This window comes from Streptomyces chattanoogensis, from assembly GCF_001294335.1.
In the GTDB taxonomy this organism is placed as follows: Bacteria; Actinomycetota; Actinomycetes; order Streptomycetales; family Streptomycetaceae; genus Streptomyces; species Streptomyces chattanoogensis.
This window is the reverse complement of sequence record NZ_LGKG01000141.1, coordinates 1-113679: the sequence shown is the minus strand read 5'-3', so window position 1 is coordinate 113679 and position 113679 is coordinate 1. Positions and strand designations below refer to the sequence as shown.

Here is a 113679-nt window from a genome sequence, read left to right as displayed (position 1 = left end):
GGCGGCGCGGCGCCGCCCCGGCCCCTGGTGTCCCGGCCCCTGACACCTCAGCCTGCGACATCGAAGCCCTCCCCGGTCAGATGGACGAAGACGTCCTCCAGCGAGGGCCGCTCGGCGCCGAAGCCGCGCACACGGACGCCGGCATGGACGAGCGCGGCGTTGAGATCCGACAGTTCCCACGGCTCCTGGCCGTCGGGCCCGGCGGTCGTGGGGAGTTCGCCGCTCACCCGGTCGTCGGTGACCCGGAGGTCCGTCACGCCCTGCTCCTTCAGGACGCGGACGGCATCCGCCGGATCGGGTGTCGTCACCGTCAGCCGGCCGCTGCCGCGCGAGCCGAGGACCGTGGCGGAGAGGTCGGCGACCGTGCCCTGGATGATGAGCCGTCCTCGGGCCATCACCGCGGCATGGGTGCAGACCTGCTCGACTTCGTCGAGGAGGTGCGAGGAGAGGAAGACCGTGGTGCCGTCCGCGGCCAGCTCGCGGACCAGGGCACGGATCTCCCGCATGCCCTGCGGGTCCAGGCCGTTGGTCGGTTCGTCGAGGACCAGCAGCTCACGCGGCTGGAGCAGGGCCGAGGCCAGCCCGAGCCGCTGCTTCATCCCAAGGGAGTAGGCCCGCGCCTTCTTGCCGGCCGCGGCGGCCAGCCCCACCCGCTCCAGCGCCCGCCCGACCCGCTCGGCACGCGTGCGGGGATCGGCGGTCGGGTCGGCCGCGTCGAACCGCAGCAGATTGTCGCGGCCGCTGAGGAAGCCATAGAGCGCCGGGCCCTCGATCAGGGCGCCGACCCTGGGCAGCACCCGGCGCCCGGCGCCGGGCATGGTGGCGCCCAGGACCCGTGCGCTGCCCGCGGTCGGTTCGATCAGGCCCATCAGCATCCGGATGGTGGTGGTCTTGCCGGAACCGTTGGGGCCGAGGAAGCCGAAGACGCTGCCGCGCGGTACGGCGAGATCGAGGCGGTCGACGGCAAGCTGGCCGCCACGGTACGCCTTGGTCAGCCCCTGGGTCTCGATCACCCGGTCGCCGGCGCGCGGCGGGACCGCGCGCTCGGAACCCGCGGTGGGTGGCGGTGGCATCGGCTCCCTCAACTCATGGCGTACGGATGGCGTGCGGAGTGGAGTACGGAGTGTTCCACGGTATGGCGCCCGGCCTACGGGCTGCGCCGCGCCCCCCGGACGGGAGGCGCGGCGAACCCTGGTCGCTCCCGTGGCCCCTTACTTGGCGGCGTTGGCCGCGTCGATCAGGGCCTGCTTGTCGACGGCACCGACATAGACCGTGCCGTTGTCCGTTATCAGGGCATTGACCAGGCGGGTGCTGAACACCCGGCCGGAGCCGAAGGATCCGGTCACCTTCTGGCCGATGCTGTCCAGGAACGCGCCCGCATCGCCGGCGGCGCCCTTCTCCTTGCCGGCGGGCAGGCCGGAGCCGGAGCCCTTGATCGTGGCAATGGACGTCCAGCCCTTGCCGATGATGTTCGGCCCGTCCCCGCCCTTGAGGCCCTCCAGGCCCTTGCGGTCCTTGAAGCCCTTGATGTCCTTGCCGTGCTGCCGCCCGGCCTTCGCGCGCTCCTTGTCGGCGTCGACGACCTTCGCGCCCTTGGGCGGCGTGAAGGAGAAGGAGCCGGCGGCGGGCTTGGCGAAGTCGACGTTGGTGTAGCCCACGTCGATCGCGGCCGCGCCACCGCTCTTGGGCGTCAGCGTGAACTTCAGCGGGACGCCGTTGTCGGCGTCGACCGCCACCCGGATCGAGCCGACCGTCGAAGCGGACTGCTTGGGCTTGATCAGGAGCTGGTAGGCGTCCCGCCCGGCGACCCGCGCCGTGCCGTCGACCGTGACCGAGGTGGTGTCCTCCGCCGCCTTCAGGGCCTCCTTGGCGAGGTCCTGCGGAGTGGCGTTCTTCAGGCCCTTGGGCAATCCCTTGGGCCCGTGGTGCCCCCGGCCGTCCTTGCCGTGCGCGTCCGCCGTGCTGCGGACGGCGGTGTTGCTGCCGCTGTCGTACGCCCAGACCTGGTCGCCGTTGTGGATGATGCTGTACTCGGCGGCCTTGTCGACGATGGACAGCCGCTGCTTGTCGGGGCCGTCGGCGGCGACGCGCAGCGTGTGCGTACCGGACGCCAGCTCCATCAGCTTGTTCTGCGGGGACGCGGATGCCTCGTCCGAGCCCTTCGGGCCGTCGCCCTGGCCGTCGCCGCCGAAGGCCGCGGCGCTTCCACCGCCCGGCAGGGACGGCAGGCCGAGGTCCGTGGTGACCCGGACCGTGCCGGACAGCTGCTGGACATCGGACTTCGCGATTTTCGCTATCAGTTCCTGCGCCGAGATCTTGGGCAGGTCGGGAGAACCGGAGCCGGCGAACGCCGGGACCAGCCCGATCGTGGCCGCCGCCACCCCCGCCACCGCGACCGGTACGGCGTACCGCGCCGCCTTACGGCGCCTCGGCGAGCGCCCCCCGTCCCATCCGTCGGTGACCTCGGTCGGTTCGTTCCGTGGCATGTGCCTACCTCCGTCGTCTACGGCGGTTTCCGCGCGATGCACTCGTCCACCCCTCGGGCTCGTTGCGGCCCGTCCGCCGTGTTCTGGTGCTTCCCATCCCACCAAATCGCCGCAGACACGGCGTCAGCCCGCGGGTCCAACTCGTCGTACTGCTGAGGGATGACATCCGGCCGCGGAAGGGCGGCACATGTACGCCGCGAGGCTGATCACCCCCTAGGGGAAGGCCGGGCGAACGGCCCTGGGGACATCTCAGGAGCGGGCAACGACGGGCAACGAACGGGCAAGGGACGGCTACGGCATCACGGAACGTCATACCGAGGGTGGAGTTCCGGTTCCGGTTCTGAGAGCCCTGACCGGGCCCGGACCACCCCGTCGGACCGTGCGGCCGAACCGCCCGGCCGGCCCTCCCACACCGGGACCGGACTTCAGCCGGCCCGGTGCACCACCGCGTCGCACAGCCCTTCCAGCGCCGCCTTGGCCGGGCACTCCCGCAGCGGCGCCAGCATCGCGCGGGCCTGCTCGGCATAGCGCACCGTGTCGCGGCGGGCCTGCTCCAGCGCCGGGTGGGCGCGCAGCCCGGCCAGCGCCTCGGCATGCCGGGCGTCGTCGGTGAGGTCGCCGGCCAGCAGCTCGCACAGGGCGCGGTCCTCGGCCGTACCGGATTCCCCTTCGGCCTGCGCCCGCAGCCGCAGGACCGGCAGCGTCGGGATGCCCTCGCGCAGATCCGTACCGGGCGTCTTGCCGGACTCGTGGGAGTCGCTGGCGATGTCCAGCACGTCGTCGGCCAGCTGGAAAGCGGTGCCCAGCCGCTCGCCGTACTGGGTGAGGATGTTGACCACCGACTCCTCGGCGCCGGACATCATCGCGCCGAAGCGGCAGGCGACGGCGACCAGCGAGCCGGTCTTGCCCGCGAGGACGTCCAGGTAGTGGTCGACGGGGTCCTGGCCGTCGCGCGGTCCCGCGGTCTCCAGGATCTGGCCGGTCACCAGGCGTTCGAACGCCTCGGCCTGGATCCGGACCGCCTCGGGGCCGAGGTCGGCCAGGATGTGCGAGGCACGGGCGAAGAGAAAGTCGCCGGTCAGCACGGCAACGGAGTTGCCCCAGCGGGCGTTGGCGCTGGCCACGCCGCGGCGCACATCGGCCTCGTCCATCACGTCGTCGTGGTAGAGCGTCGCCAGATGCGTCAGCTCCACGACCACGGCCGACGGCACCACGCCGGGGCTGTACGGGTCGCCGAACTGCGCGGCCAGCATCACCAGCAGCGGCCGGAACCGCTTGCCGCCGGCGCGCACCAGGTGCTGCGCGGCCTCGGTGATGAACGGGACGTCGCTCTTGGTGGCCTCCAGCAGGCCCTCCTCGACAGCGGCCAACCCGGCCTGGACATCGGCCTCAAGTGCCTGGTCCCGCACGCTCAGCCCGAAAGGCTCGACGACGGTCACGAGGGGTACTCCTGTCTGCTGACGATCAAACGGAATGTCGATCTGTCGCTGTCTCCACCACTGGCCAGCGTATCCGGTCGCAGTTCGATCACCATGAGCGCCCGCCCCCCGAACCACCCGGCCAGCACACCGGCCCATCGACCGGTATGTCGCCAATATTCCTTTGTTTGCGATTTGCGCCGGTAGAGCGGGGACGGCAGGGGCGGACGAATTCCCGGTAGCCCCTGGGGCAACAGCCGTCACCGCGGAACCGAATACCCACGAGGACCATGGGTTCTTCGGCCATCCTCGTGGCCTGCTCACCCCTGCTTCCCCGACCGGGTCACCACGCCGGTCCGGAGATTGCCACAGAGCACCGCTGCTTCGGTGCGGCACGCCGGTCCGTCTCGTCGCGGTGGCGGTGGCCGGCTCACCGGCCGGTTCCGACAGCTACCGGCCGTCCTCGGCGCCTGCCGGGCGCTCCGGATCACCGGCCGGCCCGAGGGGCGGCGCCGGACCGGCCCGGAGGCGCTTCACGGGTCGGTTCGGCGGCCGGGCCGAAGGTTATCCACAGGCTCCCCCGCCGCATTGCGCCCGGCCGTACCCTGATCTTCGAACCGACCGGCCCGGCCATCCGATGCCGAGCCGGCCCGGCCGCCCACCGGCGACGAGGAAGCGAGGAGCTGTCCATGCCCGAGCAGAGCCCGTTCGACCTGGCGGAAGGCGATCCCTTCGGCCCGCACACCCTCCCCTACGGCGTCTTCAGCACGTCTGACGCTCCCGAACGGCGCAGGCTCGGCGTCCGCTACGGCCGCCATGTCCTCGACCTGAGCGCCCTGCCGAGCGCACTGCCCGCGGTCGTGCAGCCCTCGCACGGCGCTCTGCTCACCGCACCGACTCTCAACCCCCTGCTGGCCGCCGGACGCAGCGTCTGGCAAGAGGTCCGCGCAGCCGTCCGCACCGCCGTCACCGCCCCTGAGCACCGCGCCACCGTGACGCCGCTCCTCCGCCCTCTCGACGAGGTGGCCCTGCACCTCCCCTTCGAGGTCGCCGACTACGTCGACTTCTACTCCAGCGAACACCATGCGACCAACGTCGGCCGGATCTTCCGCCCGAACGGCGCGGCGCTGCCGCCCAACTGGAAGCATCTGCCGATCGGTTACCACGGCCGGTCCGGCACCGTCGTCGTCACCGGCACCCCGGTGGTCCGCCCCAACGGTCAGCGCAAGACCCCCGCCGACGCCGCGCCGACCTTCGGCCCGTCCGCCCGCCTCGACATCGAGGCCGAGGTCGGCTTCGTCGTCGGCACCCCGTCCTCCCTCCACGAACCGGTGGGCCTGGACGCCTTCCGCAACCATGTCTTCGGCGTCTGCCTCGTCAATGACTGGTCCGCGCGCGACATCCAGGCCTGGGAGTACATGCCGCTCGGCCCCTTCCTGGGCAAGTCCTTCGCGACCTCCGTCTCCGCCTGGATCACCCCGCTCGATGCCTTCGACGCGGCGCGTACGGCACCGCCCGCCCGGGACTTCCCGCTGCTCCCCTACCTCGACGATGCGGAGGTGGAGCCGGGCGGCATCGACATCCGCATCGAGGTGGCCGTCAACGGCGAGCGTCTCTCCAGCCCGCCGTTCTCGGCGATGTACTGGACGGCCGCCCAGCAGCTGGCCCATATGACGGTCAACGGCGCCTCGTTGCGGACCGGCGATCTCTTCGCCTCCGGCACGGTCTCCGGGCCCGAGCCCGACCAGTTGGGCTGCCTCCTCGAAATCACCCAGGGCAAGGGCCCCTACCTCCAGGACGGGGACGAAGTCACCCTCACCGCCTGGGCCCCCGGCCCCGATGGCACCCGGATCGGCCTGGGCGAGGTCACCGGGCACGTCCTGCCCGCGCCCGCCCTCACCGGCTCACCCCAGGAGGCCCCATGACGGGTTGAGTCCGGTGCGCCCGCCCCAGCCCCTCCCCGGGGCCTTAAGGGCACGGGGGGGGTGCCTCCGTCGCGGCCGGCCGATGAACAGCCTCGGGTACCTGCGGTACGGCCTGGCGGGCGCGGCGCCGGCCGACCCGGAGGCGGCGTGGCGGATCACCGTCGGACGCGGTGACCGGACCACGGTGGCTCATCCGCTGCCGCCGGACGATCCGGTGCTGGACGGGCCTCGCTGCCCTGCCCGCCCCGGACAAGAACCGCAGCGCGAACGTCAGGCCCGCCGCGGGGCACGCAGCGCCGCCCGGCCGGTGTGTGAGCTGTGCCTGCGCCGCCTGGAGGAGCGCGGTGCGGTACGACGGGAGGCCCGGCGCGCCCTGGGCCTCTTCTCGTAGGCCCGGTTCCCCGCCGGCCCGGTCGGTCGGGGCGCCCGGCCCGCGCCCGCTAACGGTCCGCGATCGCCGCCCGCCTCCCCACCACGGCGACCGCCTCCCGACCACCGCGACCGCCTTCTGGCCGCCCACGCACCGGCCACCGGCCGGGCCACCGGACTTCCCCCGGCGTCTCCCTCCGCGCCCGGCGACGCGGCCTCACACGCCTCGCCGAGCCGGAGTGGACCACCGCGGTGTACGAGGCCGTCCAGCTGGACAAGAGCGCGGCGTCGCACGCAGGAGGGTCGACTGCAGGAGATAGCAGCAGGTAGCAGGAGGTGGGACGTAGGGGCCGGCGGGGCGGACGGCGGCGCAAGGTCGGGGTCCAAGGGAGTCGTTGTCGGTGCGGCGGGGCCGCGGCCGGAAGGAGGCCCTGGGGAGCGGGTCGGCAGCGCCGTCCCGGTCCGCTCCCCGGCTGCTACCCTCACCCCTCCCTGTCCCACAACGGAGGAGACCTACGTGCGCAAGGCAGCGCAGATCGCCGGGGCGGCCGCGGTTGCCGCGATGCTGCTCAGCGGTTGCGGAAGCAGCGGCGACAAGGGCAGTGACAGTGCGCCGAGCAAGGCGCCGGAGAGCGGGCCGTCGACTCCGGGCGGGGGCGACAAGGCCCCGGGCGGCAAGGCATTCGAGGGGCCGTGGAAGGCAGGGTCGGCGGACAGTCCGCTGGTTCTCGTGGTCAGCCACGGCACGGTCGCCTTCGCCGAGGGGCACAAGACGGCCTGTATGGGCAAGGTCCAGGAGATGGGCGGCACGGCGATGGCCGTTCTGACCTGCTCCAAGGGCGACGACAGCCGCACCATGGGCACCCTCAGGCCCGGCTCGGACGGCAAGACGATGACGGTCGAGTGGAAGAACGGGCCGACCGAGAAGTACACCAAGGTCACCGACGGCAGCGTGAAGGTTCCGGACATGCCCAAGATGCCGGACATGCCCTCCAGCTGACCGCTCGCACGATCAACGACCGACGGCCGCCGCCCGGAGCCCCTTGGGGTTCCGGGCGGCGGCCGTCCGGTGTTTGCCGTATCGCCGGGCGGCGGCGTCAGCGGATGAAAACGCCGGCCTGCCCCGCCAGGTCGAGGAAGTACTGGGGCGCCAGACCCAGCACCAGCGTGACCGCGACACCGATGGCGATGGCCGTGGTCGTCAGCGGGCTGGGGACCGCGACGGTCGGACCGTCCGCCTTCGGTTCGCTGAAGAACATCAGCACGATGACGCGGATGTAGAAGAACGCGGCGATGGCGGAGGAGATGACGCCGATCACCACCAGCCAGCCCGCGCCGCTCTGCGCCGCCGCCTTGAAGACCGCGAATTTTCCGGCGAAACCGGAGGTCAGCGGGATGCCGGCGAAGGCGAGGAGGAAGACGGCGAAGACCGCGGCCACCAGGGGCGAACGGCGGCCGAGTCCCGCCCACTTGGACAGATGGGTGGCCTCGCCGCCCGCGTCCCGTACCAGGGTGACGACGGCGAAGGCGCCGAGCGTCACGAAGGAGTACGCACCCAGGTAGAAGAGGACGGACGAGATGCCGTCCTCGCTGGTGGCGATGACACCGGCGAGGATGAAGCCGGCGTGGGCGATGGAGGAGTAGGCCAGCAGGCGCTTGATGTCCGTCTGGGTGATGGCGACGATGGCGCCGCCGAGCATCGTGACGATCGCGACCCCCCACATCACCGGCCGCCAGTCCCAGCGCATGCCCGGAAGGACGACGTAGAGCAGCCGCAGCAGCGCCCCGAAGGCCGCGACCTTGGTGGCGGCCGCCATGAAGCCGGTGACCGGGGTCGGGGCGCCTTGGTAGACGTCCGGCGTCCACATGTGGAAGGGGACCGCGCCGACCTTGAACAGCAGGCCCATCAGGACGAGCGCCGCGCCGATCAGCAGCAGGGCGTCGTTGCCCATCGTGCCGGCCAGCGCCGGGTCGATCTGCTTGGCACCGTCCGAGACGACCTCGGCGATTCCGGCGTAGGTGACCGTGCCCGCGTAGCCGTACAGCAGGGCGATGCCGAACAGGAGGAAGGCGGAGGAGAAGGCGCCGAGGAGGAAGTACTTGACCGCGGCTTCCTGGGACAGCAGGCGCTGGCGGCGGGCCAGGGCGCACAGGATGTAGAGGGGGAGGGAGAAGACCTCCAGGGCGACGAAGAGCATCAGCAGGTCGTTGGCCGAGGGGAAGATCAGCATGCCGCCGATCGCGAAGAGGGCGATCGGGAAGACCTCGGTGGTGGTGAACCCGGCCTTGACCGCGGCCTGTTCGGCGGCGCCCCCGGGGACGGCGGCGGCCTGCGCGGCGAAGGAGTCGACCTTCTTGCCGTGTGCCGCCGGGTCGAGCCGGCGCTCGGCGAAGGTGAAGACGGCGACCAGGGAGACCAGGAGAATCGTGCCCTGGAGGAAGAGGGCGGGACCGTCGACGGCGATGGCGCCCATCGCGGCGATCCGCGCCTTGGACGAGCCGAAGCCGCCCGCCGCCAGGCCGATCACCGCGGCGAACGCGGCGGCCAGCGCCACCACGGACAGCGCCAGCTGGGCGTAGTAGCGGCTGCTGCGCGGCAGCACCGTCTCGACCAGGATGCCGATCACGGCGGCGCCGAGGACGATCAGCGTCGGCGACAGCTGGGCGTACTCGATATGCGGCGCCGGGATCCGGCCCGGCACCTCGGCCGCCACCGTCCACAGGCTGTGGACACTTGCCACGGAACTCACTTCGCGGCCTCCACGTCTTGATCAGGCGCGGCGTGGCCGTGCCGGGCTCCACCTGGCACGGCGTCCACCTGCACAGCGGGCTTGGGGTCCTTCTTGTCCACGACGGAGAGGGTGTGGCCCACCGCCGGATTGACGATGTCGGTGAGCGGCTTGGGATACACCCCGAGGAAGAGCAGCAGCGCAATCAGCGGCGCGACCACCACCAGCTCCCTCACCCGCAGGTCCGGCATGCTGCGCACCTCGGCCTTCACCGGGCCGGTCATCGTCCGCTGGTAGAGGACGAGGACGTACAGCGCGGCGAGGACGATGCCGAGGGTGGCGATGATGCCGATGACCGGATAGCGGCTGAAGGTGCCGACCAGGACCAGGAATTCGCTGACGAACGGCGCCAGTCCGGGCAGCGAGAGGGTGGCGAGGCCGCCGACGAGGAACGTCCCCGCGAGGACCGGGGCGACCTTCTGGACGCCGCCGTAGTCCGCGATCAGGCGGGAGCCGCGGCGGCTGATCAGGAAGCCGGCCACCAGCATCAGGGCGGCGGTCGAGATGCCGTGGTTGACCATGTAGAGCGTCGCGCCGCTCTGGCCCTGGGTCGTCATGGCGAAGATGCCCAGGATGATGAAGCCGAAGTGGGAGATGGAGGCGTAGGCGATCAGCCGCTTGATGTCGCGTTGGCCGACGGCGAGCAGGGCGCCGTAGACGATGCTGATCAGCGCGAGGACGAGGATGGCCGGGGTCGCCCAGCGGCTGGCCCCGGGGAAGAGCTGGAGGCAGAAGCGGAGCATCGCGAAGGTGCCGACCTTGTCGACGACCGCGGTGATCAGCACCGCCACCGGGGCGGTCGCCTCGCCCATGGCGTTGGGCAGCCAGGTGTGCAGCGGCCACAGCGGGGCCTTCACGGCGAACGCGAAGAAGAAGCCGAGGAAGAGCAGGCGTTCCGTGCCCGTGCCGAGCTCCAGTTTTCCGGCGGCCCGTGCCTCGACGATCTGCTGGAGCGAGAAGGTGCCCGTGCCGAGCTGGTCGGCGGTGACGGCGTACAGCCCGATCACCGCGGCCAGCATGATCAGGCCGCCGACGAGGTTGTAGAGCAGGAACTTGACCGCGGCGTACGACCGCTGGGTGGCGGCCTGTTCCTCGCCGTGCACATGGGCACGGTCCCCGAAGCCGCCGATGAGGAAGTACATCGGGATGAGCATGGCTTCGAAGAAGATGTAGAAGAGGAAGACGTCGGTGGCCTCGAAGGAGAGGATCACCATCGCCTCCACCGCCAGGATCAGGGCGAAGAAGCCCTGGGTGGGGCGCCAGCTGTTGCGGCGGTTGCCCGCGGCGGAGCCGCTGTCGGGTGCAGCGGTTTCCTCCAGAGGGTCGGCGTCATGCCAGCCCGCCAGGATGACGAACGGGATCAGCAGGGCGGTCAGGGCGATCAGGGCGACCGCGATGCCGTCCACGCCGAGTTCGTAGCGGACCCCGAAGTCCCGGATCCAGGCATGCGATTCGGTGAGCTGGTACGGGCCCTTGGCGCCGGGCACGAAGCGGAACGCGATCACCAGGGCCAGCGCGAAGGTGACCAGCGAGAACGCCAGCGCCAGCCATTTGGCCGCGGTGCGCTTGGCGGCGGGCACCGCGGCGGTGGCGATCGCGCCGATCGCCGGGACCGCGGCCGTTGCCGTCAGCAGGGGAAAGGACATGGCTCAGACACCCCTCATCAGCAGGGTCGCGGCGATGAGAACGGCGGCCCCGCCCAGCATCTGGACCGCGTAGGAACGGACGAAGCCGCTCTGCAACTTGCGCAGCCGGCCGGAGAGTCCGCCCATCGAGGCCGCCGTGCCGTTGACCGCGCCGTCCACCAGGGAGTGGTCGAGATAGACGAGCGTGCGGGTGAGGTGTTCGCCGCCGCGCACCAGGACGACGTGGTTGAAGTCGTCCTGGAGGAGGTCGCGGCGGGCGGCCCGGGTGAGCAGCGAGCCGCGCGGGGCGGTGGCCGGTACGGGCCTGCGGCCGTACATCGCCCAGGCGAGGCCGACGCCGAGGACCAGGACGACCATGGTGGCGGCGGTGACGGTGGTGGCGCTGACCGGGGAGTGGCCGTGCTCGAAGGACGTGACCGGCTCCAGCCACTTCACGAACGTTTCGTTGACGCTGAACAGCCCGCCCGCGAAGACCGATCCGACGGCCAGGACGATCATGGGGATCGTCATGACCTTCGGGGACTCGTGCGGATGGGTGGTGTCCGGATCCCAGCGCTTCTCGCCGAAGAACGTCATCAGCATCACCCTCGTCATATAGAACGCGGTGATCGCGGCGCCCAGCAGGGCCGCGCCGCCCAGGATCCAGCCCTCGGTGCCGCCCTTGGCGAAGGCCGCCTCGATGATCTTGTCCTTGGAGAAGAAGCCGGACAGTCCGGGGAAGCCGATGATCGCCAGATAGCCGAGGCCGAAGGTGATGAAGGTGACCGGCATGTACGTCCGCAGACCGCCGTAACGGCGCATGTCCACCTCGTCGTTCATGCCGTGCATCACGGAACCGGCGCCGAGGAAGAGGCCCGCCTTGAAGAAGCCGTGGGTGACCAGATGCATGATCGCGAAGGCATAGCCGATCGGGCCGAGGCCCGCGGCCAGGATCATGTAGCCGATCTGCGACATCGTCGAGCCGGCCAGCGCCTTCTTGATGTCGTCCTTGGCGCAACCGACGATCGCACCGAAGAGGAGGGTGACGGCGCCGACCGCGACAACGGCCACCTGGGCATCGGGTGCGGCGTTGAAGATCGCGCCGGAGCGGGTGATCAGATACACGCCGGCGGTGACCATGGTGGCGGCGTGGATCAGGGCCGAGACCGGGGTCGGGCCCTCCATCGCGTCACCGAGCCAGGACTGCAGCGGCACCTGCGCCGACTTTCCGCAGGCGGCCAGCAGCAGCATCAGCCCGATGGCCGTCAGCTTGCCTTCGGAGGTCTCGCCCGTGGCGGCGAGCACCGGGCCGAAGGCGAAGGTCCCGAAGGTCGTGAACATCAGCATGATCGCGATGGACAGGCCCATGTCGCCGACGCGGTTGACCAGGAACGCCTTCTTGGCGGCGGTGGCCGCGCTGGGCTTGTGCTGCCAGAAGCCGATCAGGAGGTACGAGGCGAGGCCGACACCCTCCCAGCCGACGTACAGCAGCAGGTAGTTGTCGGCGAGGACGAGCAGCAGCATCGCCGCCAGGAACAGATTGAGATAGCCGAAGAAGCGGCGGCGCCGCTCGTCGTGCTCCATATAGCCGATCGAGTAGATGTGGATCAGCGATCCGACACCGGTGATCAGCAGGACGAAGGTCATCGACAACTGGTCGAGCTGGAAGGCGGCATCGGCCCGGAAGCCGCCGACCTGAATCCAGCTGAACAGATACTGATGCAGCGTACGGTCCTCGGCTCCCCTGCCGAGCAGGTCGGCGAAGAGCGCCACCCCGATGGCGAACGAGGCCACCGCGAACAGCGAGCCGATCAGGTGGCCGGTGCGGTCCAGGCGTTTGCCGCCGCACAGCAGCAGGGCCGCACCGACCAGCGGTGCGGCGACAAGCAGCGCGATCAAGTTCTCCACTTTGTGCGACCCCTTACAGCTTCATCAGGCTGGCGTCGTCGACCGAGGCCGTATGACGGGTGCGGAAGATCGACACGATGATCGCCAGGCCGACCACGACCTCGGCCGCGGCGACGACCATCGTGAAGAAGGCGATGATCTGGCCGTCCAGATTCCCGTGCATCCGCGAGAAGGTCACGAAGGCGAGATTGCAGGCGTTGAGCATCAGCTCGATGCACATGAACACCACGATGGCGTTCCGCCTGATCAGCACCCCGGCCCCGCCGATGGTGAACAACAGGGCGGCCAGATAGAGGTAGTAGACCGGGTTCATTTCTTGGCCCCCTCCTTGTGCTCCTTCGGCGCCGAGGGGCCGGACGGCGGTGGCGCCGCCTCCGGCCCTTCACCGCGCCCCAGCCATTCCTCCGAGCGCTGCTCCAGCGCCTTGAGCTCGGCGAGCGACTCGCGGGAGACATCGCGGATCTGGCCGCGCCCGCGCAGCGTCGGGTTGACGGTCAGCTCGGACGGGGTGCCGTCGGGCAGCAGGCCCGGGATGTCCACGGCGTTGTGCCGGGCGTAGACACCGGGGGCGGGCAGCGGCGGCACCTGCTTGCCTTCCCTGACGCGCGCGATGGCCTGCTCCCGCTGGCTCGTGGCACGCTCCGTACGCTCGCGGTGGGTGAGCACCATCGCGCCGACGACCGCCGTGATCAGCAGCGCGCCGGTGACTTCGAAGGCGAAGACGTACTTGGTGAAGATGAGCGCGGCCAGGCCCTGGACGTTGCCGCCGGCGTTGGCCTCGCCCAGGCCGTTGAACTGCTTGAGCGAGGCGTTGCCGATGCCGGCGATGAGCAGGGTGCCGAAGCCGATGCCGAGGCCCGCGGCGAGCCAGCGCTGGCCCTTGAGGGTCTCTTTGAGGGAGTCCGCCGCGGTGACGCCGACGAGCATGACGACGAAGAGGAAGAGCATCATGATCGCGCCCGTGTAGACGACGATCTGGACGACGCCGAGGAAGTACGCGCCGTTGGCCAGATAGAAGACCGCCAGGACGATCATGGTCCCGGCGAGCGAGAGGGCGCTGTGGACGGCGCGCTTCATCAGGATCGTGCACAGGGCACCGACGACGGCGACGATGCCCAGGAGCCAGAACTGCACGGCCTCCCCGGTGGAGGCCGCGGCGGCGAGGACGGTCATGACTGCACCTCCTTGCCGGAGGCCGGGGCCGAAGTCTCTGACGGACGCTGTTCGCCCTTGGAGACCGCCACCTGACGGACCGTCCCGGGCGCGGCCTCGGTCACCAGACCGTTGTAGTAGTCCTTCTCCGTCATGCCCGGGTAGATCGCATGCGGCGAGTCGACCATGGTCTCCTCCAGGCCCGCGAGCAGCTCCTCTTTCGTGTAGATGAGCGATTCCCGAGACTTGTCGGCGAGTTCGTACTCGTTGGTCATGGTCAGCGCGCGGGTCGGACAGGCCTCCACGCACAGCCCGCAGAGAATGCAGCGCAGATAGTTGATCTGGTAGACGCGGCCGTACCGCTCGCCCGGGGAGTAGCGCTCCTCGGCGGTGTTGTCCGCGCCCTCGACATAGATCGCGTCCGCCGGGCAGGCCCAGGCGCACAGCTCGCAGCCGATGCACTTCTCCAGACCGTCCGGATGACGGTTGAGCTGATGACGGCCGTGGAAGCGCGGCGCCGTCGGCTTCTTCTCCTCCGGGTACTGCTCGGTCAGCCGCTTCTTGAACATGGCCTTGAAGGTCACGCCGAAGCCGGCCACGGGGTTCTGGAACTCAGGCACCGTCGCCCCCCTTTCCGTCGATCCGGTTTCCGTCACTGACAGTGTCCACCCCGCCACTGACAATCAGCTCCCGCTCGGACTCGGGACCCCAGCGCGGCCGTCGTCGCGGCACCGGCGGCAGGCTCTGTCCGGGCAGCGGCGGTACGGGGAATCCGCCGGCCATCGGGTCGAACTCCCCGTCGCCGTCCGTCTCCTCCTCCTGTTCACCGCGCCGGTAGAAGTCCACGAGGAGGGAGATCAGCAGCAGGGCGATGGCGCCGCCGGCGACGTAGAGCACGATCTGCTGGAACGCGTAGCCCTCGTTCTTCAGGGCCCGGACGGTGGCCACCAGCATCAGCCAGACCAGCGAGACCGGGATGAGGACCTTCCAGCCCAGCTTCATCAGCTGGTCGTAGCGCACCCGCGGAAGCGTGCCGCGCAGCCAGATGAAGAAGAACAGCAGCAGCTGCACCTTGATGGTGAACCAGAGCATCGGCCACCAGCCGTGGTTCGCGCCCTCCCAGAAGCCGGAGATGGGGTACGGGGCCCGCCAGCCGCCCAGGAAGAGCGTGGTCGCGACCGCCGAGACCGTCACCATGTTCACGTACTCGGCGAGCATGAACATCGCGAACTTGATGGACGAGTACTCGGTGTTGAAGCCGCCGACCAGGTCGCCCTCGGACTCCGGCATGTCGAACGGCGCGCGGTTGGTCTCCCCCACCATCGTGACGATGTAGATCAGGAAGGACACCGGCAGCAGGAGGACGTACCACTTGCTCTGCTGCGACTCCACGATCGTCGAGGTCGACATCGAGCCGGAGTAGAGGAAGACCGAGGCGAAGGCGGCTCCCATGGCGATCTCGTACGAGATCATCTGGGCGCAGGAACGCAGGCCGCCGAGCAGCGGATAGGTCGAGCCGGAGGACCAGCCCGCCAGGACGATGCCGTAGATGCCGATCGAGGCCGTGGCCAGGATGTAGAGGATGCCGATGGGGAGGTCGGTCAGCTGCATCGGGGTGCGGACCCCGAAGATCGAGACCTCGTTGTCGGCCGGGCCGAAGGGGATCACCGCGATCGCCATGAAGGCCGGGATGGCCGCGACGATCGGCGCGAGGACGTAGACGGCCTTGTCGGCGCGCCGGACGACCAGGTCCTCCTTGAGCATCAGCTTGATGCCGTCGGCGAGGGACTGGAGCATGCCCCAGGGGCCGTGCCGGTTGGGGCCGATGCGCAGCTGCATCCATGCGACGACCTTGCGCTCCCAGACGATGGAGAACAGCACGGTCAGCATCAGGAACGCGAAGCAGAAGACCGCCTTGACGACGACCAGCCACCAGGGGTCGTGGCCGAACATCGACAGGTCTTCCTGTGCCAGCGCGCTGCCCGCCGCCGCCAGTTGATCGAGCCGCTGCATCATGCCTCCACCTCCTCGGCCGCCTCCGGCGCACCGGGTACGGCGGAGACCTTCACCAGCTCGCCGGGGCGCGCCCCGGTGTCGGCGGTGACGCCACCGCCGGCGGAATTCAGCGGCAGCCACACCACCCGGTCGGGCATCGGCGTCACCTGGAGCGGCAGCCGGACCGAGCCGGCCGGCCCGGTGACGGCCAGCAGGTCGCCGTCCTTGACGCCGGTCTCCTGGGCGGTGGCCTGCGACAGCCGGGCGACCGCGGCGTGCCGGGTGCCGGCCAGCGCGTCATCGCCCTCCTGGAGCCGCCCCTGGTCCAGGAGGAGCCGGTGTCCGGCCAGTACGGCCTCGCCGGTGCCGGGGCGGGGCAGCGGGCGCCCGGTCTCGCGGGGCTCCCCGGCGTACGGGCCGTCCCAGCCGCCGAGCCGGTCCAGTTCGCGGCGTACGGAACGCAGGTCCGGCAGCGCCAAATGGACGTCGAGGGCGTCGGCGAGCATGTGGAGCACCCGGGCGTCCGGCAGCAGATGGCGGCGGGTCATCTGGTCGGGCTTGAGCGCGGCCTCGAACAGCCGGGCCCGGCCCTCCCAGTTGAGGAACGTTCCGGCTTTCTCGACGACGGCCGCCACCGGGAGGACCACATCGGCCCGTTCGGTGACCTGCGAGGGCCGCAGCTCCAGACTGACCAGGAAGCCGACCTCCTCCAGGGCCGTCAGCGCGCGGGCCGGGTCGGGCAGGTCGGCGACCTCGACGCCCGCCACCAGGAGGGCGCTGAGTTCGCCGGTTGCCGCGGCCTCGATGATCTGGCCGGTGTCGCGGCCGTGCCGGTGCGGGAGCTCGGCCACGCCCCAGGTGGCGGCGACCTCGTCGCGGGCCCGGGGGTCCGTGGCCGGACGCCCGCCGGGCAGCAGCCCCGGCAGTGCGCCCGCCTCGAGGGCGCCGCGCTCGCCGGCCCGCCGCGGGATCCACACCAGGTGGGCGCCGGTGGCGGAGGCCGCGCGGACCGCGGCCGTCAGGGCGCCGGGCACCGCGGCCAGCCGTTCGCCGACGATGATCAACGCGCCGTCCTGGCGCAGCGCCTCGGCCGCGGCGTGCCCCTCGCCCTCCAGCCCGGCGCCGTCCGCGAGCGCCTCGAGCCATTCGGTCTCGGTGCCGGGTGCGGCCGGGAGCAGGGTGCCGCCCGCCTTGATCAGGCCGCGCGAGGCGTGCGTGGCCAGTCCGTAGGTGCGCTGGCCGCTCTTGCGGTGCGCCTTGCGCAGCCGCAGGAAGACGCCGGGGGCCTCCTCCTCGGCCTCGATGCCGGCCAGGAGGACGGCCGGTGCCTTCTCCAGGGCGGTGTGCGTGATACCCGTACCGTCCAGGTCACGCCCGCGCCCGGCGACCGTGGCCGCCAGGAAGTCGGCCTCCTCGGCGCTGTGCACCCGCGCCCGGAAGTCGATGTCGTTGGTGTCCAGCGCGATCCGGGCGAACTTGGCGTAGGCGTAGGCGTCTTCGACGGTCAGCCGGCCGCCGGTCAGCACGCCGGCGCGTCCCTTGGCGCCCGCCAGCCCCCGGGCCGCGGCGGCCAGGGCCTCGGGCCAGCTCGCCGGTTCCAGCTCGCCGCTGGCGGCGTTGCGTACCAGGGGCTGCTCCAGTCGGTCCCGCTGCTGCGCGTACCGGAAGGCGAACCTCCCCTTGTCGCAGAGCCATTCCTCGTTGACCTCGGGGTCGTTGGCGGCCAGCCGCCGCAGGACCTTGCCGCGCCGGTGGTCCGTACGGGTCGCACAGCCGCCCGCGCAGTGCTCGCACACCGACGGCGACGAGACCAGGTCGAAGGGGCGGGAACGGAAGCGGTACGCGGCGGAGGTGAGCGCGCCGACCGGGCAGATCTGGATGGTGTTGCCGGAGAAGTACGACTCGAAGGGGTCGCCCTCTCCGGTGCCGACCTGCTGGAGGGCGCCGCGCTCGACCAGCTCGATCATCGGGTCGCCGGCGATCTGGTTGCTGAAGCGGGTGCAGCGCGCGCACAGCACGCACCGCTCGCGGTCCAGCAGCACCTGGGTGGAGATCGGTACCGGCTTGGCGAAGGTGCGCTTCCTGCCCTCGAAGCGGCTGTCCGGGTCGCCGACCTGCATCGCCTGGTTCTGCAGCGGGCACTCACCGCCCTTGTCGCAGACCGGGCAGTCCAGCGGGTGGTTGATCAGCAGCAGCTCCATCACCCCGCGCTGGGCCTTCTCGGCCACCGGGGAGGTCAGCTGCGATTTGACGACCATGCCGTCGGTGCAGGTGATGGTGCAGGAGGCCATCGGCTTGCGCTGGCCCTCGACCTCGACGATGCACTGCCGGCAGGCGCCCGCCGGGTCCAGCAGCGGGTGGTCGCAGAAGCGCGGGATCTCGATGCCGAGGAGTTCGGCGGCGCGGATGACCAGCGTCCCCTTGGGGACGGAGATCTCGATGCCGTCGATCGTCAGGGTGACGAGGTCCTCGGGCGGGATCGCCGCCTCGCCGCCCCCGGTGGGGGCATTTGTCGTGACGGTCATGCATTCACCCCCAGGTGAGCGTCGTTGTCGGCCCACAGGGTCGACTTGGCGGGGTCGAAGGGGCAGCCCCGGCCGGCGAGGTGCTGCTCGTACTCCTCGCGGAAGTACGTGAGCGAGGAGAAGATCGGCGAGGCGGCGCCGTCGCCGAGGGCGCAGAAGGACTTGCCGTTGATGTTGTCGGCGATGTCGTTGATCTTGTCGAGGTCGGCCGCCCGGCCCTTGCCGGCCTCGATGTCGCGCAGCAGCTGCACCAGCCAGTACGTGCCTTCGCGGCAGGGTGTGCACTTGCCGCAGGACTCATGGGCGTAGAACTCGGTCCAGCGGGTGACGGCCCGTACGACACAGGTGGTCTCGTCGAAGCACTGGAGCGCCTTGGTGCCGAGCATCGAACCGGCGGCGCCGACGGCCTCGTAGTCGAGGGGTACGTCCAGATGCTCATCGGTGAACATCGGTGTGGACGAGCCGCCCGGCGTCCAGAACTTCAGCCGGTGGCCGGGGCGCATCCCGCCGCTCATGTCCAGCAGCTGGCGCAGGGTGATGCCCAACGGTGCCTCGTACTGGCCGGGGTTGGCGACATGGCCGCTGAGCGAGTAGAGCGTGAAGCCCGGGGACTTCTCGCTCCCCATCGACCTGAACCACTCTTTTCCCTTGTTCAGGATCGCGGGAACCGAGGCGATGGATTCGACGTTGTTCACGACAGTGGGGCAGGCGTAGAGGCCCGCCACCGCCGGGAAAGGAGGACGCAGCCGGGGCTGTCCGCGACGGCCTTCCAGTGAATCCAGCAGCGCGGTTTCCTCACCGCAGATGTACGCGCCGGCGCCCGCGTGCACGACCACATCCAGGTCGAGTCCCGACCCGAGGATGTCCTTTCCGAGGAAGCCCGCCGCATACGCCTCCCGTACGGCCTCGTGCAGCCGGCGCAGTACGGGCACCACCTCACCGCGCAGATAGATGAAGGCGTGGTTCGACCGGATCGCATGACAGGCGATCACGATCCCCTCGATGAGGGCATGCGGGTTCGCGAAGAGGAGCGGGATGTCCTTGCAGGTCCCGGGCTCCGATTCGTCGGCGTTGACAACGAGATAGTGCGGTTTGCCGTCGCCCTGCGGGATGAACTGCCACTTCATGCCGGTCGGGAAGCCGGCGCCGCCGCGGCCGCGGAGTCCGGAATCCTTGACGTAGGCGATGACGTCGTCGGGCGCCATGGCGAGGGCCTTGCGCATGCCCTCGTAGCCCTGGTGGCGGCGGTAGGTCTCCAGCGTCCAGGATTCCGGCTCGTCCCAGAAGGCGGACAGGACGGGCTCGAGGAGCTTCTCGGGGTCGCTGCCGGCCCCGGGCCGGGTGCCCCCGTACTCGGCTGCCACGGTCATCACTCCCCCTCCTCTGCGATCGGTCCGGCCGGGTGCTGGTCGTCCGAGGCAGACGTTTCCTGCGGTGCGTCATGGGAGCTGGGGTGGCCCGAAGGTGCCTGCGTGTCGGGGCGGCCGCTGGGGGGCTCGCCCTCGAGGGCCTCGGCGGGGCCGTCGGCGGTGGTGCGGGGTGCGACGACGTGGTCGGCGCTGCGGCCCGGGGCGGTTTCGCCCTTGGCCAGGCGCAGGCCCACCAGTGAGGCGGGGCCGGCACCGCCGGTGGCCTCGACGGCGCCGGGGCGTGCGTCGGGGAAGCCGGCGAGGATCCGGGACGTCTCCTTGTAGGTGCACAGGGGGGCGCCGCGGGTCGGTTCGACGGTGCGCCCGGCCAGCAGGTCGTCCACCAGGCGTGTGGCGGACTCGGGCGTCTGGTTGTCGAAGAACTCCCAGTTGACCATCACGACGGGGGCGAAGTCGCAGGCGGCGTTGCACTCGATGTGTTCGAGGGTGACGGCGCCGTCCTCGGTGGTCTCGCCGTTCTCGACGCCGAGGTGCCGCTTCAGCTCGTCGAAGATGGCGTCGCCGCCCATCACCGCGCACAGGGTGTTGGTGCAGACCCCGACCTGGTAGTCGCCGCCGGCCCTGCGGCGGTACATGGAGTAGAAGGTCGAGACGGCGGTGACCTCGGCCGTGGTCAGATCGAGCATCTCGGCGCAGAAGCGGATGCCGGTGCGGGTGACATGCCCTTCCTCGGCCTGTACGAGGTGCAGCAGCGGCAGCAGCGCGGAGCGCGAGCCGGGGTAGCGGGCGATCACCTCCCTGGCATCGGCCTCCAACCGGGCCCGGACGTCGGCCGGGTAGTCCGGGGCGGGGAGTTGGGGCATGCCCAGCTGGACGTCGTTCACCGGTCGACGCCTCCCATCACGGGGTCGATGGACGCGACGGCGACGATGACGTCGGCGACCTGGCCGCCTTCGCACATCGCCGCCATGGCCTGCAGATTGGTGAAGGACGGGTCGCGGAAGTGCACGCGGTAGGGGCGGGTGCCGCCGTCGCTGACCGCATGGACGCCCAGCTCGCCCTTGGGGGACTCCACGGCGGAGTAGGCCTGTCCGGGCGGGACCCTGAAGCCCTCCGTCACCAGCTTGAAGTGGTGGATCAGGGCCTCCATCGAGGTGCCCATGATCTTCTTGATGTGGTCCAGGGAGTTGCCGAGGCCGTCCGGTCCCAGGGCCAGCTGCGCGGGCCAGGCGATCTTCTTGTCCTCGACCATGACCGGTCCCGGTTCGAGCCGGTCCAGGCACTGCTCGACGATCCGCAGCGACTGGCGCATCTCCTCCAGCCGGATCAGGAACCGGCCGTAGGCGTCGCAGGTGTCGGCGGTGGGCACCTCGAAGTCGTAGGTCTCGTATCCACAGTACGGCTGCGTTTTGCGCAGGTCGTGGGGCAGTCCGGCGGAGCGCAGGATGGGGCCGGTGGCGCCGGTGGCCAGACAGCCGGCCAGGTCGAGATAGCCGATGCCCTCCATGCGGCCCTTGAAGACCGGGTTGCCGGTGGCGAGCTTGTCGTACTCGGGGAGGTTCTTGCGCATCTTCTTGACGAAGGCGCGCACCTGGTCGACGGCGCCCGGGGGCAGGTCCTGGGCGAGGCCGCCGGGCCGGATGTAGGCGTGGTTCATCCGCAGGCCGGTGATCAGCTCGTAGATGTCGAGGATGAGCTCACGGTCCCGGAAGCCGTAGATCATGATCGTGGTGGCGCCCAGCTCCATGCCGCCGGTGGCGATGCACACCAGGTGGGAGGAGAGCCGGTTGAGCTCCATCAGCATCACGCGGATGAGCGTGGCCCGGTCGGGGACCTGGTCGGTGATGCCGAGCAGCTTCTCGACGGCCAGACAGTAGGCGGTCTCGTTGAAGAAGGGGGTCAGGTAATCCATCCGCGTGACGAAGGTGGTGCCCTGCGTCCAGGTCCGGTACTCGAGGTTCTTCTCGATGCCGGTGTGCAGATAGCCGATGCCGCAGCGGGCCTCGGTGACGGTCTCGCCGTCGATCTCCAGGATCAGCCGGAGCACGCCGTGCGTGGAGGGGTGCTGCGGCCCCATGTTGACGATGATCCGCTCGTCGTCGGAGGTGACCGCCCGCGCGGCGACCTCGTCCCAGTCGCCGCCGGTGACGGTGTAGACGGCGCCCTCGGTGGTCTCGCGGGGGCTTGCCGGGGAAGTAGTCATCAGCTGTACGACCTCCGCTGGTCGGGAGCCGGGATCTGGGCGCCCTTGTACTCGACGGGAATGCCGCCGAGCGGGTAGTCCTTGCGCTGCGGGAAGCCCTGCCAGTCGTCGGGCATCATGATCCGCGTCAGCGCCGGGTGACCGTCGAAGACGATCCCGAAGAAGTCGTAGGTCTCGCGCTCGTGCCAGTCATTGGTCGGATAGACGCTCACGATCGAGGGCACATGCGGGTCGGCGTCGGGGGCGGAGACCTCCAGCCGGATCAGCCGGTTGTGGGTGAGGGAGCGCAGGTGGTAGACGGCGTGCAGCTCACGGCCCGCGTTCGTCGTATCGGACGGGGTGCCGGGGAAGTGCGCTCCGCTCACGCCCAGACAGAGCTCGAAGCGCAGCGCCGGGTCGTCGCGCAGGATCCTGGCGACGGCCGGCAGATACTCGCGCTCGATGTGGAAGGTCAGCTCCCCGCGGTCGACGACGGTCTTGGAGATGACGTTCCCGGGGACGAGGCCCTGCTCCTCGAGGGCGCCCTCCAGCTCGTCGGCGATCTCGTCGAATTCGCCGTAGCCTCCCTCGTCGCCGCGCGGTCCGCCGTACGGCCGCTGGGCCGCCCCGGGCAGCCGTACGGTCCGCACCAGGCCGCCGTAACCGGAGGTGTCGCCGCCGTTGTTGGCACCGAACATGCCGCGGCGGGTGCCGATCACCTCGCCGGTGTCGTCGCGCTGGACGGGGACGTTGCCGTTGTGGTTTCCCTGGTCGCGCTCGGGGTTCTTCGGATCACTCACCGCAGCAGCCCCTTCATCTCGATGAGGGGGAGCGCCTTGAGGGCGGCTTCCTCCGCCTCGCGGGCCGCCTGCTCCTGGTTGACCCCGAGCTTGGTGTCCTGGATCTTGCGGTGCAGCTTGAGGATGGCGTCCATCAGCATTTCGGGACGCGGCGGGCAGCCCGGCAAATAGATGTCAACGGGGACAATGTGGTCAACGCCCTGCACAATCGCGTAGTTATTGAACATGCCGCCCGACGAGGCGCAAACACCCATGGAGATCACCCATTTCGGGTTCGGCATCTGGTCGTAGACCTGCCGCAGCACGGGCGCCATCTTCTGGCTCACCCGGCCGGCCACGATCATCAGATCCGCCTGCCGCGGGGAACCGCGGAAGACCTCCATGCCGAAGCGGGCCAGGTCGTAGCGCCCGGCGCCGGTGGTCATCATTTCGATGGCGCAGCAGGCCAGACCGAAGGTCGCGGGGAAGACCGATGATTTGCGCACCCATCCCGCGGCCTGCTCGACAGTGGTCAGCAAAAAGCCGCTCGGCAGCTTCTCTTCCAGTCCCATATGTGACCCCTAGTCCCATTCCAGGCCGCCACGACGCCAGACATAGGCGTAGGCGACGAAGACGGTGAGCGCGAAGAGCAGCATCTCGACGAGCCCGAAGATCCCGAGGGCGTCGAAGGTGACGGCCCAGGGATAGAGGAAGACGATCTCGATGTCGAAGACGATGAAGAGCATCGCCGTCAGGTAGTACTTGATCGGAAAGCGACCGCCCCCGGACGGCTGTGGCGTCGGCTCGATTCCGCATTCGTACGCCTCGAGCTTGGCCCGGTTGTAACGCCTGGGCCCGATGAGTGCGGCCATGACGACGGAGAAGATCGCAAAGCCTGCCCCGAGGGCTCCCAGTACGAGGATGGGCGCGTAAGCGTTCACCGTCCTCGCTCCCTTCAGTCGACGATGACTGGATGGCGGTCCGCTCGGGCCCGCTGGGCTGCCCCGGAGAGATCGTGCATATGTGAGGCAGTTCACAAGCCCGAACGCCTGCATCTTATGCCCGCCGGTCTGTGATCTGCGACACGGGGTGCGGCAACAACTTTGTGATCTTCACCACCTGACGAAGGATCATGAAGCCGGATTACCGATGATCTTCGCACACGAAGCACGCGAGTGATCACGAGAGGTGACATTCGAGGGGGTTACCGCTGGTCAGCGAGGCGCTTCCCTATCAAGTAGTGGAGCGTGCAAGCAAATTGGCGCTGGACCGGGTCAACTGTTATAAGCGCCGCACCCCGTTGAGTGATCCGCTCCCGGCGCGGCCGTGATCGCGAGAACGTGCCCGCATTCACGAGCGGCCGGTCCGGCGGCGGGCCGAGGGGGCGTCAGGACTCCCCGCCGCATCACCGCCACCGTCAGATCACAGGAACATAACGGACACTCAAGAGTGACCTATCCCACGCAGTTTCGCGCGATAGGTCCTTGACGGCCGGGAAGCCTTGGCGTGGCGGATGCGGAGGTGATAAGCCCCTCCGGCCCCCCGCATCGGGCAGCAAATGCCATGCGTAGGAACATGATCGCGAAATCCGGACATCGCGCCGCCGGCTCGGCGGGCGACCGAAAGATCCCTTTTATTCGTCGCGTGCATGTCAAGTGTGGTGCACACCACCTTTGTTGGCAGCAACCTACGGCGCCTGATAGCCGTGGTGTCATGTCCCCGAACGCACACATACCCAGCCACCGGAAGCCCCGCAGTTCCGCCTCTTCTCGGGCCCTGCGTGCGGGCGTGACCGGTGGCTTCCTCACCCTCGCGGTGACCGGCGCGACCGTGCCGGCCAACGCCGCGGAAAAGACCGTCTCCGAAACCCAGGAGATGCCCACCATCACGACGGCGCTGGCGACCAGCGCCGCCAAGAGCGCGGACACCGCTCAGCAGGTCGCGTTCGACTACGAGCGCCAGGCCGTCCAGGACCACGCGCTCGCCAAGGCCGCCAAGGCCGCGGAGAAGCACAAGGCCGCCGCCGTGAAGAAGGCCAAGGCCGAGGCCGAGGCCCGCAAGAAGGCCGCCGAGGCCCGCAAGGCCAAGGAAGAGGCCCGCGCCTCGCGCTCCGACGAGCGCACCACGCTCTCCGTCTCCTCCGCCAGCGGCAGCACCGCCACCCTGGTCAGCTTCCTCAAGGCGCAGCTCGGCAAGGCATACGTCCTCGGCGCCACCGGCTCCTCGTCGTACGACTGCTCCGGCCTGACCCAGGCCGCGTTCCGCCAGATCGGTATCGACCTGCCGCGCGTCTCGCAGGACCAGTCCACCACCGGCACCCAGGTGGGCCTGGACAACCTCCAGGTCGGGGACATCCTCTACTGGGGCAGCGCGGGCAGCGCCTACCACGTCGCCGTCTACGTCGGTGACGGCAAGTTCATCGGCGCGCAGAACCCGAGCACCGGCATCGTCGAGCGCCCGCTCAGCTACGACATGCCGACCGGTGCGGTGCGCGTCCTCTGAGACCGCCGTACCCACGGTTCCAGTGAAGGGCCGCCCCTCTCCCGGGGGCGGCCCTTCGCCGTGTACGCCCGGGCTCCGCCCGTCAGCCCGGTCGCGGGGCGAGCAGCCCGCGCAGCGAGGTGAGGCCGCGGAGGGCGGCGACGGGAGTGAGGAGGCCTCCCTGGCCCTCCATCAGCCGGGCACTGACCAGTCCGGCCAGGGCTCCCGAGGCCGAGTGGAAAGCGGGGGCCCCGGTCAGGCCGTCGACCAGCTCACCCTCCACCCGCAGCCAGTCGCCGGTACGGCCCTGGAGCTGCAGCACGCAGGAATGGCGCTCCCATCTCCTCGCACCGCCGAGACCGTAACCGCTGACCAGCAGCCGGCTGCCGGGCGCCACCTTGACGCCGGGGTCCGGCACGTGGAAAGGGCCGTCCACCGGATCGGCCAGCTTCAGCAGGGCCAGGTTCGGGAACCCCCACTGGTACCGGTCGGCGGATTCCCAGGCGGGCAGGCACTCCGCCAGCACGGCCGCCACGCGGTGGCCACCGGCCGTGGTGACCGTCAGAGAGCCGACCGCCGAGTCGGGGTAGAGGACGGCCCCGGCGGTCGTGACCACCGTGCCGGCGTCGAGCAGCAGGCCGTTGCCGCTGAACCTGCCGCCCCGGCCCACCCGCACCGTCACCGCGTCGACGAAGTCCTCGTCCACCGCCCAGGCGTCGGAATGGAAGTACACGTCGCCATTGAAATGGGCGTTCCGCAGATCCACCCCGGCGGGCTCGCCCGACGCCGGCGCCCTCTCGTCCGTACGGGCCACATCCGGCGTACCGGCCGTATCCGGCAGCCTCCCCCGCCCCTCCGCTTCCGCCAGCTGCCGCTCCAGCAGCTCGCAGCGCTCCTCGGCCGCCCGGTGGTGCTCCCGGGTGCGCTCCAGCTCCTCCTGCAGGGCGGCTACCTCGGCACGCAGCCGGGCCAGTTCCTCGTCCGTGCCGTCGCCGTACCCGCCGTACGAGGCGCCCTCCGCCAGCGCCGTCTCCAGTTCCCGCTGCCGCATCTGCAGATCCCTGATGCGGTGCTCGCGATCCTGGAGGGTGTCCTCCAGCCACCGCTCCCGCTGGGCGGTCCGCCGCGCCTCCTCATCGGCCCTGGCCAGCTTCTGCTCCAGCAGCTGGACCTTGTGGACCGGGCTCCTGCCCGCCTTCGCGGCCGCCATGTGCAGGGCGCGCAGCATCTCCGTGGTCTCGGCCGTGGGGACGGTGCCCCGCTTCTCGGCGACGTCGTGCAGCAGATTGAGGACGAACGTCCAGGACGCCAGCCGCTTGCCGTTGAGGAAGCGGGAGACGGTGGAGGAGTCGTACGACCGGCGTACCGCGTAGCGGCGTTCGGAGATCTCCAGGCCGCGGAAGAGATCGCGCAAGGCCTGCGCGAGGGCCACCCGCTCGGGCGCTAAGTCGTCGTCGAACGGTTGCAGGTCTGCCATGGCGTGCTCCCCATCCCCTCGGTGTCCCCTCGTTCGTACGGATGCTGCCAACCCCCTCGGCAGCACCGCGGCACCTGCCGCAGCACCCGGCCCCCCGGCGACCCTGGTCGGCAGGTGCCACGGCACACAGGACCAAGAACCGCAGGAACAAGGAGACTCGTATGAACGGACGCGGCGGCAGGCTCCAGGATCTCATCGGCTTTCTTGCCGTACTCGCCACCGGAATCATCCTCATCCGCATGGGCGTCGCGCCGCAGTCGCTGGCCACCGTGGCCATCGCCCTGTCCGGCCTGTACGCGGCCTGGCGCGGGCACGGCAACGACCGGCCGGGCGGCCCCGCACGCTGAGGGCCGCCCGTACCGCGCCGGGACGCTAGGCCTTCGGCGCCACCTTCGACAGGCCGTTGATGATGCGGTCCATCGCGTCACCGCCCGTCGGGTCCGTGAGGTTGGCGAGCATCTTGAGGGTGAAGCGCATCAGCATCGGGTGGGTCAGGCCGCGCTGGGTGGCGATCTTCATGACCTTGGGGTTGCCGATGAGCTTCACGAAGGCGCGGCCGAGGGAGTAGTAGCCGCCGTAGGTGTCCTTGAGGATCTTGGGGTAGCGGTGCAGGGCCAGCTCGCGCTGGGCGTAGGTGGCGCGGGCCTGGGCCTGGACGATGACCTCGGCGGCGAGGGAGCCGGACTCCATGGCGTAGGCGATGCCCTCGCCGTTGAAGGGGTTGACCAGGCCGCCGGCGTCGCCGACCAGGAGGAGGCCCTTGGTGTAGTGGGGCTGGCGGTTGAAGGCCATGGGGAGGGCCGCGCCGCGGATCGGGCCGGTCATGTTCTCGGGGGTGTAGCCCCAGTCGGCGGGCATCGAGGCGCACCAGGCCTTGAGGATCTCGCGCCAGTCGAGCTCCTTGAAGGAGCTGGAGGTGTTCAGCACTCCGAGGCCGACGTTGCTCGTCCCGTCGCCCATGCCGAAGATCCAGCCGTAGCCGGGGAGGAGGCGGTCCTGGGCGCCGCGCCGGTCCCACAGCTCCAGCCAGGACTCGAGGTAGTCGTCGTCGTGCCGGGGGGAGGTGAAGTAGGTGCGGACCGCGACGCCCATCGGGCGGTCCTCGCGGCGGTGCAGGCCCATGGCCAGCGAGAGGCGGGTGGAGTTGCCGTCGGCGGCCACCACGATCGGGGCGTGGAAGGTGACCGGGGTCTTCTCTTCGCCGAGCTTGGCGTGGACGCCGGTGATGTGGCCGGTGAGGTCGTTGATGATCGGCGCACCGACGTTGCAGCGCTCATAGAGGCGGGCGCCGGCCTTCTGGGCCTGGCGGGCCAGCTGCTCGTCGAAGTCGTCGCGCTTACGGACCAGTCCGTAGTTGGGGTACGAGGCGAGATCCGGCCAGTCGAGCTGGAGGCGGGAGCCGCCGCCGATGATGCGCAGGCCCTTGTTGCGCAGCCAGCCCGCTTCCTCGGAGATGTCGATGCCCATCGCGACGAGCTGCTTGGTCGCGCGCGGGGTCAGCCCGTCGCCGCAGACCTTCTCGCGCGGGAACGCGGTCTTCTCCAGGAGGAGGACGTCCAGACCGGACTTGGCCAGGTGGTACGCGGTGGTCGAGCCGGCGGGCCCGGCGCCGACGACGATCACGTCCGCGCTGTGCTCAGAGCGGGGTGTGGTCACGGACTCGGTCACGGACGCGGACTCGGTCACGGGGGGTCTCCCGGAAGTCGATGGAAGCGGACGAGGTCGGCGGCGCCGACGGAGCCGACGGGGGCGATATCCGGACATCCGGATATCCGGGTGCCGGTCGGCACGGGGCAAGTGCAGTCTATGGGGGCCTTGGTGATCGGAAACTGAAGGGTTGTCCCATGAAGCCTCAGCCTGTGCACACCCCGCCGCCCGTCGAGCTGCGTGTGCCCACCGAGGAGGACGCGCTGCACTGGCACCGGGTCTTCGACGACCCCGAGGTCATGAAGTTCCACGGCGGCGCCCCGGCCGAGTTCTCGGTGTACGAGGAGCTCACCGCGCGGCAGCGCCGGCACCACGCGGAGCTGGGCTTCTGTCTCTACACCCTGCTGGACCCGGCGGACGGTGCGGTCATCGGCTTCACCGGCGCGCAGCCCTGGCCGTGGGACTGGGGGCCGGCGGGCGAGATCGAGATCGGCTGGAGGCTCGGGCGGGCGTACTGGGGCAGGGGGTACGCGACGGCGGCGGCGCACAAGGCGCTGGAGGTCGTACGGACGGCCGGGATACGGCGGGTGGTCTCGATGGTGGACGCGGAGAACGAGCGGTCCCTTGCGGTGACCCGGCGGCTGGGGATGCGGCGGGCGGAGACGGTGATCACGCCGGTGGGGAAGCGGACGGCGTACTGCCATCGGCTGGAGCTGTGAGCCCGCCCGCCTCCCCGGGCCGCCCCGTGCGGGGCGGCCCGGGCCGGTCGGCGTCCCCGGCTAGTCGACGTCCACGCCGGATACGGTCCAGGTGCTGAGCGCCGTGCTGAACACCTTGTCGTTCTCCGGGTCGTAGAGCGCGTCGACGCACTCGTAGTAGATGCTGTATTCGGTGCCGTCGGAGGCGACATACGCCTGGTCGACGGCGTGGATGGTGGTTCCCTCGTCGTTGGCGTAGGTGAACTCCCAGCGTGCGCCCTTGCTGTTCTGGAAGGTGTTCCGCGTCAGCTCCGCCCGGTGGTAGTCCTTCCGCTTCTTGGCGCCCTTCTCCATGCTCAGGAAGTTGTCGTAGGAGGACTGCGGGGCGTTGGCGATGACGCCGATGCGCAGATACGAGTCACCGGTCGGCGGCCGGTAGTCGACCTGGGTGCCCTTCACCGTGCGCTGCCAGCCGCGCATCACACCGAGCGAGAAGCCGTACGGGTCGTCCTTCTGCTCGAAGCCCTCGGGCAGGCTCCCGGAGGGCGAGGCGGTCGCGCTCGGGGAGGCGGTCGGTGTCGCCGTCGCGGAGGGGGCGGCGCTCTTCTCCACGGCGGGCTTCTTGTCGCCCTTGTGGTCGTCGGCGCCGCCCTTGTGCTTCAGGAAGTACAGCGCACCGGCCGTGGCCGCGCCGCCGATCAGGAACGCGGCCAGCGCCAGCGACACCCACTTCACGACGCGGCGCCGGACCGGGCTCGGCGTCCCGGGAGCGGCGGACGGCGTGGGCACGGTTTCGGCAGCGGGCGGCGGCGGGGGCGTGTCCGCGGGCGCCGGCGGGGTCCCGGGAGCAGGCGAAGCCTCAGGAGCCGGCGGGGCCGCCGGGGTGGGCGGGACCGCGGGCAGCGGCGCCGTGGCCGGGGCGGGCGGTGCGGCCGGGGCGGGCGGTGCGGCCGGGGCGGGCGCCGCCGGGGCCGCGGGCATCGAGGCGTTGCCGCGGCCGGCCATCATCAGCAGATACGGCACGAGCAGCACCGCACCGAAGGTCCACACCAGCGCGAGCAGCAGCGTTTCGGCGCCGCCCGCCGCCAGTTCGGCGTGCCCCTCGATGCCGGAGCCGTCACCGCGGCCGTACCCACCGCCGTAGCCGCCGCCGTAATTGCCCCCGTAACCGCCTCCGTAGTCACCGTCGTAGTCGCTGCCGTAGCCGCCTCCGAGACCGCCCGGTCCCCCGCCGCTCGCCGCATGGAACGTCGCGGACGCGCTGACCCCCGCGGCCCACACCACCAGCGCCAGCGCGACCACGAAGAAGCCCGCGGCCAGCAGCTGTTCGCGGCGGTCGGCGCTGCGCCGGACGGCCAGGAAGCCGACCAGCAGCGCGCAGGCCAGACCGCCGACGATGACGCCGAACAGCGTCCAGTCGCTGCCGAACTGCCCCAGCTCGGAGTAGCCGAGGGACCTCCGGCCGGACTCCAGGAACGGCAGGTTGGGGAGGTTCCACTCGACGTTCACCGGCGCGCCCCAGGCCATCGCCAGCGCGATCGCACCGAGGTTGGGGAGCATCACCAGCAGGGCGACCGCATTGCCGCCGTCCATGTCGTCCGCCGTCGCGAGGACGGTCACGTAGGTGACCACCCCGGCCACCAGGACGACGGTCAGCAGCGCGACCAGCGCCGTGCGCAGCGCGCCGACGGCGGCCCGCCACCCGGGCCGGGCGGCCAGCCAGGCCTGCGCCTCGTCGCGCGCCAGCACCAAGCCGCTCACCACGGCCGCCAGCAGGAAGGAGCACAGCAGCGCGAGCCAGGGGGACGAGGACAGCTCCAGGCCGTCGTAGGACGGCTGGGCCAGCAGGGCGAGCGCGAAGGTGCCGGCGCCGCAGAGCAGCGCGATCCGCAGCACCGACTCCGGTACGGCCGCCCCCGCGACGCCCGCACGACGGGCCCTGCGGACACCGGTGGCCAGCAGCACCACCCACAGCCCCGTGACCACCAGCGGCACCAGCGACAGCGACATCTCGCCGTCGACGCCCACACCGATCCTGCCCAGCGGCCCGGTGGCGCTGCCGGACAACGTGACCCCGCCGCCCACGCTCTGCAGCAGCAGCGCCAGGAAGCACCGCATCCGTACGCCCCAGCCGAGCCCGGCCTGGTCCGTGTCGTCCGACGAGAAGATGCCGAGCACACACGCGAGGACCAGCAGCATCAGCGTCGGCCAGGCCGCGGTCTTCAGCGGGGTGAGCCAGTCGCCCCGCGCCGTGCGGCCGAGGAAGGCGCCGACGGGTGAGGGCCGGGCCGGCGCGGCGTACGGCGGAGGGCCGGGCGGCGCCGCCGGGACCGGGGGCGGCCCCGGGGGCAGCGGTGGCGGGCCGTCCGGCGGGGTAGGCGCGGCGGAACTGTCGGACAATTCGGGCTCCGGGAACTCAGCGGGCAGCACGGAGGGCTACCACGTGCGAACGTAGGGACATGACTGTCCCTCGCATGGTTCCCGGCAATTCCCGCCCTGTGAAGCGACGTTGTCCAAGCGAGACCGGAGACCGACGGCCCCGGACGGGTCAGCCGGCCGGCTTGGTCCCCCGGTGCAGCGCGACCACACCGCCGGTCAGATTGCGCCAGGCGACCTCGGTCCAGCCCACGCCCTGCAGCCTGGCGGCGAGCTCGGGCTGGTTGGGCCAGGTGCGGATGGACTCGGCGAGGTAGACGTAGGCGTCCGGATTGCTGCTGACCGCGCGGGCGACCGGCGGCAGCGCGCGCATCAGGTACTCGGTGTAGACGGTCCGGAACGGCGCCCAGGTCGGCTCGCTGAACTCACAGATCACCACCCGCCCGCCGGGCTTGGTGACCCGGTACAGCTCGGCCAGCGCGGCGTCGGTGTCCTGGATGTTGCGCAGCCCGAAGGAGATGGTGACGGCGTCGAAGACACCGTCCGCGAACGGCAGCCGGGTGCCGTCACCGGCCGTGAAGGGCAGCCAGGGGTGCCGCTTCTTGCCCTCGCTCAGCATGCCGACGGAGAAGTCGCACGGCACGACGTACGCACCGGTCCGGGCGAACGGCAGGGAGGACGTGCCGGTACCGGCCGCGAGGTCCAGCACCCGCTCGGCGGGGCGCGCGGCGACCGCACGGTCGACCGCCTTGCGCCACAGCCGCGCCTGGCCCAGGGAGAGCACATCGTTGGTGAGGTCGTACCGCTTCGCCACGTCGTCGAACATCGCGGCGACTTCGTGCGGCTGCTTGTCCAGGGATGCTCGGGTCACCCGGCCATTGTCCACCGTGCGGGGGCCCGCACCTGCACCGGGCACGCCTGCCCGCGGGAAGCCCGCCGGGGCCCGGCGCCCGCACCGGGCACGGCCCCGCGCCGGAAGCTGGACGGGGACGGCCCGATGCCCCCCTCAGAACATCCGGGCGGTCCAGCGGTGCGCAGTGCATCGTGAGCGGCCGGGCGCCGGCCGTCCCCGCATCAGCGATCCTGCCGGGCAGAATGCCTCGCTCCGCTTCCGTTGATGCCGCCCTGACGTGCGACGGGGGCGCGTTGACGGGTCCTTGACGAAGATCGCCGACGGACCGCCGACGGACCGCTGAGGCGGCCCGCGTCAGCGCCGCCGGTACACCAGCCGCCCGTCCAGGGCCGTGACGAGGCAGTCGCCGTGGTCGTCGAAGACCGCGAAGTCGGCGACGCCGGTGGGGACCAGGGCGCGCGGCTGGGGGCCGGGCATCGCGCGGAGGCCGGACCTGGCCACCGCCGTACGGACCGCGGGCCGGGTGAACGGCCCGGTCAGCGCGGTGGTGCCGGTCGCCAGCAGCCGCTGCAGCCCGCGCCGGGCGCTGGCGCCCCAGCGGGCTTCGGTCATCTCCAGGGCGGCGAGCGCATCGCCGGTGAGCGGCTCGGTGCCCAGACCGGCCGCCTCCCGCGGGTCGGGGTGGTAGGCGGCCTCCAGATACGCGGCACCGTCCGGCTCGTACCGGCCCGGCGTCAGCACCCCGTCCCACTCCCGGACCCGGGCCCTGTCGCCGTACTCGGCAACGAGTTCGCCGTACGGGCCGATGGCCGCGAAGCGGGAGCCCTCGACCACGACCGCATGCCCGGCGTCCAGAGCCCCGTCGTGCACCAGCCGGACACCGCGCACACGGTGAAGTGTCAGCACCGGGCGCCCGGCTCTCAGTTGGCCTCGACGAGCTTCAGCTCGGGGTGCGCCGTCCCGCCCTCGATCGCCGTGGACGACAGATGCGACACCACACGCTCGTCCACCGGGTCGTTCGCCGGGTCGTCGTGCACGACGAGGTGCTCGTACGTCGTGGCGCGCTGCGCCGGGACGCGGTCCGCCGAGCGGATCATGTCGATCATCTCGCGGAGGTTGGAGCGGTGCTTGGCACCGGCCGAGGAGACGACGTTCTCCTCCAGCATCACCGAGCCGAGGTCGTCGGCGCCGTAGTGGAGCGTCAGCTGGCCGACCTCCTTGCCGGTGGTCAGCCACGAGCCCTGGATGTGGGCGACGTTGTCGAGGAAGAGCCGGGCGATGGCGATCATCCGCAGGTACTCGAAGAGGGTGGCCTGCGTCCGCCCCTTCAGGTGGTTGTTCTCCGGCTGGTAGGTGTACGGGATGAAGGCGCGGAAACCGCCCGTACGCTCCTGGACGTCCCGGATCATCCGGAGGTGCTCGATGCGCTCGGCGTTGGTCTCGCCCGTACCCATCAGCATGGTGGACGTCGACTCGACGCCCAGCCCGTGGGCCGCCTCCATGATCTCCAGCCAGCGCTCGCCGGACTCCTTCAGCGGCGCGATGGCCTTGCGGGGGCGGGCGGGGAGGAGTTCGGCACCCGCGCCCGCGAAGGAGTCGAGGCCCGCGGCGTGGATCCGGCGGATCGCCTCCTCGACGGACACTCCGGAGATCCGGGCCATGTGCTCCACCTCGGACGCGCCGAGGGAGTGGATCACCAGCTGCGGGAACTCCTTCTTGATGGCCGCGAAGTGCTTCTCGTAGTACTCGACGCCGTAGTCCGGGTGGTGGCCGCCCTGGAACATGATCTGGGTGCCGCCCAGTTCGACGGTCTCCGCGCAGCGGCGCAGGATGTCGTCGAGATCGCGCGTCCAGCCCTTCGCCGTGTCCTTCGGCGGGGCGTAGAACGCACAGAACTTGCAGGCCGTCACGCACACATTGGTGTAGTTGATGTTGCGCTCGATGATGTACGTCGCGATGTGCTCACTGCCGGCGTAGCGGCGGCGGCGCACCGCGTCGGCGGCCTGGCCCAGCGCGTGCAGCGGCGCGGAACGGTAGAGGTCGAGCGCCTCCTCCGGGGTGATGCGGCCGCCCTGCGCGGCGCGGTCGAGTACGGACTGGAGGTCGGCGTTCTCGGTCACCGGGGCGTCCCTTTCGGAGGCGGGCATAACGACCGAACCAGCGTACGTCAGGGGTCCGACGGCCCCGGCCGCCGGTCCGCCGTCAGCGGTTCGTCAGCGCTTCGTCAGCGCTTCGTCAGGGTGGCCTTGGGGGTGCCGCCCGCGTCGTCGTCCGAGGCGAAGGCGATCCTGCCGTCCTTGCCGAGCGTGTACGTCACCCGGGAGGTGGTCCCCGTACAGCCGGGCCCCTGCCTGCCGTCGGGCCGTTCCCGCAGGACCAGGGTGTTCCCGGTGGACGACACCAGCTTCGCCTTGGCCTCGCAGCGCAGCACGATCACGTCATAGGTGGTGTGGATGACGTAGTCCCCCTTGCCGCCCTGCTTGATCACGCTGGTCATCGTGCCGTTGTATCCGGTGTGCGCCGTCGTCACACTGCCGGTCCAGGTGCCGAGGAAGCCCTTGGCGACGGAGGGCGGGGTGCCCCCGCCCGGGTCCCCGGGCGCGGTCGCCGTGTCCTTGGCGGGCGGCTTGGCGGCCAGGTCCCTGCCGCCGGAGCCCGGCAGCAGATGGAACACCCACGCCGCGGTCGTCGCGGCGGCCAGCGCACCGGCCACCGACAGCACCAGCGTGCAGCTCACCCGGCGCGGCCGCTGCTCGCCGCCGACCGCCCCGGTCAGCGCGATCCGGCGCTCCTTGGGGGCCGTGGCGGTGTGCACGGCGGACGGGTCCACGGTCGCGGCGTCGGCGACCGCCGCCCCGGCAACGGGCCAGGGAGACGGCGGCGGACCGGACGGCCGGGCGGGCACACTCGGCTCCTGCGTCTCGAAGGGAACCAGGCCGGAGGGCTGACCGGCGCCGGAGGGCTGACCGGTCCCGTAGGAGGGATCCGCCCCATAGGAGGCATCCGGCCCGTACGAGGGACGCGCCCCGTACGAGGCCCCCGAGGCCCCCGCCCCGTACGACGGATCCGGCGGCCCGAACGCCCCGCCGGCCGGGGCCGAAGCGCCCTCCGCGCCGTGCGGAGCGGCCGCCTCCGCCTCCAGGTTCAGCAGCTCCACCGCCCGTCGGCTGACCTGCTCCATCACGGCCCCCGGCAGCCATCCGGCCCGCACCAGCTCCGCGGCCCCGCCGCTCCCGTCCCCCGCGAGCCGGGCCGCGAGCTCGGCCGGAGCGGGCCGCCCCGCGGGGTCCTTGGACAGACAGGAGGACACCAACTCCCGCAGCTCGCCGCCCAGTTGGGCGCCCAGCAGCGGCTCCTCGTGCACCACCTTGTACAGCAGCGCGGCCGACGAGTCCCCGGCGAACGGGCTGGCCCCCGTCGCCGCATACGCCAGCACGGCTCCCAGCGAGAAGACATCCGCGGCGCCCGTCGCGCCGTTCCCCAGAATCTGCTCGGGTGCCATATAACCGGGCGACCCGACGGACACCCCGGTGGACGTCAGGGAGACCGTCCCCTCCATCGCCCGCGCGATCCCGAAGTCGATCAGCAGCGGACCGTCCAGCGTCAACAGCACATTCGACGGCTTGACGTCCCGGTGGACCAGCCCGAGCGCATGGACGGCGGCCAGCGCCTCGGCGAGCCCCGCGCCCAGGACCCGTACGGAACGCTCGGCCAGTGGCCCGACATCGGCGACGGCCTGGGCCAGTGAGGGACCGGCGACATAGCCGGTGGCGATCCACGGAATGGACGCGTCCGGATCGGCGTCCAGGACCGGCGCGGTCCAGTCGCCCCCCACCCGCTGCGCCGACTCGATCTCCCGCCGGAAGCGGGCCCGGAACTGGTCGTCGGCCGCCAGCTGCGCATGGACGACCTTCACCGCGACCGTACGGCCGCCCTCGCTGCGCCCCACATAGACCCGCCCCATACCGCCGGCGCCGAGCCGGCCCAGCAGCCGGTACCGGCCCAGGACGCGTGGATCGTCGCCTGCCAGCGGCTCCATGGCTCGCCTCCCCCTTGCACGGCCCTTCGGACGGTCCTTCGTACGGCGCGCTTCAGCTTATGACCCATGTCATGCGCGGCCGCCGGAAACCCCCGCACCACTTTCCGCATCAAACAGGGCGCAAACCGCCACACCTCCCCAACCTGCCCACCACGGCAGCGCGACCGTCCGGAGTACCTCCGTGCACCACCCGCACGCCCCCCGCCCCCGCAGAAAGCGCCGGCTCCTCCTCGGCTCGGCCGTCGCGGCCCTGGTCCTCGTCGCCGCCGTCCCCGTCCTGAACCACCTCGACGTGTTCTCGGACAACGGCGAGCCCATGTCCTTCAGCGGCCCGGCCCCCGGCTCCACGGCATCCGCCCCGGACGGCGCGGACCGCCCCACCGACCCGGCAGTCCGTATGCCCGCCGGCCCGCAGGCGGAATTCCGTACCGCCAACACCCTCGCCGACGGCACCAGGATCGGCGTCACCACGCTGCACGGAAAGAAATCCGGCTTCACCGGCAAGGTCTGGATCTGGGCGCCGAAGGAGTACTACGAGGACCGCTACCGCAACAGCGGCTTCCCGGTGCTGATCGCGCTGCCCGGCGGCCCCGGCTACCCCGTTAACTACTGGATGGGCACCGACCTCGGACTCCAGAGCACCATCGGCGACATGGCGGCGGCCGGCCGGAGCAAGCCCTTCGTCGTCGTCATGCCCGTGCTGAACCCCGACCAGGACCACTACTACGACGGCAGCGACATCCCCGGGCAGCCGAAGATGGGCACCTGGCTGTCGGACGACGTCCCGGACCTGGTCAGGGCCAACTTCCGGACGTTCGCCCACCGCGACGGCTGGGCCTTCATGGGCTCCTCGTCCGGCGGGTTCGCCGGCCTCAAGCAGGTCCTGCAGCACCCGGACCGCTTCAAGGCGGTCATCGCCTCCGGCCCCGACACCCGCCCCGACTCCCCCCTCTGGCGCGGCCACGAAAAAGCCCTGCGCGCCAACGACCCCGAGCACCTGGCCGAACAGCTCGCCGCCCGCCCCGGCGCTCCCCCGGTCCACCTCGAGTTCCAGATCGGCAGCAAGGAGTCCGGCCGCGCAAACCTGGAACGCTTCCTGCGGAAGTACGGGAACACCGAGGACGGCCCCGTAAAGGCCCGCCTCCACGTCATCCAGGGCGGCACCCACAACGCCCGGAGCTACGTCCAGGGCATGCGGGAAGCCACGCTGGAGGCCATCAGCAAGGTCCTCCGCGGCCCGACCCCGGCCGCGCCCGCCCCGGCACCCGTCCGGCCGGCCGGTCCGTAGAGGGCACTCAGGAGCAGACCTCGGCCGGCGGCTGCCCCCGGCCGGCCGCCCCGGCTAGGGCCGGCCGCCCAGCAGATCCACCTTCACATCCGCCGGGAACCCGGTCGTCGGTCCGACCCGGCGGGCGAATTCCGTCACACCCTGCAGCTGGTCGGCCCCGAAGCGGAAATCCAGCGTCGTGAAGTACCGCTCCAGCACCGACTCGTCGAACATCTCCCAGCGGGCCGCCTGCTCCGCGACCTTGGTGACCTCCTCCAGCGACAGATCGCGGGAGGCGAGAAACGCCTCGTGCACCTTCTCCACGACGGCCGGCTCGCGCTCCAGATAGTCGCGCCGGGTCGCCCATACGGCGAAGACGAACGGCAGCCCCGTCCAGTCCTTCCACATCTGCCCGAGGTCGTGCACCTCCAGGCCGAGCTTGGGCCCGTCGTGCAGATTGGCGCGCAGCGCGGCGTCGCCGATCAGCACCGCGGCGTCCGCCTCCTGCATCATCAGCCCCAGGTCCGGCGGGCAGCTGTAGTACTCCGGCTGCACCCCGATCTTCTCGGCCAGCAGCAGCTGCGCCAGCCGTACGGAGGTGCGCGAGGTCGACCCGAGGGCGACCCGGCCGCCGTGCAGCTGCTCCAGCGGCTTCTGCGAGACGATCACGCAGGACATCACGGGCCCGTCGCAGCCGACGGCGAGGTCCGGGAACGCCACAAGATCATCAGCGGCCCGCAGGAACTCCACCAGGGTCACCGGCGCGATGTCGAGCTCCCCCCTGATCAGCTGCTCGCTCAGCTTCTCCGGGGTGTCCTTGCTGAGGTCCAGATCGAGCAGCGCACCCGTACGGGCGAGGCCCCAGTAGAGGGGCAGGCAGTTCAGGAACTGGATGTGGCCCACCCGGGGCCGGCAGCGACGGCGGTCGGCCGGTGCGCCCGCGGGTGCGTCTCCAAAGGTTGAATTGTCCACATGCGGAGGCTAGACCCGCCGCTCTCGGGGCCATGCGGCGGGTCTGCAAGCGGGACCGCAGAAGAGCCCGTACGGCTCTCCGTACCCCCTCCGTACGACTCCCCGCACGACTCTCCGTGCGGCGCTCACTCCCCCGGCTAAACGTGATCTTTAGCTCTTCCGCCTGCCGAGTGCACCGTGCTAGGCTCAGCGCAAGTTGCAGTTTGGTTTCCCTTGCAGTACAAAGCCTGCGGAGCATGTGACCCGCAGGCTTTTGTAGTTTTCAGACTTGTTTGCAGGTTCTGGAGCAGGGCAACCCTTTGGCCCAAGGAGGGCTTATGGCTACCGGAACCGTCAAGTGGTTCAACGCTGAAAAGGGCTTCGGCTTCATCGCCCAGGACGGCGGCGGCCCGGATGTCTTCGTCCACTACTCCGCGATCAACGCCTCTGGCTTCCGCTCCCTCGAGGAGAACCAGCAGGTCACCTTCGACGTCACGCAGGGCCCGAAGGGTCCGCAGGCGGAGAACGTAACCCCCGCGTAGTAAGTTGCCCGGCCCGGAATAATTCCTGGTCACTCTCTTTGCAGTACCCAAGGAGCCCTGCTCCTCCGCTTCGGCGGGGAGCGGGGCTCCTGCCTTTTGCGCCCCCTCCTTTTGGCCCGCGACGCCACCGGGAACGGCCCGCCGCGTGAATTCCTCGTATCGCCGTATCGAACACCGGACAACGGGAAACGGGAAACCGCAGATCGCCCTGCCGGAATTCCACGGACGGCACGTGCGCCGCCCTGGTTCGCCGTATGGATCCCGCTAACGGTCGGGCAGCCACCCGAGCTGAACGAGAGGCGCGCCTCGCTTGCGGGAAACGAAGTAGCCGGCCTCCGCCCGAAGCAGAACCGTCGCCCGTTCGCCCGGCTTGAGGATCTCGGGGAGCACCCCCTCCCCGCCCCCCGGGACGAGCTCACGGCACTCGGGCGGCCACCCCGTCACGCCTCACCGGCCGCCGGTTCCAGGACACCCGCGCCCGGTCCCGGCAGCCTGCCGACGGCAACGCTCGAGCGCCTTCTCGAACCGCTCGTCCGCTTCGTGGTTGTCGGCGGACAGAACTCCCCGGCACGGGTCAGCGCCTCCCAGTACGTCGAGGGAGCCCCTTCGACGGGGTGGGGACCGCTGTCCGCGGGGGAGAGAAACGCCCCGGTCAGCGCTCCGGTGCGAAGGCGACGCCAGAGGCTGTGCGCATGGCCGGAACCGAAGGTGCCGTGGGCGCCGATCGCCGTGCCCAACCAGCGTTTGATCTCCTCGCCACGCTCGTCCAGCGAACGGTCGACGTCGAACACACCGAGCGTCTCGAGGATCTCGCCCCCCATCCGCTCCTCACCCGGGTTCAGCTCGTCCAGCAGCTCGTCGCTGCCGTCCAGCCGTTGCTCCGCGTCGGCACGCGGCACGCCGAGCGCCAAGCACACCGCGAGCGCGGCAGACGGCGAATCTGCTGCTTTCCGCGCCAGTTCGGCGAAGACGTCGACCGCTGAGGCGCCGGTGAGCAGGCCTGCGCGAGCAGCCTCGACCAGCAGGTCAGGCAAGGAACGTGTCGGCTTTGACAGCCGTGACGAAGCGGGCCCAGGCGGCGGCCGGGATGATAACGGTCGGGCCGTCGGGTGCGGTCTTGGTGTCGCGTACGGGGACGAGGCCGGGGTGGTTGTTGGCCACCTCGATGCAGTTGCCGCCGGAGCCGTTGCAGTAGCTGATCCCACCCCAGCGGGCGGCACCGAGAAACCCCTCAGCAACCTCCACGCAGAGGCCCCTATCACCGTTGCTGTAGCTACTCTTGCGCCAGTTGGCTGTGCTCAAGTCAACGCGGATGCTTGCCATTTCCGTAGCCCTCCGCCGCCTTCTCGATCATTGCCAGGGACTCCTCAGGCGGCAGTGCGGCGGCTCTGAGCCGATCGTAGGCCTTCTGGTACCGCCTCACGATTCCTGAGTCATCGATGGTCTGGCCGCTGTACATGCCCTCGACGTACACAAGTGGTGGGGCATCGCAGAAGGTCATGATCCGCGTCGTGCCGGTCATAAATGGGTGCGCGCGCCCTTTCACCGGGAGAATCTGCGGCACGAAACAACGACGCCGGGCGAGGGCGGCAACATGAGCAAGCTGCTCTGCCATCTCGTCGTCGCCGATGATCGGCTGCTTCAGGATCGACTCATGTAGCACGACCCAGCGCTCGGGGGCTGTCGTGCTTTCGAAACGCCCCGCATACTCGCGTCTTGCAGCGACCTTGGAGGCGACCTCTTCCTCGGTGTCCTCAGGGTGAGCAGCGTGTACGACCGCCCGGATGTACGGCTCCAGTTGGAGCGGTCCCAGAATCAAGGTGGGATCCCAGTCCTCGATATCCCGAGCGCGCCATGCCGCCTCTGCGACTTCTGCGAAGTAGTCCGCGTGTCCGCTCGGCTTCGCGTTCCGCACGTCTTCGCAATGCCGGGCGAAGAACCCATCGGTCTCCAGCGCTCGGTCAATGTGGCTCGCCAGTGTCTCCGGAATACGCCGCTGACCGCGCTCAATCTCACTCAGGTAACTCGTCCCGAAGTAGCTGCCCTCAACGGTCTCCTTGAGCGTGCGCCCTGCCTTCTCCCGCTTCCACCGCAACTCCTTGCCGTAGAACGCGGGGACGCTCCGCGAACCGTCAATTTCCTTGCGCACAGGCATGTTTCACCATTCCACAGATCGCACAGTGGCCATGAAAACCCTTCCAAGCCACGCCGCACCACGGCACTCTGTGAGCAGTTCGTCACCATGCGCACAGGGAGATAAAGGGCATGCACGACCACGACGTCAACCACAACCACATCGACGACGCCGACGAGTGCACCGAAGCGCTCCGCACCGCCCTCGCGGCCAACGGCATCACCCTGCCGTCGCTCGGCCTCGAGCTGCCGGCCTATGCGGGCAGCTACCGCCTCTCGCTCATCGCGCTCGGGAACTGCAACACCGCCACGGCCCGAAAGCTGACGGCCGTGCTCCGTAAGGCTGCGGCGCAATGAGAGGCCCCGTGCCACCTCCCCCACAGAGGTGACACGGGGGTTCCAGTCTGACGCGCCAAGCGCCTCGGCTCCAGAGCAGAGGGGCGCCTTTCTTCGTACGGCATCCCGGAAGACCCCCGCGACCGTCCGACCGGTCCGGGGGCGCGGCTATCAACCGACAGGAGGTTGACACGCATGAGCGACCTTAGCCGAAAGATCTTGCTCTTGGTACTGGGTTGGTTACTTCCGGCACACGGACAGCGCCGGGCGACGTCCGGCATGTCGTACACCACTCTGCGCACCACCGCGCGCCCCCGCCCCTTCGGTGCCTCCGCTGACCAGGCCTCGCCACCCCGCCGAGGTCCCGCTGCGCGGCGAGGACAGCTGCTTCGTACGGCGGCCGGCCGTATCTGCTGACCGACGCGGAGTGGAGGAGACCGTGCGGCGGCTCAACCGGTGGTCGTCCGGGGGAGGCGGGCGGCGGTGAGGTGGGGGGCGGCGTACACGTCGGCGTACGGCTACTGCGCGGGCAGCGCGAACGCTGCCCTCACTATGCGCTCAGCGACCGGATTCCTCTGCTCGCTCTTGGCGTCGGTGGCGTTGACGGAGAAGACGAGGGTGCGGGACAGGTCCTCGGTTGCGGCGAAGAGTGTGCTGTAGCCGGGCCGGGATCCGCTCTTCAGCCAGATGATCTTGCCGTCGCCGGCGTCGTAGCGCTGCAGGCCCGCGCTCATCGTGGCGCCCTTGACGTGCGGGACGGTGAGCATCTCCCGTTCCAGGAGCGACTGCGGGACGATCTTGCCCTGGAAGAGCGCGACGACGAACTTCTCCAGGTCGGCGGTGGTGGAGATCATGTCTCCGGCCGCCCAGCGGTCGGACATGTTCCACTCGGTCGCGTCCACGGTCCGGCCGTCCGCCAGCTTCTGGTAGCCGCGGTTGTGCGGGCCGTGGATCCGGGGGTCGGGGCCCTCGGGGAAGGACGTGTGCCGCATGCCGGCCGGGCGGAAGATGCGTACCGCGGCCTGGTGCGCGTACGAATCGCCGGTGGTCTGCTCGATCAGCATGCCGAGGACGGTGTAGTCGATGTTGCCGTAGCGCTGTTTCTTGCCCGGGCCTTCCCCAGGGCCCCGGTACGGACCCTTGGCGACAGAGGACGCGACGACGGCTTCCGGGGTCAGGGTCTTGAAGCGGTTCTCGTACCCCTCGGCGTTCTCCGGGCCGAGGGTGGCGCCCGGCTGGAGCCCGCTGGTGAACGTGAGCAGCTGCCGGACGGTGATGGGCCGGAAGGCGTCGGTCAGCAGGCCGGGCAGATAGTGCTGCACCGTCCCGTCGAGATCGATCTTTCCCTCGGCGGCGAGTTGCAGTACGAGAGCCGAGGTGACGACCTTGGTGGTGGAGCCCGCGCGGAAGCGGGCGTTCTCCAGGGCCTTGCGGTGGCTTTCGAGGTCGTGGACGCCGGCGCTGCCGTGCCAGCTGCCGTGGCCGCCGACGCGCACGAGGGCGGCGGTGGCGTCCTTGTCGGGGAGCCCGCGGAGGGCCTTTTCCAGTGCGGGCACGTTCGGGCCGGTCGATGGGTGACCGGTCCCCGCCTGAGCCGTTGCCACGTCGGTGCCGGGCGCGTCGGCCAGGGCGGGGGCCGACGCGCCGGCGGACAGCGCGAGCACGAGGGCGGCGGCGAGAGCCGCACGTGTACCTCTGTGGCTGTGGTTGCGGCTGCGGAAGTGCAAGGCATGCTCCGTGGTGTGAACGGCCGGTGCGTACGGCTTTCATGCTGCCGAGCGCAACCGCACCGCGGATCACCACAATGGGGGGTGTTCGACCCTGAGGTCTCCCGGAGGCGATCCGGGGCAACCGGGTTGTACGGCTCGGGGTTTCGTCAGGGTCGCCCCTTAGGGGAGGACGGGGACGGGGTCACCGAGGCGGGGTCACTGCTTGTCGTACAGCCCCTCGATCTCCTTCGCGAAGTCGCGGGCCACGGCCGCCCGACGCAGCTTCAGCGACGGGGTGAGATGGCCGGTCTGCTCCGTGAAGTCGGTTGGGAGGACGGCGAAGCGGCGGATGGACTCCGCGCGGGAGACCAGGCTGTTGGCGTCGTCCACGGCATGCTGGAGGTCGGCCAGGAGGCGGTCGTCGCGTACGAGTTCCGCGAGCGGCACGTCGCGTTTCCTGGTCATCTGGCGCCAGTGGGCAAGGCCGTCGGGGTCGAGGGTGATCAGGGCCGTGACGTACGGGCGGTTGTCGCCGAGGACCATGCACTGGCCGACCAGGGGGTGGGAGCGGAGGCGGTCCTCCAGGGGCGCGGGGGCGATGTTCTTGCCGCCCGTGGTGACGATGATCTCCTTCTTGCGGCCGGTGATGGTGAGGTAGCCGTCGGAGTCCAGGGCGCCCAGGTCCCCGGTGGCCAGCCAGCCGTCCCGGTCGGTCATGGGGACGGCCGTGCCCCGGGCCGCGTCCCAGTAGCCGGTGAAGACATGACCTCCCTGGAGGAGGATCTCGCCGTCGTCGGCGATGCGGACGGCGCTGCCGGGCAGCGGCCAGCCGACCGTGCCGATACGGGGGCGGAGGGGCGGGGTGACGGTTGCGGCGGCGGTGGTCTCCGTCAGGCCGTACCCCTCGAAGATCTCGATGCCGGCGCCGGAGTAGAAGGCGGCGAGGCGGTGGCCCAGTGGGGAGCCGCCGCAGATCGCGTAGCGGACCGCGCCACCCAGGGCGGCGCGGATGCGGCGGTAGACCAGGGGGTCGTAGAGCTTGCGGGCGGCCTTGAGGGCGAGGCCGGGGCCCGGTCCGGTCCCGTGTTCCTGGGCCTCGACGGCCTCGCCGTAGGCGCGGGCTATACGGGCCGCGCGGTCGAAGGAGGCGGCCCGGCCCATCTTCTCGGCGGTGGCGCGGCCGGTGTTGAAGACCTTCTCCAGGACGTAGGGGATGGCCAGGAGGAAGGTGGGCCGGAAGGCGGCGAGATCGGCGAGGAGGTCGTCGGTCTGGATGCTGGGGGCGTGCCCGAGGCGGACCCTGGCGCGGAGACAGCCGACGGCGACCATCCGGCCGAAGACGTGGGAGAGGGGGAGGAAGAGGAGGGTGGAGGCGGGTTCCTGGCTCACCGACTTGAAGACGGGGTGGAGGAGTTCGACGGCGTTGTCCACCTCGGCGAAGAAGTTGGCGTGGGTGAGGGCGCAGCCTTTGGGGCGGCCCGTGGTGCCGGAGGTGTAGATGAGGGTGGCGAGGGAGGCGGGGCCGACGATGGCGCGGCGCTCGTCGACGGCCTCGTCGGGGAGGTCACGGCCCGCGGAGACGAGGTGGGAGACGGCCCCGGTGCTGAACTGCCAGAGGTGGTCGAGGGCGGGGAGTTCGGTGCGGATGCCGCTGATCAGGCGGGTTTCCTCGACGCTCTCCCCCACGCAGGCGCGGGCGCCGGAGTCGTGCAGGATCCACTGGGCCTGGTGGGCGGAGGAGGTGGGGTAGAGGGGGACGGTGACCAGGCCGGCGGCCCAGGCGGCGAAGTCGATCAGGGTCCATTCGTAGGTCGTACGGGCCATGATGGCGAGCCGGTCGCCGGGATGCAGGCCATGCGCTATCAGGCCCTTGGCCACCGCCCGTACCTGGGCGGCGAATTCCGCGGCGGTGATGTCGCGCCAGGCGCCGCTGGGCTGTTTTCGGGCCAGGACGGCATCGGCGGGGGCCTCGGCGGCGTTGATGAAGGGAAGGTCGCCGAGCGAGCCGGTGTGGACGGGCGGGGCCAGGGCGGGGACGGAGACCTCGCGGACGGTGCCGTTGAGGACGGTTTTGTGCGGCTCGGTGAGGGTGGGGGCCGGGACCGGAGTGGCGGCTCGGGTTTCGGGTGCGGCGCTTTCCTGGCTGAACACGGGCGGCTCCTCATTTCTTCCGTGGGAGGGAAATGGCGGCGCGTTCTTGCGTGGGGGGGGCGCGTTCTTGGTGCGAGGTCCGCGGGTGGGGGTCAGGCGGGGTGCCCAGGCCGGGGGCCGGTGGCGTTGGGGTGCGTACGGTGTGCCCGCGTTCGCCGGCGAGTTGGGGTGTCGGTCCCTGGCCCTGCAGTCGGCGCTGCAGTCGGCGCGGCAGTCGGTCCTGAAGCCGGTACTGCCGTCGGTACTGCCGTCGGTCCGCCGGCAGCTCTCATCTCGACCAACCCCTGACCCGTCAGTAACCTTACTTCGAAGTAAATTTACGCGAGGACCGGGAGCCGGCCAATCCCCGGTCACCGCCTTCCTCTTGCCGATTCCGGGTGGGCGCGTCCGCCAACCAGTCGGCGCCGGGCGGAAGCCCCGGCCAAGGGTCCGCCCGGCGCCGCCGGGTGCATCAACAGGTCGGACGGTGCGTCAGCCGCCCGGCGCCCACCGTTCGCCGTCGGTCATCCGACCGAGGCCCGCCCAGGCGAGGTTCATCAGCGTGGCCGCCGTGTCCTTCGCCGAGGAGTGCTCTCGTTCTCCGTAAGCCCCTTCCCCTTCGCTGGAGTTGGACCACTCGGCGAGCGATTCGGCCGCGCCGACCATCGCATGGGCGAGGCCGGCCACCTCGCGGTCGGCCAGTTCCCCGGCGCAGCCCGCTTCCTTGGCGGCTGCGCCGATCAGGTCCGTGACGAACTCCACGATCTCGGCGCGCATCGCGGCCACTTCGAGGGCGAACGGCTCACCGTGCGTACGGGCCTGCTGATGCAGGACGGCCCAGCCGTCCGGGTGTTCGGCGGTGTGTGCGAAGAACCCCTTCAGTCCGCTCCACAGCTGCCGGTCGGCCGGCGCGTCCGGCTCCACGGCCGCCGTCACGGCCGCCACCAGCGCCGCCCGCTCCCGCCGGATGACGGCGGTGAACAGCTCGTCCTTGGAATTCAGATAGAGATAGACCAGCGGTTTGGAGACCCCGGCGGCCTCGGCGATCTCGTCCATCGAGGCCGCCCGGTAGCCGCGCCGGGCGAACGTCCGCACCGCCGCATCCAGCATCTGCTGCTCCCGGACCGCCCGCGGTACCCGCTTGCTCTTCACGGCACCCATGCCGAATACCCCTCCGTCCCGCCCCTTTGCCGCATTTACTGCAAAGTAAGTTTACGATCTTCGCCTCCCGCACCCAGTTCCTTGACATGATCTCGCCATAACGAGACGATACGGTTCGTCGCGGGCGCGCGTGGTCATTGCGCACCCTCGCTCCTTCTTCCTGCTTCCTCCCTTTCCCCTACGAACAGGACCGGCCGTGCAGCAGTTCATCGACGCTTCCACCCCCGGCATCCGCCTGTGGACCGAACAGCGTGGACCCGCCGACGCTCCCCCGCTGCTCCTGGTCATGGGCGCCCAGGCGAGCGGCCTCGGCTGGCCGGAACCGCTGGTGGACGCGCTGGCCGCGCACCACCGGGTCATCCGCTACGACCACCGCGACACCGGGCGCTCCAGCTGGCCGTTCGAGGAGCAGCCGTACCGGATCGCCGATCTCGCCGCGGACGTCGTCACCGTCCTGGACGGGCTCGGCATCCCGCGGGCGCACCTCGTCGGCCTGTCACTCGGCGGCATGCTTGCCCAGATGACGCTCGCCGACCACCCCGACCGGTTGATCAGCGCCACCCTCATGGGCACCAGCGCCCTCAGCACCACCCCCTACACCCGCCCCGACGGCACCACCGTCCCGGTCGGCGAACTCCCCGGCATCGCACCCGAGGTCCTGGAGATGTGGGCCCGCCCCGTCGAGGACCACGGGGCGGAGGCCGAGGTGGAACGCCGTGTCGCACACTGGCGGGTACTCGCCGGTGATCTGCTGCCCTTCGACGCCGGCTTCTTCCGCGCCCTGGAGCGCCGCATCATCGAGCACACCGGCCACTACCGCGTCGGCACCGCGCACGGCCGGGCCGACGTCTCCGGCATGCTCCGCACCGACGCACTCGCCGGGAACCGGGTCCCCACCCTCGTCATCGCCGCCCCGGCTGAGCCGGTCTTCCCGCCCCCGCACCCTCAGCACATCGCCCAGGCCGTCGGCAACGCCCGTCTCGTCGAGATCCCGGGCATGGGCCACGCCCTCCCGCCGGCCGTCCACGCCCCGCTCGCGGCGGCGATCCTGGCGCATACGGGGGCGGTGCCGCCCGCCGGGTAACGGGCGCCGCCGGACACGACGGCGCCCCCGCAGCCGTCCATCCGTACCGGATCTACCGGGTGTTGCCGGATGTACTGACTGCGGGGGCGCCGTGGTGTTTCTGCGAGTCCCGTTCGCTACGGGACCCCGTTGACCACGAGGTCCCGTTCGCTGCCGGCCTCAGCCGGCGGCGGCCGCGGCGGGCACCGGAGCGGCTTCCGCCTCGGTCACCGTCCCGGTAGCGGCCTCGGGCTCGGTCCCGGTCCCGGTGTCGCCGATGCGGATGCTGGTCGCGGCGGCGAAGGCCTCGCGGTCCAGGATCTTCTCCTTGGCGGAGACCAGGATCGGGATGACCGACTGTCCGGCGACGTTGGTGGCCGTCCTCATCATGTCCAGGATCGGGTCGATGGCCATCAGCAGACCGACGCCCTCCAGGGGCAGCCCCAGGGTGGACAGGGTCAGCGTCAGCATGACCGTGGCGCCGGTGAGGCCCGCAGTGGCGGCGGAGCCGATGACCGAGACGAAGGCGATCAGGATGTAGTCGCCGATGCTCAGGTGGACGTCGAAGATCTGGGCGATGAAGATCGCGGCGATCGCCGGGTAGATCGAGGCGCAGCCGTCCATCTTGGTCGTCGAGCCGAACGGCACCGCGAAGGAGGCGTATTCGCGCGGCACACCGAGGCGCTCGGTGACCTTCTGGGTGACCGGCATGGTGCCGACCGAGGAGCGGGAGACGAAGGCCAGCTGGATGGCGGGCCAGGCGCCGCGGAAGAACTGCAGCGGGTTGACCTTGGCGACGGTCGAGAGCAGCAGCGGGTAGACGCCGAAGAGGACGAGCGCGCAGCCGATGTAGACGTCGACGGTGAAGGTCGCGTACTTGCCGATCAGGTTCCAGCCGTACGTGGCGATGGCGTTGCCGATGAGGCCGACGGTGCCGAGCGGGGCAAGGCGGATGACCCACCACAGGGCCTTCTGCAGCAGCTCGAGGACCGAGCGGCTGATGGTGAGGACCGGTTCGGCCTTCTCGCCGAGCTGGAGGGCGGCGATACCGGCGACGGCCGCCATGAAGACGATCTGCAGGACGTTCAGCTCGGTGAACGGCGTGATGATGTCGGTGGGGACGATGCCGGTCAGGAAGTCGATCCAGGAGCCGGCGTGGTCGGGGAGCTTGCCGTCCTTGGGGGTCAGGCCGGTGCCCGCGCCGGGGTTGGTGAGCAGGCCGATGGCCAGGCCGATCGCGACGGCGATCAGCGAGGTGGCCATGAACCACAGCAGGGTGCGGGTGGCGAGCCGGGCGGCGTTGTTGACCTGCCGCAGGTTGGTGATCGACACCAGGATCGCGAAGAAGACCAGCGGGGCGACGGCCAGCTTCAGCAGCTGGACGAAGAGGTCGCCGATGTGCTGCAGCGTGGACGTGAGCCAGCCGAGATCACCGCTCTTGGCGACCCAGCCCAGCAGCACGCCGAGGACGAGACCGGCCAGGATCTGGGCCCAGAAGGGGACCTTGGGTATTCGGGACGTCTTGGAGGCGGTGGCCTGGGCAGACGTGGGCGAGGACGACAACGGACACACTCCGGTGAGGACAGGCGTAAGGCACAAGGGACGGCGTGGAAAGGCGCCAGGAGTCCGTACGCAGGGATCTCCGGCCGCTGGATATGTGGTGGTCAGCGGCGGCAACAGGCCGCGGACACACAGCGGCAAAGATCGACGTGCAGGCGCGCCACGAGCGGAACGCTCATGGGGGACGGGGGCGCAGCTGCTGTCTTCATGTAAAGCACGTTAACACTTGAACTTTGAGGGACCCAAAGAAAATCTTTCAGACGGGGGCGGACGGGCGACGCGACACAGGGGACGAAAGGGGCGTAAAACGCGGCGGGCGCCCGGCCGTTGGGGAGTGCGTTCCCAACAGCCGGGCGCCCGGTGGCGCGAGGCTCGGTGTGAGGCGTCTTACACGCCGTCCTCCTGGCCGCGGTTGGCCGCGAGGCGCTCGCGCTGGCGGTCGACCTTGGCCACGATCTGCTCGGACATCGCATCCCGCTGCCTGCGCAGCAGCACGAAGCTGAGCGGAGCGGAGATCACGATGGCCAGCAGCAGGAGCCAGGGGAGATTCGAGCTGCCGATGCCGAGGGGGATGATCCGGAAGTAGGCCAGCACCCACACCACGGCGAACGAGGCGATGAAGAGGCCGATGCGAAGCGCGGTGTAGCGGAGCGTGGCGAACTGGGGGCTACTCACGGACTGGACCTTCTTCTCAACGGCAACCGAAAGGGTCTCCTGCCAGTGAAGCACAGCGGCACGGGCGATCTTTCCCGGCCCCGCGGCCGCCGGACGATGCCGGGTCCCTCACCCGGGGTCACTGTCCGCGGATCACCGGCAGTGGATCGCCCGCAGCCCGGTCACGCCGTCGTAGGAGCGGTTCAGCAGCGGTTCCGGTAGGGGTACGCAGCCGAGCTCCGTGACGGCGGACTCGGCCTTGCGCCGGTCGGCCTCCCGCAACGCCTCGGCGGGATCGTCCGCCCGCTGCCGCCCCCGCTCAGGCCAGCTCGAGCCACATCGTGATGTCATCCCGGAACTCCCCCTCCGCCACCTTGATCGCACCCGGGACCCGGCCGACCACCTTGTAGCCGCAGGCCTCGTAGAAGCGGCGGGCGCCGGTGCCGCCGCGGCAGGTGAGGCGTATACCGCGGATGCCCTCGAAGGTGCGGGCGGCGTCGGCCACCGCGGACATCAGGGCGCGGCCGATCCCCCGGCCCTGGAGGGAGGGGTCCACCATGACGGTGTAGACCCACAGCCAGTGCTGCATCAGGCGGTGGCCGGTGGGGGCGAGATACGCCGTCGCCAGGACCCGGCCGGTCTCGTCGCGGCCGACCAGCAGGCGCTCGCGGCCCTCGGCCAGGGCCGTCAGCTTCCTGAGCAGATCGGGACGTATGTCCTCGCGGGTCACCGGCGGGACGAAGCCGACCGCGCCGCCCGCGTTGGAGACGTCGGTCCACAACCGGCACAGTCCGTCGTGGAGTTCGGGGGTGACGGAAGGGTCCAGGTCGAAACGCACGTTCATGACCCGGACCCTAACTCCCGCCACTGACAGACGTCCGTGACAGAGGTCCGTACCGCCGGGTCAGACGCGCATCGGCTGCGGGGACTCGCGGCGGTCCGGGTCCGGGCCGAGGTACTCGCGGATGGCCTCGTAGCGGGTGTTGCGCTCGACGGGGCGGAAGCCGGCGTCGCGGATCAGCTCGAGGAGGTCCTCGCGGGTGAGCTTGTTCGGGGTGCCGTAGTTGTCCGCGTCATGCGTGATCTTGTACTCGACGACCGAGCCGTCCATGTCGTCCGCGCCGTGCTGGAGGGCGAGCTGGGTGGTCTGCAGACCGTGCATCACCCAGAAGCACTTGATGTGCGGGACGTTGTCGAACAGCAGGCGGGAGACGGCGAAGGTCTTGAGGGCCTCGGCGCCGCTGGCCATGGTCGTACGGGCCTGCAGCCTGTTGCGGACCTTGCCGTCCTGCATGTCGACGAAGTCGTGCTGGTAGCGCAGGGGGATGAAGACCTGGAAGCCGCCCGTTTCGTCCTGGAGTTCGCGCAGGCGAAGGACGTGGTCGACGCGGTGGCGGGGCTCCTCGATGTGCCCGTAGAGCATCGTCGAGGGGGTCTTGAGGCCCTTTTCGTGGGCGAGGCGGTGGATGCGCGACCAGTCTTCCCAGTGGGTGCGGTGGTCGACGATGTGCTGCCGGACCTCCCAGTCGAAGATCTCGGCGCCGCCGCCGGTCAGCGACTCCAGGCCGGCGTCGATCAGCTCGTCGAGGATCTCGGAGGCGGTGAGCCCGGAGATGGTCTCGAAGTGGTGGATCTCGGTCGCGGTGAAGGCCTTCAGGGAGACCTGCGGGAGGGCTTCCTTGAGCGCCTTGAGGGAGCGCGGGTAGTAGCGCCAGGGGAGGGTCGGGTGCAGACCGTTGACGATGTGCAGCTCGGTGAGGTTCTCGCCCTCCATCGCCTTGGCGAGGCGGACGGCCTCCTCGATGCGCATCGTGTACGCGTCCTTCTCGCCCGGCTTGCGCTGGAAGGAGCAGTAGGCGCACGACGCGGTGCACACATTCGTCATGTTGAGGTGACGGTTGACGTTGAAGTGGACGACGTCGCCGTTCTTGCGGGTGCGCACCTCGTGGGCGAGGCCGCCCAGCCATGCCAGGTCGTCGGACTCGTAGAGGGCGATACCGTCCTCGCGGGTCAGCCGCTCTCCGGCGTGGACCTTCGCCTCCAGCTCGCGCTTGAGGCCCGCATCCATAGATGCAGCCATCCCGTCGCCTCCCAGTGTCCCGGCCACGTCAGTGCCGTATCCGTGCCGTATCGGTGCCGTATGCGTGCCGCCCCGGTGCCCGTTCGGTACCGAAAAACGGCTTCGACGAGCCTACTCCCCCGTCTTCCGGCGGACGGCAGCCCCCGGCCGCCGGGCCGGCCGAGGCCGGGTGTACGGGCGGACGGAGGCCTCCTGGCGCCGCCCCGTCCGCCCCTGCGGCACAGCGCTGCTCGCCCTTACGCGTCCTCTTCGGGCAGTTCGCCGACGCGGTTCTCCCATTTGGTGGAGAGCACGATCGTGGTGCGCGTACGGGAGACGCCCTTGGTGCCGGACAGCCGCCGGATGGTGCGCTCCAGGCCGTCGACGTCACCCACCCGCACCTTGAGCATGTACGAGTCGTCGCCGGCGATGAACCAGCAGTCCTCGATCTCGGCGAGGTCCTTGAGCCGGCGCGCCACGTCCTCGTGGTCGGCGGCGTCCGACAGGGAGATGCCGACCAGCGCGGTGACGCCGAGCCCGAGGGACGCGGCGTCGACCGTGGCGCGGTAGCCCGTGATCACCCCGGCGGCCTCGAGGCGGTTGATCCGGTCGGTGACGCTGGGCCCGGAGAGGCCCACGAGCCGGCCGAGCTCCGCGTACGAGGCCCGTCCGTTCTCGCGAAGTGCCTGGATGAGCTGCCTATCCACCGCGTCCATGCCCTCAAGCCTTCCAATCTTTACGCATTTTCGGGTTTCGCATGTAGAATCTAAGGCATACAGGGCCACAAGCCCTGCATTTCTTTCGAATCCTCCACCGATCAGCCACAAACTGATCAGCGACGATCTTCAACAGGAGCAGTCACCGTGTACTCGATCGAGATGGCCTACGCCCGCATGCGCGAGCTGCAGGACCAGGCCAATCGTTCACGTGCCCAAAAGGAAGCGGCCCCGCGGGCCCGGCGCCTGTTCGGCCGCGCCACCGCGGCCAAGAAGCGCTAGACACCACTAGGACGGGTCCGGGGCGCCCTCCTCCTTGGAGCCGCCTCGCAGTTCCCCTTCCCAGCGCCGGTACAGACCGTGCGGCACCTCTGCCGCATCGAGCACCCGGCCCGCGACGAAGTCCACCAGATCCTGGATGTGCGTCGCCCCCGCATAGAACGCCGGAGAGGCGGGCAGCACCACGGCGCCCGCCTCGTCCAGCGCCACCAGATGCTTCAGCGTCGGTCCGTTCAGCGGAGTCTCGCGCACCGTGACCACCAGCCGGCGGCGCTCCTTGAGCGTCACGCTCGCCACCCGCTGCAGCAGATCCTTCGAGAGCCCGAGCGCCACCCCGGCCACACACGCCGTGCTGGCCGGGACGATCAGCATCCCCTTGACGGGGTACGAACCGGACGACGGGCCAGCCGCCAGATCACCGGCCGGCCAGTACCGCACCGCCGCCAGATCCGCCTCGGTCACCGGGAACGTCCCCGGCTTGCCGTCCGCCCCCAGCGCCAGCCATTGCCGCAGGTCAGTGCGCCAATGCGCATCCCGGAAGGCGATACCGGTCTCGTCCAGCAGGGTCAGTCGCGAGGCCCGGCTGACGATGAGGTCCACCGTCTCGCCCGCGGCGAGCAGCCCGCGCAGCACGGACGCGGCGTACGGGGTTCCGGACGCGCCGGAGATCCCCACGACCCACGGGCGGCGGCGGCCGGGATCCGGCTGACCGGTGTTACTGATGTCGTTGTGCGGCGGCTCCACAACTCGAGCCTATCCGCAGGAACCACCGACCCCCTCACGGCCGTTCTTACCTGTGCGCCCCTCGCGCGGCCTGCCGGGGGCCGCCCCGCCCGGAGCGAGACGGCGGGGGGGACGGGGGACGAGAAGGGACGACCGGACGATGACAGCACGCGCGAAGCCCGTGATCTGCCTGATGCTGATGCTGGGGTGGGTCGCCCTGCTCTGGCTGCTGGAAGGCGTCGACTTCGTCACCGGCGGCGCCCTGGACACCTTCGGCATCGCGCCGCGCGACCCCGCCGAGCTGGTCGACATCGTCCCCGCCGCCTTCATGCACTTCGGCTTCGGGCATCTCGCGGCCAACACCGTGCCGCTGCTGGTCCTCGGCTTCGTCGCCGCGCTGCGCGCGGGCATCCGCCGCTTTCTCGCCGTCGCCCTCCTCGTCATCCTCGCCAGCGGCCTCGGCGTCTGGCTGACGGCCGCACCGGGCAGCAACACCGCGGGCGCCTCCGGCGTGGTCTTCGGCCTCTTCGGCTATCTCCTGGTGCGCGGCTTCATCGAACGCAAGCTCCTCGACATCGGCATCGGGGTGCTGGTCGGCGCGGTGTACGGCTCGATCGTCTGGGGCGCGCTGCCGACCGACGGCCAGATCAGCTGGCAGGGCCATCTGTTCGGGCTGATAGGCGGGGTGGTGGCGGCCTTCGTCCTGCGGGAACGCCCCCGTGCCGTCACCGCCCGAGCCGCCGTCCGACCCGTCCCGTAGTCTCACGAGACGGAAACCGTCGGCTGCCGCGGTCAGTTGACGCCATCGCGGCGGTGGGCGACAGCAGCAGTGACACGGGGTGAGCCAGCATGTCCGATTACCACCAGCCCGGGTACGGGCCGCAGCAGCCGTACGGTGCCCAGCCGGGCTGGGGCACCGGTCCCTCGGCGGGCGGCTACGGCTATCCGGGCGCCGGCTACCCTGCGGGCCCCGCCTACCAGCAGCCCGCCCCCGGCTACGGCCCGCAGATGCCCTCGCCCTCGAAGGGCCCCGCGATGTGGACCCATCTCGGCGCGCTGCTGACCGTCATCGTGGGCTCGCTGCTGTGCTGCGGCCTCGGCGGCTTCACCGGCTGGGTCGCCCCGCTGTCCATCCGCAACAGCGCCCGCAACCAGCACGACCCCTTTGTCCGCCACCACGCCACCCAGGCGATGAACTTCGGCTTCACCCAGGCCATCGTGGCGGTCCTCGGGGTGATCCTCTGGTTCGCCAGCGGCTTCACCTTCGAGGCCCTCGCCGATGAAGGACAGAAGGCCGGTGACGGCATCGCGGTCCCGCTGCTGACCGTGATGGGCATCATGGGCGCGTACTTCATCTCCGGGCTGGTCTGCGCCATCATCGCCACCGTGAAGGCCAACCACGGCGAGCTGTGGAGCTACCCCCGGCTGATCGCCTGGCCGATGGCCAAGGGCTGAGCCGCCGGCGCGCGGCGGCCCGTCGGACGGGCTCCGCCAGACCGTCAGACCGTCAGTCCCCGCACCAGCACATCCAGCAGCGCGCAGACGAACAGCGCGATCCCGATGAAGCCGTTGACCGTGAAGAAGGCCCGGTTGAGCCGGGACAGGTCGTGCGGGCGGACGATGGTGTGCTCGTAGAGGAACGCCACGGCCACGATCACCAGACCGGCCCAGAAGAACACCCCGGCGCCGGTGGCCAGCGCGTACCAGACCAGCAGGGCCGTGGTGACGGCATGACTGGCGCGGGCGCCGTGCAGCGCCGCCGGGATGCCGAAGCGGGCCGGCACCGACTTCACGCCGTGCGCCCGGTCGGCCTGGACGTCCTGGCAGCCGAAGATCAGGTCGAAGCCGCCGATCCAGACGCCGACCGCGAGACCGAGCACGACCGCGTCCCACGACCAGCTGCCGCTGATCGCGATCCAGGCGCCGACCGGGCCCATCGCCTGGGCCAGGCCGAGGATGGCGTGCGGGAAGTTGGTGAAGCGCTTGCCGTACGGATAGACCACCATCGGGATCACGGCGATGGGGGCGAGGGCCAGACACAGCGGGTTGAGCAGCGCCGCGGCGCCCAGGAAGATCACCACGGCGATCAGCGCGCCGGTCCAGGCGGACTTCACAGTGACCGCGCCGGTGACCAGCTCACGGGTCGCGGTGCGCGGGTTCCGGGCGTCGATCTCCCGGTCGATGATGCGGTTGCAGGCCATCGCGAAGGTGCGCAGCCCGACCATGGCGACGGTGACCAGCAGCAGCTTGCCCCAGTGGATGGTCCGGTCCCACTGGAACATCGCGGTGAGCGAGGCGATATAGGCGAAGGGCAGCGCGAAGACGGAGTGCTCGATCATCACCAGGCGCAGGAACGCCTTGGTGCGGCCCGGCCGCTGCGGGACTGCTGCTGCGGATGCGGTCACAGCCCGTACTCCGTCCAGCGGCGGTCGACCAGGGCGGCCGTCCGCGGGTCGGACTCGACCATGTTCGGCCACCCCCCGTCCCGCGTATAGCCCTCCTCGGGCCACTTCTTCGTCGCGTCGATGCCCGCCTTGCCGCCCCAGAACTGCTGGTAGGAGGCGTGGTCGAGATGGTCGACGGGGCCCTCGACGACGGTCAGGTCACGGGCGTAGTCCGTGTTGCCGAGCGCCCGCCAGGAGACCTCGTGGAGGTTGTGGACGTCGCAGTCGGCGTCGACGACCACGATCAGCTTGGTCAGCGACATCATGTGCGCACCCCAGATGGCATGCATCACCTTCTGTGCGTGCTTGGGGTACTTCTTGTCGATCGAGACGATCGCGCAGTTGTGGAAGCCGCCGGACTCGGGCAGGTGGTAGTCCACGATGTCCGGGACGATGATCTTGAGCAGCGGGAGGAAGAAACGCTCCGTCGCCCGGCCCAGCGGACCGTCCTCGGTCGGCGGGCGGCCCACCACGATCGACTGGAGCAGCGGACGCCGCCGCATCGTCACACAGTCGATCTTCAGGGCGGGGAACGGTTCCTGCGGCGTGTAGAAGCCGGTGTGGTCGCCGAACGGGCCCTCGGGCAGCATCTCCCCGGGCTCCAGCCAGCCCTCCAGCACGACCTCGGCGTTCGCCGGGACCTGCAGCGGGACGGTCTTGCAGTCGACCATCTCGATCCGCTTGCCCTGGACGAAGCCCGCGAAGAGGTATTCGTCGATATCGCCGGGCAGCGGCGCGGTCGAGGCGTAGGTCACCGCCGGCGGGCAGCCGAAGGCGATCGCGACCGGCAGCCGCTCACCGCGTTTGGCGGCGGCCTGGTAGTGGTTGCGGCTGTCCTTGTGGATCTGCCAGTGCATGCCGATGGTGCGCTTGTCGTGGCGCTGGAGGCGGTAGAGGCCCAGGTTGCGCACGCCCGTCTCGGGGTGCTTGGTGTGCGTCAGGCCCAGGTTGAAGAAGGAGCCGCCGTCCTCGGGCCAGGTGAACAGCGCCGGCAGCCGGTCGAGATCGACCGCGTCGCCCTGGAGCACGACCTCCTGGACGGGCGCGCTGTCGCCCTTCACCTTCTTCGGCGGGACATGCGTCATCCCGGCGAGCTTGCCGAACGCCTCCCGTACGCCGACGAAGCCCTGCGGCAGCTCCGGCTTGAGCAGCCCGGCGATCTTGTCGCTGATGTCTCCGTACGCCTTGAGGCCGAGCGCCTTCAGGAGGCGGCGGTCCGTGCCGTACACATTCATGGCCAGCGGCATCGCCGAGCCCTTGACGTTCTCGAAGAGCAGCGCCGGCCCGCCGGACTTCTGCACCCGGTCCACGATCTCGCCGACTTCCAGATACGGGTCGACCTCGGCCTTGATGCGCTTGAGGTCGCCCTCGCGCTCCAGGGCCCGCAGCAGGGAGCGAAGATCGTCGTAAGCCATACGCCCCAGTATCCGGTACGCACTACCCTGTACGGGTCACCGGGCCCCGGCGTCGGGCCCACCGTCGCGCGCAGGGGGCCGTTCCGCAATGCTCAGGTATCTGCCGTTCCTCCTGGTGCTGGCACTGTGGATCTACGCCTTCATCGACTGCCTCAACACCCCCGAATCACAGGTGCGCGGCCTGCCGAAGGTGGTGTGGGTGCTCATCATCCTGCTCTTCGGCGAGGTGCTGGTCGGCCCGATCGCCTGGCTGGTGGCGGGCAAGCAGCGGCAGCCGGCGGGCGGCAACGGCAGCACGCCCTCGGAGTGGCACCGCAACCACAGCACCACGAAGTGGGTGGCGCCGGACGACAATCCGGAATTCCTCCGTTCCCTCAAGGAGGAGAACAAGAAGGACGAGGCGCTGCTCAAGGACTGGGAGGCCGATCTGCGCCGCCGCGAGGAGGAGCTGCGGCGCAAGGAGGCCGGGCAGGGCGACGCCCCGGACGGTTCCCAGGGGCCGGAGGAGAACCCGCAGGGCAAGGGATAGCGCCGTGGACCGCACTCCGGAGGAGGCCCGCGCGATGCTGGCCACGGCGGTGGCCGAGGCACGGGCGGGGCTGGCCGAGGGCGGGATCCCGATCGGGGCGGCGCTGTACGGCGCCGACGGCACGGTGCTCGGACGGGGGCACAACCGCCGGGTCCAGGACGACGACCCTTCGGCGCACGCCGAGACGGCGGCCTTCCGCGCCGCCGGGCGCCGGCGCAGCTACCGCGGGACGACGATGGTCACCACCCTCTCCCCCTGCTGGTACTGCAGCGGCCTGGTGCGGCAGTTCGGCATCTCGCGCGTGGTGATCGGCGAGGCCCGTACCTTCCACGGCGGGCACGACTGGCTCGCGCGGCACGGCGTGGAGATCGTGCTGCTGGACGATCCCGGGTGCGCGGCGATGATGCGGGACTTCATCGGAGCGCACCCCGCGCTGTGGCACGAGGACACCGGGGACGCGTAGGCCGCCGGGCGCCCGGTGGAATTCGGTGGCCCGCGCCCCGTCCGTAAGCCAGGATGAGCCGCCATGAGCACCATCGGCCCGCACGCCGCCGCACCCGAACCCGTCCGCCGTATCCGGGCCCTGCACACCGAACGGACCGTCACCGTCTATCAGGCGTACGCCCCCGCGCTCGGCCTCCCGGCAGCCCGCGACGGCCGTTTCCCCGCGGCCTGGAAGCGCGAGCGGATGACGTGGATCAAGCCGTCGTTCCTGTGGATGATGTACCGCTGCGGCTGGGGCACCAAGGACAGCCAGGAGACCGTACTGGCCGTCGAGATCGACCGGGCCGGCTTCGACTGGGCGCTGCGCCACGCCTGTCTGTCGCACTACGACGCGGACGAGCACCCCGACCGGGCGGCCTGGAAGCAGCAGCTGAAGGCCGCACCGGCCCGGGTGCAGTGGGACCCGGAACGCGATCTGCATCTGGCGCCGCTGCCGTACCGCTCCTTGCAGCTGGGGCTGGCGGGTGAGGCCTCGCGGCGGTACGCGGACGAGTGGACGGTGGCCATCACGGATGTGACGCCGCTGGCCCGGGAGATCCATGCGCGGATGCGCGCCGGCGACACCGGGGCGGCCGCCGCGCTGCTGCCCGAGGAGCGCCCGTACCCGGCACCCGAGGGAACTCCGGGCCTTCTCCGCGTGTCCTGATACAGGATCACAATGACGCGGTTCGGGCGATAGCGGGTCCGCCGCGCACTGCTCGGTGTGGCGTACCGGACGTAGCCCCGACCGGCCAACTCACGCCGGTTCACGGCCCATTGATGCAGCGTTCAGCTCTCTCCCCCTGCCCGGGAAACCCAGGCGCCGCCACAGTCGGTGCGGCCCACCGAGGCCGTACGCGACTCAGGGAGAGTGGCACATATGCCCGACATGACCCGACGCAGACTCCTCGGCTCCGCGGCCGGCGCGATCGGCGGCGGAGCCGCGCTGTCGCTGCTGCCGCCCAGCGTCCAAAAGGCCGTCGCCGCCGGTCCCCCACGTCACGGCTCGCTGCAGGACATCGAGCACGTGGTGATGCTCATGCAGGAGAACCGCTCGTTCGACCACTACTTCGGCACCCTGCGCGGCGTCCGCGGCTTCGCCGACCCGGACGCGCTCACCCTGCCGGGCGGCCGGTCGGTCTTCCACCAGCCGGACGCGGAGAACCCGGACGGCTATCTGCTGCCGTTCCGCCTCAACACCCACACCTCCAGCGCGCAGGCCATCCCGTCCACCAGCCACGCCTGGTCCGTCCAGCACGAGGCGTGGAACGGCGGGCGGATGGACCGCTGGCTGCCCGCGCACCGCAAGGCCGACGGGATCAACGGGCCGTATGTGATGGGCTATCACACCCGCGAGGACATCCCCTTCCAGTTCGCCCTCGCCGAGGCGTTCACCCTCTGCGACAACTACTTCTGCTCGGTCTTCGGCCCCACCTGGCCCAACCGTCTGTACTGGATGACCGGCACCATCGACCCCGGCGGGACCCGCGGCGGCCCGGTCCTCAACAACACCGCGCCCGAGCCGTACCGCTGGACGACGTACGCGGAGCGGCTGGAGGCGGCCGGCATCAGCTGGAAGGTGTACCAGGAGGAGGACGACTACGGCTGCAATCTGCTGGAGCAGTTCCGGACGTTCAAGGACGCCAGGCCGGGCGAGCCGCTGTACGAGCGCGGGGTGCGGCCGCAGCCGGCCGGGACCTTCGAGGACGACGCGCGCAACGACCGGCTGCCGGCCGTTTCCTGGCTGATCCCCACCAGCACCCAGTCCGAGCACCCGGACTATCTGCCGGCCGCCGGCGCCGACTATGTCGCGCAGAAGATCGAGGCCATCGCCGCGAACGAGCGGGTGTGGCGCAAGACCGTCTTCCTCCTCAATTACGACGAGAACGACGGGCTGTTCGACCATGTGCCGCCGCCGGTGCCGCCCGCCGGAACGAAGGACGAGTTCGTCCAGGGCCTGCCGATCGGCGGCGGCTTCCGGGTCCCGTGTCTGATCGTCTCTCCCTGGACGGTCGGCGGCTGGGCCGCGGGCGATGCCTTCGACCACACCTCGGTGCTGCAGTTCCTGGAGCGCTTCACGGGTGTCGAGGAGCCCAATATCAGCGACTGGCGGCGGGCCGCCTTCGGCGACCTGACCTCCGCGTTCGGCTTCGGGCAGGGGGCGCCCCGCCCGCCGCGGCTGCCGGACGACACGGCCGAGCAGTTGGCCGAGGCGCAGTGGGAGGTGGCGCATCTGCCGAAGCCGGTGCTGCCGGGGGCGGGCGGGGACCAGCGGCTGCCCCGTCAGGAGCGGGGGCGGCGCAAGCGGCGCTGAGCGTCCCCGGATACGCAACGGTGCCGCACGGGGTGGTCCCCGTACGGCACCGGAAGCGGCGTCTCGGCCCCCGCTGGCTCAGACTCTCGCGGCTCAGACTCCCGCGTACGAGTGCAGGCCGGTCACGAAGATGTTCACGCCGTAGTAGTTGAAGAGGTAGCAGGCGAAGGCGATCAGGCCCAGGACGGCGGCCTTGCGGCCCTTCCAGCCGGCCGTGGCACGGGCGTGCAGATAGCAGGCGTAGGCGACCCAGGTGATGAAGGACCAGACCTCCTTGGGGTCCCAGCCCCAGTAGCGGCCCCAGGCGGCCTCGGCCCAGATGGCGCCCGCGATGATGGTGAACGTCCACAGCGGGAAGACGGTGGCGTTGATGCGGTAGGCGAGCTTGTCCAGCGAGGCCGCCGAGGGCAGCCGCTCCAGCACCGAGGTGGCGAACTTGCCGGGCTGCTCGCCCGCCGGGTCGGCGAGCTTGGCCTCGTGGCGGTCGCGGAAGAGGTAGAGCAGCGTGGCGACGAAGCCGACGTAGAACGCCGCGCCGCAGATGATCGCGCAGCTGACGTGGATCCACAGCCAGTACGAGTGCAGCGCGGGCACCAGCTGGTCGCTGGCGGTGTACAGGACGCTGACGGCCAGGCCCAGGTCGAGCAGGACGGTGAAGACCAGGGGGAGGCCGATCCAGCGGATGTTCTTCTTCAGGACGAGCAGGACCAGGTAGAAGGTGACCGCGACGGCCGCGAACGTCGTGGAGAACTCGTACATGTTGCCCCAGGGGGCACGCTGTACGGACAGGGCGCGGGTGAGGACGCCGCCCACGTGCAGCGCCCAGGCCAGGACGGTCAGCGAGATCGCGATCCGGCCGTAGAGGTCGCCCTTCTCGGTGCCGCCGTGGGCGCCGGGGCCGTCGGGGACGTCACGGCTTCCGGCCGCGGTCTTGGTGACGACCGTCGGGCGCTCCAGTACGGCGGTGCCGCCGCCCTTCTGGGCCACCGTCACGGAGATCGCGGGCGCCTTGGCCTCGGCCGTCAGGGCCGCGGCGGTGCGGCCGACCTTGCTGCGACTGCCGAACACCCACTCGACCATATGGGCGAGGAAGGCGAGGGTGTAGACCGTGATCGCCGAATAGACCAGCAGATTGCTGTTGTGAGCCAGTGTCTCGTTGGCTGCGGCCGCGAGGGTCACGCGCGCGCTCCTTCGGAGGGGTCAGCAGGATCGGCAGAGTCGGTGGGCTCCGTCGGGTCTTGAGGCCGCTGGGCAGAGGCCGTTTCACGTGAAACATCAGCGGTTTCGTCCGCAGGCTCGGCGTCCGGTGCCGGCGGGGCATCGGGTACGAGCGCCACGGCGAGGTCGCCGAGTTCGTCCGGCAGCCGGGGCGACTCGCTGCGGCCCAGGCCCGCCATCTCGACGACGGTGACGCCATCGGCGCCCCGCTCGGCCCGGACCCAGACCCGGCGGCGCTGGATGAACAGCGATCCGGCCAGGCCGGCCAGGGCGAAGACCGCGCCGGTCAGCGCGAGCTCGTTGCCGGACTGGTGAGAGATCTTGAAGCTGGCCCAGCTCCTGATGCCCTCGAAGGTGATCGAACCCTGGCCGTCCGGCAGCCGCATGGTGCTGTCGTCCTCGACGTCCTTCTTCGTCAGGCCGCCCTTGATGCCGGTGTGCTGCGCGGCCTGCCGCTCCAGACGGTCCTTGGGCATCAGCATCTTCTTGAAGATGTTGCCCTTGGCGTCCTTGTACTGCTTCATCCGCTTGGTGTCGAGCTGGTAGACGTTCTGCGGCAGGCCGGAGTCGACGCCCAGATCACCGTGCCAGGCGTTCACCGCCAGCACGGGGAAGTCCAGCGCGGGGAACTGCGAGAACATCGACCCGGAGTTCTTGCCGCCGAAGGTCGGTACAAACAGCCCGTTGAAGCCGAGCTGGTTGCGCTTGCCGTCCTTGGTCTGCGCGCCCGGCACCTTGACCACACCGGTCGAGGTGAAGTTCTTCGGGTCCTGCGGCAGGAAGGGCACCGCGCCGTGGTAGACGACCTTGCCGCGGCCGTCCTTGACGGTGACCACCGGCGAGTAGCCGTGCGAGAGCAGATAGACCTTGTTGCCGGCGATGTCGAGCGGCGTGTTCACCTCGATCGCGGTCTTGTGCTCCTTGCCGTCCGCGCCGTTGAAGTAGGTGATGTGGGCGCGGAAGACCCGCGGGGTGCCCTTCTGCGGCCCGGTCCGCTCGTAGGTCGCCTCGAACCTCTTCAGCGTGAAGCCGAAGGGCTCCATGGTGTCGGTGTCGAAGAACGGGCCGGACGTGAAGTCGTCGTACTGGACGAGGCTGTTGGCGAAGCCGTCGCCCTCGGTGATCAGCTTGCCGCCCTCGGACTTCCACAGGCTGCCCACGGCGAACGCGACCAGCATCACGATCAGCGCGACGTGGAAGACGAGGTTGCCGACCTCCCGCAGATAGCCCTTCTCGGCAGCGACCGCGGTGCCTGTGCGGTGCGCCCGGAACCGGCGCTTCTTCAGCATCCGCTGCGCCGCCTCGAGCACCGCCTCGGGCTCGGCCTCCGTACGCCAGGTGGTGTACGCGGGCAGCCGGGTCAGCCGGCGCGGAGCGGCCGGGGGGCGGCCGCGGAGCTGGCCGACGAACTGCCAGCTGCGCGGGACGATGCAGCCGATCAGCGAGATGAACAGCAGCAGGTAGATCGCCGAGAACCACACCGAGCTGTAGACGTGGAACATCCCCAGCTTGTCGTAGACCGCACCGAGGGTGTCGTGCTCGGCCTTGAACTGCTCGACCTTGACCGGGTCGATGCCGGTCTGCGGGATCAGTGAGCCGGGGATGGCGCCGATGGAGAGCAGGAAGAGCAGCAGCAGCGCCACCCGCATGGAGGTCAGCTGCCGCCAGAACCAGCGCGCCCAGCCGAGGGGGCCGAGCGAGGGGAGGCCGATGTCTTCCTTGGGGGCGGTGGAGAGCTGGGATCCGGCGGTGCCGAGATCACTGCCCGCGTCGGGGGCGTCCGGAGTGCCGGTCTCCGGGTCGCGGGGGATGCCGGTCTTCGTGGACATCAATCAGATCCCAACATTGAAGCTTTGTGTCCAGCCCTGCAGCTGGGACATCAGGCTGTCCCAGGCGCCGCTGACGAGGAGGATGCCGAGCGCGACCATCATGCCGCCGCCGATCCGCATCACCCACTGGTAGTGCCGCTTGACCCAGCCGAACGCGCCGAGCACCCGGCGGAAGGCCAGCGCCACGGCGATGAACGGCAGGCCCAGGCCCAGACAGTAGGCGACGGTGAGCAGGGCACCCCGCCCGGCGCTGGCATCGGTGAGCGCGAGGGCGTTGACGGTGGCGAAGGTGGGACCCATGCACGGCGTCCAGCCGACGCCGAAGAGCACGCCGAGCAGCGGTGCGCCGGCCAGGCCCATGGCGGGTTTCTTGTGGAAGCGCAGTTCGCGCTGGCCGAAGCGCGACAGGACACCCGCGAAGGCCAGGCCGAGCAGGATCATCAGCACGCCGAGGATGCGCGAGACGACGTCCTTGTAGCCCTGGAGGTTCTGCCCGAAGTACCCGAAGAGGGCGCCGGTGGAGACGAAGACGGTGGTGAAGCCGAGGACGAACAGCGAGGCGCCGGCCAGCATCCGGCCGCGTCTGGCCTCGCCGAGGTCGGTGCCGGTGACGCCGGTCACATAGGACATGTAGCCGGGGACCAGCGGCAGCACGCAGGGGGAGAAGAAGGAGACGAGTCCGGCGAGGAGTGCGATGGGGGCGGCGGCGAGCAGGGTTCCGGAGACGACGGTGTCTTCCGCGGCGTTGGCAGCGAGCTCGATCACGGGATCACTTCTCGGCGATCAGCGGGGCGATCATCTTGCGCAGGCCGCTCTTGTCGAGCGGGCCGAGCGAGCGGGCGGCGATCCGCCCGTGCCGGTCGATGGCGATCGTCGAGGGGATGGCCTGCGGGTTGAGGCTGCCCTTGGGGAAGCGCAGCAGCAGCTTGCCCGTGGGGTCGAACAGGCTCGGGTAGGGCACCTTGTGCTGTTCCTCGAAGTTGACGGCCTGCGCCTTCTCGTCGCGGGTGTTGATCCCGACGAACTGGACGCCCTTGGTTTTGGTCTCCTGTGCCACCGCGGCGAAATTGGGTGCCTCGGCGATGCAGGGGCCGCAATACGATCCCCAGACGTTGAGGACGACGACCTTGCCCTTGTAGTCGGCGATGTTCAGCTTGTTGGTGCCGGTGGTCGTCCGGGCGGACAGCTCGGGCGCCGGCTGCCGGTCGCCCTCCGGCACGGTGGCGACACCGCCCTTGCCCTGGACGAACTTGGTCTGGGCGGAGCCGCCGGAGGCGCCGTCACCACAGGCGCTCAGCGTCAGCGAGGCCGCCGCGGCCCCCGCGGCGAACAGGGCGATGCGACGGCGGCCGGTGCGGCGTGGACGGCAGGCACTCATGTGAAAAGTTTCGCATGGGCCGGTTCGGGATCTTCCGCACCCCCCTCGCACGGCGCCGCCCGTCACAAAGGGGCATGTCAGGACGTACGGAACGGGGCTCGCCCGGTGTCTCAGGCCGCCGAGAGGTAGGCGTTCCAGCCGCCGGCCGGCCGCTCCCCCACACCCAGCCGCTGGAGCTTGGCCAGTACTTCCGGGTCCTGTGCGTCGAGCCAGTCGGTGAACTGCCGGAAGGAGACGAGGTGCACATCCCGGTTCTTGTCGTCGGCGATGCGCTTGAGCGCTTCTTCCACGGCGTCCATATAGATGCCGCCGTTCCACTGCTCGAAGTGGTTGCCGATGAAGAACGGCGCGCGGTTGGTCTCGTAGGCCCGCTGGAATCCGGCGATATAGGCGCCGGTGGCCTGCTGCCGCCATCCGGGGTAGTTGGCCGGCGGGGCCTTGGTGGAGTTCCGCGACTGATTGGCGAGGATGTTGTAGTCCATTGAGAGGACCTCGAAGTCGTGGCCCGGGAAGGGCATCAGCTGGAGCGGGAAGTCCCAGACGCCGGACTTTTTCCCGGGCCACCGCTGCTGACCGCCGGACGAACTGGCGTCATAGCGCCAGCCGAGCTTTTCGGCGGTCGGCAGCAGATTCTGCTGACCGAGCAGACAGGGGGTGCGGCCGCCGACCAATTCCTTTCGGTAATCGAACGGCAGCGGTTCTATGTCCGTGAACCCCGTATGCGTACGCCACTTGGTGACGAAATCCACCGCCTGGTCGATCTCCGACTGCCATTGCTGCGGCGTCCAGTTCTTCACCGAGCCCGAGCCGGCGCAGAAGTGACCGTTGAAGTGGGTGCCGACCTCATGGCCGTCCAGCCAGGCCTCGCCCACGTACTTCAGCGTCTCCTTGATGTGGGGATCGGTGAGATAGCCGATGTCGGAGGCGCCGCGGCGGTTGTTCGGCGGGTCGTAGAGGTGCTTCTTGGATTCCGGCAGGAGATAGAGGCCGGAGAGGAAGAACGTCATCGCCGCGCCGTGGTCCTTGGCGAGCTTGAGGAAACGCGGGAAGAGGCCGTTGCCGACCTCTCCCGCGCCGTCCCAGGAGAAGACCACGAACTGCGGCGGGGTCTGGCCGGGCTCCAGCCGTTCGGGCCGCCTGGGCTGGTGGGGCTGCGCCCCGGAATCGGCGGTGGATCCGTCACCGATGAGCCTGGACCGGGCCCGCACCGAATCCTTCACCCGCTGTTTGTCCGCGCCGTCACCGGAACCGGGCGAGGAACAGCCGGCTATGCCAAAGGCCGCCGCCGCGCCGATCCCCATGCCCAGAAGGTCCCGCCGACTGATCGCGCGCATACCGTGACCCCATCCGTACTCGCCGTACTCGATATCCATATAAACGGACAACCGAGTGGAGGGCATGTCGACGGATGAGGTTCCCGCTATTCGCTCACATCTCTTATTTCCCCGGGATTTGACATACCGCCAATTGAGGCAGCATCAGGCCCCGAAAGCCTTGGACTTCCCCTTGGCGGGTTTCGCGCCCGCCAGAAGATGGGAGGGAACCAGATCGCGCGCCGGCTCGCTGTAGCCCACCGAGATGATCTTGTCGCCGTGGAACGTGAACGACGTCAGCGAGGCCAGCGTGCACTGCCGCTTCCGCGGGTCGTGCCACAGCCGCCGCCGCTCGGCGAAGCTGCGCACGATCCAGATCGGCAGCTGATGGCTGACCGCCACCGCCTCGTGCCCGCGCGCCGCATCCCGCGCCGCACCGAGCGCCGCCATCATCCGCACGACCTGCTCGACGTACGGCTCCCCCCACGACGGGCGGAACGGATTGGTCAGGTACTTCCAGTTCCCCGGCTTCTTCAGCGCGCCGTCGCCGACCCCGAAGGTCTTCCCCTCGAAGACATTGCCCGCCTCGATCAGCCGCTCGTCGGTGGCCAGCTCCAGACCGTGCGCCGCCGCGATCGGCAGCGCGGTCTCCTGGGCGCGCTCCAGCGGGGAGGCGACGACATGCGTGATGTCCCGCTCCGCCAGATGCTCCGCGACCCGGTCGGCCATCTTCCGCCCCAGGTCGGAGAGGTGATAGCCGGGCCGGCGCCCGTAGAGGACACCCTCCGGGTTGTGCACCTCGCCGTGCCGCATCACATGCACCACGGTGATGTCGTCGCCGCTCATGCCGTCGCCGCCCTTCCTGGCGTCCGTCGCGTCTCCCGCCACCGTGCTCATGCCGTCGCCTCGGCGGCGGCGCGTGCGGCGGCCGGCAGGGCGGCGGCGATCCGCTCGACCGCCCGCGTGTCGTGCGCGGTCGAGACGAACCACGACTCGAAGGCGGACGGCGGGAGGTAGACGCCCTGCTCCAGCATCGAATGGAAGAAGGCGGTGAACCGGAACGACTCCTGCGCCTTGGCCTCGTCGTAGTTCGTGACATCCCGGTCGGTGAAGAAGACCGAGAACATGTTGCCCGCCACCTGGAGCCGGTGCGCCACGCCCGCCTTGCTCAGCGCCCCGCCGACCAGCTCGCGCAGCTCGGCCGAGACCGCGTCGACCTTCTCGTACGCCGCCTCGTCCAGCAGCCGCAGCTGGGCGACGCCCGCGGCGGTGGCGATCGGGTTCCCGGACAGCGTGCCGGCCTGGTAGACGGGGCCGGCCGGCGCGAGGTGCGCCATGACATCGGCGCGCCCGCCGAAGGCGGCGGCCGGGAAGCCGCCCCCCATCACCTTCCCGAAGGTCATCAGATCCGGGCGGACGCCGTCGATCCCGTACCAGCCGGAGCGGCTGACCCGGAAACCGGTCATGACCTCGTCGGAGATGTAGAGCGCACCGTGGGCGGCGCAGAGGTCCTTGAGCCCCTGGTTGAAGCCCGGCAGCGGCGGCACCACGCCCATGTTCCCCGGCGACGCCTCGGTGATGACGCAGGCGATCTCGCCCTCGTGCGCGGCGAACGCGGCCCGGACCGCCTCGAGGTCGTTGTACGGCAGCACGACGGTGTCGCCGGCCTGCGCGCCGGTCACCCCCGGCGTGTCGGGCAGACCGAAGGTCGCCACGCCCGAACCGGCCGCGGCCAGCAGGGCGTCGACATGCCCGTGGTAGCAGCCGGCGAACTTCACGACCTTGGCCCGGCCTGTGAAGCCGCGCGCCAGCCGGATCGCCGACATCGTCGCCTCGGTGCCGGAGGACACCAGCCGCACCTGCTCGACCGGCTCGATACGGCCGACGATCTCCTCGGCCAGTTCGACCTCACCCGCGCCGGGCGTGCCGAAGGACGTACCGCGGGCGACCGCCTCCTGGACCGCGGCGATCACCTCGGGATGCGAGTGACCGAGGATCATCGGCCCCCACGAACACACCAGATCGACATATTCCCGGCCATCGGCGTCGGTGAGGTACGGACCCGTACCGGACACCATGAACCGGGGCGTACCGCCCACGGCCCGGAACGCCCGCACCGGGGAATTGACGCCGCCGGGCGTCACCACGGACGCCCGGTCGAACAGCGACTGCGAAACAGGGGCTTCATACGGAAAAGACACTGTGATCCTGACCTGCATAAACGGAGGGAGGGCGGCGGCACACGGACACGGCCCGGCTGACAACGGTACGAAATCCCCGCGCGGTCCCCTCAGGGCGCCGCCCGGTTCCATCTCGGTCCCTTTTTGATTCCTCTCGCTCACGACCGGGCGTCAGCCCCCGTGCGTCTGCAAAACTGGGGCGACGTACGAGTAAGTCACGCAAGCAATGGTCTCAGAGCCGCCCAGGGGCGCGTGGCCGGGCGTTTCACATGCCCGCAACGGGGGAGGTCTCTGAGACGATGATCGGGTTGCGCGGCTGGGGCTGCGAGTGGTCGGGTGGAGATATGCATCGCGGTGGCGAATTGGGCGAGGGGACCGATGACCGGGGTCCCGAGCGCGTCCAGCGCGGCCGGCACCGGCGCGAGGGCGTCGAGGAAGCCGACGACGTCCAGAGCATCACGGGCAGGGAAAGCAGCGCCGACAGCAGCGGGGAACACATCGGGGAACACAGGGGCGGCCGCATGGGGGTGACATACAAATACTTCGGTGCGCCCAATGGCGCGACCGCGGCCCGGGTCCCGATCTCCATGCGCCCCGAGGAACTCGGCGGTGACGAGCTCGGCATGGGCGGCATGTTCTCCAAGATCAAGCCGGAGACCATGGCCGCCATGGTGCTGACCGGCATAGAGGGCATACCCCTCCATAAGGTGCCCCCGCTCGAGCTGGTCGTGCTCCACCCCGACTACGCCGTCGTCAAACTCCCCATGACCGTGGTCGACCCGCTGCGCGGCGTCGGCGAGGAATCGGTCGGCGCGGCCGCCTTCATCTGGTCCACCGTCCCCGACCGCGGCGGTCCGCGCGACGCCTACACCGTCTACCAGCTCCTGCACGAGTGGCAGGACTTCAGCCACCGGCTGCATGAGGCGGGGCATCAGGCGTACTGCCTGGTCTGGCCCTGAGCCGCCGGTCGCGCTGACCGCTCCGGCCGCTCCGGCCGGGGTCAGGCGGCGGCGTGGCGGTGATGCTGCCGGGGGTGATGGTGTGCCAGTACGGAATGCGGATCACCGGCAGCCGCATCGACGGGGGCATGATCCGTGTGCACGGTGGCCGCGGTCAGCCGCGGCACCGCATGGATAAGCGCATGCTCGGCCGCCACCGCCAGCCGGTGCGCCGCCACGACCGACAGCTGCGGGTCGACCACGATGTCCGCCTCGGCCCGCAGCGTGTGGCCGATCCACCGCATCCGTACCGGCCCGATGTCCCGCACTCCCGGCACACCGCGCAGCGCGAACTCGGCCCGCTCCACCAGCTCGGGGTCGACCGCGTCCATCAGCCGCCGGCAGACCTCCCGCGCCGCGTCCCGCAGGACCAGCACGATGGCGAGGGTGATGACCAGGCCGACCACCGGGTCGGCCGCGCGCCAGCCGAGCGCCGCCCCGCCCGCACCCAGGAGCACCGCGAGCGAGGTGAAGCCGTCGGTCCGGGCATGCAGTCCGTCAGCGACCAGCGCCGCCGAGCCGATCTTCCGTCCGGTACGGATCCGGTACCGGGCCACCCACTCATTGCCCACGAACCCGACCACCGCTGCCAGCGCCACCGCGCCCAGGTGCGACACGTCCCTGGGGTGCACCAGCCGGTCGACGGCTTGCCAGGCGGCCACCACCGCCGACGCCGCGACCGTCAGCACGATGGCGATACCGGCCAGGTCCTCGGCGCGCCCGTAGCCGTAGGTGTACCGGCGATCGGCCGCCCGCCGCCCCACAAGGAAGGCGATGCCCAGCGGCACCGCGGTCAGCGCGTCGGCGCCGTTGTGCACGGTGTCGCCCAGCAGCGCCACCGACCCTGACCAGGCGACGACCACGGCCTGCAGCACCGTGGTCAGGCCGAGGACCACGAGTGAAATCCACAGCGTGCGCATCCCTTCGCGCGAGGTCTCCATCGCGGGGTCGACCTTGTCGGCCGCCTGGTGGCTGTGCGGCTTCAGCAGATGGGCGAGCCGGTGACGCAGGGACGGCCGGCGGGGTCCGCCGCCGTGCGGGTGGTGATCGTGACGGTCATCGTGGTGGCGAGGGTGAGGGTGGTCGTGCCGCCGGTGGCCGTGCTGCTTTCCCTCCATGTACTCACCGTGGCACAGCAACTGCATTGCAGCCACTGTCGATATAGGGGCTATGACCAGGTGCGATGCCGTCGCAGATGGCGGTGGGACGGGGGTGCGACGGGTCGGCGGGTCACTCGGCGGGTCACCAGGTCGGCCGGGCCGAGATCCCGCCGTCCACGACGAGGTCGTGGCCGGTGATCCACGAGGCCATCGGCGAGGCGAGAAAGACACAGGCATCGCCGATGTCCTCGGGACGCCCCAACCGCCCGGCGGGCACCGCCTCTTGCCAGCGCCGTACGCCGTCCGGCCAGTCGTCCTCCAGGCCGGGACGCCCGATCAGGCCCGGCGAGACGCTGTTGACGCGGATGCCGTACGCCCCGTACTCCAGCGCCGCCGACCGTGCATGCATCACCACCGCCGCCTTGGCCGCACAGTAGTGGGCATGCAGCGGTGCGGGCCGGGCCGCCTCGATGGACGCGATATGGGTCACCGACCCTCCCCCGGCCTCCCGCATCACACCCACCGCGGCCTGTGTGCATGCGAAAACGCTGTGCACATTGGGATCCGCCACCGCCCGCCAGTCGGCCAGTGACATGTCCGCCAGCCCCTGCGTCGGCTGCACCCCCGCGTTGTTCACCAGCGCGGTCAGCCGCCCGCGCCATGCGGCCGCGTCCGCGACCAGCCGGTGGCATTCCTCCTCGACGGCCAGATCGGCGGCCAGCGCCAGGGCGCTCCCGCCGTCCGCCTCGATCTGCCGGACCAGCTCCCGCGCGGCATCGGCGGCCGTACGGTAGTGCGCCACCACGGAGGCTCCGGCGGCGGCGAAGCGCAGGGCGATGCCGCGGCCGATGGTGCCGCCCGCCCCGGTGATCAGGGCCACATGACCGGTAAGGTCGGGGAGGGGCGAGCGTCCCTGATCACCACCGCGTTCCTGGTGACGGCCACCTTGGCCCGGGTGGCGGCCGCCCTCGCCCGGGTCACAGCCAGCACTGTCCTGGTGCCGGCCACCGCCGTCCCGATGGCCGGGCGCGCCGCTCACACGTTCGGGTGCATTTCCGGCTCCGGCGGCGTCGCCGGGAGCGGCCCGCCCGCCCCGCACGTTGAGGGCCCCACAGGGGGGCGTCGCACCTGTCATGCCCGGCTCAGCGCCACGATCCGCGCCGCCTCCTGGGGAAAGCGCACGGCCAGTTCGGCGGCGTCCCCGTGCTCGTAGTCCTCGACGGTGAAACCCGGTGCCATGGTGCAGCCGAAGAGTGCCCAGGAGCCGCCGTCGGCGACCTCGGCGGCCATCCACGTACCGGCCGGGACGGTGAACTGGACGTGCTGGCCGCCCAGGACGTCCGGGCCGAGGACGACGGTACGGGCGGAGCCGTCCCCGTACAGGAGCAGCAGGGTGAGCGGATCGCCCTGGTAGAAGTGCCAGATCTCGTCGGTCGGCAGCCGGTGCAGCGCGGCGAAATCGCCGGGCTCGGCGGTCAGCAGCATGATGATCGCCGTACCCTCCGGCCGGCCGTCGGCCCGTTCGGGCCCGGCCCAGGTCTGCCGGAACCGCCCGCCCTCACGGGGCAGCGGGACCAGCCGGTAGAGGTCGATCAGGGCCTCGGGCGTCGGCTGTTGCATCTACGGCCTCCCGTACTCCTGGCTTCGTCCACACCCTAGGCAGGGGCCGGCGCCGGCGCGGCCACAATCGGGCCATGTCTGATGCAGTGCCCAATGCCCTGCGTGATGCCGCGCCTGACGCCCTCTCGGAAGAGGCGGGCGAGTGGGCCGCGGTCGCCGCCGAGCTGGCCACAGCGATCAGGCGCATCTGATCTGCGATGTCACGGCGGCGGTGGGGTACCGCCGACGGCCTACGGGCACTGAGGGGGCGGGGCCTCAGGGCCGTTGGGCCGTCAGATAGCGCTGGACGGTGGGGGCCAGCCAAGCGACGAGCTCGTCATGGGTGAGGGCGACGGCGGGCGGCATGTGCAGGACATAGCGGCACAGCGCCATGCCCAGGATCTGCGAGGCGATCAGCGCGGCGCGGGTGGCCGCCTCCTCGGGCACCGGGCAGACGGTGTCGAGCACCGGCCTGATCTGCTCGGCGAAGATCCCGCGCATCCGTTCCGCGCCCGCGGTGTTGGTGACGCCGACGCGCATCATGGCGGTCAGCGTCTCGTCGCCCTCCCAGCGCTCGATGAAGTGGCGGACGAGCCGGGCGCCTACCTCACCGGACGGCACCTGGGCGAGGTCGGGGGCCCGCACGTCGATCTCCGAGGCGGCCGCGAAGAGGCCCTCCTTGTTGCCGTAGTAGCGCATCACCATCGACGGATCGATGCCCGCGTCCCGTGCGATGGCGCGGATGGTGGCGCGCTCGTAGCCGTCGGCGGCGAAGCGGTCCCGGGCGGCGGCGAGGATCGCGGCGCGGGTGGCCGCGGAGCGGCGGGGGCGGCGGGCGTGGTCGCCGGCGTCGGGGGCGGCGGCAGCGACGGGGGGTGCGTCGAGATCCACGTCGGGGGTGAGGGGAGGTCTCCGGTCGGCCATGCCAACAAATGTAGGCCAACACGTGTTGACATGCCAGTCGCGGGCGCTTTACGCTTGCCAACAAGCGTTGACCAACATGCGTTGGCATTGGAGGCGGCCATGACGGAGACCCACCGCAAGCCCGGCACCACCGACGAGCCCGGCACCACCGACCCGACAGCGATCCCCGAGGCCCCGCACAGCGAAAGCGCTGATGCCATCGCCGATGTCATCGTGGTCGGCGCCGGACCGACCGGGCTGCTGCTCGCCGGAGACCTCGCCGAGGCGGGGCTGCGCGTCACGCTCCTGGAGCGCCGCCCCGAAACGATCAGCAATCTCACCCGCGCCCTGGTCGTGCACGCCCGCACCCTGGAGCAGCTCGACGCCCGCGGACTCGCCGATGAGCTCGTCGCCGGAGGACATCGGCTCACCCGGCTCAGCCTCTTCGGTGCCGCCACCCTTGCCCCGACCGTGCTTGCCTCCCGGTTCCCGTTCGTGCTGGTCACTCCGCAGTACGAAGTCGAGAAACTGCTGGCGCGACGGGCCCGGCAGGCCGGGGTCACCTTCCGGTACGACTCCGAGGTGCTGGGATTCGACCAGGACGCCGACGGTGTGACGGTCCGCCTCCGCGATGCCGGGGGCATCCACCGCGCCCGCGCCGCCTACCTCGTCGGCACCGACGGCGTGCACAGCACCGTCCGCGAGACCCTCGGCATGCCCTTCCCCGGCCGGTCCGTGCTGCGCTCCCTGATCCTCGCCGACGTCCGGCTGACCCAGGAGCCCGAATCCCCGCTGACCGTCAACGGCAACGGCGACTCCTTCGCCCTGATCGCCTCGTTCGGCGACGGCATCCACCGCGTCATCGGCTGGAACCGCCACCGCCAGGCCTCCGATGACGCGCCCGCCGGCCTCGACGAGGTCCGCGAGTGCGCCCGGCTGGCTCTCGGCAGCGACTACGGCATGCACGACCCCCGCTGGATCTCCCGCTTCCACAGCGACGAACGCCAGGTCCCCGACTACCGCGTGGGCCGCGTCTTCCTCGCCGGCGACGCCGCGCATGCCCACTCCCCGGCCGGCGGCCAGGGCATGAACACCTGCCTGCAGGACGCCGCCAACCTCAGCTGGAAACTGGCCGCGGTGCTCCAGGGCCGCTCCCCCGACAGCCTGCTGGACACCTATCAGACCGAGCGCCACCCGGTCGGCAAGAAGGTGCTGCGCACCAGCGGCGCCATCCTCCGGATCGCCCTGCTGAGCAGCACTCCGGGGCGCGCCGCCCGCACACTGGCCGCGCAGCTCGTCAACCGCATCCAGCCGCTGTCCCGCCGAGCGGTCCGCGCCATCTCCGGCATCGACATCAGCTACCCCGCCGAGCGCGGCGCCCACCCGCTCACCGGCCGCCGCGCCCCCGACATCCAGCTGGCCGACGGCAGCCGCCTCTACGAACTCCTCCGCCAGGGCAGGTTCGTCCTCATCGCCCCCGCCGAGGAGACCGGCGTCCTCCGCCCCTCCGCCGACCGGCTCGTCACCGCCGCCTGGGGAAGCGGCCGCCGCACCGCCCTGCTCGTCCGCCCCGACGGCTATATCGCCTGGGCCACCGACGCCACCGCCCCGGCCGAGCGCGGCGCGGCGCTCCGTACGGCTCTCGCCCACTGGACCGGCACGGCAATAGCCCCCGCCGGCACCGGACCGGCCGGCCCGCCCGTCACCATCGGCTCATGAGCCGACGGGCCACGAACCACCAGCTACGGCCGACTGGCCACGAGCCGCCGCCCCCAACCGCTGACCGACCACCGACCACCCATTGCCCGTCGAGCACCACCACCCACCACCCACCGACCACCGACCACCGGCCACCGACCACCGACCGCTGGCCACGGGCCGAGCCACTAGCCACTAGCCAGTGAGCACATGCCGCAGATACGCCCGTGGGTCGGCCATATATCGCCGCCAGTGATCGACAAGGCCCAGCTCCGCCCACTCCACGCTCCGCATGCCGTGTTCGCCGACCTCGACGATCTCGGCACCCGGCAGCGCCGTCAGCAGCGGCGAATGCGTGGCGCAGACGACCTGCGCCCCTACAGCCCTCAACTCATCCATCAGGCCGACCAGTTGAAGACAGGAGGAGAACGACAGTGCCGCCTCCGGCTCGTCCATCACATACAGCCCCGGCTGCGCGAACCGTTCCCGGAAGGCCAGCAGAAAGCCCTCACCATGGCTCATCTCGACCGGAGACTGGGACAGCCGCTGTGTCTGCTGCTCGCGGCTCAGCGCGTCCAACGCGGTCTCGGCCCGCAGAAAGAAGCCGCGGCGTCGGGTGCGCGGCCCCCGGATCATCCGCCGCCCGGCGTATGTGGGGTCGAACCGCAGCAACGCGCCCAGCTCCGACGGCTCCCGCGAGCTGGCGTACTTGTAGCCCGCCGAGCCGCCGTACGAATCCAGGCCGAAGGCCTCCGCGAGTGCCTCCGCCAAGGTCGACTTCCCCGAGCCGTTCTCCCCCACCAGAAAGGTGACCGGCGCACGGAACGTCAGCCCTTCCTCGGCCAGCTGCCGCACACAGGGCACCGTCCAGGGCCAGCCGTCCTCGGCCGTCCCCTCGCCCTCCGGGAGATCCACATAGGCACGTTCGATGAGCATGTCCTCGAAGCTCTCACAGGGCACCGACAACGGCCTTCCCGACGGCGCACCCAACCCCCGCTCACCGGGCCGGGCGCCCTGCCCTGGCACCCTGGCCTCCATGCTGATCGCCCGCTCCATCGCCCTGTTCGTCGTCGCCGCGTTCTTCGAAATCGGCGGCGCATGGCTGGTCTGGCAGGGGATCCGGGAGCACAGGGGCTGGGTCTGGATCGGCGCAGGGGTGATCGCGCTCGGGCTGTACGGCTTCGTCGCGACCCTCCAGCCGAACCCCGAGTTCGGCCGCATCCTGGCCGCATACGGCGGGGTCTTCGTCGCCGGGTCGCTCGCCTGGGGCATGGTCGCGGACGGTTACCGGCCCGACCGGTGGGATGTCATCGGCGCACTGATCTGCCTGGCCGGCATGGGAGTGATCATGTACGCCCCTCGGGGCCGCTGACGCCCGCCTGCATATCCTGATCGCCAGGCACCACACAGGACACAGAACACAACACGCACCACGCACCACACAGCACGCACCACACAGCACGAACCGCCCGGCCGCCCCCGGTCGCACGACGAGCACGGGGACGCGGGGATCCGACCATCACCCCAGGTCCGAGGAGAGCGCATGACCGCCGACGCACGCCCTGCCGAGGGCCGTACCCCCACCGACGGCGCCCCGGATGCCCGTACCGCCGTCATCACCGGAGCGAGCAGCGGTATCGGCGCCGCCACCGCACGGCAGCTCGCCGCCGCCGGATACCGCGTCGTCCTCACCGCCCGCCGCAAGGACCGCATCGAGGCACTCGCCGCCGAGCTGCCGCACGCCGAGGCATACGCCCTCGATGTCACCGACCGCGCCGCCGTCGAGACGTTCGCGGCCTCCCTCGGCCGCTGTGACGTCCTGGTCAACAACGCCGGCGGCGCCCTCGGCGCGGAACCGGTCGCCACCGGAGACCCGGCCGACTGGCGCGCCATGTACGAGGTCAACGTCCTCGGCACGCTCCATATGACCCAGGCGCTGCTGCCCGCCCTCACCGCCTCCGGCGACGGCACCGTCGTCGTACTGTCCTCCACCGCCGGTCACGCGACCTACGAAGGCGGCGGCGGATATGTCGCCGCCAAGCACGGCGCCCATGTCATCGCCGAAACCCTCCGCCTCGAACTGTGCGGCGAGCCCGTACGCGTCATCGAGATCGCGCCCGGCATGGTCAAGACCGAAGAGTTCGCCACCACCCGCTTCCGCGGCGACACCGCCAAGGCCGCGAAGGTCTACGAGGGCGTCGCCGAGCCCCTCAGCGCGGACGATGTCGCCGACACCATCACCTGGGCGGTCACCCGCCCCTCCCACGTCAACATCGACCTGCTCGTCGTCCGCCCCCGCGCCCAGGCCTCCAACACCAAGGTCCACCGCACCGGTTGAGCGCAACAACAACCGGGCGGGGCGGCGCAGACGCGATGGAGCAGCCCAGATCCGCTGCTGCTCCATCGGATACCAGGCGGATCGCTGAGTGCCTGCCGCTACGTGCGTGCGGCCGTGGGTGACTGGTGCGCATCGGTGGGCCGCTGCTGTTCGGCGTCGACGATCCGGGACAGTCGTGGTACGCGCGAGCGGAGCATCACCATGATCGCGAGGATCAGGGCGATCCCCGGCACCTTCTGCAACCCGTCGGCCTGGCTCACCGGAAACGCGTAGACGATCACTGCGTTCAGCAGGGCGTAGCCGAGCATCGCGGCGGCGATCGCGGCGGTGAGTCGGCGGTGGGTGGTCCGCATCTGCGGGGAGTTGCGCCAACTGCGCTCGTACGCCGCGGCCCGCTCCGGGTCGCCCTTGGTGGCCATCGGTGTGGCTCCGGTGTAGGTGAGCGGGCGGCCGCGCCAGCAGGAGAGCAGGAAGACGGCAGCGGCGACGGTGAGGTAGACGGTGGGGCGCAGCAGCGCCAGCCGGGCGTCACCGGAGAGGGACAGCAGCGCGACCGTCGCTGCGAGTTCGGCGATGACGAGCAGGCCGAGCGCGTCCACTCGCCGTCCGCGGATCATGCGGGGAACGGTGTACCCGGCGGTGGCCGCGCAGGCGGTGATCAGCGCGGGCACGTCGGCGACGCCGAGCCAGTGCAGCAGGTAGTAGACGACGGTCGGAACGACCAGGTCGAGCAGGGTGGGCAGCAGGGCGCGTAGGGACCTGTTCATCGATGGGTTTCCTTTCCGGCAGGGCGGATCGCCTGGGCGAACCGCTCTCCGTAGCGCAGCGATTCGGCTACGGCGGCGAAGCCGTACCGGCACATCTCGGTTTCGTATGCGGCCACCGCCGGTACCAGCCCGGCGGGATGCCGGACGGCGGTGAGCTGGTCCGCGAGCACGGCCGCATCGCGCAGTGCGGTGTTGGCGCCGGTGCCGCCGGCCGGGGACATCGGGTGGATCGCGTCGCCGAGCAGGGTGACCCGTCCGGTGGGCCAGGCGGGCGGCCGGCCGGCGACGCGTACGTTCTGGACGAAGCAGTCTTCCGGGGCGGCCTCCCGCACCGCCTGGTGCAAGGCGGGGTGCCATCCGGTGGTCGCGTCGGCCGCGTACCGGTGCAGCCCGGCCGGCGACGCGGTACGCCACTGGTCTGCGCCGGCGAAGGGTCCCCGCGGTTCGCCGCTGAGCACCCACATCAGGTAGTCGGGCTCCGGGTCCAGTGACACCGGCGGCGTCACCGCGGCGGCGGCTTCCCCGTGCGATTGGCGGGCGCGGTAGGCCCCCCAGATCCCGATGTGGCCTTGCGGGGCGACCGTCACCGCGACCCGGTCGAAGAGCGGCGCGGGCAGCAGGTCCCGTAGCGCTGGGCGCAGTGTGGTGCGCCCCCACAGGCAGCGGACGCCGGTGTCGCGGGTCCCTGCGCGGGGCAGCAGCCCGGCGCGCACGGCCGAGCCCACGCCGTCGGCGCCGACCAGCAGATCGCCCTCGGCGGTCGAGCCGTCGGCGAGGCGCACCCGCACCCGGTCGGGGGTCTGCTCGAAGCCGACCACCTCCTGTCCGAAGCGCACCTCCCGTTCCAGGCCGGCCAGCATGATCTGGCGCAGCGTCAGCCGGTTGACCCCGGTGTGATCCCGGGGGGTGGCGGTGCCGTCGACGCCGACGTCGGTCGCGTACAGCGGGCGCATGCGGTGGTCGAAGACGGCGACCCGGGCCCGCGCCTCGTCATGGGAGGTGGCCAGGTACAGCCGGAACAGATCCTTCGGTAAGCAGGCGGCGAGGGCGTCGCCGCCCACGCGGTTGATGTTGATCCGGTATCCCCGCCGGTCGGCCCGTACCGTCGGCGCCCGTTCGAAGACCGTCACGGCCAGTCCGGCCTGGCGCAGTGCCTGGGCGAGGGCGAGGCCGCCCACCCCCGCACCGGCGATCAGTACCCGCAGTGTCACGCGGTCCCCCATGGTGGTGTGCTCCTGGTCGTGCGCTTCGCCGAGCGGTCACCGGTCCAGGTGTGGATTGCCCGCTTTCGCCTTGGACTCCTCGAACCGGGTCAGCAGGTCGGCGAGGGTTCGCACGTCCGCGGCGTCCCAGTCGGCGACGAAGGCCGTGAAGCGGTCGAGGCCCTGCTCGGCCAGCCGGTCGAGCTCGTGCCGTCCGGAGTCGGTGAGCGTGACGAAGCTGGAGCGGCGGTCCGCCGGATCGGTCGTCAGCGTCACGTGGCCGGCCTGCTGAAGCGTCCTCAGCTGGTGGGTGATGGCCGATCGGTGCACCTCCAGTGCGGAGGCGAGATCGGACGGACGCACCGCCTTGTCCGGGACCTCCCGCTCCGCCCAGCCGAGCACCTGGAGGACGGCGAGGGACGCCGCCTCCGGAATCCTGCGGCGGGCCCGTTCCACACCGGCAGCCACCGTGTTCACCGCGAACGCCAACCGTGCCACGTCGTCTCTGCTTGGTCGCATGACATCACGGTAATGTAGTTGATTGACTTAATCAACTGGATTGGTTTCAAGGCCACGGACCCAAGGTCACGGGCTCAAGGTCACGGGCTCAAAGGTCCGTTCAAAGGGGGGACGAACAAGACCATCCGCAAGCATCAAGCCCCGGACCGCGTACGGTCCGGGGCTTGCCGATCACGTGTCGTGCCGGGCCTCAGCCCTTCACGCAGACCACCTGCTTGAGGTGGGCGACAACCTCCACCAGGTCCCGCTGCTGCTCCATGACCTTCTCGATCGGCTTGTAGGCGCCCGGGATCTCGTCGATCACTCCCGAGTCCTTACGGCACTCCACACCCCGCGTCTGCTCCTCCAGGTCCCGCGTCGAGAACCGCTTCTTGGCGGCGTTACGGCTCATCTTCCGGCCGGCGCCGTGCGAGGCGGAGTTGAAGGACGCGGAGTTCCCCAGACCCCTGACGATGTAGGAGCCGGTGCCCATCGAGCCCGGGATGATGCCGAACTCGCCGCTCCCCGCCCGGATGGCGCCCTTACGGGTCACCAGCAGGTCCATGCCGTCGTACCGCTCCTCCGCCACATAGTTGTGGTGGCAGGAGATGACCTCCTCGAAGGTCACCTTCGCCTTCTTGAACTCGCGCCGGATCACGTCCTGGGTGAGGGCCATCATGATCTCGCGGTTGTGCTTCGCGTACTCCTGCGCCCAGAACAGATCGTTCCGGTACGCCGCCATCTGCGGGGTGTCCGCGATGAAGACGGCGAGGTCGCGGTCGACCAGCCCCTGGTTCTGCGGCAGCTTCTGGGCCACGCCCATGTGGTACTCGGCCAGTTCCTTGCCGATGTTGCGGGATCCGGAGTGCAGCATGATCCACACGGCCTGGTCGGCGTCGATGCAGAACTCCCAGAAGTGGTTTCCGCCGCCGAGCGTTCCCATCTGCTTCGTGGCCCGCTCATGACGGAACTTGACCGCCTCCGCGACGCCGTCGAACCGGGCCCAGAAGTCCCCCCACCCCGCGGTCGCGACGCCGTGCAGCCGCGCCGGGTCCACCGGCGCGTCGTGCATACCCCGCCCCACGGGAAGCACCTGCTCGATCTTCGACCGCAGCCGGGAGAGATCACCGGGCAGGTCGTTGGCGGTCAGCGAGGTCTTCACCGCGCTCATCCCGCAGCCGATGTCGACACCGACCGCCGCCGGGCAGACGGCCCCCCGCATCGCGATCACCGAACCGACCGTGGCCCCCTTGCCGTAATGCACATCCGGCATCACGGCCAGGCCCTTGATCCACGGCAGGGTGGCGACGTTGCGCAGCTGCTGCATCGCGACATCCTCGACCGCGGCCGGGTCCGTCCACATCCGGATGGGTACCTGCGCGCCGGGCACTTCGGTGTACGACATAACTTCCTCATTCCCCCGAAAACAGATAAAACGCAAAACGCGGACAAGTCATCGGATCTTGGACGGTTGACCGGCGTTCGCGGTGAGACGTGCGGTAGACATTGTGTCCATCGGCCGCCACTCGGCGGCAACCACATTTCGCGGGGATCCCGGCAGGGGAAGCATGGGGATCCCCGCAGGGGAAGCAAAGGGAAGGAGCCGCGACCGATGCGACGGAAGACGCCGCGCTCGTCGTTCGTGCCCGGTGCCGCGCTGGTGGCCGCCGCGGCGCTCGCCGCCGGCCTCACCGGCTGCACCGCCGGCTCCGGCACCGACGGCGGGGCCGCCGACGCCAAGGGCGGCGATGCCGCGACATCGAGCCAGGCCGCCGAGCCGGGCCGCTACCAGACCCTCCCGGAGGCCTGCGGGCTCCCCGCGCGCAGCACCGTGCGCGGCCTGCTGCCCGGCGACGACCAGCAGCTGTCGCACGACGAGGCGGAGAAGATCTACGCGGGCCAGGCGGAGGTCACCTACGACACCGACCGCCGCGTCGGCTGCCGCTGGAAGCGCGAGACGACCGAGGGCACCCGGCATCTGTCGCTCGACATCGTGCGGGTGGTCTCGTACGACCCCTCGGTCAGCGATGACGACCGGGCGCAGGAGATCTACGCGGGCAAGGAGCTGGCGGCGGAGATTCCGTCCGACGGTTCCGCCTCCCCCGCCTCGCCCACCTCACCGCCCCCGTCCGCCAAGGGCGGGGAGGCGAAGAGCACCAAGGGCGGCAAGGGTGCGGACGGGGCCACGGGGAAGCCGTCGGGCGGCCCGTCGTCGCCGTCGGCGGGGGCGAGTGCGGACGCCGGCGGCTCCACGGCGCCGCGCGTTCTGGGCGGTCTCGGCGATGTGGCGTTCCTGAACGACAAGCTGGCCACCGCGGACTCCGGTGTGCACCGTGATGTCACTGTGGTCTTTCGCACGTCGAATGTGGTCGTGACGATCACCTATGACCAGTGGTCGACGGACAAGGCCACCCTGCCGGAGAGCCAGGAACTGCAGGACAAGGCGCGTTCGCTGGCCGATGAGCTGGCGGAGAGCCTGAGCGAATAGTCCGGATTGACCTGCATCTGACACTTGCCGTTTTAGTGGCGCCTTGCCGCATTCATTCGATCGTTCAAACGACACGAACCGGCCACGGACCTCGCTCCGCCGCGTACCGTGCCGTCTAGCGCCGCCCCCGTACGGACCACCCGTACGGACTCCCGTACCAGCCTCGTGCGCGAGGCGGGGCCGCCGCCACGACGACGAACAGCGAAGGAACCATGCACCGTTCAGCCAAGCGACTCGCCAGCCTTCTCGCCTGCGCCGCAGTCCCGGTGATGCTCGTCGCCGGCTGCTCCGGCTCGGACACCAAGACCTCCGACAAGGCCTCCGAAGCGCCCAGCAAGTCGAGCAGCCCGTCGCCCACCGTCGCGGCCGCCAAGTACAAGAAGCTGCCGAACCCGTGCGAGGCGTTCTCCAAGGGCACCCTCGACAAGCTGGTGCCCGAGGCGAAGGACAAGTCGGGGGACCAGGGCGACTCCACCGACGCCACCACGCACGGCACCTGCACCTGGGCCAGCTCCGACTCGCAGGGCGTCGACGGCACGCAGTTCCGCTGGCTGGACATCGGCTTCCAGCGCTATGACTCCGACCCCAACCCGCAGATCGGCTCCGGCGAGAAGCGCGCCACGGAGTTCTACGCCAAGACGGTCGCCAACGCGAAGGCCACCAAGGGCGCCAAGAAGCTCAAGGTCGTCAAGACGTCCGGCACGGGCGACGAGGCCACCACGCTCACGTACGACATAAAGAAGGAAGGCACGGCCTTCACGAACACGACGGTCGTCGCCCGTACGGCCAACATCGTCGTCATGATCAACTACAACGGCGCGAACATGTCCGGCGACGACACCCCCAAGGCCGCCGACCTGCTCAAGCGCGCCCAGCCCGCCGCCAAGGAGGCCGTCGCCGCCGCCGTCAAGGCCAACGGCTGACCCCCGTGCCGTAGCGCGCCGCAGTGCCGTACCGCAGGGCCCGCACCGATCCATGGTGCGGGCCCTCGCGCCGTCCCGGCTGCGCGAGGGGCGCGCCCGAGCCCAATCGTGACCCGGCTCCCTCCGTACCGACACCCACCCGCCCGCACGCGTGTGCCAGGCTGTCGCTCGCAACAGACCGACTAAGAGGGGTTCTCGGGTGGCCGAGCCACTGAAGCTGACACGCACACACCGGATACTCATCGGGGTGGTCATCACCGGCGCGGTGGTCATCGCCGGCATCGGCTTCGCCGGCTCCTACACGGCCGTGCGGGAACTGGCCATCAAGAAGGGCTTCGGCACCTTCGCCTACTTCTTCCCCATCGGCATCGACGCGGGCATCTGTGTCCTGCTCGCGCTGGATCTGCTGCTGACCTGGATCCGCATGCCCTTCCCGCTGCTGCGGCAGACGGCGTGGGTGCTGACCGTCGCGACGGTGGCGTTCAACGCCGCCGCGGCGACCGACCCCTTGGGCATGGGCATGCATGCCGTCATCCCGGTGCTGTTCGTCGTCACCGTCGAGGCCGCCCGGCACGCCGTCGGGCGGATCGCCGACATCACGGCGGACAAGCACATGGAGGGTGTACGCATCACCCGCTGGCTGCTGTCACCCGTCCCCACGTTCCTGCTGTGGCGGCGGATGAAGCTGTGGGAGCTGCGGTCGTACGACGCGGTGATCAAGCTGGAGCAGGAACGGCTCGTGTACCAGGCACGCCTGCGTTCGCGATTCGGGCGGAGCTGGCGCCGTAAGGCTCCGGTGGAGTCCCTGATGCCCCTGCGGCTCGCCCGGTACGGGGTGCCGCTGGCCGAGACGGCTCCCGCGGGGCTTGCCGCGGCAGGCATCGAACCGCAGTTGCTGCCGGCGCCGCAGCAGCCCGCGCAGTCCGCCCTGGAGCCGGGCGCCCAGGAGCCGGCCGAGGCAATGCCCAGCCAGTGGTTCGCGGCGTCGCAGCAGGTGGCCTATCAGGGCGACTACGACCCGGCGTTCGCCCCGGAGCCGGAGCAGCAGCATCAGCCCTCGTACGACGAGGACCCGCAGAGGGCAGCGCACGAGCAGGTCCCGGTACCGGCGCCGCGCACGCCGGAGCCCGAGCCGCAGGTCCTGGTGCCGACCGGTGCGGGCGGGACGCGTCCGCTCGGCACGGGCACCTCCGAAGCGGACCCGCAGCCCGCTCAGGCACCGGCCGGGACCCCCACCGATGAGGACCTGTACCGGGTGTTCCGTCACTCGCTGGAGGGCGAAGGCATGCCGACACCGGGCGCGTTCGCGGCGAACCTGGAGGCGCAGTACGGGATCCGGCTGCGGTCGCGGGAGCTGAACCGCTACGTGGATCAGTTCAGCGACCGTCTGAACGCCGAGCTGCTGGACGACCACATCGCCTGACGCGCACACCGAGCGCCGTACGGCGGCGGGTCCGGAGCCGACGCGCCGCGCCGACCGGGCAGACGATGCGGGAGCGGGGAGCGATCGGGGTGAGGGAGACGGCCGCTCCGGTCTCCGGTGGCCGGGTTCAGCGGCAGAGTTCCATGAGGGTGTCGTCGAAGTCGGGGAACTCTCCTGCGGCCTGCTCTATCAGGGCCGTTGCCGGCGCACGGTGGTCCGGTGCGAACCGTTCGGCGATGGCCGTCAGCTCGGCATGGGGGCGTGGGACCCACTCGGGCTGGTACGAGGTGGCGGCCTCCCAGGGGCCGAAACCGGCGGCCAACAGCCACAGGAAGGCCCCCAGGTTGCCCGCGACGACGCCGGTCTCCCCTTCCGAGCCGAGGAAGACAACGGGCTGCTCGACCAGTGCCCGCCCGGGGCGGATCAGCCAGAACGCGGCGTATCCGCCGGTGCCGTCCTGGCCGAACACGCGGAAGCCGTCCCCGTTCACCTCGGCGTTGCCGGTCCATGCCCGGAACCACTTGGTGGTCTCCTCCGCAGACAGGAAGGCCGCGAAGGGCTCGAAGTCGCCCCCGTCACCGCCCGCATGGTCGAACGGAACCGCCATGGCGGCAGCGAGCCCGGCGGGAAACCGGCAATCCTGGTTCGGCATCACGCGAACACATTAGCGGCGGCGCAGTCCCTGAAAAGCGACCGGGAGGCCGGCGCCACAACGGACCTGGCCGCCGAACACGCGGGCAGCGCCGCGGACTTCGAGCTCGTGGACCTGGCCGGCCACGCGCTGCCGCTGCTCGACGAAGCCGTCCCGGCGGCCAAGGCACCGGGACGGCAGCCGCACACCCGGCGATGGGCCGAGCGGATCGGCTCGTACGACGCCTACGTCCTCGTCACCCCCGAGTACAACACCGCCCCGCCCGCCGCCCTGACCAACGCCATCGACTACCTCCACCAGGAGTGGGGTGCCAAGCCGGTCGGCTCCGTCGGCTACGTCGGCTACGTCGGTTACGGCGTCTTCGGCGCGGTCATGGCGGTGCAGAAGCTGCGCGCACAGGCGGGTGTGCTGCGGATGGCCGACATCGGGCCGCAGGTGGCGCTGTCGCTGCGCGAGGACTTCGTGGACTTCACCGACTTCCGGCCACGCGAGCTGCACACGGCAGAAGTCCACCGGCTGGTCGACGAGTTGCTGGCATGGGCGCAGGCGCTCGGACCGCTGCGCACAGCTGCCCGGACCGCTCACCGGAACGCGTAGCAACCAGGGAAGGACGGTCGCCATGCGTATCACGGTCTCCGGAGCCAACGGTTCCACCGGCCGTCTGCTCACCGGCCAGGCACCCTTGCCGAGGGCCACGCGGACGGCAGGTTCACCGCCCGTGCGGACCTGGCCGCGAGCATGCCGGCCCTGCTGGACGACAACCGCCACCACCGCTCCACCGTCAGCGTCATCACCACCGTCGGCAACCCCGCCCTGCTCCGGTGGATCCGCCGCGAAGCGCTCACGAAGAGCTGAGCCGGTCCGGCCAGACGGTCTCGGGGAAGGCGGCGGCGTCGGAGTCGGTGTCGGGTACGAGGGTGGTCAGCATCTGCCGGGCGGTCTTCGCGTTGTCGGCGGCCCGGGGCAGCATGACGCCTTCATAGGCGTCGAGGGCCTGGTCGATGGTGGGGTGGCCGATGACGGCCTGGGCGAGTTCGGCGCCGTCGAGCAGTGCGAGGTTGGCGCCGACGCCGACGGGCGGCATCAGGTGGGCGGCGTCGCCGACCAGGGTGATGCCGGGGACGCGCTGCCATGTGTGGGGAACGGGAAGGACGAACATGGGGCGGTTGCGGAAACCGCCCTCGTTGTCGCGCAGGATGTCCAGCAGCCTCTCGTCCCAGCCCTCGTACTGGGCGAGGAGGCGGGCGCGTACGGCTGCGGTGTCGGCGAGGTCGAGTCCGGCGTGCCAGTCCTGGGGCCCGCGGAAGATGATGTAGCCGCGGACGTGTCCGTTGCTGTTGCGCTGCAGCACCAGGCCGCGGCGGCCCGCCTTGGCCGACATGGTGCCGCCGCCGACCAGGCGGGCGATGCCGGGGTGACGGTGGTCGACGTCGTCGAAGTGGACTTCCACCATCGTGACGCCGGTGTAGGAGGGCTGGGCGCCGGAGAGCGCGGGGCGCACTCGGGACCAGGCGCCGTCGGCGCCGATGACCAGGTCGAACTCCTCGACGGCGCCGTCGTGATGGTGCAGCCGGGCAGTGCCGTGGGGCAGCGGGGTGACGGCCTTGACGCGGTGGCCCCAGCGGACCGTGCCGGGGGCGAGGGAGTCCAGCAGGAGGGTGCGCAGCTGGCCGCGGTCGATCTCGGGCCTGCTCAGATCGCCCTCGCCGGCCTGGTCGTGGCGTATCAGCTGCGCGTGCCGGTCGTACAGGCTCCACTGCTGGTCCTCGGGCCGGGACAGCGCGAGGAACCGGTCGAACAGCCCGGCCGTGCGCAGGGCGGCCTGGCCGGTCTCCTCGTGGATGTCGAGAGTGCCGCCCTGCGAACGGGAGTCGGGGTCGCTCTCCCGCTCGAAGACGGTGACCGGTACGCCGTGCTGCTGCAGGACGCGCGCGCAGACGAGGCCTCCGGGGCCGGCGCCGATGATCGCGATGCGGGGGGTGGTGGACATGAGGGGTCACGCTCCGTTCTACGGATCGGGAGAGTGCTGGCACGCCCCGGCCTCGGCAGGGAGGTCCGAGGGGCTCACCCCTTCACAGAAACACAATCAACTCCAAAAGTGCAATCGATTCGACTTTTTATCCGATCGCCTTTCCGATCGAGTCGCCTCAAGTGGGGTAGGGTGAGCGCATGTCCGAGACGACGACAGGGCGCCGCGAGCGCAAGAAGGCCCGGACCAGACAGGCCCTGGCGGATGCCGCCCTGCGGCTGTTCACCGAGCGCGGCTTCGACGACGTCGGCGTCCGCGAAGTGGCGGAGGCGGCCGACGTCTCGCTGAGCACGCTCTTCAAGCACTTCCCCAGCAAGGAAGCCCTCGTCTTCGACCTGGACGCGGACATCGAGAGCGCCCTGGTCGCCGCCGTTCGCGACCGGGCTCCCGGCCTGCCCGTCCTGCACGCCCTGCGCGACCACCTGGTGCGCACCCGTACCGCCGTGCGGACCGACGACCCCACGTTCGTCCTCGTCGAATCCACCCCCGCGTTGCGGGATTACGCCCGGCGGATGTGGTCGCGCCACGAGAAGGCGCTGGCCGCCGCGCTCGCCGAGGCCACCGGGCTGGCTGCCGACGACCTTGCCGTCGCCGGCCTGGCCCGCTTCGCCCTGGAGGCCCCCGGCCTCGCCCGCGCAAGCGACGACCCGGCCCGGGCCCTGCGTGACCTGTTCGCCCTGCTGGAACAGGGGTGGGCCACCACCCCCCTGGCGCGCGGGGAAGACCGCTAGGGCCGCCTCAGGGCTGGGCAGAGCCCGCGCCCGCCCGCCGCTGCCTGCGCTTCTTGTCCACGTCGCCCCATACGGCGAGCCCGGCGCCGAGTACGAACACCCCGAGATGGGCCGCGGGCGAGAGATCGAACCAGTGGGAAAGAATGCCCACGTTGTTGTCGAAGAACACGTCGGCGATGAAACCCACCGCCCCCTGGAGCATGGCAATGACTCCGATGAATCCCCTCATGCCTCCAGCCTGATGCGTTCGGCCCCGGGGATCCTCGTCCCCGGGGCCGAACCCGTTCTCCTCCGGAAGTCGCACGGCCGGGTGGGGCACTACGACTCAGCGGCAGCCCGCCGCCCGCCGCGACCGGTCAGTCGCCGAGCAGCTTGCGCACCCGGTCCGCGCCGACCGCCAGCAGCAGCGTGGGCAGCCGCGGCCCGGTGTCCCGGCCGACCAGCAGGTGGTAGAGCAGGGCGAAGAAGGAGCGCTGGGCGACCTTGAGTTCCGGCGTCGGCTTGGCGTCCGGCTCCAGGCCCGCCTGGATCTTGGGCACGCCGTAGACGAGCGTGGTCAGGCCGTCCAGCGACCAGTGGTCGTCCAGCCCGTCGAGCAGCAGCCGCAGCGAGGCGCGGCCCTGTTCGTCCAGCGAGCCCAGCAGTTCCTTGTCGGGCTCGTCGCGGACGATGGTGCGCTGGTCGGCCGGGACCTGGGTGGTGATCCAGTACTCGGCCTTGTCGAGCCGCGGCCGGGCCTCGTCCAGCGAGGTGACGGGGTTGTCGGGGTCCAGCTCGCTCAGGATGCGCAGGGTCTGCTCGTCGTGGCCCGCCGTGATGTCCATGACGGACGCCAGGGTGCGGTACGGGAGCGGGCGCGGCGTGGTGGGCAGTTCGCCGGCGGCGGTACCGACGGCGCGCTTGTAGGCGGCGGCGTCGGCGGGCTGCGCCGAGCCGTCGGCGACCTTGGCGGCCAGCTTGTCCCACTCGTCGTAGAGCCGCTGGATCTCCTGGTCGAATGCGATCTTGAAGGACTGGTTGGGCTTGCGGCGGGCGTAGAGCCAGCGCAGCAGCGGCGCCTCCATGATCTTCAGCGCGTCACCCGGGGTGGGCACACCGCCCTTCGACGACGACATCTTGGCCATGCCGCTGATGCCGACGAAGGCGTACATGGGCCCGATGGGCTGGGCGCCGCCGAAGACCTCGCGGACGATCTGGCCGCCGACGACGTACGACGAGCCGGGCGAGGAGTGGTCCACACCGCTCGGCTCGAAGACCACGCCCTCGAAGGCCCAGCGCATCGGCCAGTCGACCTTCCAGACCAGCTTGCCGTGGTCGAACTCGCGCAGCACCACGGTCTCGGAGTGGCCGCAGGCGGTGCAGGTGTAGGCCATCTCCGTCGACTCGTCGTCGTACGAGGTGACGGTGGTCAGGTCCTTTTCACAGACGGTGCAGTAGGGCTTGTACGGGTAGTAGCCCGCGGCGCCCGCGCTGCCGTCGTCCTCGGTGGCCGCGCCGGAGCCCTCGGCGGCCTCGAGCTCGGCCTCGTCGACCGGCTTCTGCTGCTTCTTGGGCTTGCCGGTGGCCTTGTCCTTGGTGCGGTAGCGGTCGAGGACACCGTCGATGTCGGCGCGGTGCTTCATCGCGTGCAGGATCTGCTCGCGGTAGACGCCGGAGGTGTACTGCTCCGTCTGGCTGATGCCGCGGTATTCGATGCCCAGCTCGGCCAGCGACTCTTCCATGGCGGCCTTGAAGTGCTCGGCCCAGCTGCCGTAGGGGCTGCCGGGCGGGGCCGGCACGGAGGTCAGCGGCTTGCCGATGTGCTCCGCCCAGGACGGGTCGATACCGGCCGGGACCTTGCGGTACCGGTCGTAGTCGTCCCAGGAGAGGACGTGGATGCACTCGTGGCCGCGGCGGCGGATCTCGTCCGCGACGAGGTGCGGGGTCATGACCTCGCGGAGGTTGCCGAGGTGGATGGGGCCGGACGGGCTCAGGCCCGAGGCACAGACGATCGGTTTGCCGGGGGCGCGGCGCTCCGCCTCGGCAATGACCTCGTCCGCGAACCTGGAGACCCAGTCGGTCTCGGTGCTCTGCTGAGCCACGATCGGCCCTTCCTCTTCCTGGTGCTTTCCCGTTGCGCCGCGTGGTGCGCCGGATACCGCGCAGCGACGCCCATAAGCCTGGCGGTGCCATTCTCCCAGACGCCGCCCGCTCAGAAATTCAGTGGTACCGGCGTGGGATACTCACTGGCAAACCCTTTCCGCTCCAACGTCCCCTTCCTCTAGAAGAGAGCGCTCCTTCCATGGCCTCGGTCACTTCCCTCGCAGCTACGGTCAACCAGCGCGTCGCGGACGCCCTCTCGGCAGCCCTGCCGGAGGCCGGCGCCGCGGACCCGCTGCTGCGACGAAGCGACCGGGCCGACTTCCAGGCCAACGGCATGCTGGCCCTGGCGAAGAAGCTCAAGGGCAATCCGCGGGAGCTGGCGGCCAAGGTCGTGGAGGGCATTCCCGCCGGTGAGAGCGGTGCGGTGATCAAGGAGATCGAGGTCTCCGGGCCCGGCTTCCTCAACATCACCCTGGCGGACGAGGCGATCATCAAGACCCTCGCCGAGCGCGCCGCCGATGCGCGGCTGGGTGTGCCGTACGCCGAGGCGCCGGGCACGACCGTCATCGACTACGCGCAGCCGAATGTGGCCAAGGAAATGCATGTCGGCCATCTGCGGTCGGCGGTGATCGGCGCCGCGATGGTGGAAATCCTGGAATTCACCGGCGAGAAGGTGATCCGCCGCCACCACATCGGCGACTGGGGCACCCAGTTCGGCATGCTCATCCAGTATCTGATCGAGCACCCGCACGAGCTGGACCACAAGAGCGGCGCGGACACCGAGGTCTCCGGTGAGGAGGCCATGTCCAACCTGAACCGCCTCTACAAGGCGTCGCGTGCCCTCTTCGACTCCGACGAGGAGTTCAAGGAGCGGGCGCGGCGGCGGGTCGTGGACCTGCAGGCCGGCGACGAGGAGACCCGCGCCCTGTGGCAGCGCTTCGTCGACGAGTCGAAGATCTACTTCTACTCGGTGTTCAACAAGCTGGACATGGAGATCCACGACACCGACGTCGTCGGCGAGTCGGGCTACAACGCCATGCTGGAGGAGACCTGCCGGCTGCTGGAGGAGTCCGGCGTCGCGGTCCGCTCCGAGGGTGCGCTGTGTGTGTTCTTCGACGACGTCAAGGGCCCGGACGGCAACCCGGTCCCGCTGATCGTCAAGAAGTCCAACGGCGGTTACGGATATGCCGCCACCGACCTCTCCGCGATCCGCGACCGGGTGCAGAACCTGGGCGCCCAGACCCTCCTGTACGTCGTGGACGCCCGGCAGTCCCTGCACTTCAAGATGGTCTTCGAGACCGCGCGGCGGGCCGGCTGGCTGAACGAGAAGACGCAGGCCGTCCAGCTCGCCTTCGGCACGGTCCTGGGCAAGGACGGCAAGCCGTTCAAGACCCGTGAGGGCGAGACGGTGCGGCTGGTGGACCTGCTGGACGAGGCGATCGAGCGGGCGACGGCGGTCGTGCGCGAGAAGAACAACGAGAAGATCAACCTCACCGCGCAGGAGATCGTCGAGAACGGCGCCCAGATCGGCATCGGCGCGGTGAAGTACGCCGACCTGTCGACGTCCGCCGCCCGCGACTACAAGTTCGACCTGGACCAGATGGTGTCGCTGAACGGCGACACGTCGGTGTACCTCCAGTACGCGTACGCCCGTATCCAGTCGATCAAGCGGCGGGCCGGCGAGACCCGCCCCGCGGCCCACCCGGAGCTCGAACTGGCCCCCGCGGAGCGGGCGCTGGGGCTGCACCTCGACGGTTTCGCCGAGGTGGTCGCCGAGGCCGCGGCATCGTACGAGCCGCACCGGCTGGCCGCGTATCTCTACCAGCTGGCCTCGTACCTGACGACGTTCTACGACCAGTGCCAGGTCGTCAGCGCGGACAACCCGGCCGAGGTCGTCGAGAACCGCCTCTTCCTGTGCGACCTCACCGGCCGCACGCTCCACCAGGGGATGGCGCTGCTGGGGATCCGGACCCCCGAGCGCCTCTGAGCGTCACCCGGGGCCGTCCTGCGCGGCGGCCCCGGGCCGTACGGTCTCCGTCCGGAGACCCGCTTCTCGCCCCATCGGACAGGTGATCGATAGTGTCTCCTGGGCACGCGCGGGGGCGTGCCCGCTGACCTGACGATCCCCCCGCTGTTCGTGCCCGCGTGCCGGACGCCGATACAGGGAGGGGAGCCATGTCGTATCCGGGGCCGCCCGGAAGTCCCGGCAACGCCGGGGCGTACGGCCAACAGCCTCAGCAGGGAGCCTGGCCGCAGGGCCAGGGCATGGCCCCGCAACCACCGCCGTTCGCACCGCCCGGTCCGCCCGCGCCGCAGAACGTGCCCCCGAACGCGCCGCAGGGCGGCTGGGCCCCCCAGGGCGGTGCACCGGGCGGCTGGGCGCCCCAAGGCCCCCCGGCACAGGGCGCTCCGGGCGGCTGGGCACCGCAGGGCGGACCCGGGATGCCGGGCATGCCGCCCCCCGGTATGCCCGGCCCGGCACCGGCCTCGGGCAAGAGCACGGGGCGTGCCTGCCTCACCGCCTTCCTGGCCGTGTGCGGCGGGCTCGGGCTGCTGGGCGGCGGCGGGCTGGTTGCCCATGCGTACTCCAACGCGAGCCAAGTCAGCTCCAACGCCGGCGACTTCGGCCCGGAGATGTGGCGCAGCGAGCCCGTGGCCAAGCTCCTCCCCGAGACCCTCGCACCCAAGAAGGACTACCGGTCCGACACGGCCGACCCCAAGCGCGCGCAGTGGCACCGCGTCGGCATATCCGACAGGACCGCGTGCGATGACGGGCTGAGCAGCGCCGTTGCGGCGGAGGCGAAGAAGCTCGGCTGCAAGGCCACGCTGCGGGCCACCTATGTCGACCCGACGGGCAACACGGTGGTGACGGTTGCGCTGATCGTCCTGCCCAAGGGCACCGACCCGGAGTCCATGCACGCGTTCTTCAGCAACGAGCAGGACAAGCACCCGACGCGGGACCTGGTGAAGGCATACGGGGCCCCCGGCACCCTCACGGCCAAGTGGAACGATGCCCGCCGCAGCGGCTCGGCCGGCGACACGATCAGCAACTCGGACATGCCCTACGCCCTTGCGGCCTCGGCCGGCACGGTGGACGGCCGCGTCGCGGGCAGGCTGCCCGGCAAGTTCGGCAGCCATCGCTCCGACGCCAGGTGGGACCGCGGTCCGTGGGAGGGCGCGGCCGCCGGTGTGGTGGAAGTGCTGCAGCAGCACCTCCAGGATCTGATGATGAAAGAGACGAGCCATTGAGTACCCGTCGCATCGCAGCGGCCGTGACGGCGGCCGGCCTCGCCTCGCTGCTGTGCGTGACGGCCGCGACGCCCGCGGCTGCCGCCACCCCCAGGAGCTGGGAGTACCAGGCGCTCGGCCTGGCCGCGGCCCAGCGGACCGCCCAGGGGGAAGGCATCACGGTCGCGGTCCTGGACAGCGGTGTCGAGGAGAACCACCCGGCGGTGGCGGGCAGGGTGACAACGGGGCCCGACTACCAGAAGGACGGTCTCCGTCCCGGCGACCCGCGGTGGGGAGCGCACGGCACGGCGATGGCCTCGGACGTCCTCAAGGTCGCCCCGAAGGCCAAGATCCTCTCGGTCCGGGTGATCGACGACAAGAAGGAGCACGGCATCTCCACGCGGCAGGGGCCCAGCCCCGTCGCCCAGGGCATCAACTACGCCGTGGACCATGGCGCCGACGTCATCTCCATGTCGCTCGGCGGCGAGTCGTTCGGCAGCAGCTACGACGACGACGAAGTGGACGCCCTGGCCCACGCCGCACAGAAGGGCATCCCGGTCCTTGCCTCCGCAGGCAACGGGGCCGAGGAGTTCAACGAGGCCGAGTACCCGGCCGGCTATCCCACGGTGATCGCCGTCGCCGCGACCCAAAAGGGCGGCACCCGCGCCGAGTTCTCCACCGTACGGACCTACAACGCCGTGGCGTCGCCGGGCGTGGGCATCGTGAGCGCGAACAACACCGGTGGCTACCGGCCGGTCAACGGCACCTCGCCGGCGACGGCTCTCGCCTCCGGCGTAGTGGCCCTCATGCTGTCCCACCACCACAAGCTGACACCGGCGCAGGTGCGCACACTGCTGGCCAGGACGGCGCACCACCCGCCCGGCGGATGGAACGCCCTGGTCGGTGCCGGGACGATCAACGCCGCCGCCGCGGTCCGGGCGTCCGCGAACCCGCCCTCCGTCGCGACGGCCCCGGCGAAGCACAAGGGCAAGGAGTACCCGGCCGGCCAGGACGGCACGTCCGCGACCGGTCATCCGCCCCTGGACACGTCCATGACGACGATCGGGTACAGCGCCGGTGGCGTCGGGCTGGTGATGGTCCTCGGCGCGGTGCTGATCGGGGTACTGGGCCGACGCCGCGCGAAGGCGAACGCGGCAGCGGGCCCGGCAGGCCCGGTGGGTCCGGCGGGCTTCCCGGCACCACCGCAGTTCTAGCGTCCGGGCGGCCGGGCACCGATTGCCCCGCCCGGCCGGGCGGGGCAAGGCCGTCAGCCGGTCGGCACGTCCAGGTACGACGGCCGGCTCTTGGGCGAGCTCACCGTGATCGTGCCACCGGCGCCGTTCGCATCGCCGTAGAGCGGATCCTTGGTGTCCACCACCAGCATCAGCCGGTGCCCCTTCGGCACGTCGTACGCGGCCGCCTGCAGCCTGATGTCGGCCGTCACGGGGCGGCCCGCCCGGCCGTCCAGTGACGTGAACGGGGCGTGCGTGATGATGTGCGCCGAGCCGTTCCCGTCGACGTCGAAGAGATGGGCGAAGATCGTCGACCGGGCCGTGGTCGGCGTGTACGTCAGCCGCAGCCTGGGCGCGCCGCGCAGCCGCGTCGTCGACTCCGCCGGGGCGCCCGACCACACCGCCGCGTTCTCACGGGAGATGGTGTGCGTCCGGTACGTCTTCGGCAGGCCCGCCATTTCCCTGACGCCGGCGAGGAAGGGGATGCTGCCCGCGGCGTTCGCGGTGGTGTCCTTGCCGGAGGTGAAGCCCATGCGCCAGCCGGTCGACGGGGCGGGGCGCAGACCGCCGTCCGTGCCCCTGCCCTCCGGTGCGGCGAGGTCGAGCCGCTGCGTCCCCTCCGTGAAGGCACCCCAGTCGGCCCGGGTTTCGCGCAGCCACGGCAGGTACTTCCACATCACCTGGCTGTTGACCTGGCCCTCGGTGTCGATGCCGTTGCGCTCGCCCTTGAGGAAGCGGTCGAACCAGCGCTTGGCGTCCTTCGTGACGTGGTTCGGCAGGCCGCCGAGGCCGGTCATCTCGGGGCCGGCGTGGTCCCCGACGGACATGTCGATCCGCTTGGGCCCGGTCAGGCCGTTGAACGTCTTCAGCGACTGGTTCGAGGGGAACAGCGTCTCGTGCCACCCCTGGGCGTAGAAGACGGGCACCCGGCGCTTGTTGAGCTGCTTGAGGTACGTCTGCGGGGAGCGCTGCCTGGCCCAGGCCAGCGCCCGGGGGATGTTGCGGTTGGTGAGGATGTCGGAGAAGGCCTGGCGGGTGTGCGCGCTGAGCCGTGCGTTGCCCGCGACCGTCTGCAGGGCCCGTACGGAGCCGAGGTGGCGGGTGCGGTTCTCGTAGAACGCCTCGCCCAGGTCGCCCCAGGTGCTCAGCGCGGCGACCGCGTCGACCCGGGAATCGTGGGCGGCGATCAGCTGGCTGAGGCCGGAGCCGTACGACAGGCCCGCGAAACCGACCTTGGTGGTGCGGCCCGGGGCGTGCGCGATGAGGTAGTCCAGCGCCTTGGAGCCGTCCCGGACATCCAGCGGGCCGCCCGCCTCCGCCTCGCCCTCCGAGAAGCCGAAGCCGCGTGCGGAGTAGGCGAGGACGTTGTAGCCGGCCAGCGCGTACTTGGTCGCCAGGACCGTGTACGTGTGCCAGCCGAACTGCGTCCAGGGGGACGGCAGGACGATGGCCGGGCGGGGCGTGGCGTCCGGGTGGATCCAGGTGGCGCCGTCGAGCTTGATGCCGCCGACGCCGGGGATCTTCACCAGCTGGAAGGGCGCCACGGCCGGCGCCTGGGCGGACGGAGCCGACGGCCGGGCCTCGGCGACGGCGGGGGTGGCCATGGATATGGCGAGCGCGGCGGCCGAGGCCGCCGCGCGGCGTGCGAATCGGGAACGTAACACGTCCGAAGTGCTCTTCTCTTCAGGGAAGTTGAGGCGCAGATCTGCTCCGTACGATCACGACTGCGCATGATCACGGCTGCGTATGATCAAGAATGCGCGCGCCTCAACTCCCCCAAACAGCGGCATCGGGCGAGATGGGTCACAGCCCCCGCGCGACCTCCGTCGCCCAGTAGGTCAGGATCATGTCCGCCCCGGCCCGCTTGATGCCGGTCAGCGTCTCCAGGATGGCCTTGTCGCGGTCGATCCAGCCCTTTTCGGCGGCGGCCTCGATCATCGCGTACTCGCCGCTGATCTGGTACGCGGCAACGGGGACGGGCGCCTCCGCCGCGATCTTCGCCAGCACGTCCAGATACGGCAGCGCCGGCTTGACCATGACCATGTCGGCGCCCTCCTCCAGGTCGAGCGCCAGCTCGCGCAGCGACTCACGGAGGTTGGCCGGGTCCTGCTGGTAGGTCTTGCGGTCGCCCTTCAGCGACGAGCCGACCGCCTCGCGGAACGGCCCGTAGAACGCGGACGAATACTTCGCGGTGTAGGCGAGGATCGACACGTCCTCGTGGCCGGTCTGGTCGAGCGCGTCACGGACCACGCCCACCTGACCGTCCATCATGCCGCTGGGGCCGACCACATGGACGCCCGCATCGGCCTGGACCTGCGCCATCTCGGCGTAACGTTCCAGCGTGGCGTCGTTGTCGACCCGGCCCCCGGCGTCCAGGACGCCGCAGTGGCCGTGGTCGGTGTACTCGTCCAGGCACAGGTCCGACATGACGACCAGGTCGTCACCGGTCTCCGACCGTACGTCCCGGATGGCCTGCTGCAGGATGCCGTCGGGGTCCGTACCGGCCGTACCGGCCGCGTCCTTCTTCTCGTCGAGCGGCACACCGAAGAGCATGATCCCGGCGACGCCCGCCTCTACCGCGTCGACGGCCGCCTTGCGCAGCGTGTCGCGGGTGTGCTGGACGACGCCCGGCATGGCGTTGATCGGCACCGGCTCGGTGATGCCCTCCCGGACGAACGCGGGGAGGATCAGGTCGGCCGGGTCCAGGCGGTGTTCCGCAACCATCCGCCGCACGGCGGGGGTAGTACGCAGCCGACGCGGCCGCGCCCCGGGGAAGCTTCCGTACTTCGTCATGCCACCCACGCTACGCCCGCCCCGCGGGCGCCTTTGCCAACACGGCGTCGGCCGGGCACCCCCCGGAAGGGGCGCCCGGCCGGCGACGGATCGGTCAGCTGCGGGCCCTGCGGCGCGACCCCGGCCGGCGCTCGCTCGGCCGGGTGACGGGATCGCCCGCCTCGATCGCGGCATCGCGCCGAGCCGCCCCGAAGTCCGCGAGCGCCTCGGCCAGCTTGTGCACCGACGGCTCGGGCGACATGACGTCCACCCGCAGCCCGTGCTCCTCGGCGGTCTTGGCGGTGGCCGGGCCGATACAGGCGATGACGGTCACGTTGTGCGGCTTGCCGGCGATGCCGACGAGGTTCCGCACGGTCGACGAGGACGTGAACAGCACGGCGTCGAAGCCGCCGCCCTTGATCGCCTCGCGGGTCTCGGCCGGCGGCGGCGAGGCGCGCACGGTCCGGTAGGCGGTGACGTCGTCGACCTCCCAGCCCAGCTCGATCAGCCCGGCGACCAGGGTCTCCGTGGCGATGTCGGCGCGCGGCAGGAACACGCGGTCGATGGGGTCGAAGACCGGGTCGTAGGGCGGCCAGTCCTCCAGCAGACCCGCCGCGGACTGCTCGCCGCTCGGCACCAGATCCGGCTTCACGCCGAAGGCGACCAGGGCCTTGGCGGTCTGCTCGCCGACCGCCGCGACCTTGATGCCGGCGAACGCGCGGGCGTCCAGGCCGTACTCCTCGAACTTCTCCCGGACGGCCTTGACGGCGTTGACCGAGGTGAAGGCGATCCACTCGTAGCGGCCGGTGACCAGGCCCTTGACCGCGCGCTCCATCTGCTGCGGGGTGCGCGGCGGCTCGACGGCGATGGTCGGGACCTCGTGCGGCACCGCGCCGTACGAGACGAGCTGGTCGGAGAGCGACGCGGCCTGCTCCTTGGTGCGCGGTACGAGGACCCGCCAGCCGAACAGCGGCTTGGACTCGAACCACGACAGCTGGTCGCGCTGCGCGGGGGCGCTGCGCTCGCCGACCACGGCTATGACCGGCTGGCCGCCGTCCGGGGAGGGCAGCACCTTGGCGGCCTTGAGCACCTGGGCGACCGACCCGAGGGTGGCGGTCCAGGTGCGCTGGCGGGTGGTGGTGCCGGCGACGGTGACGCTGAGCGGGGTGTCGGGCTTGCGGCCCGCGGTGACCAGCTCGCCGGCGGCCGCGGCCACCGAATCCAGGGTGGTGGAGACCACGGCGGTGGCGTCGCTGGCGCCGAGCTCGGCCCAGCAGCGGTCGTCGGCGCTGCGGGCGTCGACGAAGCGGACGTCCGTGCCCGCCGCGTCGCGCAGCGGGACGCCGGCGTACGCGGGGACGCCGACGGCCGCGGCGATGCCGGGGACGACCTCGAAGACGATGCCCTCGGCGGCGCACGCCAGCATCTCCTCGGCGACGTTCCCGTCCAGGCCGGGATCGCCGGCCACCGCACGGACGACCCGCTTGCCCGCGCGGGCGGCCGCCATGACAAGATTGGCGGTGTCCCGAAGGGTGGAAACGCCGGGAGGGCTGACGGGGATTGACGCCTCGTCAGCTGACCCCTGCAGTGGTGTGTCCACGTGTGCGCGGGCATGCACGCGCACGACGTCCAGCACCTGCGGATCGGCGATCAGTACGTCCGCGGAGGCCAGCGCCTCCACGGCACGCAGCGTCAGCAGACCCGGGTCTCCCGGCCCGGCACCCAGGAAGGTGACCTGACCGGAGGCGGAGTGGTTTGGGGCGGTGGGGTTCAAAGTGCTCGCTCCCCCATAAGACCGGCCGCACCCTTTGCGAGCATCTCGGCGGCGAGCTCCCGACCCAGATCCTGCGGGGTCGAGACATCGTCGGGAGAGGCGGGTGCGTGCCCGGTGGTGGACAAGTGCACCAGCGTGCTGCCGTCGGTCGTGCCGACGACACCGCGCAGATGCAATTCGGTGACAGCCTGCTCGTCAGCCTGCAGGTCGGCCAGCGCTCCCACGGGTGCGGAGCAGCCGGCCTCCAGGGCGGCGAGCAGGGAACGCTCGGCGGTCACGGCGGCCCGGGTGTCCGGGTCGTCGAGCTCGGCAAGCTTGGCGGCGAGGTCCGCGTTGACCGCGGCGCACTCGATCGCCAGTGCCCCCTGGCCGGGGGCGGGCAAAACCACGTCGGGCGACAGCAGCTGCGTCGCCTCGTCGATCCGGCCGATCCGGGTGAGCCCGGCGGCGGCCAGGACGACCGCATCCAGCTCGCCGTTCTCGACGAAGCCGATGCGGGTGTCGATGTTCCCGCGGATCGGTACGGTCTCGATGCGCTTGCCGAGCGTCCGGGCCCAGGCGTTGAGCTGCGCCATTCTGCGGGGCGAGCCGGTGCCTATGCGCGCGCCGTCGGCAAGCTGTTCGAAGGTGAGGCCGTCCCGGGCGATCAGCGCGTCACGGGGGTCCTCCCGTACGGGGATCGCGGCCAGGACCAGGTCCTCGGGCTGCGTGGTGGGCAGGTCCTTGAGCGAGTGGACGGCGAAGTCGACCTCGTCGCGCAGGAGTGCGTCGCGCAGCGCGGTCACGAACACGCCCGTGCCGCCGATCTGCGCGAGGTGCTCGCGGGAGGTGTCACCGTACGTGGTGATCTCCACCAGCTCGACGGGACGGCCGGTCAGCTCGCGGACCGCCTCGGCGATCTGCCCGGACTGGGCCATGGCGAGCTTGCTGCGGCGGGTGCCCAGCCGCAGGGCCCTGGTAGTGGTGTCGGTCATGATGTGCGCTCCCGTGCTGCATCGTGCCTGTCGGCGCGCGTGTCGGCCCGGCTGACGGCGGCAACCGTCTGCGGGTCGAGATCGAAGAGTTCGCGCAGCGCGTCCGCGTACCCGGCCCCGCCGGGCTCGCTGGCGAGCTGCTTGACCCGCACGGTGGGCGCGTGCAGGAGTTTGTCGACGACGCGGCGCACGGTCTGGGTGATCTCGGCGCGCTGCTTGTCGTCCAGGTCGGGGAGGCGGCCGTCGAGCCGGGCGATCTCGCTGGTGACGACGTCCGCGGCCATGGTGCGCAGGGCGACCACGGTGGGGGTGATGTGGGCGGCGCGCTGGGCGGCGCCGAAGGCCGCGACCTCGGCGGAGACGATGCCGCGCACCTTGTCCACATCGGCCGCCATCGGTGCGTCGGCGGAAGCGTCGGCCAGCGTCTCGATGTCGACGAGGTGCGCGCCCTCGATCCGGTGGACCGCGGCGTCGATGTCGCGGGGCATGGCGAGGTCGAGCAGCGCCAGGCCGTCGGGGCGGCCGGCCAGCGCGGCGGCCACGGCGTCGGCGCCCAGCACCAGCCCGGCCGCGCCCGTACAGGAGACGACCACATCGGCGCCCGCCAGCTCCGCGGCCACGGCGTCCATCGGCACGGCGCGGGCGGTCAGCCCGCCCGTTGCCCCAGGGCCGCCGGGCTCGGTGAGGATCTGCACGAGCCGCTCGGCGCGCTCCACCGTACGGTTGGCGACCGCCAGTTCCGCCACGCCGGCCCGTACGAGGGTGGTCGCGGCCAGCGAGGACATCGAGCCGGCGCCGATCACCAGGGCCCGCTTGCCGCCGGCCCACTTCTCGACGTCGGCGGACCCGGCGAGCTGCTCCAGTCCGAAGGTGACCAGCGACTGGCCGGCCTTGTCGATGCCGGTCTCACTGTGGGCGCGCTTGCCGACCCGCAGCGCCTGCTGGAAGAGGTCGTTGAGCAGCCGCCCCGCCGTGTGCTGCTCCTGGGCGACGGCGAGCGCGTCCTTGATCTGGCCGAGGATCTGGCCCTCGCCGATCACCATCGAGTCCAGGCCGCAGGCCACCGAGAAGAGGTGGTGGACGGCGCGGTCCTCGTAGTGGACGTAGAGATAAGGGGTGAGCTCCTCCAGGGCGGCGCCGCCGTGGCGCGCCAGGAGGGTGGACAGCTCGGCGACACCGGCGTGGAACTTGTCCACGTCGGCGTAGAGCTCGATGCGGTTGCAGGTGGAGAGCACCGCGGACTCGGTGGCCGGCTCGGCCGACACGGCGTCCTGCAGCAGCTTGCCGCGCACCTCGGGCGCCAGCGCGGCCCGCTCCAGCACGCTCACCGGCGCACTGCGGTGACTCAGCCCGACGACGAGAAGACTCATGCTTGCACCTCGCTTCGCGAGGCACAGCCTGCGCCTGTGACGCACCTTTCGATGATTCGCTCGCTGCGCTCGCTCATGCCGGCATCACGGCGGGAACGTCCCCGTCAGGTCCCTTGCGGTCGGCCGCGGCGGCCGCGGCGCGTGTCACCTCGGCCGGCGGGGCGCTCTCGTGACCGGCTTCGTGGCCGGCTTCGGCGCCGCCTTCCTCGCCCGCCTTGCGCTGCTCGTGGAAGGCGAGGATCTGCAGCTCTATCGACAGGTCGACCTTGCGTACGTCCACGCCGTCCGGGACGGTCAGTACGGTCGGCGCGAAGTTGAGGATCGAGGTGACACCGGCGGCGACCAGGCGGTCACAGACCTGCTGGGCGGCCCCGGCCGGGGTGGCGATGACGCCGATGGAGACGCCATTGCTCTCGATGATGTGCTCCAGCTCGTCGGTGTGCTGGACCGCGATGCCGGCGACGGGCTTGCCGGCCATGGCCGGGTCGGCGTCGATCAGCGCGGCGACGCGGAAGCCGCGGGAGGCGAAGCCGCCGTAGTTGGCGAGGGCGGCGCCGAGGTTACCGATACCGACGATGACCACGGGCCAGTCCTGGGTCAGGCCGAGTTCCCGCGAGATCTGGTAGACGAGGTACTCCACGTCGTAGCCGACACCGCGGGTGCCGTACGAACCGAGGTAGGAGAAGTCCTTGCGCAGCTTGGCGGAGTTGACCCCCGCCGCGGCCGCGAGCTCCTCGGAGGAGACCGTGGGAACCGAGCGCTCGGAGAGCGCGGTCAGTGCACGCAGATACAGCGGAAGCCGGGCGACGGTGGCCTCGGGAATCCCTCGGCTTCGGGTCGCCGGTCGGTGAGTTCGGCCAGTTGCCACGGTGCTCCTGCGGGTAGAGCGGGGCTGCGGGCGCCGGCATGGAACCCGACCGCCCTGTCTCTCGCAGGCTATGCCTTTGTGAACGCGTGCACAAAGATAGTGTCCGCTTTGTCCGCCCAAAGTGACCGGGGTCACGCGGCTTTTCCCGGTGTGCGCGGAACCAACTCCTACGTCACACCGTTCACCCGCGTCCCACTGGTATCGCAGGAGCGCCGAGGGGAGCACAGGCCCTCACTCCTTGCCGCCATGCCCCCGGAAACCTACAAATCGCCCACCGATGGTAAGCGAACCGCCACCCCCGGAGCACCGCGCCGACCCGGCACAATGGCTGCATGGCCCCCTTGTTCAGCCGCAACTCCCGCAAGAACCCCGCCGACGCGATGGTCACCCTCATCGGCAAGCCCGGCTGCCATCTGTGCGACGACGCCCAGGCCGTGATCGAGAAGGTCTGCGCCGAGACGGGCGCGTCGTGGGAGAAGAAGGACATCACCGAGGACGCCGAGCTGCACCGCAAGTACTGGGAGCAGATCCCGGTCGTCCTGGTGGACGGAAAACAGCACGACTTCTGGCGCGTCGACCCCAAGCGGCTGCGGACGGCACTGGGCGCCTGAACCCCGGACGGCCCCCCGTACGGACGGCCCTTACCGAACCTTTTATCGCCCCCGGCCTCCCGGACACGCGCCCGTAACCAGTCGCACCGAACAAACTGGCTACGCTACCGTCATGGCGCCCGCTCCCCAATGGTTCACCCGCCGCAGACGACCCGCCACGGCCCGCAGCGTGCTGGCCGGCGAGGCCGCGGCCGAGGCTGCCCGCAAGTCCTCCCAGGAAGCGCCCGAGCCCGAGCAGATCCCGGAGGAGCCGGAGTTTCCGGTCCCCGGGGACGACACCGCCGCCGCCTTCTTCGACCTCGACAACACCGTGATGCAGGGCGCCGCCCTCTTCCACTTCGGCCGCGGCCTGTACAAGCGGCACTTCTTCCACAAGCGCGATCTCGCCCGCTTCGCCTGGCAGCAGATCTACTTCCGGCTGGCCGGTTCGGAGAACCCCGAGCACATGGCGGACGTCCGCAACAGCGCGCTGTCCATCGTCCAGGGCCACCGCGTCGCCGAGTTGATGTCCATCGGCGAGGAGATCTACGACGAGTACATGGCCGAGCGCGTCTGGCCGGGCACCCGCGCCCTCGCCCAGGCGCACCTGGACGCCGGCCAGAAGGTCTGGCTGGTGACCGCCGCGCCCGTCGAGACCGCGACGATCATCGCCCGCCGGCTGGGCCTGACGGGCGCCCTGGGCACCGTCGCCGAGTCCGTCGGCGGCGTCTACACGGGCAAATTGGTGGGCGAGCCGCTGCACGGCCCGGCCAAGGCCGAGGCGGTCCGCGCGCTCGCCGCCGCCGAGGGCCTGGACCTGTCGCACTGCGCCGCCTACAGCGACTCGTCCAACGACATCCCGATGCTCTCGCTCGTCGGGCACCCGTACGCGATCAACCCCGACAGCCGGCTGCGCAAGCACGCCAAGGAACAGGGCTGGCGGCTGCGCGACTACCGAACGGGACGCAAGGCCGTCAAGATCGGCATCCCGGCCGCCGCCGGTGTGGGCGCCCTCGCGGGCGGCGCCGCCGCCGCGGTCGCGCTCCAGCGCCGCCGCCGCTGACCAGGCTTGATCATCAAGGCAGCACGGCGGGCCATCCGTGCTGCCTACCCCCACCGCTGCCCCGTCAGTCCCGTTGCTGGCGGTCAACCACAACACGCCCTCCAACCAGGCAGATTGCGTTGCCTTCCGATCAATAGTTGCTCAATATTCGATACTTGATCTGCCACCAACCCGGCACGGACCGTAAGTAATCGATGATTTGAGCAACTGGGTGTAGCGCTGCCTGTACGAAGCGTTATTCTCCTCAGACGCAATCCGGAACCCACACGTCCCTACGACGAGTGAACGGTCCCGCACTGCACGTGATGGAAGCTCTGCCTCTGGGAGTCCCGTGTACCCACACGTCGGGGTTGACGCCTCGGGCCTGGCTACGCTGCGTACGACGCTCGTCGACCACCTGCGCAGTTTCGTCCCCACCGCGTACGCCGTCCCCGCATTCGCCTCAGCCGTCCCCGCTGCCGGCCCCTGCTATGCCCTGGCCGACGGGAGTGCTGCGGTCGCCAAGGCCGCCGGCAGAACCCGCCGCTCGGGCGCCGGCACGACCACCGCCCGTCGTCCCGCCGACAGCGACAGCCGTCGCATGATGGATCTCGTCGAACGCGCCCAGGCCGGCGAGGCCGACGCCTTCGGCCGCCTCTACGACCAGTACGCCGACACGGTCTACCGCTATATCTACTACCGCGTGGGCGGCCGGGCCACGGCCGAGGACCTCACCAGCGAGACCTTTCTGCGCGCCCTGCGCCGTATCGGCACCTTCACCTGGCAGGGCCGCGACTTCGGCGCCTGGCTGGTGACCATCGCCCGCAATCTCGTCGCCGACCACTTCAAGTCCTCCCGGTTCCGCCTGGAAGTCACCACCGGAGAGATGCTCGACGCCAACGAGGTCGAGCGCAGCCCCGAGGACTCGGTCCTCGAGTCCCTCTCCAACGCCGCCCTGCTGGAGGCGGTCCGCAAGCTCAACCCCCAGCAGCAGGAATGCGTCACACTCCGGTTCCTGCAGGGCCTGTCTGTCGCCGAGACCGCCCGCGTCATGGGAAAGAACGAGGGCGCGATCAAGACCCTCCAGTACCGCGCCGTGCGCACCCTGGCGCGGCTCCTCCCCGAAGACGCCCGCTGACCCGACGCCACCGACCACCCCCCGCCCCCGCCGAATTCGCCAACTCCTCCACGCCGTACCGCACTTACGCTTCGTGACCGCCCGTGCCCGGTCGGTCAGATCATCGTGAGCGCGTAACCCGAGTGCCGCGGCGCTCGTTGTGCGGAATGCAGGCTCCATTCGGTCACGCCATGCCCGCCGCCTCTCACTCTTTCGAGTGGTTGCGAAGTACGGTGCAACCGTCCGGTCCGTCTGGCCAGTCAAGCCAGTCCGGGGAGTCGAGCGGGATGACGAGAGGAGGTGCCGCAGGTGATCGCGAATGTCTCGGCGCACCGGCGGGCCAACGCCTTCGCCCAGGCCCTGGAGGAGCGGGTCCTCCAGGGCGAGGCGGCCGAGGACCAGGTCGGCAGTGCGGCGCAAGCGCCGGAAGAAGCACGGCTGTTGGCAGTCGCCGACGGCCTCGGGGGGCTCCCGAGGCCGGAGATGGCCGCCGAGGTCAAGACTGTCCAGCGTGCCCAGCTCGTCGCCGCGATGGAGGCCGCCTTCGCCGAAGGCGCCCCGTCCGACGACGTCAGGGTGCCCGAGCAGCGCACACCCAAGCGCAGCCACCGCGCCGCCAAGTCGCTCGGCCGGCTGCGCCCCCGCTCCCGGCTCTCCAAGGGGCTGGCCGCGGGCGGGCTGACGGTCGGTGTCGCCGCCGGGGCGTTCAGCGGCGTCGCCGCGGCCAGCTCCGACGCCCTGCCCGGCGACTCCCTCTACGGCCTCAAGCGCGGCATGGAGGACCTCAAGCTGGGCATGACCGACAACGACTCCGACCGCGGGCGGCTCTATCTCGACCAGGCCGCCACGCGCATGATGGAGGCCCGTCGTCTGATGGAGCGCGGCCGGGTCGCCGACCTCGACCATGAATCGCTCGGCGAGGTCCGCAAGGCCCTGGACGGCGTCACGCACGACGCACGCCAGGGCCACCACCTGCTGCACCAGGCGTACACCCACGACGGCTCGCTCGGCCCCATCCAGGCGCTGGACTCCTTCGCCCAGTCCCACCGCGGTACCTGGACGCAGCTGCGCGACAGGCTCCCCGTACAGCTCACGGACGTCCGCGACAAGGTGAGCTCGGTCTTCGACGCCATAGACGAAGAGGTCGGTCCGCTGCGCAAGCTGCTGCCGCAGACCCCGGACGCCAGGCGTCCCCGCCACCGCGCGCCCGCCGCCCCGGACACCGGGTCCGGCCGCGGCGACCGGGCCGAGCCGTCCGGCAAGCCCTCCTCCGGCAAGCACCGCGGCGGTCCGCACACACCGCGTCCGTCGGCCTCACCGCCCGAGGACGAAGGCCTGCTCGGCGGCAACACGGGCGGTCTGCTCGACCCGCCCGCCAAGGGCGACAGCCCCAGCCCGCACACCGGCCACCGCGCGCCCGACCACCCCGATGTCACCCTCCCGCCGCTGCTGCCCGGGCTGCTTCCCGGACTGGGCATCGACGGCGGTGACTCGTCGAGATAGCCGTCGGCGCGCTCTCCGGACGCGGCGCTCGGTGTTCTTCCGGTCCTTCCCTCAGAAGAACACCGAGCGCCGCTGCACGAGCAGCTTGTAGAGCGTGTGCTACTGCATTCCCCCGGGGAGCGACCCCCCGTACCCCCACGCCGCCACCCATCGGCCCAGCCCGACGAACACCAGCAGCCGACGGCCACACCACCGCTCAGAAAAACACCGAGCGCCGCTGCACCAGCAGCTTGTAGAGCGTGTGCTGAATCGTTTCCCGCACCTGATCGGTCAGGTTGAACATCAGCATCGGGTCGTCGGCCGCCTCCGGCGGATAGCCCTCCGTGGAGATCGGCTCGCCGAACTGGATCGTCCACTTCGTCGGCAGCGGTACGGCACCCAGCGGCCCCAGCCACGGGAACGTCGGCGTGAGCGGGAAGTACGGCAGCCCCAGCACCCGCGCCAGGGTCTTGGCGTTCCCGATCATCGGGTAGATCTCCTCGGCGCCCACGATCGAGCACGGCACGATCGGCACCCCGGCCTTCAGGGCCGTCGAGACAAACCCGCCCCGCCCGAACCGCTGCAGCTTGTAGCGGTCCGCGAAGGGCTTGCCGATGCCCTTGAAGCCCTCCGGCATCACCCCGACGACCTCACCGCGCTCCAGCAGCCGCTGCGCGTCCTCCGCACACGCCAGGGTGTGCCCGGCCTTCCGCGCCAGCTCGTTTATCACCGGCAGGACGAACACCAAATCGGCCGCCAGCAGCCGCAGATGACGCTCCGCCGGATGGTGGTCGTGCACCGCGACCTGGAGCATCAGCCCGTCCAGCGGCAGCGTCCCCGAGTGATTGGCGACGATCAGCGCCCCGCCGTCGGAGGGGATGTTCTCGACGCCCTTGACCTCCGCCCGGAAGTACTTCTCGTAGAAGGGCCGCAGCAGCGACATCAGGACCTGATCGGTCAGCTCCTCGTCGTAGCCGAAGTCGTCGACCTCGTAGTCACCGGTGATCCGCCGGCGCAGGAAGGCCAGCCCGCCCGCGATCTTCTCGTCGAGGGACCGCCCAGTGCTCGGCCGGCGGCGCGCCGCCGGTTCCTCGGGCTCGCTGCGCGCCTCCGGTACGGGCGCCAGCGCCGCGCCCTGCCCCGCGCGCTCGGCCCGCCTGGCCTTTCTGCGCGCCCGAGGCTCCTCGCCGAAGGGAATGACCTTGGCGTCCGCCATCGTGGGTGAACTCCTCACTGGGTCGGGCCTCAGCGTGCGGGCAGCACGCCGGCGAGTTTGTCGACGGTGCGGGCGAGGCACTCGGGCGGCAGCAGCCCGGGGCCGCGGCTGCGGGCGAATTCCGCGAAGGTCTCCCCCGTCGTGTACTGCGGGTGGAAGCCCAGTGTCTCGCGCATCTGGGTCGTCTCGACGACCCTGCCGTGGGTCAGCATCCGGATCTGCTCCGGCGAGAAGTCCGTGACGCCGATGGCGCGCAGCGCCGTACCGGCCCAGGTCACCGTCGGCAGGAACAGCGGCAGCGTGGGCCGCCCCAGCCGCCGCGAGATCTGCGAGAGCAGCAGTACACCGTCCCCGGCGATATTGAACGTCCCGCTGTTGAGGGTGCCGCGGCGCGCCTCGGCGGAGGCGATCCGCAGCACCTCGATGGCGTCGTCCTCATGGACGAACTGCAGCCGCGGGTCGTAGCCGAGGACCGTGGGCCAGACGGGCAGCGAGAAGTACTCGGCGAGCGGGGAGTCCGCGCACGGCCCGAGGATGTTGGCGAAGCGCAGGACGCACACCGCCACATCGGGCCGCCGCCGGGCGAAGCCGCGCACATATCCCTCGATCTCGACGACGTCCTTCGCGAAGCCGCCGCTGGGCAGCGACTTGGGCGGAGTGGTCTCGGTGAATACGGCGGGGTCCTTCGGCGCGGAACCATAAACACTGGCGCTGGATTTGATGACCAGGCGCTGCACGTTCGGGGCCTTCTGACAGGCACCGAGCAGCTGCATGGTCCCGATCACATTGGTTTCCTTCACGGCGGTGCGGCCGCCGCGGCTGCCCAGGGGTGTGCCGTTGATGTCCATATGGACGACGGTGTCGACGCCCGTCTCGGCCAGGACCCTGGCGATCGTGGGCTGCCGGATATCGGCCCTGAGGAATTCGGCGCCGCCCAGATGGTGCTCCGGTGGCACGGCGTCGACCCCGATCACCCGGTCGATGTCGGGATCGCGCCGGATACGGCGGATGAACCGGCCCCCCAGCTGGCGTGCGGCTCCCGTGACGAGCACGACCTTGCCCAAGATCAGCCCTTCCTTCCCGCCCTCGGCAGTCTCGTCGGATTCCCGCCTGAGTCGAGCTGTGCGAGCCACGCTATCGGGTCGGTGTTGCGCTGCGATGACCGCAGGATGCCCAGAGCTGCATTTCGCGCCCAAGGCCCGCCCATACGGCCCACAACGCACCGCGGCCCCCTGCCACACCAAGGTGACAGGAGGCCGCGAAATCGCGATTCAGCGTCGCTTACTTCTTGTTACGACGCTGAACGCGGGTGCGCTTGAGCAGCTTGCGGTGCTTCTTCTTAGCCATCCGCTTGCGCCGCTTCTTGATAACAGAGCCCACGACTACCCTCGCTCACTTCGAATCACTCGGTGCGGGGCGTCCGAGCCCACACTACCTACATCGGGCCAGCCTACCCGGCGCCGGGCGTACGGCGTAATCCGAGGGTCTCGGAAGGACCCGTCAGGCTGATTCCACCCCCACATAGGACTCACGGAGATAGTCGTGAACGGCCTGCTCCGGAACGCGGAACGACCTCCCCACCCGGATCGCGGGCAGATGACCGCTGTGCACCAAGCGGTACACGGTCATCTTCGACACTCGCATCACCGTGGCCACTTCTGCCACGGTAAGAAACACGACCTCGTTCAGAGGCCTCTGATCTCCAGCCATGCCACACCTGCACCTTCCGCATAAGACGGTCACCGGCTTCCCCTCCGGTGACTCTTCGTCGCTATGCGCTCACTCCCCAGATTAGGGGCCAGTGATGCGAGTGGGGAAGAGGAGCCGGTAACGGCCGCCTACCGTGACAGATACGCACGATTGAGTACATAACGCGTCAGCGGGAGGTAGTGCACGGAACCCACGGCGTCATCGAGCGGCACCACCGCCGACACCCGGCCCTCGGCCTGTCCGACGAACAGCGCGGGGTCGTCCGTATCGGCCAGCCCGATCGCCTCGATGCCCAGCTGACCTGCTCCGCAGACCCATCCGTGGTCACCGATCACCAGGCCCGGCAGCGGCCCGCCGGCGTCCGCCGCGGCCGCCAGTGCGGCCCGCACCGGGAGCGGCGAATGGGTGTGCACGCCCCCCGTACCGGGTGCTCCCCGCGCGCCCGCCTCGCGCATCAGCGCGACTCCCCGTACGTACACAAGGGAGCGTGTGCGTACCCCGAACCTGGTCGCCATGTCGACACGGCGACCATACGCCGGGGTGAGGACGGGACAGCCCGCCGCCGAGAGAGCGTCTGCGAGGGTGGCGTAGAACTCCAGCAGCCGGTGCGGATGCCCGGTACCGAGCAGCACCGGGACCCCTCGGCCGGCCGCCTCACCGACCCGGTCCGCAAACCTGTCCAGGGCCGCGATCGTACGGTCGGGATCGATCACATCGGGGCCTGAAGTGTGCGCGGGATCGACCGAAACGCCGCACTTCTGCCCCATCAGCCGCAGTACTTCACCCGCCGACCAGTCCCGGTCCGGATCCAGCCCCAGCAGCACCCGGGGATCGCGCGCCGCGAAGAGCCGGTACCGTCCCAGACTTTTCTCGCGCAGGGTCGCGATCGTCCCCGCGAGCCGCGCCTCGATCAGGTGCGCCCGCAGCGCCCCGGTGCCCAACACGCGCACCATGCTGATGCGTTGACCGGCCGTCGGATGGCCCAACCGACGGGTAGTCACACATCCGTGGGGCACGGGGCGGCCGTCGAGGCCACTGTGGCCATACGGTCGTCATGACCGCTATGACCGCCGTAACAGCGTTACAGGCGCCCCTGGCGACGGTCGCCGCTACGGCAGCAGACCATGCGCGGGGAACACCGCCCGCCGGGTGGCCAGCACCGCCTGGTCCAGCCGGTCCGCCGGGTTGTAGCCGCCGTCGGCGAAGTCCCGCCAGCGCGGCGTCCGCCCGTCCGTCATCCGCTGCGGCGCCAACTGCCGTGTCCGGCGGAACACTTCGTGCCGCCAGGACTCCGGCACCATCGAGGCCGGATCGATCGGCCGGCCCCCCACGATCGCCACCAGATGCGTCCAGCTGCGCGGTACCACATCCACCACCGCATAGCCGCCGCCACCGAGCGCGACCCACCGCCCGTCCGCGAGCTCGTGCGCCAGCTCATGACAGGTCTCGGCCACCACCCGCTGCGCGTCCAGGCTCACCGCCAGGTGCGCCAGCGGATCCTCGAAGTGGGTGTCCGCCCCGTGCTGCGTCACGATCACCTGCGGCCGGAACGCACGCAGCAGCTCCGGCACCACCGCATGAAAGGCGCGCAGCCAGCCCTCGTCACCCGTTCCGGCCGGCAGCGCCACATTGGCCGCGCTGCCCTCCGCACCCTCACCGCCGGTCTCCTCCGGCCAGCCGGTCTGCGGAAAGAGCGTCCGCGGATGCTCATGCAGCGAAACCGTCAGCACCCGCGGGTCCTCCCAGAACGCCGCCTGTACGCCGTCCCCGTGATGGACGTCCACATCCACATACGCCACCCGCTCGGCGCCCAGCTCCAGCAGCCGGGCGACCGCCAGCGCCGCGTCGTTGTAGATACAGAATCCGGACGCGCCACCCGGCATCGCATGGTGCAGCCCGCCCGCGAAATTCACCGCGTGGAGCACATCGCCGCGCCAGACGGCTTCCGCCGCCCCCACCGACTGCCCCGCGATCAGCGCCGACGCCTCATGCATCCCTGCGTACGCCGGAACGTCCTCCGTCCCCAGCCCGTACCCGATGTCCGCCGACGCGGGATCGGCCGAGGCCCTGCGCACCGCCCCGATGTAGTCCTCACGATGCACCAGCCGCAGCGTGGAATCCCCGGCCGGCTTGGCTGCCACCACCTCCAGCGGCCCGCGGTCGAGCTCGTACGCCTCCACCAGTCGCATGGTCAGCGCGAGTCTGACCGGGTCCATCGGATGGCCGGGCCCGAAGTCGTAACCCGTTACTGCCTCATCCCACATCAGCTGTGCGCGGCCGCTCATGGTCGTCACCGTATAGCTCCCGCCCTGGGTCAAAGGAACGGGCGTACGCCAGTGTCACCAGTACGAGCGCCATCGGTACGAGCATCGCCCCCCGATAACTCCAGGCGTCGCCCAGCGCCCCCACGAGCGGCGACCCGATCAAAAACCCCACATAGTTGAAAATATTCAGCCGTGCGATGGCCGTGTCCGAGGCACCGGGGTGGTGGCTCTCATCCGCAAGCCGTCCCGCCGCCGCGAACGTCTGCGGCACGATCACACACAGCCCGAGCCCCAGCAGCGTGAACCCCGCCATCCCGGTCCACGCCCCCGGCGCCGCCGCGACCAGCGCAAAGCCCCCCGCCGCGATCACCGTCCCGGCCCGCACCACCGCAGCCGCCCCGAACCGCCGCACTCCCAGGTCCCCGAACGCCCGCCCCAGCAGCGTGGTGACCATATAGACGTTGTACGGAACGGTCGCCAGCTGCTCCGAGCTCCCGAGCACATCCTGCAGATACTTGGCGCTCCAGTTGGAAACCGTCGAATCCCCGATATACGCAAACGCCATCACCAGGCACAGCGGCAACAGCAGCCTCATGCCGAGGGAAGCCTTCGCCGCTCCCTCCTGGTACGCCACGGCCTGCCGATCAGCCGGCTGCGGATCCACCGTCCGCCGGTCCACGAACCACCGGCCCGCGACCCACGCCAACGGCGTCAACACCAGCACCACCGGCCCGTACAGCGCCGCCAGTGACAGCTGCCAGTGCGCCCCGGCCCAGGCGAGCGACGCGCCGGCGATCCCGCCCAGGCTGTACGCGGCATGAAAGCCGAGCATGATGCTCCGCCCGTACGCCCGCTGCAAAGTGACGCCCAGCATGTTCATCGAGGCATCCAGCGCCCCCACCGACAGCCCGAACACCGCCAGCGCACACGCCACCTGTGCCATCGAACCGACCGACCCCACGGCCAGCAACGCCAGACACACCACCGGCTGCGCACACCGCAGCACCACGCTGGGCCGCACCCGCTTCACGAGATGTTCGGTGACGACGCTCCCGGCTCCCGCCAGCACCGGCACTGCCGCCAGGAAGACGGGCAACAGCCCGTCCGATATCCCGTACCGGTCCTGGATCGCCGGTATCCGCGTCACCAGAAGAGCGAAGACCGCCCCCTGGATGAAGAAGCTCAGGGCAAGCGAACCCCGGCCGTGCCGCAGCTGTGCTTCTGGTACCCCCGGGGCCGTCATGGCCGCACAGCCTAGAACTCCGCACTACTGCTGGGTAGATGAATCACTCAACCAATCAACCAATATCGCCGCGCGGCCGGACCCACCGATCCCCCACCGGCTCCTACCGAAGAAGCCCCGGCAACTCCGCCATCTCGCCGAACAACTCCGTCGCCCCGGCCTCCAGCAGCTTTTCGGCCCCCGTCATCGCCGTGAACCCGTAGACGTCCATCCCCGCCGCGACCGCCGCCTGCACCCCCAGCGGACTGTCCTCGATCACGGCACACCGCTCCGCCGCCACGCCCATCTCCTGTGCGGCGTGCAGAAAGAGATCCGGCGCCGGCTTCCCTCGTCCCACATCCTGCGAGGAAAAAATGCGCCCGGCCGTGAACCACCGGTCCAGGCCGGTCTTCCGGTGCCCCACCCGGATCCGCTCATGACTTCCCGAGGACCCGACGCAGTACGGAACACCGTCCGCGGCCAGCTTCGCCAGCGTCTCCGTCACCCCTGACACCGGCTGCAACTCTCGCTCGAACGCCGCGAAAACCCGGTCATGGAAGACATCGTCGAATTCCGGCGGCAGTCGCTGCCCCGTGCGTTCCAGCACGAGTTCGTGGACGCGGTGCATCGCCGCACCCATGTAGTCGCGTATCGAGTCCTCGTACGACGTGGGATGGCCCAGCTCGGTGAGATAGCCGGCCAGAATGGTGTTGGAAAGCGGCTCACTGTCGACGAGCACACCGTCGTTGTCGAAGATGACGAGGTCGTATCGCATGCCCCGAACCCTATGTGCAGCGCACTGCCCCGGAACGCAGAAAAGCCCCGCACCATACGGTGCGGGGCTTTCCCCAAAAATTGTTCGGCGGCGTCCTACTCTCCCACAGGGTCCCCCCTGCAGTACCATCGG

The 113679-nt window shown here is 70.5% G+C and carries 108 protein-coding genes (1 of these 108 only partly in view); 33 read left to right on the top strand and 75 right to left on the bottom strand.

Annotated features, from left to right (window positions below):
• The 4 genes from ADL29_RS20290 to ADL29_RS20275 all read right to left on the bottom strand — a co-directional run.
• On the bottom strand, positions 1–61 hold the start of the coding sequence (locus tag ADL29_RS20290) for an ABC transporter permease (protein ID WP_053925057.1). The gene continues 845 nt to the left of window position 1, outside the view; 61 of the gene's 906 nt are visible here — the first part of the coding sequence; it begins with the start codon at positions 59–61; its stop codon lies off the left edge, out of view.
• Positions 48–1073, bottom strand: coding sequence for an ABC transporter ATP-binding protein (locus tag ADL29_RS20285; RefSeq protein WP_053925056.1), 1026 nt, complete (start codon positions 1071–1073; stop codon positions 48–50). Before ADL29_RS20285 ends, ADL29_RS20290 begins: the two co-directional genes overlap by 14 nt.
• Before the next feature lie 138 nt (positions 1074–1211).
• Positions 1212–2486, bottom strand: coding sequence for a LolA family protein (locus ADL29_RS20280; protein ID WP_053925055.1), 1275 nt, complete (start codon positions 2484–2486; stop codon positions 1212–1214).
• A gap of 425 nt (positions 2487–2911) precedes the next feature.
• Positions 2912–3925, bottom strand: a complete 1014-nt coding sequence (locus tag ADL29_RS20275) for a polyprenyl synthetase family protein (RefSeq protein WP_053925054.1) — start codon at positions 3923–3925, stop codon at positions 2912–2914.
• A 668-nt stretch (positions 3926–4593) separates the two neighbouring features.
• On the opposite strand from ADL29_RS20275, the gene fahA reads away from it, so the two are divergent.
• The 3 genes from fahA (at position 4594) to ADL29_RS20260 (ending at position 7198) form a co-directional block, all read left to right on the top strand.
• Positions 4594–5829, top strand: a complete 1236-nt coding sequence (gene fahA, locus ADL29_RS20270) for a fumarylacetoacetase (RefSeq protein ID WP_053925053.1) — start codon at positions 4594–4596, stop codon at positions 5827–5829.
• Positions 5830–5911: 82 nt separating this feature from the next.
• Positions 5912–6220, top strand: a complete 309-nt coding sequence (locus ADL29_RS46335) for a GPP34 family phosphoprotein (RefSeq protein ID WP_053925052.1) — start codon at positions 5912–5914, stop codon at positions 6218–6220.
• Positions 6221–6715: 495 nt separating this feature from the next.
• On the top strand, positions 6716–7198 hold the full coding sequence (locus ADL29_RS20260) for a hypothetical protein (RefSeq protein WP_053925051.1): 483 nt from the start codon (positions 6716–6718) through the stop codon (positions 7196–7198).
• A gap of 97 nt (positions 7199–7295) precedes the next feature.
• Here the strand turns inward: ADL29_RS20260 and nuoN are convergent, their stop codons facing one another.
• The 14 genes from nuoN to ADL29_RS20190 are packed head-to-tail and all read right to left on the bottom strand — an operon-like array spanning position 7296 to position 23464.
• A complete protein-coding gene (gene nuoN / locus ADL29_RS20255) occupies positions 7296–8948 on the bottom strand; it encodes an NADH-quinone oxidoreductase subunit NuoN (RefSeq protein WP_053925050.1) in 1653 nt (550 codons plus the stop codon).
• Positions 8945–10633, bottom strand: coding sequence for an NADH-quinone oxidoreductase subunit M (locus ADL29_RS20250; protein WP_053925049.1), 1689 nt, complete (start codon positions 10631–10633; stop codon positions 8945–8947). Before ADL29_RS20250 ends, nuoN begins: the two co-directional genes overlap by 4 nt.
• Positions 10634–10636: 3 nt before the next feature.
• A complete protein-coding gene (nuoL, locus tag ADL29_RS20245; protein ID WP_053925048.1) occupies positions 10637–12520 on the bottom strand; it encodes an NADH-quinone oxidoreductase subunit L in 1884 nt (627 codons plus the stop codon).
• Between the two features lie 13 nt (positions 12521–12533).
• Entirely contained in the window at positions 12534–12833 is a 300-nt protein-coding gene (gene nuoK / locus ADL29_RS20240; RefSeq protein ID WP_030067013.1) for an NADH-quinone oxidoreductase subunit NuoK, read from the bottom strand.
• Complete coding sequence (locus ADL29_RS20235) at positions 12830–13693, bottom strand: NADH-quinone oxidoreductase subunit J (RefSeq protein ID WP_053925047.1); 864 nt, start codon at positions 13691–13693, stop codon at positions 12830–12832. The genes nuoK and ADL29_RS20235 overlap by 4 nt, the downstream gene beginning before the upstream one ends.
• Complete coding sequence (gene nuoI / locus ADL29_RS20230; protein WP_053925046.1) at positions 13690–14292, bottom strand: NADH-quinone oxidoreductase subunit NuoI; 603 nt, start codon at positions 14290–14292, stop codon at positions 13690–13692. The genes ADL29_RS20235 and nuoI overlap by 4 nt, the downstream gene beginning before the upstream one ends.
• Positions 14285–15685 (bottom strand): NADH-quinone oxidoreductase subunit NuoH, encoded by a 1401-nt coding sequence (gene nuoH, locus ADL29_RS20225; RefSeq protein WP_053925179.1) that lies wholly within the window; start codon positions 15683–15685, stop codon positions 14285–14287. The genes nuoI and nuoH overlap by 8 nt, the downstream gene beginning before the upstream one ends.
• Positions 15685–18192 carry an NADH-quinone oxidoreductase subunit G gene (locus ADL29_RS20220; protein WP_053925045.1) on the bottom strand — a complete coding sequence of 836 codons (2508 nt, stop codon included), beginning with the start codon at positions 18190–18192 and terminating at the stop codon, positions 15685–15687. Before ADL29_RS20220 ends, nuoH begins: the two co-directional genes overlap by 1 nt.
• Positions 18189–19565, bottom strand: a complete 1377-nt coding sequence (gene nuoF / locus ADL29_RS20215; RefSeq protein WP_425424260.1) for an NADH-quinone oxidoreductase subunit NuoF — start codon at positions 19563–19565, stop codon at positions 18189–18191. The genes ADL29_RS20220 and nuoF overlap by 4 nt, the downstream gene beginning before the upstream one ends.
• Entirely contained in the window at positions 19562–20425 is an 864-nt protein-coding gene (nuoE, locus tag ADL29_RS20210) for an NADH-quinone oxidoreductase subunit NuoE (protein ID WP_211274358.1), read from the bottom strand. The genes nuoF and nuoE overlap by 4 nt, the downstream gene beginning before the upstream one ends.
• Before the next feature lie 17 nt (positions 20426–20442).
• Complete coding sequence (locus tag ADL29_RS20205; protein ID WP_053925042.1) at positions 20443–21765, bottom strand: NADH-quinone oxidoreductase subunit D; 1323 nt, start codon at positions 21763–21765, stop codon at positions 20443–20445.
• Entirely contained in the window at positions 21765–22544 is a 780-nt protein-coding gene (locus ADL29_RS20200; protein ID WP_053925041.1) for an NADH-quinone oxidoreductase subunit C, read from the bottom strand. The genes ADL29_RS20205 and ADL29_RS20200 overlap by 1 nt, the downstream gene beginning before the upstream one ends.
• Positions 22541–23095: a NuoB/complex I 20 kDa subunit family protein gene (locus ADL29_RS20195; RefSeq protein ID WP_046927389.1), complete on the bottom strand. Its 555-nt coding sequence runs from the start codon at positions 23093–23095 to the stop codon at positions 22541–22543. The genes ADL29_RS20200 and ADL29_RS20195 overlap by 4 nt, the downstream gene beginning before the upstream one ends.
• 9 nt (positions 23096–23104) lie before the next feature.
• The gene (locus ADL29_RS20190; RefSeq protein WP_046927388.1) at positions 23105–23464 is read right to left on the bottom strand and encodes an NADH-quinone oxidoreductase subunit A; all 360 of its coding nucleotides are present in this window, start codon (positions 23462–23464) and stop codon (positions 23105–23107) included.
• A gap of 772 nt (positions 23465–24236) precedes the next feature.
• On the opposite strand from ADL29_RS20190, the gene ADL29_RS20185 reads away from it, so the two are divergent.
• Positions 24237–25025, top strand: coding sequence for a C40 family peptidase (locus ADL29_RS20185; RefSeq protein WP_078971151.1), 789 nt, complete (start codon positions 24237–24239; stop codon positions 25023–25025).
• Between the two features lie 82 nt (positions 25026–25107).
• Here ADL29_RS20185 and ADL29_RS20180 read toward each other — a convergent pair whose 3' ends face one another.
• Entirely contained in the window at positions 25108–26481 is a 1374-nt protein-coding gene (locus ADL29_RS20180; RefSeq protein WP_053925040.1) for a hypothetical protein, read from the bottom strand.
• A gap of 161 nt (positions 26482–26642) precedes the next feature.
• On the opposite strand from ADL29_RS20180, the gene ADL29_RS20175 reads away from it, so the two are divergent.
• Positions 26643–26828: a hypothetical protein gene (locus ADL29_RS20175; RefSeq protein WP_053925039.1), complete on the top strand. Its 186-nt coding sequence runs from the start codon at positions 26643–26645 to the stop codon at positions 26826–26828.
• Between the two features lie 25 nt (positions 26829–26853).
• Here ADL29_RS20175 and ADL29_RS20170 read toward each other — a convergent pair whose 3' ends face one another.
• Entirely contained in the window at positions 26854–28167 is a 1314-nt protein-coding gene (locus ADL29_RS20170; protein WP_245689541.1) for a geranylgeranyl reductase family protein, read from the bottom strand.
• A 158-nt stretch (positions 28168–28325) separates the two neighbouring features.
• Between ADL29_RS20170 and ADL29_RS20165 the strand changes: the two genes are divergently transcribed.
• Complete coding sequence (locus ADL29_RS20165) at positions 28326–28847, top strand: GNAT family N-acetyltransferase (protein ID WP_053925038.1); 522 nt, start codon at positions 28326–28328, stop codon at positions 28845–28847.
• Positions 28848–28907: 60 nt separating this feature from the next.
• On the opposite strand, the gene ADL29_RS20160 is transcribed toward ADL29_RS20165, so the two are convergent.
• The 5 genes from ADL29_RS20160 to ADL29_RS20140 all read right to left on the bottom strand — a co-directional run bounded on the left by ADL29_RS20160 (position 28908) and on the right by ADL29_RS20140 (position 36094).
• The gene (locus tag ADL29_RS20160) at positions 28908–31226 is read right to left on the bottom strand and encodes a hypothetical protein (RefSeq protein WP_053925037.1); all 2319 of its coding nucleotides are present in this window, start codon (positions 31224–31226) and stop codon (positions 28908–28910) included.
• A gap of 148 nt (positions 31227–31374) precedes the next feature.
• Positions 31375–32073, bottom strand: coding sequence for a demethylmenaquinone methyltransferase (locus ADL29_RS20155; protein WP_053925036.1), 699 nt, complete (start codon positions 32071–32073; stop codon positions 31375–31377).
• A 336-nt stretch (positions 32074–32409) separates the two neighbouring features.
• Positions 32410–32961, bottom strand: a complete 552-nt coding sequence (locus tag ADL29_RS20150; protein ID WP_053925035.1) for an amidohydrolase family protein — start codon at positions 32959–32961, stop codon at positions 32410–32412.
• 14 nt (positions 32962–32975) lie between these two features.
• Positions 32976–34175 (bottom strand): cyclic dehypoxanthinyl futalosine synthase, encoded by a 1200-nt coding sequence (gene mqnC, locus ADL29_RS20145; RefSeq protein ID WP_053925034.1) that lies wholly within the window; start codon positions 34173–34175, stop codon positions 32976–32978.
• A 104-nt stretch (positions 34176–34279) separates the two neighbouring features.
• On the bottom strand, positions 34280–36094 hold the full coding sequence (locus ADL29_RS20140) for a serine/threonine-protein kinase (RefSeq protein ID WP_053925033.1): 1815 nt from the start codon (positions 36092–36094) through the stop codon (positions 34280–34282).
• Between the two features lie 181 nt (positions 36095–36275).
• Between ADL29_RS20140 and ADL29_RS20135 the strand changes: the two genes are divergently transcribed.
• Positions 36276–37382: an alpha/beta hydrolase gene (locus tag ADL29_RS20135; protein ID WP_053925032.1), complete on the top strand. Its 1107-nt coding sequence runs from the start codon at positions 36276–36278 to the stop codon at positions 37380–37382.
• Between the two features lie 54 nt (positions 37383–37436).
• Here ADL29_RS20135 and ADL29_RS20130 read toward each other — a convergent pair whose 3' ends face one another.
• Positions 37437–38333, bottom strand: a complete 897-nt coding sequence (locus ADL29_RS20130) for a menaquinone biosynthetic enzyme MqnA/MqnD family protein (protein ID WP_078971149.1) — start codon at positions 38331–38333, stop codon at positions 37437–37439.
• Positions 38334–38650: 317 nt separating this feature from the next.
• On the opposite strand from ADL29_RS20130, the gene ADL29_RS20125 reads away from it, so the two are divergent.
• Positions 38651–38854 (top strand): cold-shock protein, encoded by a 204-nt coding sequence (locus ADL29_RS20125; protein ID WP_030667277.1) that lies wholly within the window; start codon positions 38651–38653, stop codon positions 38852–38854.
• Between the two features lie 440 nt (positions 38855–39294).
• Here ADL29_RS20125 and ADL29_RS20115 read toward each other — a convergent pair whose 3' ends face one another.
• The 3 genes from ADL29_RS20115 to ADL29_RS20105 are packed head-to-tail and all read right to left on the bottom strand — an operon-like array spanning position 39295 to position 41009.
• Positions 39295–39888, bottom strand: coding sequence for a hypothetical protein (locus tag ADL29_RS20115; RefSeq protein ID WP_053925029.1), 594 nt, complete (start codon positions 39886–39888; stop codon positions 39295–39297).
• Positions 39881–40177 carry a DUF397 domain-containing protein gene (locus tag ADL29_RS20110; RefSeq protein WP_053925028.1) on the bottom strand — a complete coding sequence of 99 codons (297 nt, stop codon included), beginning with the start codon at positions 40175–40177 and terminating at the stop codon, positions 39881–39883. The genes ADL29_RS20115 and ADL29_RS20110 overlap by 8 nt, the downstream gene beginning before the upstream one ends.
• Positions 40158–41009, bottom strand: a complete 852-nt coding sequence (locus ADL29_RS20105; protein ID WP_053925027.1) for a helix-turn-helix domain-containing protein — start codon at positions 41007–41009, stop codon at positions 40158–40160. Before ADL29_RS20105 ends, ADL29_RS20110 begins: the two co-directional genes overlap by 20 nt.
• A gap of 110 nt (positions 41010–41119) precedes the next feature.
• On the opposite strand from ADL29_RS20105, the gene ADL29_RS20100 reads away from it, so the two are divergent.
• On the top strand, positions 41120–41344 hold the full coding sequence (locus tag ADL29_RS20100) for a hypothetical protein (protein WP_053925026.1): 225 nt from the start codon (positions 41120–41122) through the stop codon (positions 41342–41344).
• Between the two features lie 497 nt (positions 41345–41841).
• On the opposite strand, the gene ADL29_RS20095 is transcribed toward ADL29_RS20100, so the two are convergent.
• The 3 genes from ADL29_RS20095 to ADL29_RS20085 all read right to left on the bottom strand — a co-directional run bounded on the left by ADL29_RS20095 (position 41842) and on the right by ADL29_RS20085 (position 46323).
• Entirely contained in the window at positions 41842–43050 is a 1209-nt protein-coding gene (locus ADL29_RS20095; RefSeq protein ID WP_053925025.1) for a serine hydrolase domain-containing protein, read from the bottom strand.
• Positions 43051–43248: 198 nt separating this feature from the next.
• Positions 43249–45183: an AMP-dependent synthetase/ligase gene (locus tag ADL29_RS20090; RefSeq protein WP_053925024.1), complete on the bottom strand. Its 1935-nt coding sequence runs from the start codon at positions 45181–45183 to the stop codon at positions 43249–43251.
• Positions 45184–45654: 471 nt separating this feature from the next.
• Positions 45655–46323 (bottom strand): TetR/AcrR family transcriptional regulator, encoded by a 669-nt coding sequence (locus ADL29_RS20085; RefSeq protein WP_053925023.1) that lies wholly within the window; start codon positions 46321–46323, stop codon positions 45655–45657.
• 196 nt (positions 46324–46519) lie between these two features.
• Here ADL29_RS20085 and ADL29_RS20080 point away from each other — a divergent pair, with 196 nt between their 5' ends.
• Positions 46520–47407: an alpha/beta fold hydrolase gene (locus tag ADL29_RS20080; protein ID WP_053925022.1), complete on the top strand. Its 888-nt coding sequence runs from the start codon at positions 46520–46522 to the stop codon at positions 47405–47407.
• 159 nt (positions 47408–47566) lie between these two features.
• On the opposite strand, the gene ADL29_RS20075 is transcribed toward ADL29_RS20080, so the two are convergent.
• The 6 genes from ADL29_RS20075 to ADL29_RS20055 form a co-directional block, all read right to left on the bottom strand.
• A complete protein-coding gene (locus tag ADL29_RS20075) occupies positions 47567–48949 on the bottom strand; it encodes a dicarboxylate/amino acid:cation symporter (RefSeq protein WP_053925021.1) in 1383 nt (460 codons plus the stop codon).
• A gap of 384 nt (positions 48950–49333) precedes the next feature.
• A complete protein-coding gene (locus ADL29_RS20070; protein WP_046931091.1) occupies positions 49334–49621 on the bottom strand; it encodes a DUF4229 domain-containing protein in 288 nt (95 codons plus the stop codon).
• A gap of 132 nt (positions 49622–49753) precedes the next feature.
• On the bottom strand, positions 49754–49951 hold the full coding sequence (locus ADL29_RS43560) for a hypothetical protein (RefSeq protein WP_157878542.1): 198 nt from the start codon (positions 49949–49951) through the stop codon (positions 49754–49756).
• On the bottom strand, positions 49920–50444 hold the full coding sequence (locus ADL29_RS20065; protein ID WP_053925020.1) for a GNAT family N-acetyltransferase: 525 nt from the start codon (positions 50442–50444) through the stop codon (positions 49920–49922). The genes ADL29_RS43560 and ADL29_RS20065 overlap by 32 nt, the downstream gene beginning before the upstream one ends.
• A 60-nt stretch (positions 50445–50504) precedes the next feature.
• Positions 50505–51668 carry an aminofutalosine synthase MqnE gene (gene mqnE, locus ADL29_RS20060; protein WP_053925019.1) on the bottom strand — a complete coding sequence of 388 codons (1164 nt, stop codon included), beginning with the start codon at positions 51666–51668 and terminating at the stop codon, positions 50505–50507.
• Between the two features lie 248 nt (positions 51669–51916).
• A complete protein-coding gene (locus tag ADL29_RS20055) occupies positions 51917–52375 on the bottom strand; it encodes an Lrp/AsnC family transcriptional regulator (protein WP_046927358.1) in 459 nt (152 codons plus the stop codon).
• A 147-nt stretch (positions 52376–52522) separates the two neighbouring features.
• On the opposite strand from ADL29_RS20055, the gene ADL29_RS46060 reads away from it, so the two are divergent.
• Entirely contained in the window at positions 52523–52657 is a 135-nt protein-coding gene (locus tag ADL29_RS46060) for a hypothetical protein (protein WP_281181898.1), read from the top strand.
• Between the two features lie 6 nt (positions 52658–52663).
• Here ADL29_RS46060 and ADL29_RS20050 read toward each other — a convergent pair whose 3' ends face one another.
• Complete coding sequence (locus tag ADL29_RS20050) at positions 52664–53398, bottom strand: UbiX family flavin prenyltransferase (protein WP_179954565.1); 735 nt, start codon at positions 53396–53398, stop codon at positions 52664–52666.
• 139 nt (positions 53399–53537) lie between these two features.
• Here ADL29_RS20050 and ADL29_RS20045 point away from each other — a divergent pair, with 139 nt between their 5' ends.
• Together ADL29_RS20045 and ADL29_RS20040 are read left to right on the top strand one after the other, a co-directional pair.
• Positions 53538–54137, top strand: coding sequence for a rhomboid family intramembrane serine protease (locus ADL29_RS20045; RefSeq protein WP_053925018.1), 600 nt, complete (start codon positions 53538–53540; stop codon positions 54135–54137).
• An 89-nt stretch (positions 54138–54226) separates the two neighbouring features.
• Positions 54227–54832 carry a DUF4870 domain-containing protein gene (locus tag ADL29_RS20040; protein WP_053925017.1) on the top strand — a complete coding sequence of 202 codons (606 nt, stop codon included), beginning with the start codon at positions 54227–54229 and terminating at the stop codon, positions 54830–54832.
• A gap of 44 nt (positions 54833–54876) precedes the next feature.
• On the opposite strand, the gene mqnP is transcribed toward ADL29_RS20040, so the two are convergent.
• On the bottom strand, positions 54877–55782 hold the full coding sequence (gene mqnP / locus ADL29_RS20035; RefSeq protein WP_053925016.1) for a menaquinone biosynthesis prenyltransferase MqnP: 906 nt from the start codon (positions 55780–55782) through the stop codon (positions 54877–54879).
• The gene (locus ADL29_RS20030) at positions 55779–57236 is read right to left on the bottom strand and encodes a menaquinone biosynthesis decarboxylase (protein WP_053925015.1); all 1458 of its coding nucleotides are present in this window, start codon (positions 57234–57236) and stop codon (positions 55779–55781) included. The genes mqnP and ADL29_RS20030 overlap by 4 nt, the downstream gene beginning before the upstream one ends.
• A gap of 88 nt (positions 57237–57324) precedes the next feature.
• Between ADL29_RS20030 and ADL29_RS20025 the strand changes: the two genes are divergently transcribed.
• From ADL29_RS20025 to ADL29_RS20010, 4 genes are all read left to right on the top strand, one after another.
• Entirely contained in the window at positions 57325–57765 is a 441-nt protein-coding gene (locus ADL29_RS20025) for a PLD nuclease N-terminal domain-containing protein (RefSeq protein WP_053925014.1), read from the top strand.
• A gap of 34 nt (positions 57766–57799) precedes the next feature.
• Positions 57800–58228, top strand: a complete 429-nt coding sequence (locus tag ADL29_RS20020; RefSeq protein WP_053925177.1) for a nucleoside deaminase — start codon at positions 57800–57802, stop codon at positions 58226–58228.
• 63 nt (positions 58229–58291) lie between these two features.
• Positions 58292–58915 (top strand): DUF4291 domain-containing protein, encoded by a 624-nt coding sequence (locus ADL29_RS20015; protein ID WP_053925013.1) that lies wholly within the window; start codon positions 58292–58294, stop codon positions 58913–58915.
• A 213-nt stretch (positions 58916–59128) separates the two neighbouring features.
• Complete coding sequence (locus ADL29_RS20010) at positions 59129–60562, top strand: alkaline phosphatase family protein (RefSeq protein WP_053925012.1); 1434 nt, start codon at positions 59129–59131, stop codon at positions 60560–60562.
• A gap of 93 nt (positions 60563–60655) precedes the next feature.
• Here ADL29_RS20010 and ccsB read toward each other — a convergent pair whose 3' ends face one another.
• The 7 genes from ccsB to hemL all read right to left on the bottom strand — a co-directional run bounded on the left by ccsB (position 60656) and on the right by hemL (position 68501).
• The gene (gene ccsB / locus ADL29_RS20005) at positions 60656–61741 is read right to left on the bottom strand and encodes a c-type cytochrome biogenesis protein CcsB (protein WP_053925011.1); all 1086 of its coding nucleotides are present in this window, start codon (positions 61739–61741) and stop codon (positions 60656–60658) included.
• A complete protein-coding gene (gene resB / locus ADL29_RS20000) occupies positions 61738–63609 on the bottom strand; it encodes a cytochrome c biogenesis protein ResB (protein ID WP_053925010.1) in 1872 nt (623 codons plus the stop codon). Before resB ends, ccsB begins: the two co-directional genes overlap by 4 nt.
• Before the next feature lie 3 nt (positions 63610–63612).
• Entirely contained in the window at positions 63613–64374 is a 762-nt protein-coding gene (locus ADL29_RS19995; protein ID WP_053925009.1) for a cytochrome c biogenesis CcdA family protein, read from the bottom strand.
• Between the two features lie 4 nt (positions 64375–64378).
• A complete protein-coding gene (locus tag ADL29_RS19990) occupies positions 64379–64987 on the bottom strand; it encodes a TlpA family protein disulfide reductase (RefSeq protein WP_053925008.1) in 609 nt (202 codons plus the stop codon).
• Positions 64988–65097: 110 nt separating this feature from the next.
• Complete coding sequence (locus ADL29_RS19985; RefSeq protein ID WP_053925007.1) at positions 65098–66321, bottom strand: polysaccharide deacetylase family protein; 1224 nt, start codon at positions 66319–66321, stop codon at positions 65098–65100.
• A 144-nt stretch (positions 66322–66465) separates the two neighbouring features.
• Positions 66466–67146, bottom strand: coding sequence for a histidine phosphatase family protein (locus tag ADL29_RS19980; protein ID WP_046927345.1), 681 nt, complete (start codon positions 67144–67146; stop codon positions 66466–66468).
• 47 nt (positions 67147–67193) lie between these two features.
• On the bottom strand, positions 67194–68501 hold the full coding sequence (hemL, locus tag ADL29_RS19975; RefSeq protein WP_053925006.1) for a glutamate-1-semialdehyde 2,1-aminomutase: 1308 nt from the start codon (positions 68499–68501) through the stop codon (positions 67194–67196).
• Positions 68502–68824: 323 nt separating this feature from the next.
• On the opposite strand from hemL, the gene ADL29_RS19970 reads away from it, so the two are divergent.
• Entirely contained in the window at positions 68825–69439 is a 615-nt protein-coding gene (locus ADL29_RS19970) for a hypothetical protein (protein ID WP_078971148.1), read from the top strand.
• Positions 69440–69480: 41 nt separating this feature from the next.
• Here the strand turns inward: ADL29_RS19970 and ADL29_RS19965 are convergent, their stop codons facing one another.
• The 4 genes from ADL29_RS19965 to ADL29_RS19950 all read right to left on the bottom strand — a co-directional run bounded on the left by ADL29_RS19965 (position 69481) and on the right by ADL29_RS19950 (position 73101).
• The gene (locus ADL29_RS19965) at positions 69481–70596 is read right to left on the bottom strand and encodes a cation diffusion facilitator family transporter (protein WP_053925176.1); all 1116 of its coding nucleotides are present in this window, start codon (positions 70594–70596) and stop codon (positions 69481–69483) included.
• 124 nt (positions 70597–70720) lie between these two features.
• A complete protein-coding gene (locus ADL29_RS19960) occupies positions 70721–71458 on the bottom strand; it encodes an SDR family NAD(P)-dependent oxidoreductase (protein ID WP_053925005.1) in 738 nt (245 codons plus the stop codon).
• Between the two features lie 251 nt (positions 71459–71709).
• Complete coding sequence (locus ADL29_RS19955) at positions 71710–72198, bottom strand: cupin domain-containing protein (protein WP_053925004.1); 489 nt, start codon at positions 72196–72198, stop codon at positions 71710–71712.
• Between the two features lie 255 nt (positions 72199–72453).
• Positions 72454–73101, bottom strand: a complete 648-nt coding sequence (locus ADL29_RS19950; RefSeq protein WP_078971146.1) for a TetR/AcrR family transcriptional regulator — start codon at positions 73099–73101, stop codon at positions 72454–72456.
• Positions 73102–73200: 99 nt separating this feature from the next.
• Between ADL29_RS19950 and ADL29_RS19945 the strand changes: the two genes are divergently transcribed.
• Positions 73201–74799, top strand: a complete 1599-nt coding sequence (locus ADL29_RS19945; RefSeq protein WP_078971145.1) for an FAD-dependent monooxygenase — start codon at positions 73201–73203, stop codon at positions 74797–74799.
• A gap of 174 nt (positions 74800–74973) precedes the next feature.
• Here ADL29_RS19945 and ADL29_RS19940 read toward each other — a convergent pair whose 3' ends face one another.
• Complete coding sequence (locus ADL29_RS19940) at positions 74974–75714, bottom strand: AAA family ATPase (RefSeq protein ID WP_053925003.1); 741 nt, start codon at positions 75712–75714, stop codon at positions 74974–74976.
• A gap of 100 nt (positions 75715–75814) precedes the next feature.
• Between ADL29_RS19940 and ADL29_RS19935 the strand changes: the two genes are divergently transcribed.
• Together ADL29_RS19935 and ADL29_RS19930 are read left to right on the top strand one after the other, a co-directional pair.
• Positions 75815–76150 carry a YnfA family protein gene (locus tag ADL29_RS19935; RefSeq protein ID WP_053925173.1) on the top strand — a complete coding sequence of 112 codons (336 nt, stop codon included), beginning with the start codon at positions 75815–75817 and terminating at the stop codon, positions 76148–76150.
• 171 nt (positions 76151–76321) lie between these two features.
• Positions 76322–77116 carry an SDR family NAD(P)-dependent oxidoreductase gene (locus tag ADL29_RS19930; RefSeq protein WP_211274355.1) on the top strand — a complete coding sequence of 265 codons (795 nt, stop codon included), beginning with the start codon at positions 76322–76324 and terminating at the stop codon, positions 77114–77116.
• Positions 77117–77214: 98 nt separating this feature from the next.
• Here the strand turns inward: ADL29_RS19930 and ADL29_RS19925 are convergent, their stop codons facing one another.
• The 4 genes from ADL29_RS19925 to ADL29_RS19910 all read right to left on the bottom strand — a co-directional run bounded on the left by ADL29_RS19925 (position 77215) and on the right by ADL29_RS19910 (position 80988).
• Positions 77215–77883: a VC0807 family protein gene (locus ADL29_RS19925; protein ID WP_053925002.1), complete on the bottom strand. Its 669-nt coding sequence runs from the start codon at positions 77881–77883 to the stop codon at positions 77215–77217.
• Positions 77880–79106, bottom strand: a complete 1227-nt coding sequence (locus ADL29_RS19920; protein WP_053925001.1) for an FAD-dependent oxidoreductase — start codon at positions 79104–79106, stop codon at positions 77880–77882. The genes ADL29_RS19925 and ADL29_RS19920 overlap by 4 nt, the downstream gene beginning before the upstream one ends.
• Positions 79107–79142: 36 nt before the next feature.
• Positions 79143–79604: a MarR family winged helix-turn-helix transcriptional regulator gene (locus ADL29_RS19915; RefSeq protein ID WP_078971144.1), complete on the bottom strand. Its 462-nt coding sequence runs from the start codon at positions 79602–79604 to the stop codon at positions 79143–79145.
• Positions 79605–79794: 190 nt separating this feature from the next.
• On the bottom strand, positions 79795–80988 hold the full coding sequence (locus ADL29_RS19910) for an RtcB family protein (RefSeq protein WP_053924999.1): 1194 nt from the start codon (positions 80986–80988) through the stop codon (positions 79795–79797).
• 207 nt (positions 80989–81195) lie between these two features.
• On the opposite strand from ADL29_RS19910, the gene ADL29_RS19905 reads away from it, so the two are divergent.
• The 3 genes from ADL29_RS19905 (at position 81196) to ADL29_RS19895 (ending at position 84417) form a co-directional block, all read left to right on the top strand.
• Complete coding sequence (locus tag ADL29_RS19905) at positions 81196–82071, top strand: hypothetical protein (RefSeq protein WP_053924998.1); 876 nt, start codon at positions 81196–81198, stop codon at positions 82069–82071.
• Positions 82072–82283: 212 nt separating this feature from the next.
• Complete coding sequence (locus ADL29_RS19900) at positions 82284–82994, top strand: tunnelling fold family protein (RefSeq protein WP_053924997.1); 711 nt, start codon at positions 82284–82286, stop codon at positions 82992–82994.
• A 199-nt stretch (positions 82995–83193) separates the two neighbouring features.
• The gene (locus ADL29_RS19895) at positions 83194–84417 is read left to right on the top strand and encodes a DUF2637 domain-containing protein (RefSeq protein WP_053924996.1); all 1224 of its coding nucleotides are present in this window, start codon (positions 83194–83196) and stop codon (positions 84415–84417) included.
• Positions 84418–84544: 127 nt separating this feature from the next.
• Here the strand turns inward: ADL29_RS19895 and ADL29_RS19890 are convergent, their stop codons facing one another.
• The gene (locus ADL29_RS19890; protein WP_245689539.1) at positions 84545–85024 is read right to left on the bottom strand and encodes an SMI1/KNR4 family protein; all 480 of its coding nucleotides are present in this window, start codon (positions 85022–85024) and stop codon (positions 84545–84547) included.
• Here ADL29_RS19890 and ADL29_RS19885 point away from each other — a divergent pair.
• Positions 85004–85666 carry an NADPH-dependent FMN reductase gene (locus ADL29_RS19885; RefSeq protein WP_078971143.1) on the top strand — a complete coding sequence of 221 codons (663 nt, stop codon included), beginning with the start codon at positions 85004–85006 and terminating at the stop codon, positions 85664–85666. The two genes, ADL29_RS19890 and ADL29_RS19885, sit on opposite strands and share 21 nt — an antisense overlap.
• Before the next feature lie 244 nt (positions 85667–85910).
• Here ADL29_RS19885 and ADL29_RS19880 read toward each other — a convergent pair whose 3' ends face one another.
• Complete coding sequence (locus ADL29_RS19880; protein WP_053924995.1) at positions 85911–87059, bottom strand: FAD-dependent oxidoreductase; 1149 nt, start codon at positions 87057–87059, stop codon at positions 85911–85913.
• A gap of 179 nt (positions 87060–87238) precedes the next feature.
• Here ADL29_RS19880 and ADL29_RS19875 point away from each other — a divergent pair, with 179 nt between their 5' ends.
• The gene (locus ADL29_RS19875; RefSeq protein WP_053924994.1) at positions 87239–87829 is read left to right on the top strand and encodes a TetR/AcrR family transcriptional regulator; all 591 of its coding nucleotides are present in this window, start codon (positions 87239–87241) and stop codon (positions 87827–87829) included.
• 7 nt (positions 87830–87836) lie between these two features.
• Here the strand turns inward: ADL29_RS19875 and ADL29_RS19870 are convergent, their stop codons facing one another.
• Together ADL29_RS19870 and lysS are read right to left on the bottom strand one after the other, a co-directional pair.
• The gene (locus ADL29_RS19870; RefSeq protein ID WP_053924993.1) at positions 87837–88058 is read right to left on the bottom strand and encodes a hypothetical protein; all 222 of its coding nucleotides are present in this window, start codon (positions 88056–88058) and stop codon (positions 87837–87839) included.
• Positions 88059–88185: 127 nt separating this feature from the next.
• Complete coding sequence (gene lysS, locus ADL29_RS19865) at positions 88186–89910, bottom strand: lysine--tRNA ligase (RefSeq protein WP_046927333.1); 1725 nt, start codon at positions 89908–89910, stop codon at positions 88186–88188.
• Positions 89911–90110: 200 nt separating this feature from the next.
• On the opposite strand from lysS, the gene argS reads away from it, so the two are divergent.
• The 3 genes from argS to ADL29_RS19850 all read left to right on the top strand — a co-directional run bounded on the left by argS (position 90111) and on the right by ADL29_RS19850 (position 94353).
• Entirely contained in the window at positions 90111–91898 is a 1788-nt protein-coding gene (gene argS, locus ADL29_RS19860) for an arginine--tRNA ligase (protein ID WP_053924992.1), read from the top strand.
• Positions 91899–92086: 188 nt separating this feature from the next.
• Positions 92087–93160 carry a hypothetical protein gene (locus ADL29_RS19855; protein ID WP_245689554.1) on the top strand — a complete coding sequence of 358 codons (1074 nt, stop codon included), beginning with the start codon at positions 92087–92089 and terminating at the stop codon, positions 93158–93160.
• Positions 93157–94353, top strand: a complete 1197-nt coding sequence (locus ADL29_RS19850) for a S8 family peptidase (RefSeq protein WP_053924991.1) — start codon at positions 93157–93159, stop codon at positions 94351–94353. The genes ADL29_RS19855 and ADL29_RS19850 overlap by 4 nt, the downstream gene beginning before the upstream one ends.
• Before the next feature lie 53 nt (positions 94354–94406).
• On the opposite strand, the gene ADL29_RS19845 is transcribed toward ADL29_RS19850, so the two are convergent.
• The 6 genes from ADL29_RS19845 to ADL29_RS19820 form a co-directional block, all read right to left on the bottom strand.
• On the bottom strand, positions 94407–96035 hold the full coding sequence (locus ADL29_RS19845; RefSeq protein ID WP_053924990.1) for a CocE/NonD family hydrolase: 1629 nt from the start codon (positions 96033–96035) through the stop codon (positions 94407–94409).
• 139 nt (positions 96036–96174) lie between these two features.
• Positions 96175–97164 carry a porphobilinogen synthase gene (hemB, locus tag ADL29_RS19840; protein WP_053924989.1) on the bottom strand — a complete coding sequence of 330 codons (990 nt, stop codon included), beginning with the start codon at positions 97162–97164 and terminating at the stop codon, positions 96175–96177.
• Between the two features lie 94 nt (positions 97165–97258).
• Entirely contained in the window at positions 97259–98917 is a 1659-nt protein-coding gene (locus ADL29_RS19835) for a bifunctional uroporphyrinogen-III C-methyltransferase/uroporphyrinogen-III synthase (RefSeq protein WP_053924988.1), read from the bottom strand.
• The gene (gene hemC, locus ADL29_RS19830; protein ID WP_053924987.1) at positions 98914–99891 is read right to left on the bottom strand and encodes a hydroxymethylbilane synthase; all 978 of its coding nucleotides are present in this window, start codon (positions 99889–99891) and stop codon (positions 98914–98916) included. The genes ADL29_RS19835 and hemC overlap by 4 nt, the downstream gene beginning before the upstream one ends.
• Positions 99888–101261 carry a glutamyl-tRNA reductase gene (locus tag ADL29_RS19825; RefSeq protein WP_053924986.1) on the bottom strand — a complete coding sequence of 458 codons (1374 nt, stop codon included), beginning with the start codon at positions 101259–101261 and terminating at the stop codon, positions 99888–99890. The genes hemC and ADL29_RS19825 overlap by 4 nt, the downstream gene beginning before the upstream one ends.
• A 73-nt stretch (positions 101262–101334) precedes the next feature.
• Positions 101335–102129 (bottom strand): redox-sensing transcriptional repressor Rex, encoded by a 795-nt coding sequence (locus tag ADL29_RS19820; RefSeq protein ID WP_053924985.1) that lies wholly within the window; start codon positions 102127–102129, stop codon positions 101335–101337.
• Between the two features lie 332 nt (positions 102130–102461).
• Here ADL29_RS19820 and ADL29_RS19815 point away from each other — a divergent pair, with 332 nt between their 5' ends.
• The 4 genes from ADL29_RS19815 to ADL29_RS19800 all read left to right on the top strand — a co-directional run bounded on the left by ADL29_RS19815 (position 102462) and on the right by ADL29_RS19800 (position 106381).
• Positions 102462–102740: a glutaredoxin family protein gene (locus ADL29_RS19815; RefSeq protein ID WP_053924984.1), complete on the top strand. Its 279-nt coding sequence runs from the start codon at positions 102462–102464 to the stop codon at positions 102738–102740.
• A 112-nt stretch (positions 102741–102852) separates the two neighbouring features.
• Positions 102853–103782 (top strand): HAD family hydrolase, encoded by a 930-nt coding sequence (locus ADL29_RS19810; RefSeq protein WP_053924983.1) that lies wholly within the window; start codon positions 102853–102855, stop codon positions 103780–103782.
• Positions 103783–104113: 331 nt separating this feature from the next.
• Positions 104114–104899, top strand: coding sequence for an ECF subfamily RNA polymerase sigma factor, BldN family (locus ADL29_RS19805; protein WP_046927322.1), 786 nt, complete (start codon positions 104114–104116; stop codon positions 104897–104899).
• 288 nt (positions 104900–105187) lie between these two features.
• On the top strand, positions 105188–106381 hold the full coding sequence (locus tag ADL29_RS19800) for a DUF5667 domain-containing protein (RefSeq protein ID WP_053924982.1): 1194 nt from the start codon (positions 105188–105190) through the stop codon (positions 106379–106381).
• 196 nt (positions 106382–106577) lie between these two features.
• Here ADL29_RS19800 and ADL29_RS19795 read toward each other — a convergent pair whose 3' ends face one another.
• From ADL29_RS19795 to ADL29_RS19765, 8 genes are all read right to left on the bottom strand, one after another.
• Entirely contained in the window at positions 106578–107576 is a 999-nt protein-coding gene (locus ADL29_RS19795) for a lysophospholipid acyltransferase family protein (RefSeq protein ID WP_046927321.1), read from the bottom strand.
• A gap of 29 nt (positions 107577–107605) precedes the next feature.
• Entirely contained in the window at positions 107606–108640 is a 1035-nt protein-coding gene (locus ADL29_RS19790; protein WP_053924981.1) for an NAD-dependent epimerase/dehydratase family protein, read from the bottom strand.
• A 217-nt stretch (positions 108641–108857) separates the two neighbouring features.
• A complete protein-coding gene (locus ADL29_RS41250; protein ID WP_003948845.1) occupies positions 108858–108956 on the bottom strand; it encodes a 30S ribosomal protein bS22 in 99 nt (32 codons plus the stop codon).
• 120 nt (positions 108957–109076) lie between these two features.
• The gene (locus ADL29_RS19785) at positions 109077–109286 is read right to left on the bottom strand and encodes a helix-turn-helix domain-containing protein (RefSeq protein WP_030067109.1); all 210 of its coding nucleotides are present in this window, start codon (positions 109284–109286) and stop codon (positions 109077–109079) included.
• 128 nt (positions 109287–109414) lie between these two features.
• Positions 109415–110230, bottom strand: a complete 816-nt coding sequence (locus ADL29_RS19780) for a phosphatase (RefSeq protein ID WP_053925168.1) — start codon at positions 110228–110230, stop codon at positions 109415–109417.
• 165 nt (positions 110231–110395) lie between these two features.
• Positions 110396–111571 carry an acetoin utilization protein AcuC gene (locus ADL29_RS19775; RefSeq protein ID WP_053924980.1) on the bottom strand — a complete coding sequence of 392 codons (1176 nt, stop codon included), beginning with the start codon at positions 111569–111571 and terminating at the stop codon, positions 110396–110398.
• Positions 111540–112793 carry an MFS transporter gene (locus tag ADL29_RS19770; RefSeq protein WP_053924979.1) on the bottom strand — a complete coding sequence of 418 codons (1254 nt, stop codon included), beginning with the start codon at positions 112791–112793 and terminating at the stop codon, positions 111540–111542. Before ADL29_RS19770 ends, ADL29_RS19775 begins: the two co-directional genes overlap by 32 nt.
• Before the next feature lie 103 nt (positions 112794–112896).
• Positions 112897–113547 (bottom strand): HAD family hydrolase, encoded by a 651-nt coding sequence (locus ADL29_RS19765; RefSeq protein ID WP_053924978.1) that lies wholly within the window; start codon positions 113545–113547, stop codon positions 112897–112899.
• Positions 113548–113679 lie beyond the last annotated feature (132 nt).

Bases quoted from the DNA above. Each gene is read 5' to 3' on its own strand.
- ADL29_RS20250 (WP_053925049.1), bottom strand. From the start codon at position 10,633: ATGTCCTTTCCCCTGCTGACGGCAACGGCCGCGGTCCCGGCGATCGGC.
- ADL29_RS20025 (WP_053925014.1), top strand. From the start codon at position 57,325: ATGCTCAGGTATCTGCCGTTCCTCCTGGTGCTGGCACTGTGGATCTAC.
- ADL29_RS43560 (WP_157878542.1), bottom strand. From the start codon at position 49,951: ATGACATCACGATGTGGCTCGAGCTGGCCTGAGCGGGGGCGGCAGCGG.
- ADL29_RS19900 (WP_053924997.1), top strand. From the start codon at position 82,284: ATGCACCGTTCAGCCAAGCGACTCGCCAGCCTTCTCGCCTGCGCCGCA.
- ADL29_RS19950 (WP_078971146.1), bottom strand. From the start codon at position 73,101: ATGGCCGACCGGAGACCTCCCCTCACCCCCGACGTGGATCTCGACGCA.
- ADL29_RS20175 (WP_053925039.1), top strand. From the start codon at position 26,643: ATGAACGGACGCGGCGGCAGGCTCCAGGATCTCATCGGCTTTCTTGCC.
- ADL29_RS19905 (WP_053924998.1), top strand. From the start codon at position 81,196: ATGCGACGGAAGACGCCGCGCTCGTCGTTCGTGCCCGGTGCCGCGCTG.
- ADL29_RS20285 (WP_053925056.1), bottom strand. From the start codon at position 1,073: ATGCCACCGCCACCCACCGCGGGTTCCGAGCGCGCGGTCCCGCCGCGC.
- ADL29_RS19890 (WP_245689539.1), bottom strand. From the start codon at position 85,024: ATGGCGGTTCCGTTCGACCATGCGGGCGGTGACGGGGGCGACTTCGAG.
- ADL29_RS19870 (WP_053924993.1), bottom strand. From the start codon at position 88,058: ATGAGGGGATTCATCGGAGTCATTGCCATGCTCCAGGGGGCGGTGGGT.
- ADL29_RS20235 (WP_053925047.1), bottom strand. From the start codon at position 13,693: ATGACCGTCCTCGCCGCCGCGGCCTCCACCGGGGAGGCCGTGCAGTTC.
- ADL29_RS19875 (WP_053924994.1), top strand. From the start codon at position 87,239: ATGTCCGAGACGACGACAGGGCGCCGCGAGCGCAAGAAGGCCCGGACC.
- ADL29_RS19910 (WP_053924999.1), bottom strand. From the start codon at position 80,988: ATGTCGTACACCGAAGTGCCCGGCGCGCAGGTACCCATCCGGATGTGG.
- ADL29_RS19935 (WP_053925173.1), top strand. From the start codon at position 75,815: ATGCTGATCGCCCGCTCCATCGCCCTGTTCGTCGTCGCCGCGTTCTTC.
- ADL29_RS19955 (WP_053925004.1), bottom strand. From the start codon at position 72,198: ATGCAACAGCCGACGCCCGAGGCCCTGATCGACCTCTACCGGCTGGTC.
- ADL29_RS19970 (WP_078971148.1), top strand. From the start codon at position 68,825: ATGCATCGCGGTGGCGAATTGGGCGAGGGGACCGATGACCGGGGTCCC.
- ADL29_RS19855 (WP_245689554.1), top strand. From the start codon at position 92,087: ATGTCGTATCCGGGGCCGCCCGGAAGTCCCGGCAACGCCGGGGCGTAC.
- ADL29_RS19920 (WP_053925001.1), bottom strand. From the start codon at position 79,106: ATGGGGGACCGCGTGACACTGCGGGTACTGATCGCCGGTGCGGGGGTG.
- ADL29_RS20055 (WP_046927358.1), bottom strand. From the start codon at position 52,375: ATGGACGCGGTGGATAGGCAGCTCATCCAGGCACTTCGCGAGAACGGA.
- ADL29_RS19815 (WP_053924984.1), top strand. From the start codon at position 102,462: ATGGCCCCCTTGTTCAGCCGCAACTCCCGCAAGAACCCCGCCGACGCG.
- ADL29_RS19980 (WP_046927345.1), bottom strand. From the start codon at position 67,146: ATGAGCGGCGACGACATCACCGTGGTGCATGTGATGCGGCACGGCGAG.
- ADL29_RS19810 (WP_053924983.1), top strand. From the start codon at position 102,853: ATGGCGCCCGCTCCCCAATGGTTCACCCGCCGCAGACGACCCGCCACG.
- nuoH (WP_053925179.1), bottom strand. From the start codon at position 15,685: ATGCAGCGGCTCGATCAACTGGCGGCGGCGGGCAGCGCGCTGGCACAG.
- ADL29_RS19940 (WP_053925003.1), bottom strand. From the start codon at position 75,714: ATGCTCATCGAACGTGCCTATGTGGATCTCCCGGAGGGCGAGGGGACG.
- ADL29_RS19795 (WP_046927321.1), bottom strand. From the start codon at position 107,576: ATGGCGGACGCCAAGGTCATTCCCTTCGGCGAGGAGCCTCGGGCGCGC.
- ADL29_RS20180 (WP_053925040.1), bottom strand. From the start codon at position 26,481: ATGGCAGACCTGCAACCGTTCGACGACGACTTAGCGCCCGAGCGGGTG.
- ADL29_RS19825 (WP_053924986.1), bottom strand. From the start codon at position 101,261: ATGAGTCTTCTCGTCGTCGGGCTGAGTCACCGCAGTGCGCCGGTGAGC.
- ADL29_RS19765 (WP_053924978.1), bottom strand. From the start codon at position 113,547: ATGCGATACGACCTCGTCATCTTCGACAACGACGGTGTGCTCGTCGAC.
- nuoK (WP_030067013.1), bottom strand. From the start codon at position 12,833: ATGAACCCGGTCTACTACCTCTATCTGGCCGCCCTGTTGTTCACCATC.
- ADL29_RS19930 (WP_211274355.1), top strand. From the start codon at position 76,322: ATGACCGCCGACGCACGCCCTGCCGAGGGCCGTACCCCCACCGACGGC.
- ADL29_RS19880 (WP_053924995.1), bottom strand. From the start codon at position 87,059: ATGTCCACCACCCCCCGCATCGCGATCATCGGCGCCGGCCCCGGAGGC.
- ADL29_RS19785 (WP_030067109.1), bottom strand. From the start codon at position 109,286: ATGGCTGGAGATCAGAGGCCTCTGAACGAGGTCGTGTTTCTTACCGTG.
- ADL29_RS20125 (WP_030667277.1), top strand. From the start codon at position 38,651: ATGGCTACCGGAACCGTCAAGTGGTTCAACGCTGAAAAGGGCTTCGGC.
- ADL29_RS20185 (WP_078971151.1), top strand. From the start codon at position 24,237: ATGTCCCCGAACGCACACATACCCAGCCACCGGAAGCCCCGCAGTTCC.
- ADL29_RS20040 (WP_053925017.1), top strand. From the start codon at position 54,227: ATGTCCGATTACCACCAGCCCGGGTACGGGCCGCAGCAGCCGTACGGT.
- mqnE (WP_053925019.1), bottom strand. From the start codon at position 51,668: ATGGATGCGGGCCTCAAGCGCGAGCTGGAGGCGAAGGTCCACGCCGGA.
- fahA (WP_053925053.1), top strand. From the start codon at position 4,594: ATGCCCGAGCAGAGCCCGTTCGACCTGGCGGAAGGCGATCCCTTCGGC.
- ADL29_RS20085 (WP_053925023.1), bottom strand. From the start codon at position 46,323: ATGGGTGCCGTGAAGAGCAAGCGGGTACCGCGGGCGGTCCGGGAGCAG.
- ADL29_RS20030 (WP_053925015.1), bottom strand. From the start codon at position 57,236: ATGGCTTACGACGATCTTCGCTCCCTGCTGCGGGCCCTGGAGCGCGAG.
- ADL29_RS19985 (WP_053925007.1), bottom strand. From the start codon at position 66,321: ATGCGCGCGATCAGTCGGCGGGACCTTCTGGGCATGGGGATCGGCGCG.
- ADL29_RS20110 (WP_053925028.1), bottom strand. From the start codon at position 40,177: ATGGCAAGCATCCGCGTTGACTTGAGCACAGCCAACTGGCGCAAGAGT.
- ADL29_RS19945 (WP_078971145.1), top strand. From the start codon at position 73,201: ATGACGGAGACCCACCGCAAGCCCGGCACCACCGACGAGCCCGGCACC.
- ADL29_RS20015 (WP_053925013.1), top strand. From the start codon at position 58,292: ATGAGCACCATCGGCCCGCACGCCGCCGCACCCGAACCCGTCCGCCGT.
- ADL29_RS19925 (WP_053925002.1), bottom strand. From the start codon at position 77,883: ATGAACAGGTCCCTACGCGCCCTGCTGCCCACCCTGCTCGACCTGGTC.
- hemC (WP_053924987.1), bottom strand. From the start codon at position 99,891: ATGACCGACACCACTACCAGGGCCCTGCGGCTGGGCACCCGCCGCAGC.
- ADL29_RS20165 (WP_053925038.1), top strand. From the start codon at position 28,326: ATGAAGCCTCAGCCTGTGCACACCCCGCCGCCCGTCGAGCTGCGTGTG.
- ADL29_RS19775 (WP_053924980.1), bottom strand. From the start codon at position 111,571: ATGAGCGGCCGCGCACAGCTGATGTGGGATGAGGCAGTAACGGGTTAC.
- ADL29_RS20205 (WP_053925042.1), bottom strand. From the start codon at position 21,765: ATGACTACTTCCCCGGCAAGCCCCCGCGAGACCACCGAGGGCGCCGTC.
- ADL29_RS20020 (WP_053925177.1), top strand. From the start codon at position 57,800: ATGCTGGCCACGGCGGTGGCCGAGGCACGGGCGGGGCTGGCCGAGGGC.
- argS (WP_053924992.1), top strand. From the start codon at position 90,111: ATGGCCTCGGTCACTTCCCTCGCAGCTACGGTCAACCAGCGCGTCGCG.
- ADL29_RS19990 (WP_053925008.1), bottom strand. From the start codon at position 64,987: ATGAGTGCCTGCCGTCCACGCCGCACCGGCCGCCGTCGCATCGCCCTG.
- ADL29_RS20220 (WP_053925045.1), bottom strand. From the start codon at position 18,192: ATGACCGTCACGACAAATGCCCCCACCGGGGGCGGCGAGGCGGCGATC.
- ADL29_RS19885 (WP_078971143.1), top strand. From the start codon at position 85,004: ATGGTCGAACGGAACCGCCATGGCGGCAGCGAGCCCGGCGGGAAACCG.
- ADL29_RS19770 (WP_053924979.1), bottom strand. From the start codon at position 112,793: ATGACGGCCCCGGGGGTACCAGAAGCACAGCTGCGGCACGGCCGGGGT.
- ADL29_RS20045 (WP_053925018.1), top strand. From the start codon at position 53,538: ATGACAGCACGCGCGAAGCCCGTGATCTGCCTGATGCTGATGCTGGGG.
- ADL29_RS19965 (WP_053925176.1), bottom strand. From the start codon at position 70,596: ATGGAGGGAAAGCAGCACGGCCACCGGCGGCACGACCACCCTCACCCT.
- ADL29_RS19915 (WP_078971144.1), bottom strand. From the start codon at position 79,604: ATGCGACCAAGCAGAGACGACGTGGCACGGTTGGCGTTCGCGGTGAAC.
- ADL29_RS20100 (WP_053925026.1), top strand. From the start codon at position 41,120: ATGCACGACCACGACGTCAACCACAACCACATCGACGACGCCGACGAG.
- ADL29_RS46335 (WP_053925052.1), top strand. From the start codon at position 5,912: ATGAACAGCCTCGGGTACCTGCGGTACGGCCTGGCGGGCGCGGCGCCG.
- ADL29_RS20140 (WP_053925033.1), bottom strand. From the start codon at position 36,094: ATGGAGCCGCTGGCAGGCGACGATCCACGCGTCCTGGGCCGGTACCGG.
- ADL29_RS20195 (WP_046927389.1), bottom strand. From the start codon at position 23,095: ATGGGACTGGAAGAGAAGCTGCCGAGCGGCTTTTTGCTGACCACTGTC.
- hemB (WP_053924989.1), bottom strand. From the start codon at position 97,164: ATGACGAAGTACGGAAGCTTCCCCGGGGCGCGGCCGCGTCGGCTGCGT.
- ADL29_RS20010 (WP_053925012.1), top strand. From the start codon at position 59,129: ATGCCCGACATGACCCGACGCAGACTCCTCGGCTCCGCGGCCGGCGCG.
- ADL29_RS20065 (WP_053925020.1), bottom strand. From the start codon at position 50,444: ATGAACGTGCGTTTCGACCTGGACCCTTCCGTCACCCCCGAACTCCAC.
- resB (WP_053925010.1), bottom strand. From the start codon at position 63,609: ATGTCCACGAAGACCGGCATCCCCCGCGACCCGGAGACCGGCACTCCG.
- nuoE (WP_211274358.1), bottom strand. From the start codon at position 20,425: ATGCCCCAACTCCCCGCCCCGGACTACCCGGCCGACGTCCGGGCCCGG.
- ADL29_RS20105 (WP_053925027.1), bottom strand. From the start codon at position 41,009: ATGCCTGTGCGCAAGGAAATTGACGGTTCGCGGAGCGTCCCCGCGTTC.
- ADL29_RS20280 (WP_053925055.1), bottom strand. From the start codon at position 2,486: ATGCCACGGAACGAACCGACCGAGGTCACCGACGGATGGGACGGGGGG.